109 protein-coding genes, 2 tRNA genes, 1 pseudogene and 1 riboswitch (2 of these 113 running past the window's edge) are annotated in these 113,601 nt (G+C 63.9%); of the genes and pseudogenes, 44 read left to right on the forward strand and 68 right to left on the reverse strand.

The window, feature by feature from the left end; translation table 11 throughout:
* The 4 genes in view from GDR53_RS04400 to GDR53_RS04415 are tightly spaced (at most 18 nt apart) and all read right to left on the reverse strand, a layout consistent with a single transcriptional unit that may run on beyond the window.
* On the reverse strand, positions 1–907 hold the 5' portion of the coding sequence (locus tag GDR53_RS04400) for an OpgC family protein (protein ID WP_210321389.1). The gene continues 341 nt to the left of window position 1, outside the view; the window shows 907 of its 1,248 coding nt (coding positions 1–907); its start codon is at positions 905–907; its stop codon lies beyond the left edge, outside the window.
* Complete coding sequence (gene mdoH, locus GDR53_RS04405) at positions 894–2,660, reverse strand: glucans biosynthesis glucosyltransferase MdoH (RefSeq protein WP_193336877.1); 1,767 nt, start codon at positions 2,658–2,660, stop codon at positions 894–896. Before mdoH ends, GDR53_RS04400 begins: the two co-directional genes overlap by 14 nt.
* Before the next feature lie 18 nt (positions 2,661–2,678).
* Positions 2,679–2,816 carry a hypothetical protein gene (locus tag GDR53_RS04410; protein ID WP_193336878.1) on the reverse strand — a complete coding sequence of 46 codons (138 nt, stop codon included), beginning with the start codon at positions 2,814–2,816 and terminating at the stop codon, positions 2,679–2,681.
* Positions 2,813–4,408 carry a glucan biosynthesis protein gene (locus tag GDR53_RS04415; protein WP_232846727.1) on the reverse strand — a complete coding sequence of 532 codons (1,596 nt, stop codon included), beginning with the start codon at positions 4,406–4,408 and terminating at the stop codon, positions 2,813–2,815. The genes GDR53_RS04410 and GDR53_RS04415 overlap by 4 nt, the downstream gene beginning before the upstream one ends.
* A 186-nt stretch (positions 4,409–4,594) precedes the next feature.
* Between GDR53_RS04415 and GDR53_RS04420 the strand changes: the two genes are divergently transcribed.
* Positions 4,595–5,755 (forward strand): hypothetical protein, encoded by a 1,161-nt coding sequence (locus GDR53_RS04420; RefSeq protein ID WP_193337965.1) that lies wholly within the window; start codon positions 4,595–4,597, stop codon positions 5,753–5,755.
* Entirely contained in the window at positions 5,748–6,380 is a 633-nt protein-coding gene (locus tag GDR53_RS04425; protein WP_193336879.1) for a hypothetical protein, read from the forward strand. Before GDR53_RS04420 ends, GDR53_RS04425 begins: the two co-directional genes overlap by 8 nt.
* A 15-nt stretch (positions 6,381–6,395) precedes the next feature.
* Here the strand turns inward: GDR53_RS04425 and GDR53_RS04430 are convergent, their stop codons facing one another.
* From GDR53_RS04430 to GDR53_RS04455, 6 genes are all read right to left on the reverse strand, one after another.
* Complete coding sequence (locus tag GDR53_RS04430; RefSeq protein WP_210321390.1) at positions 6,396–8,249, reverse strand: alpha-amylase family glycosyl hydrolase; 1,854 nt, start codon at positions 8,247–8,249, stop codon at positions 6,396–6,398.
* A gap of 108 nt (positions 8,250–8,357) precedes the next feature.
* Entirely contained in the window at positions 8,358–9,341 is a 984-nt protein-coding gene (locus GDR53_RS04435; protein WP_193336881.1) for an ABC transporter permease, read from the reverse strand.
* Between the two features lie 2 nt (positions 9,342–9,343).
* Entirely contained in the window at positions 9,344–10,849 is a 1,506-nt protein-coding gene (locus GDR53_RS04440; protein ID WP_193336882.1) for a sugar ABC transporter ATP-binding protein, read from the reverse strand.
* Between the two features lie 112 nt (positions 10,850–10,961).
* The gene (locus GDR53_RS04445) at positions 10,962–11,909 is read right to left on the reverse strand and encodes a sugar-binding protein (RefSeq protein ID WP_193336883.1); all 948 of its coding nucleotides are present in this window, start codon (positions 11,907–11,909) and stop codon (positions 10,962–10,964) included.
* A gap of 166 nt (positions 11,910–12,075) precedes the next feature.
* Entirely contained in the window at positions 12,076–13,050 is a 975-nt protein-coding gene (locus GDR53_RS04450; protein ID WP_193336884.1) for an NAD-dependent epimerase/dehydratase family protein, read from the reverse strand.
* A gap of 89 nt (positions 13,051–13,139) precedes the next feature.
* Positions 13,140–14,129 (reverse strand): substrate-binding domain-containing protein, encoded by a 990-nt coding sequence (locus GDR53_RS04455; protein WP_193336885.1) that lies wholly within the window; start codon positions 14,127–14,129, stop codon positions 13,140–13,142.
* A gap of 305 nt (positions 14,130–14,434) precedes the next feature.
* On the opposite strand from GDR53_RS04455, the gene GDR53_RS04460 reads away from it, so the two are divergent.
* Complete coding sequence (locus GDR53_RS04460) at positions 14,435–15,175, forward strand: ATP-binding cassette domain-containing protein (RefSeq protein ID WP_193336886.1); 741 nt, start codon at positions 14,435–14,437, stop codon at positions 15,173–15,175.
* A gap of 17 nt (positions 15,176–15,192) precedes the next feature.
* Entirely contained in the window at positions 15,193–16,194 is a 1,002-nt protein-coding gene (locus tag GDR53_RS04465) for an ABC transporter permease (RefSeq protein ID WP_193336887.1), read from the forward strand.
* 22 nt (positions 16,195–16,216) lie between these two features.
* Here the strand turns inward: GDR53_RS04465 and GDR53_RS04470 are convergent, their stop codons facing one another.
* The 14 genes from GDR53_RS04470 to GDR53_RS19845 all read right to left on the reverse strand — a co-directional run bounded on the left by GDR53_RS04470 (position 16,217) and on the right by GDR53_RS19845 (position 28,553).
* Entirely contained in the window at positions 16,217–17,290 is a 1,074-nt protein-coding gene (locus tag GDR53_RS04470; protein ID WP_232846728.1) for a LacI family DNA-binding transcriptional regulator, read from the reverse strand.
* A 167-nt stretch (positions 17,291–17,457) separates the two neighbouring features.
* Entirely contained in the window at positions 17,458–18,441 is a 984-nt protein-coding gene (locus tag GDR53_RS04475) for an ABC transporter permease (protein ID WP_193337967.1), read from the reverse strand.
* Positions 18,442–18,449: 8 nt separating this feature from the next.
* On the reverse strand, positions 18,450–19,436 hold the full coding sequence (locus GDR53_RS04480; RefSeq protein WP_193336888.1) for an ABC transporter permease: 987 nt from the start codon (positions 19,434–19,436) through the stop codon (positions 18,450–18,452).
* Positions 19,433–20,962 (reverse strand): sugar ABC transporter ATP-binding protein, encoded by a 1,530-nt coding sequence (locus GDR53_RS04485; protein WP_193336889.1) that lies wholly within the window; start codon positions 20,960–20,962, stop codon positions 19,433–19,435. Before GDR53_RS04485 ends, GDR53_RS04480 begins: the two co-directional genes overlap by 4 nt.
* Positions 20,963–21,025: 63 nt before the next feature.
* On the reverse strand, positions 21,026–22,165 hold the full coding sequence (locus GDR53_RS04490) for a sugar ABC transporter substrate-binding protein (RefSeq protein ID WP_193336890.1): 1,140 nt from the start codon (positions 22,163–22,165) through the stop codon (positions 21,026–21,028).
* A 341-nt stretch (positions 22,166–22,506) separates the two neighbouring features.
* Positions 22,507–22,582, reverse strand: a tRNA-Phe gene (locus tag GDR53_RS04495).
* Positions 22,583–22,845: 263 nt separating this feature from the next.
* The gene (yacG, locus tag GDR53_RS04500) at positions 22,846–23,055 is read right to left on the reverse strand and encodes a DNA gyrase inhibitor YacG (RefSeq protein WP_193336891.1); all 210 of its coding nucleotides are present in this window, start codon (positions 23,053–23,055) and stop codon (positions 22,846–22,848) included.
* Positions 23,055–23,693: a Maf-like protein gene (locus GDR53_RS04505; protein ID WP_193336893.1), complete on the reverse strand. Its 639-nt coding sequence runs from the start codon at positions 23,691–23,693 to the stop codon at positions 23,055–23,057. Before GDR53_RS04505 ends, yacG begins: the two co-directional genes overlap by 1 nt.
* Positions 23,694–23,806: 113 nt before the next feature.
* Positions 23,807–24,025, reverse strand: coding sequence for a translation initiation factor IF-1 (gene infA, locus GDR53_RS04510; protein WP_046138947.1), 219 nt, complete (start codon positions 24,023–24,025; stop codon positions 23,807–23,809).
* A gap of 76 nt (positions 24,026–24,101) precedes the next feature.
* Positions 24,102–25,103, reverse strand: a complete 1,002-nt coding sequence (locus GDR53_RS19900) for a UPF0262 family protein (RefSeq protein ID WP_193336894.1) — start codon at positions 25,101–25,103, stop codon at positions 24,102–24,104.
* Positions 25,100–26,392, reverse strand: a complete 1,293-nt coding sequence (hisD, locus tag GDR53_RS04520; RefSeq protein ID WP_193336895.1) for a histidinol dehydrogenase — start codon at positions 26,390–26,392, stop codon at positions 25,100–25,102. The genes GDR53_RS19900 and hisD overlap by 4 nt, the downstream gene beginning before the upstream one ends.
* Positions 26,393–26,401: 9 nt before the next feature.
* A complete protein-coding gene (locus tag GDR53_RS04525; RefSeq protein ID WP_193336897.1) occupies positions 26,402–26,836 on the reverse strand; it encodes a DUF2948 family protein in 435 nt (144 codons plus the stop codon).
* A 150-nt stretch (positions 26,837–26,986) separates the two neighbouring features.
* Complete coding sequence (gene murA, locus GDR53_RS04530; protein ID WP_193336899.1) at positions 26,987–28,279, reverse strand: UDP-N-acetylglucosamine 1-carboxyvinyltransferase; 1,293 nt, start codon at positions 28,277–28,279, stop codon at positions 26,987–26,989.
* A gap of 148 nt (positions 28,280–28,427) precedes the next feature.
* Positions 28,428–28,553, reverse strand: a complete 126-nt coding sequence (locus GDR53_RS19845; protein WP_269802201.1) for a hypothetical protein — start codon at positions 28,551–28,553, stop codon at positions 28,428–28,430.
* 178 nt (positions 28,554–28,731) lie between these two features.
* Between GDR53_RS19845 and GDR53_RS04535 the strand changes: the two genes are divergently transcribed.
* A tRNA-Thr gene (locus GDR53_RS04535) sits at positions 28,732–28,806 on the forward strand.
* Between the two features lie 140 nt (positions 28,807–28,946).
* Here GDR53_RS04535 and GDR53_RS04540 read toward each other — a convergent pair.
* The 4 genes from GDR53_RS04540 to GDR53_RS04555 form a co-directional block, all read right to left on the reverse strand.
* Positions 28,947–29,477 carry a hypothetical protein gene (locus GDR53_RS04540; protein ID WP_193336901.1) on the reverse strand — a complete coding sequence of 177 codons (531 nt, stop codon included), beginning with the start codon at positions 29,475–29,477 and terminating at the stop codon, positions 28,947–28,949.
* 3 nt (positions 29,478–29,480) lie between these two features.
* Entirely contained in the window at positions 29,481–31,892 is a 2,412-nt protein-coding gene (locus GDR53_RS04545; protein ID WP_193336903.1) for a VWA domain-containing protein, read from the reverse strand.
* Positions 31,889–32,884 (reverse strand): hypothetical protein, encoded by a 996-nt coding sequence (locus GDR53_RS04550; protein ID WP_193336905.1) that lies wholly within the window; start codon positions 32,882–32,884, stop codon positions 31,889–31,891. The genes GDR53_RS04545 and GDR53_RS04550 overlap by 4 nt, the downstream gene beginning before the upstream one ends.
* Positions 32,885–33,009: 125 nt before the next feature.
* Complete coding sequence (locus tag GDR53_RS04555; RefSeq protein ID WP_193336906.1) at positions 33,010–33,954, reverse strand: helix-turn-helix transcriptional regulator; 945 nt, start codon at positions 33,952–33,954, stop codon at positions 33,010–33,012.
* Positions 33,955–34,480: 526 nt separating this feature from the next.
* Between GDR53_RS04555 and GDR53_RS04560 the strand changes: the two genes are divergently transcribed.
* The 6 genes from GDR53_RS04560 to GDR53_RS04585 all read left to right on the forward strand — a co-directional run bounded on the left by GDR53_RS04560 (position 34,481) and on the right by GDR53_RS04585 (position 40,980).
* Entirely contained in the window at positions 34,481–35,557 is a 1,077-nt protein-coding gene (locus GDR53_RS04560) for a LacI family DNA-binding transcriptional regulator (protein WP_193336908.1), read from the forward strand.
* A complete protein-coding gene (locus GDR53_RS04565) occupies positions 35,554–36,822 on the forward strand; it encodes a sugar ABC transporter substrate-binding protein (protein WP_232846729.1) in 1,269 nt (422 codons plus the stop codon). Before GDR53_RS04560 ends, GDR53_RS04565 begins: the two co-directional genes overlap by 4 nt.
* A gap of 74 nt (positions 36,823–36,896) precedes the next feature.
* The gene (locus GDR53_RS04570; RefSeq protein WP_210321391.1) at positions 36,897–37,979 is read left to right on the forward strand and encodes a carbohydrate ABC transporter permease; all 1,083 of its coding nucleotides are present in this window, start codon (positions 36,897–36,899) and stop codon (positions 37,977–37,979) included.
* Positions 37,980–37,982: 3 nt separating this feature from the next.
* Positions 37,983–38,861: a carbohydrate ABC transporter permease gene (locus tag GDR53_RS04575; protein ID WP_193336910.1), complete on the forward strand. Its 879-nt coding sequence runs from the start codon at positions 37,983–37,985 to the stop codon at positions 38,859–38,861.
* Positions 38,862–38,886: 25 nt separating this feature from the next.
* On the forward strand, positions 38,887–39,879 hold the full coding sequence (locus tag GDR53_RS04580; protein WP_193336912.1) for a glycoside hydrolase family protein: 993 nt from the start codon (positions 38,887–38,889) through the stop codon (positions 39,877–39,879).
* A 21-nt stretch (positions 39,880–39,900) separates the two neighbouring features.
* Positions 39,901–40,980 carry an ABC transporter ATP-binding protein gene (locus GDR53_RS04585; protein WP_193336914.1) on the forward strand — a complete coding sequence of 360 codons (1,080 nt, stop codon included), beginning with the start codon at positions 39,901–39,903 and terminating at the stop codon, positions 40,978–40,980.
* Positions 40,981–41,129: 149 nt separating this feature from the next.
* On the opposite strand, the gene GDR53_RS04590 is transcribed toward GDR53_RS04585, so the two are convergent.
* From GDR53_RS04590 to GDR53_RS04600, 3 genes are all read right to left on the reverse strand, one after another.
* Positions 41,130–41,921, reverse strand: coding sequence for a phytanoyl-CoA dioxygenase family protein (locus GDR53_RS04590; protein ID WP_193336916.1), 792 nt, complete (start codon positions 41,919–41,921; stop codon positions 41,130–41,132).
* A 369-nt stretch (positions 41,922–42,290) separates the two neighbouring features.
* Entirely contained in the window at positions 42,291–42,755 is a 465-nt protein-coding gene (locus GDR53_RS04595) for an Rrf2 family transcriptional regulator (RefSeq protein ID WP_193336917.1), read from the reverse strand.
* Between the two features lie 49 nt (positions 42,756–42,804).
* Positions 42,805–43,983, reverse strand: a complete 1,179-nt coding sequence (locus GDR53_RS04600; protein WP_232846730.1) for a hypothetical protein — start codon at positions 43,981–43,983, stop codon at positions 42,805–42,807.
* 134 nt (positions 43,984–44,117) lie between these two features.
* Here GDR53_RS04600 and GDR53_RS04605 point away from each other — a divergent pair, with 134 nt between their 5' ends.
* Positions 44,118–44,573: a DUF305 domain-containing protein gene (locus tag GDR53_RS04605; protein WP_193336918.1), complete on the forward strand. Its 456-nt coding sequence runs from the start codon at positions 44,118–44,120 to the stop codon at positions 44,571–44,573.
* A 290-nt stretch (positions 44,574–44,863) separates the two neighbouring features.
* On the opposite strand, the pseudogene GDR53_RS19915 reads toward GDR53_RS04605, so the two are convergent.
* The 4 genes and pseudogenes from GDR53_RS19915 to GDR53_RS04625 form a co-directional block, all read right to left on the reverse strand.
* Positions 44,864–45,073: pseudogene (locus tag GDR53_RS19915) on the reverse strand (hypothetical protein); the annotation flags it as partial.
* Positions 45,074–45,398: 325 nt separating this feature from the next.
* Entirely contained in the window at positions 45,399–45,725 is a 327-nt protein-coding gene (locus GDR53_RS04615; RefSeq protein WP_193336920.1) for a nuclear transport factor 2 family protein, read from the reverse strand.
* A 20-nt stretch (positions 45,726–45,745) separates the two neighbouring features.
* Complete coding sequence (locus GDR53_RS04620; protein ID WP_193336921.1) at positions 45,746–46,489, reverse strand: SDR family NAD(P)-dependent oxidoreductase; 744 nt, start codon at positions 46,487–46,489, stop codon at positions 45,746–45,748.
* Between the two features lie 138 nt (positions 46,490–46,627).
* The gene (locus tag GDR53_RS04625) at positions 46,628–47,377 is read right to left on the reverse strand and encodes an SDR family NAD(P)-dependent oxidoreductase (protein WP_193336922.1); all 750 of its coding nucleotides are present in this window, start codon (positions 47,375–47,377) and stop codon (positions 46,628–46,630) included.
* A 161-nt stretch (positions 47,378–47,538) separates the two neighbouring features.
* Between GDR53_RS04625 and GDR53_RS04630 the strand changes: the two genes are divergently transcribed.
* Complete coding sequence (locus GDR53_RS04630; RefSeq protein WP_193336923.1) at positions 47,539–48,447, forward strand: AraC family transcriptional regulator; 909 nt, start codon at positions 47,539–47,541, stop codon at positions 48,445–48,447.
* A 14-nt stretch (positions 48,448–48,461) separates the two neighbouring features.
* Here the strand turns inward: GDR53_RS04630 and GDR53_RS04635 are convergent, their stop codons facing one another.
* Positions 48,462–49,349 carry an AraC family transcriptional regulator gene (locus GDR53_RS04635; RefSeq protein ID WP_193336924.1) on the reverse strand — a complete coding sequence of 296 codons (888 nt, stop codon included), beginning with the start codon at positions 49,347–49,349 and terminating at the stop codon, positions 48,462–48,464.
* A gap of 154 nt (positions 49,350–49,503) precedes the next feature.
* On the opposite strand from GDR53_RS04635, the gene GDR53_RS04640 reads away from it, so the two are divergent.
* Positions 49,504–50,487: a saccharopine dehydrogenase family protein gene (locus tag GDR53_RS04640; RefSeq protein WP_193336925.1), complete on the forward strand. Its 984-nt coding sequence runs from the start codon at positions 49,504–49,506 to the stop codon at positions 50,485–50,487.
* Positions 50,488–50,558: 71 nt separating this feature from the next.
* Here the strand turns inward: GDR53_RS04640 and GDR53_RS04645 are convergent, their stop codons facing one another.
* On the reverse strand, positions 50,559–51,311 hold the full coding sequence (locus GDR53_RS04645; RefSeq protein WP_193336926.1) for an SDR family NAD(P)-dependent oxidoreductase: 753 nt from the start codon (positions 51,309–51,311) through the stop codon (positions 50,559–50,561).
* A gap of 81 nt (positions 51,312–51,392) precedes the next feature.
* Here GDR53_RS04645 and GDR53_RS04650 point away from each other — a divergent pair, with 81 nt between their 5' ends.
* The gene (locus GDR53_RS04650; RefSeq protein ID WP_193336927.1) at positions 51,393–51,710 is read left to right on the forward strand and encodes a hypothetical protein; all 318 of its coding nucleotides are present in this window, start codon (positions 51,393–51,395) and stop codon (positions 51,708–51,710) included.
* A 41-nt stretch (positions 51,711–51,751) separates the two neighbouring features.
* Here the strand turns inward: GDR53_RS04650 and GDR53_RS04655 are convergent, their stop codons facing one another.
* Positions 51,752–52,198 (reverse strand): pseudoazurin, encoded by a 447-nt coding sequence (locus tag GDR53_RS04655; RefSeq protein ID WP_193336928.1) that lies wholly within the window; start codon positions 52,196–52,198, stop codon positions 51,752–51,754.
* Positions 52,199–52,416: 218 nt separating this feature from the next.
* On the opposite strand from GDR53_RS04655, the gene nirK reads away from it, so the two are divergent.
* The 4 genes from nirK to GDR53_RS04675 all read left to right on the forward strand — a co-directional run bounded on the left by nirK (position 52,417) and on the right by GDR53_RS04675 (position 56,590).
* Positions 52,417–53,547, forward strand: coding sequence for a copper-containing nitrite reductase (nirK, locus tag GDR53_RS04660; RefSeq protein ID WP_193336929.1), 1,131 nt, complete (start codon positions 52,417–52,419; stop codon positions 53,545–53,547).
* A gap of 67 nt (positions 53,548–53,614) precedes the next feature.
* Entirely contained in the window at positions 53,615–54,508 is an 894-nt protein-coding gene (locus tag GDR53_RS04665) for an SUMF1/EgtB/PvdO family nonheme iron enzyme (protein WP_193336930.1), read from the forward strand.
* Positions 54,509–54,586: 78 nt separating this feature from the next.
* Entirely contained in the window at positions 54,587–55,285 is a 699-nt protein-coding gene (locus GDR53_RS04670) for a Crp/Fnr family transcriptional regulator (RefSeq protein ID WP_193336931.1), read from the forward strand.
* Positions 55,286–55,372: 87 nt separating this feature from the next.
* Positions 55,373–56,590: an NnrS family protein gene (locus tag GDR53_RS04675; protein ID WP_193336932.1), complete on the forward strand. Its 1,218-nt coding sequence runs from the start codon at positions 55,373–55,375 to the stop codon at positions 56,588–56,590.
* Between the two features lie 10 nt (positions 56,591–56,600).
* On the opposite strand, the gene GDR53_RS04680 is transcribed toward GDR53_RS04675, so the two are convergent.
* Both GDR53_RS04680 and GDR53_RS04685 read right to left on the reverse strand, forming a co-directional pair.
* Positions 56,601–57,095, reverse strand: coding sequence for a DUF2249 domain-containing protein (locus GDR53_RS04680; protein ID WP_193336933.1), 495 nt, complete (start codon positions 57,093–57,095; stop codon positions 56,601–56,603).
* 223 nt (positions 57,096–57,318) lie between these two features.
* A complete protein-coding gene (locus GDR53_RS04685) occupies positions 57,319–57,774 on the reverse strand; it encodes a hypothetical protein (RefSeq protein WP_193336934.1) in 456 nt (151 codons plus the stop codon).
* Positions 57,775–57,918: 144 nt separating this feature from the next.
* Between GDR53_RS04685 and GDR53_RS04690 the strand changes: the two genes are divergently transcribed.
* Positions 57,919–58,605 (forward strand): NnrU family protein, encoded by a 687-nt coding sequence (locus GDR53_RS04690; RefSeq protein ID WP_193336935.1) that lies wholly within the window; start codon positions 57,919–57,921, stop codon positions 58,603–58,605.
* A gap of 32 nt (positions 58,606–58,637) precedes the next feature.
* Here GDR53_RS04690 and murB read toward each other — a convergent pair whose 3' ends face one another.
* From murB to GDR53_RS04720, 6 genes are all read right to left on the reverse strand, one after another.
* A complete protein-coding gene (gene murB / locus GDR53_RS04695) occupies positions 58,638–59,345 on the reverse strand; it encodes a UDP-N-acetylmuramate dehydrogenase (protein WP_193337971.1) in 708 nt (235 codons plus the stop codon).
* Positions 59,327–59,650 (reverse strand): UDP-N-acetylmuramate dehydrogenase, encoded by a 324-nt coding sequence (locus tag GDR53_RS04700; RefSeq protein WP_193336936.1) that lies wholly within the window; start codon positions 59,648–59,650, stop codon positions 59,327–59,329. The genes murB and GDR53_RS04700 overlap by 19 nt, the downstream gene beginning before the upstream one ends.
* A 405-nt stretch (positions 59,651–60,055) precedes the next feature.
* Positions 60,056–60,364, reverse strand: a complete 309-nt coding sequence (locus tag GDR53_RS04705; protein WP_193336937.1) for a hypothetical protein — start codon at positions 60,362–60,364, stop codon at positions 60,056–60,058.
* 1 nt (position 60,365) lies between these two features.
* Entirely contained in the window at positions 60,366–61,319 is a 954-nt protein-coding gene (locus GDR53_RS04710) for an FAD:protein FMN transferase (protein ID WP_193336938.1), read from the reverse strand.
* A 28-nt stretch (positions 61,320–61,347) separates the two neighbouring features.
* Complete coding sequence (locus GDR53_RS04715; RefSeq protein WP_193336939.1) at positions 61,348–63,540, reverse strand: PepSY domain-containing protein; 2,193 nt, start codon at positions 63,538–63,540, stop codon at positions 61,348–61,350.
* Positions 63,541–63,551: 11 nt separating this feature from the next.
* Positions 63,552–64,019 (reverse strand): DUF2271 domain-containing protein, encoded by a 468-nt coding sequence (locus GDR53_RS04720; protein WP_193336940.1) that lies wholly within the window; start codon positions 64,017–64,019, stop codon positions 63,552–63,554.
* Positions 64,020–64,153: 134 nt separating this feature from the next.
* Here GDR53_RS04720 and GDR53_RS04725 point away from each other — a divergent pair, with 134 nt between their 5' ends.
* From GDR53_RS04725 to GDR53_RS04765, 9 genes are all read left to right on the forward strand, one after another.
* On the forward strand, positions 64,154–64,810 hold the full coding sequence (locus tag GDR53_RS04725) for a response regulator transcription factor (protein ID WP_193336941.1): 657 nt from the start codon (positions 64,154–64,156) through the stop codon (positions 64,808–64,810).
* Positions 64,807–66,231 (forward strand): sensor histidine kinase, encoded by a 1,425-nt coding sequence (locus GDR53_RS04730; protein ID WP_193336942.1) that lies wholly within the window; start codon positions 64,807–64,809, stop codon positions 66,229–66,231. The genes GDR53_RS04725 and GDR53_RS04730 overlap by 4 nt, the downstream gene beginning before the upstream one ends.
* Positions 66,228–66,935, forward strand: coding sequence for a VIT1/CCC1 transporter family protein (locus GDR53_RS04735; RefSeq protein WP_193336943.1), 708 nt, complete (start codon positions 66,228–66,230; stop codon positions 66,933–66,935). The genes GDR53_RS04730 and GDR53_RS04735 overlap by 4 nt, the downstream gene beginning before the upstream one ends.
* A gap of 453 nt (positions 66,936–67,388) precedes the next feature.
* Complete coding sequence (locus GDR53_RS04740) at positions 67,389–68,906, forward strand: DUF4153 domain-containing protein (RefSeq protein ID WP_232846731.1); 1,518 nt, start codon at positions 67,389–67,391, stop codon at positions 68,904–68,906.
* 5 nt (positions 68,907–68,911) lie between these two features.
* Positions 68,912–69,607 (forward strand): response regulator transcription factor, encoded by a 696-nt coding sequence (locus GDR53_RS04745; protein ID WP_193336944.1) that lies wholly within the window; start codon positions 68,912–68,914, stop codon positions 69,605–69,607.
* Between the two features lie 38 nt (positions 69,608–69,645).
* Entirely contained in the window at positions 69,646–70,611 is a 966-nt protein-coding gene (locus GDR53_RS04750; protein WP_332872409.1) for a sensor histidine kinase, read from the forward strand.
* 633 nt (positions 70,612–71,244) lie between these two features.
* A complete protein-coding gene (locus GDR53_RS04755; protein ID WP_193336946.1) occupies positions 71,245–72,270 on the forward strand; it encodes a TRAP transporter substrate-binding protein in 1,026 nt (341 codons plus the stop codon).
* Between the two features lie 82 nt (positions 72,271–72,352).
* Complete coding sequence (locus GDR53_RS04760) at positions 72,353–72,931, forward strand: TRAP transporter small permease subunit (protein WP_193336947.1); 579 nt, start codon at positions 72,353–72,355, stop codon at positions 72,929–72,931.
* Between the two features lies 1 nt (position 72,932).
* Entirely contained in the window at positions 72,933–74,246 is a 1,314-nt protein-coding gene (locus GDR53_RS04765) for a TRAP transporter large permease (RefSeq protein WP_193336948.1), read from the forward strand.
* A 324-nt stretch (positions 74,247–74,570) separates the two neighbouring features.
* Here the strand turns inward: GDR53_RS04765 and GDR53_RS04770 are convergent, their stop codons facing one another.
* The 6 genes from GDR53_RS04770 to GDR53_RS04795 all read right to left on the reverse strand — a co-directional run bounded on the left by GDR53_RS04770 (position 74,571) and on the right by GDR53_RS04795 (position 80,605).
* Positions 74,571–75,713 (reverse strand): amidohydrolase family protein, encoded by a 1,143-nt coding sequence (locus GDR53_RS04770; protein WP_193336949.1) that lies wholly within the window; start codon positions 75,711–75,713, stop codon positions 74,571–74,573.
* Between the two features lie 94 nt (positions 75,714–75,807).
* Positions 75,808–76,086 (reverse strand): zinc-binding dehydrogenase, encoded by a 279-nt coding sequence (locus GDR53_RS19905; RefSeq protein ID WP_193337973.1) that lies wholly within the window; start codon positions 76,084–76,086, stop codon positions 75,808–75,810.
* A 98-nt stretch (positions 76,087–76,184) separates the two neighbouring features.
* On the reverse strand, positions 76,185–77,912 hold the full coding sequence (locus GDR53_RS04780) for a CocE/NonD family hydrolase (protein ID WP_193336950.1): 1,728 nt from the start codon (positions 77,910–77,912) through the stop codon (positions 76,185–76,187).
* A 258-nt stretch (positions 77,913–78,170) separates the two neighbouring features.
* A complete protein-coding gene (locus GDR53_RS04785) occupies positions 78,171–79,505 on the reverse strand; it encodes a sensor histidine kinase (RefSeq protein WP_193336951.1) in 1,335 nt (444 codons plus the stop codon).
* Positions 79,502–80,170, reverse strand: a complete 669-nt coding sequence (locus GDR53_RS04790) for a response regulator transcription factor (RefSeq protein WP_193336952.1) — start codon at positions 80,168–80,170, stop codon at positions 79,502–79,504. The genes GDR53_RS04785 and GDR53_RS04790 overlap by 4 nt, the downstream gene beginning before the upstream one ends.
* Positions 80,171–80,338: 168 nt before the next feature.
* Entirely contained in the window at positions 80,339–80,605 is a 267-nt protein-coding gene (locus GDR53_RS04795; protein ID WP_193336953.1) for a hypothetical protein, read from the reverse strand.
* Between the two features lie 247 nt (positions 80,606–80,852).
* On the opposite strand from GDR53_RS04795, the gene GDR53_RS04800 reads away from it, so the two are divergent.
* From GDR53_RS04800 to GDR53_RS04810, 3 genes are read left to right on the forward strand one after another with little or no spacing between them, the layout of a single operon-like run.
* A complete protein-coding gene (locus tag GDR53_RS04800) occupies positions 80,853–81,320 on the forward strand; it encodes a GbsR/MarR family transcriptional regulator (protein WP_193336954.1) in 468 nt (155 codons plus the stop codon).
* Positions 81,317–82,510, forward strand: coding sequence for an efflux RND transporter periplasmic adaptor subunit (locus GDR53_RS04805; protein WP_193336955.1), 1,194 nt, complete (start codon positions 81,317–81,319; stop codon positions 82,508–82,510). Before GDR53_RS04800 ends, GDR53_RS04805 begins: the two co-directional genes overlap by 4 nt.
* A 3-nt stretch (positions 82,511–82,513) precedes the next feature.
* A complete protein-coding gene (locus tag GDR53_RS04810) occupies positions 82,514–85,642 on the forward strand; it encodes an efflux RND transporter permease subunit (RefSeq protein WP_193336956.1) in 3,129 nt (1,042 codons plus the stop codon).
* Positions 85,643–85,775: 133 nt separating this feature from the next.
* On the opposite strand, the gene GDR53_RS04815 is transcribed toward GDR53_RS04810, so the two are convergent.
* Positions 85,776–86,162 carry a PRC-barrel domain-containing protein gene (locus GDR53_RS04815; RefSeq protein WP_193336957.1) on the reverse strand — a complete coding sequence of 129 codons (387 nt, stop codon included), beginning with the start codon at positions 86,160–86,162 and terminating at the stop codon, positions 85,776–85,778.
* A 240-nt stretch (positions 86,163–86,402) separates the two neighbouring features.
* On the opposite strand from GDR53_RS04815, the gene GDR53_RS04820 reads away from it, so the two are divergent.
* The gene (locus GDR53_RS04820; RefSeq protein ID WP_193336958.1) at positions 86,403–86,735 is read left to right on the forward strand and encodes a hypothetical protein; all 333 of its coding nucleotides are present in this window, start codon (positions 86,403–86,405) and stop codon (positions 86,733–86,735) included.
* A 73-nt stretch (positions 86,736–86,808) separates the two neighbouring features.
* On the opposite strand, the gene GDR53_RS04825 is transcribed toward GDR53_RS04820, so the two are convergent.
* Together GDR53_RS04825 and GDR53_RS04830 are read right to left on the reverse strand one after the other, a co-directional pair.
* Positions 86,809–87,474 carry an OmpA family protein gene (locus GDR53_RS04825; RefSeq protein WP_193336959.1) on the reverse strand — a complete coding sequence of 222 codons (666 nt, stop codon included), beginning with the start codon at positions 87,472–87,474 and terminating at the stop codon, positions 86,809–86,811.
* 99 nt (positions 87,475–87,573) lie between these two features.
* Positions 87,574–88,344, reverse strand: a complete 771-nt coding sequence (locus GDR53_RS04830; protein WP_193336960.1) for an SDR family NAD(P)-dependent oxidoreductase — start codon at positions 88,342–88,344, stop codon at positions 87,574–87,576.
* Positions 88,345–88,506: 162 nt separating this feature from the next.
* Between GDR53_RS04830 and GDR53_RS04835 the strand changes: the two genes are divergently transcribed.
* The 3 genes from GDR53_RS04835 (at position 88,507) to GDR53_RS04845 (ending at position 91,500) form a co-directional block, all read left to right on the forward strand.
* On the forward strand, positions 88,507–89,514 hold the full coding sequence (locus GDR53_RS04835; protein WP_232846732.1) for an endonuclease/exonuclease/phosphatase family protein: 1,008 nt from the start codon (positions 88,507–88,509) through the stop codon (positions 89,512–89,514).
* A gap of 211 nt (positions 89,515–89,725) precedes the next feature.
* A complete protein-coding gene (gene hemA / locus GDR53_RS04840; RefSeq protein ID WP_193336961.1) occupies positions 89,726–91,006 on the forward strand; it encodes a 5-aminolevulinate synthase in 1,281 nt (426 codons plus the stop codon).
* A gap of 191 nt (positions 91,007–91,197) precedes the next feature.
* The gene (locus GDR53_RS04845; RefSeq protein ID WP_193336962.1) at positions 91,198–91,500 is read left to right on the forward strand and encodes a DUF4342 domain-containing protein; all 303 of its coding nucleotides are present in this window, start codon (positions 91,198–91,200) and stop codon (positions 91,498–91,500) included.
* Positions 91,501–91,536: 36 nt separating this feature from the next.
* Here GDR53_RS04845 and GDR53_RS04850 read toward each other — a convergent pair whose 3' ends face one another.
* Together GDR53_RS04850 and mscL are read right to left on the reverse strand one after the other, a co-directional pair.
* Positions 91,537–92,172 (reverse strand): response regulator transcription factor, encoded by a 636-nt coding sequence (locus tag GDR53_RS04850; RefSeq protein ID WP_193336963.1) that lies wholly within the window; start codon positions 92,170–92,172, stop codon positions 91,537–91,539.
* Between the two features lie 215 nt (positions 92,173–92,387).
* On the reverse strand, positions 92,388–92,816 hold the full coding sequence (gene mscL, locus GDR53_RS04855) for a large conductance mechanosensitive channel protein MscL (RefSeq protein WP_193336964.1): 429 nt from the start codon (positions 92,814–92,816) through the stop codon (positions 92,388–92,390).
* A 173-nt stretch (positions 92,817–92,989) separates the two neighbouring features.
* Here mscL and GDR53_RS04860 point away from each other — a divergent pair, with 173 nt between their 5' ends.
* Entirely contained in the window at positions 92,990–94,612 is a 1,623-nt protein-coding gene (locus tag GDR53_RS04860; protein WP_193336965.1) for an ATP-binding response regulator, read from the forward strand.
* Here GDR53_RS04860 and GDR53_RS04865 read toward each other — a convergent pair.
* From GDR53_RS04865 to GDR53_RS04875, 3 genes are read right to left on the reverse strand one after another with little or no spacing between them, the layout of a single operon-like run.
* Entirely contained in the window at positions 94,609–95,964 is a 1,356-nt protein-coding gene (locus GDR53_RS04865) for an MATE family efflux transporter (RefSeq protein ID WP_193336966.1), read from the reverse strand. The genes GDR53_RS04860 and GDR53_RS04865 overlap by 4 nt on opposite strands.
* 16 nt (positions 95,965–95,980) lie before the next feature.
* A complete protein-coding gene (locus GDR53_RS04870) occupies positions 95,981–96,649 on the reverse strand; it encodes a nucleoside/nucleotide kinase family protein (protein ID WP_193336967.1) in 669 nt (222 codons plus the stop codon).
* A complete protein-coding gene (locus GDR53_RS04875) occupies positions 96,649–96,942 on the reverse strand; it encodes a DUF6460 domain-containing protein (RefSeq protein WP_193336968.1) in 294 nt (97 codons plus the stop codon). The genes GDR53_RS04870 and GDR53_RS04875 overlap by 1 nt, the downstream gene beginning before the upstream one ends.
* Before the next feature lie 94 nt (positions 96,943–97,036).
* On the opposite strand from GDR53_RS04875, the gene GDR53_RS04880 reads away from it, so the two are divergent.
* Both GDR53_RS04880 and pdeM read left to right on the forward strand, forming a co-directional pair.
* Positions 97,037–99,520 carry a ligase-associated DNA damage response DEXH box helicase gene (locus tag GDR53_RS04880; protein WP_232846733.1) on the forward strand — a complete coding sequence of 828 codons (2,484 nt, stop codon included), beginning with the start codon at positions 97,037–97,039 and terminating at the stop codon, positions 99,518–99,520.
* Positions 99,521–99,561: 41 nt separating this feature from the next.
* Positions 99,562–100,224 (forward strand): ligase-associated DNA damage response endonuclease PdeM, encoded by a 663-nt coding sequence (gene pdeM / locus GDR53_RS04885; RefSeq protein ID WP_193336970.1) that lies wholly within the window; start codon positions 99,562–99,564, stop codon positions 100,222–100,224.
* Here pdeM and GDR53_RS04890 read toward each other — a convergent pair whose 3' ends face one another.
* The 3 genes from GDR53_RS04890 to GDR53_RS04900 all read right to left on the reverse strand — a co-directional run bounded on the left by GDR53_RS04890 (position 100,225) and on the right by GDR53_RS04900 (position 105,696).
* Entirely contained in the window at positions 100,225–100,986 is a 762-nt protein-coding gene (locus GDR53_RS04890) for a TIGR02186 family protein (protein WP_193336971.1), read from the reverse strand.
* Positions 100,983–101,909: a sulfite exporter TauE/SafE family protein gene (locus GDR53_RS04895; protein ID WP_193336972.1), complete on the reverse strand. Its 927-nt coding sequence runs from the start codon at positions 101,907–101,909 to the stop codon at positions 100,983–100,985. The genes GDR53_RS04890 and GDR53_RS04895 overlap by 4 nt, the downstream gene beginning before the upstream one ends.
* 154 nt (positions 101,910–102,063) lie before the next feature.
* Positions 102,064–105,696, reverse strand: coding sequence for a peptidoglycan-binding protein (locus GDR53_RS04900; RefSeq protein WP_193336973.1), 3,633 nt, complete (start codon positions 105,694–105,696; stop codon positions 102,064–102,066).
* A gap of 207 nt (positions 105,697–105,903) precedes the next feature.
* Between GDR53_RS04900 and GDR53_RS04905 the strand changes: the two genes are divergently transcribed.
* On the forward strand, positions 105,904–106,575 hold the full coding sequence (locus GDR53_RS04905) for a response regulator (RefSeq protein ID WP_193336974.1): 672 nt from the start codon (positions 105,904–105,906) through the stop codon (positions 106,573–106,575).
* Here the strand turns inward: GDR53_RS04905 and GDR53_RS04910 are convergent.
* Both GDR53_RS04910 and GDR53_RS04915 read right to left on the reverse strand, forming a co-directional pair.
* Entirely contained in the window at positions 106,572–107,681 is a 1,110-nt protein-coding gene (locus tag GDR53_RS04910; RefSeq protein ID WP_193336975.1) for a quinone-dependent dihydroorotate dehydrogenase, read from the reverse strand. The genes GDR53_RS04905 and GDR53_RS04910 overlap by 4 nt on opposite strands.
* Positions 107,678–108,034 (reverse strand): DUF952 domain-containing protein, encoded by a 357-nt coding sequence (locus tag GDR53_RS04915; protein ID WP_193336976.1) that lies wholly within the window; start codon positions 108,032–108,034, stop codon positions 107,678–107,680. The genes GDR53_RS04910 and GDR53_RS04915 overlap by 4 nt, the downstream gene beginning before the upstream one ends.
* 132 nt (positions 108,035–108,166) lie before the next feature.
* On the opposite strand from GDR53_RS04915, the gene GDR53_RS04920 reads away from it, so the two are divergent.
* Positions 108,167–108,808, forward strand: a complete 642-nt coding sequence (locus GDR53_RS04920; RefSeq protein WP_193336977.1) for a S24 family peptidase — start codon at positions 108,167–108,169, stop codon at positions 108,806–108,808.
* Entirely contained in the window at positions 108,805–109,146 is a 342-nt protein-coding gene (locus tag GDR53_RS04925; RefSeq protein ID WP_193336978.1) for a DUF2087 domain-containing protein, read from the forward strand. Before GDR53_RS04920 ends, GDR53_RS04925 begins: the two co-directional genes overlap by 4 nt.
* On the opposite strand, the gene GDR53_RS04930 is transcribed toward GDR53_RS04925, so the two are convergent.
* Entirely contained in the window at positions 109,143–110,789 is a 1,647-nt protein-coding gene (locus GDR53_RS04930) for a lysine--tRNA ligase (protein WP_232846734.1), read from the reverse strand. The two genes, GDR53_RS04925 and GDR53_RS04930, sit on opposite strands and share 4 nt — an antisense overlap.
* A gap of 145 nt (positions 110,790–110,934) precedes the next feature.
* Between GDR53_RS04930 and GDR53_RS04935 the strand changes: the two genes are divergently transcribed.
* A complete protein-coding gene (locus GDR53_RS04935; protein ID WP_193336980.1) occupies positions 110,935–111,351 on the forward strand; it encodes a tellurite resistance TerB family protein in 417 nt (138 codons plus the stop codon).
* Here the strand turns inward: GDR53_RS04935 and GDR53_RS04940 are convergent.
* A complete protein-coding gene (locus GDR53_RS04940) occupies positions 111,345–112,163 on the reverse strand; it encodes a transporter substrate-binding domain-containing protein (RefSeq protein ID WP_193336981.1) in 819 nt (272 codons plus the stop codon). The two genes, GDR53_RS04935 and GDR53_RS04940, sit on opposite strands and share 7 nt — an antisense overlap.
* A gap of 14 nt (positions 112,164–112,177) precedes the next feature.
* Positions 112,178–113,386: an O-succinylhomoserine sulfhydrylase gene (gene metZ / locus GDR53_RS04945; protein ID WP_193336982.1), complete on the reverse strand. Its 1,209-nt coding sequence runs from the start codon at positions 113,384–113,386 to the stop codon at positions 112,178–112,180.
* A gap of 40 nt (positions 113,387–113,426) precedes the next feature.
* Positions 113,427–113,502, reverse strand: a riboswitch (SAM riboswitch).
* A gap of 73 nt (positions 113,503–113,575) precedes the next feature.
* Here metZ and GDR53_RS04950 point away from each other — a divergent pair.
* Positions 113,576–113,601: the start of a 2'-deoxycytidine 5'-triphosphate deaminase gene (locus tag GDR53_RS04950; protein ID WP_193336983.1), read on the forward strand. 1,087 nt of this gene lie beyond the right edge of the window; 26 of the gene's 1,113 nt are visible here — the first part of the coding sequence; it begins with the start codon at positions 113,576–113,578; the stop codon falls past the right edge of the window.

The following is a 113,601-nucleotide window of genomic DNA, read 5'->3' on the forward strand; positions in this document are numbered from 1 at the left end:
AGGTGATGTAGAAAGGCGCGCCGATGCTGGAGAACCAGGTCAGGCCGGCGCGACCGAGACCGCCCAGCGGCGGCACCTTGACCCAGAGCAGCACCAGAACGAGGAAGGCGGCAGCCAGGCCGAACAGCACGCGGTGATAGGGGATGAAGCGCTTGCCGACCTTCATGGCGGCGCCCGAGAGCAGGCCGATCACGAAGAGCAACTGCCAGGAGAAGGGGTTGAAGAACCAGCCGCCCGAATTGGGGAAGCTGGGAATATTGAAGCGGAACTGGCCGGCCACGACCCAGAGGGTAATCGACAGACCCAGCAGCAGAAAGGGCCGGCGCAGGCCGATCATGAGCAGCAGCGGCGTCGCCAGCAGCAGCACGGTGTAGAGCGGCAGGATATTGAGATAGCCCAGCTGATGCCCGAGCAGGGGAATGCCGATCAGAGTGGCCAGGGGCTGGCCATAGATGGCGCGGACATTGTTCTTCTGCATCACCTCGGGCAGGTTGAACCACAGGGCCGCGGCGGCAAAGATGGCCAGGCACAGCATGGTGATGGTGATGTGCACGAAATAGAGCTGGCGCGCCCGGGCCCAGACCTTGGCCACGGCCAGCCAGAGGGGGCCGGTGCGGAAGCCATTGGAATAGGCCAGGCCCGCGGCCATGCCGGACATGAAGACGAAGGCTTCGGCGGCGTCGGAAAAGCCGAAATTGCGGCTGGTAAACGTCTCATAGACGGTGCCGGGGACGTGGTTGATGAAGATCATCACCAAAGCAATGCCGCGGAACATGTCGAGCCGGAGGTCACGGCCGGCCGGAACGGCAATGCGGTCATTGGCGACGGGGCGCGGCCGCACGTCGCGCATGGCGCCCGTGCCCAGCAGGCTGGCCGACCGGTCGGTGCGCGGACTAGGCAGGGACATGGCCGGACACGCTCGTGGCGGCGAGAACGGCCTGATGTTCCAGGGTCATGTCGCCGGAGGCCCAATGGGCAAGAGTGGCGCGATGCGCGACCAGAACGGGCGACGGCGCCAGTTCGATCTCGGTGCGGAACAGGATCGGCAGGGCACGGCGCGTGGGATGGGAGGTGGCCGAAATCAGCAGGGGCGCCACCAGAGCGGGCAGCGTGGCCGGCGCGAGCCAGATAACGGCGGCGGGTGCGAGCGCCATGGTGCCGCCCAAGGCCAGGGCGGCCAGCACGACAATCCACCAGCTGGCCCGCAGCGCATCGACCAGGGAGACATAGTTCTGCCCGCGACGCGTTGCCGGCCAGCCGCCATCGAGCCCCAGCAGGACCTGGGCAACGGCGCGGCTCTGCAGCAGCAGCATGGTGGGGGCGAGAAGGGTCGAGAGCACGATTTCGCCCAGCACCGATACCAGCGCGACCAAGGTGCCGCCAAAACGGCGATTGTGGCCATCGAACATGCCGCGCAGCAGGATCAGCACCTTGGGCAGGACGAGCGTGACGGCGACGGCAACGCCGAGCATCCAGACCGGGACCGGGGCCGGGCCGAAGCCGGCAAAGAGCCTGGGCCAGTCGGGAACGACGGCGGCCACGATGCTGGTGGCCAGCAGGACCAGCCAGAGCGGAGAGGCCAGATAGGCCATCATGCCACGAATGAAGGTGAAGCGGCTCCACCATTTGAGGCCCGGCGCCGCCAGCAGGCGGCCATGCTGCAGGTTGCCCTGGCACCAACGGCGATCGCGCTTGGCATATTCGATGATGTTCTCGGGGCCCTCTTCATAGGAGCCCGGCATGCCGGGATCGACCTGCACCTTCCAGCCGGCGCGCGACAGCAGGGCTGCCTCGACATAGTCATGGCTGAGGATGTGGCCGCCAAAGGGCGGGGTGCCGGAGAGTTCGGGCAGGCCGCAACTGGCGGCGAAGGCGCGGACGCGCACCATGGCATTGTGCCCCCAATAGGGGCCTTCGTCGCCCTGCATGAGCGCGGCGCCGCGAGCAAAGGTGGGCGAGAGGTAAGCGGCGGCAAACTGGATGGAGCGGCCAAACAGGGTGCGGGCATTGATGATATGGGGCACGGTCTGCAACAGGCCCAACTGGGGATCGCGTTCCATGCGGCGCGCCATGGCTACGATGGTCGAGCCTTCCATCAGGCTGTCGGCATCCAGGATCAGCGCATATTCATAGGCCGCGCCGGAGTGGGTGATGAAATCCTCGACATTGCCGGCCTTGCGCCCGACATTGCGCTCGCGCCGACGGTAAAAGATGCGGCCGGCGCTCTGGGGTTCCTGCAGCAGCCGCTCAAACCACACGGCCTCCTGCGCCACGCTTTCCATGGCCTGGGAGTCCGAGAGGATGGCAAAATGGAAGCGGTCGGCGACGCCTTCGGCGATCAGGCTGCGGTTCATGGCCGCGATGCGCGCGAAGGTGACCATGGCATCTTCGTTATAGATGGGCACCAGGATGACCGTGGCGCCCGTCGCGGCAGGGCCGGTTTCGGGCTCACGCCGGCGGGTGGCGAACACGCCCATTACGGCAGCCGCACTGCCCCATACGAGCCAGAAGCCGCTGAAAGCGACGAGCAGGGTGCGGATGATGTCGAGCAGGCTGATGCTGCCCTCGCCGGAAAAGCGCAGGAACAGGTAGCTGCCACCAAGGCTAAGCGCCAAGGTGATCAGCAAAGCCGACCATCGGAACAAGACTGACCTACGCATCACTGGATCTGGTCTCAATCACCGGCCGGTGAAAGCCATGAAGGTGTCACGCAGGGTGCGGATCAGCGAGCGCCGGTACTGCAACTGCTGCTTGGGCATGTCGAGAGGCGCGTCCGGAAGGGCGTTGGCGAACGTGAATTCTGCGGAATACTTCATGCGGCAGGCCTCCACTGGTAAAGCCAGGTTTCCGTGAGCGTCTTACCCAAACCGACCAGATAGGCCTTCAGTTCCAGTGCCGCGCCGTCATTGACCTCGACATCCATCACCAGACGCCAGGCGCCATTGGCCTCAACCCGGAACAGGACCGTGTCGCGCACCACGCCGCCGCTGACGGTGGTGAGCACATCGATCGGGGTATCTTCGTCAAAGCCGGCAATCTCGCCGCCCTTGAAATCAATAACGAATTTGCGCAGATCGTGTTCGTTCAACACGCCGGACACGCCGCCGGCACCGGCGCGTGTCTCCATGACGTAGGCCGTTTCCGCATTCTCGTCCGGATTGAGATCACCCCAGATCAGGCGATAGGCGAATTCGCGGCTCTGGCCGGCCAGAACGGGCTCGGCCGGGACCCAGAAGGCGCCGATATTGTCGTCGGCCTCGATCTTGGCGGGCATCTCGATGAGCCGGACCATGCCCTGCCCCCAGTTGCCCAGCGGCTCGACGCGCAGGGAGGGCCGGCGTTCGTAATGGGCGCCGGCATCCTGATAGGTCTCGAAGTCGCGGCCGCGCTGATAGAGGCCGAAGGCGCGCGGGTTGTTTTCCCAGAGATAGGAATTGCCCAGGGTCTCGCCATTGTTGAGGGCGCGCCACATGACTTCGCCGCTTTCGCGCTCGATCAGCAGGCCGTTGCTGTCATGCACCTGGGGGCGATAGTCATCAAAGCCGCCGCGATTGGCTTCGGCGTAAAGGAACATCGAGGTCAGCGGGGCGACGCCGAGCTCCTGCACATCGCTACGGAAATAGAGCCGCGCGGTGACGTCCATCGTGGTTTCCTGCGCGGCATCGCTGGCCGGGGTGATGACGAAGCGATAGGCGCCCGTCACGCTCTGGCTGTCGAGCGCGGCATAGATGGTGAGCGGCCCGGCGGCGGTGGGCTTTTCGACATAGAATTCGGTGAAGATCGGGAATTCCTCGGGCAGGCTGACCCAGGAATTGATCACCAGGCCGCGGGCGCTGAGGCCATAAATGTTGTCGCGGCCGAGCGAGCGGAAATAGCTGGCACCCAGAAAGGTTACCAATTCGTCAAAGGCCTCGGGGCGATTGAGCGGATAATTGATGCGCAGGCCCGCCACGCCGGGGAAAGGATTGGCAAGGGCGCCCGCTTCCACCGCATTGTCATGATACTGAAAATCGCGTGGGTTAAAGTCGACCGGCCGGGCCGTGCCCGCCTCGATCTCGAACACCTTGACGGGATCGTTGAACAGCCAGCCGAGATGGAAGGCCTGCAGCCGATAGCCCAGATCGTCGGCGGCCCATTTGCTGGCCTCGGGGCGATACTGGATGCGGCGATAGGCGTCATAGTCGAGATCGTGCAGCGGATCGGGAATGACCACGCTCACCGGCGCATAGGCCGTGCCGGCCATGGCCTGCATCCGCGCGCTGAAGCTGTCGAAATCAAAGGTAAAGGTGGCCGCTTCCTGGGCCATAACCGGCTGTGTCATGGCCGTGGTCGACAAGAGCAGCAGCGATGCGCCGATGCCCTTGAGGACAGTGCGGCGGTTATGGGGGGAATTTAGGAGACGCTTCACCTGGTACCTGCAAGTCTATAGCCACCATAACGCGGCAGCGTTGCTTCGGTAGGGCTTCCAACGGCTCTGTAGTGAAAAAGTTGATGCATGCGTCCTATGCGTCCAGTGCATGGTTTGACCCGCAACGGCGGGACGGCGGGCGTGTTACTGCACCAGCCCGATGAGACGGCCCCGAGAAAGCTAATGATGACGTCGCTTGAACCCGCACAGCGGCAGCAAAAACCGGGCCATCATCTGGTACTCCTGCTGATCCCATTGGGCTTCGCCCTATTGGGATTGTTGATCCGGTACCTGGCCTATGTGCAGACTGTTGATGGCGCATCTATGGCCGGATTTGTCAGCGGCATGTGCCGGTGGGATTGCGGCTGGTATGTGCGGATCGCCGAACAGGGCTATGATCCATTTCCGGTGCCCAGCATGGTCAATGCCGGCAACTGGGCGTTCTTTCCGCTGTTTCCGATGCTGGTGGGTGCCCTGCGCATACTGACCGGCCTGCCCACCATGGTGGTGGCGACGGCTACCTCACTGGTGCTTACTATTGCCGCCGTGCGCGTCGCCTGGCCGCTGCTGGGCAAGGACATGCGGGCCTATATGCTGTTCAGCGCCTTCCTGCTGGCGGGACCGTTTTCGATCTATTTCACCACCTTCTACAGCGAAGCGGCGTTCATGCTGCTGACCGCCTGCGTGTTTGCGGCGCTGCTGCGGGGCAATTACCTGCTGGCCGGCATCTTCGCCGCCCTGGTGTCGGGCTCGCGCATCGTGGGCGTATTCGTCGTGCTGGCCATCGTGCTGCAGGCCTGGCTGGACCATCGCGAGCGCGGCGGCAAGCTGATCGACTTCGTACCGGCGGTGTTGCAGCGGCCAGACGTGCTGGTGGCCATCTTCATCGCGCCGCTGGGGCTGTTTGCCTATATGGCCTATCTGCACTGGCAGATCGGCGACGCGCTGGCCTTCAGCCATGTGCAGCGCGCGTGGGGCCGCGCCACCGGCAATCCGCTGGGCTATCTGTGGAACGGGCTGACCAGCTTCCGCGGGGACAGCTGGATGCCCAGCGTCGCCCAACAATTGAGCGTCGCCTGGCTGGTCGGCATGGCCATGGTGGTCGTGATGGCGGTGCGTCGCCAGTTTGCCGCCGCGCTGTTCTGCCTGATCTGCCTGGGCCTGCCGCTGTTTGCCGGACTCGCCTCGATGCTGCGCTTCGTGGTCGGGCTGGCGCCGGTGAGCGTGACGGCAATGAGCCTGCTCGCCCGCCGGCCATGGCTGGCCTATGTGGGCCTGGCCGTCATCGTGGTCGGCGGCTATTTCGGCGCGGTCGGCTGGCTTACCGGAGTGCTGACCCTTGTCTGAGACCACCCTGACCAACAAGCCGCTCCGCCTGGCCGCCTATGGTGTGGTCGCGCTGGCCATTGCCTTCGAGCTGATCGTCGTCTGGTGGATGCTGCATCCGCAGGTGCCGGCGGACTATCGCGCCTATTACATCGACAAGAGCACCACCTGCCTCAACCAGCCGGTATCGGGGGACTATGTGCTGGGCAGCACGGTGTCGTTCCTGAGCGAGGGCAATGAGCAGGCCAAGCCGCTGCGGGTGTGCGGCTGGACCGGGCCGGCCGGCGACGGCACGCATGCGGTGGGGCAGACCTCGCGGCTGCGCTTTGCCCTGGCGCCGGACACGACCGGGCCGCTGACGCTGGCACTGGACATGGTGGCGGTCGCGCGCGAGGGCTATCCGTCGCAGCGGGTGGCGATCAGCGTCAATGGGACCACGCTGGACACGGTGACGGTGCTGGCCGGGGTGCAGCTGGCCGTCGAGATCAACATCCCCGGCGATGTCGTTGCCGCGCATGAAGGAAGCCTCGAGCTGATGCTGGATTATCCCGACGCCATCGCCATGTCGCCCAGCGACAGCAATACGCGGATGCGCTCGATCAAGCTGCTGTCGGCGCGGCTGGCCAGTGCGACAACGCAGCCCTAGCCGACCGGTTGCGGCCTACGAGCGGGGCTGGCTGCTGAGCAGGAGCGTGGTGTCGGCGGGCAGGATCCAGAACTGGTCGGTGTCGAAGGGCCGGCGGCCTGCGCCATCATAGTCCGGATGCTCGCTGGACCAGGCCAGGCGCCATTTGCGGCCGGCGGGCGGGGCGAAGAGCGGCTCGGCAATGACGCCGAGCGGCAGGTCGCGGCCGAGATTGAGCAGCAGCAGGCGTTCATCGGCCGGATCATCGGCGAAAAAGCGCAGCAGCAGGGCGGCGTCGCCAATGACCGCGCCATCGATGCGGCCCCGGCCCGCGGACGAGAACACGGTTTCAGACTGCCGCAGCGCCAGCAGATCGCGATGCAGAGCCAGCAGGGGGGCGTGGCTTTTGGCCTGGCCCCAGTCGAGCTTGCTGGTGGCGAAGGTCGCTTCCGCGTGAGGCTGCGGCAGGCGTTCCTGCATCACCGGGTCAGCGACGCTGGGGAAATGGGTCAGGCCGTCGCGGCGCCCCTTGGCAACGGACGCGGCCTCGTCGCCATCCAGCCCGAGAAAATAGAGAAAGGGATTGTCGGCGCCAAATTCCTGGCCCTGGAACAGGCAGGGCGTTTGCGGCCCCAGCAGCAGCAGGGCCGTCACGGCGCGGATGCGCGCGGGGCTGGCCAGGGTGGCGAGGCGGAAGCCACGGGCGGAATTGGCAATCTGGTCGTGGTTTTCGAGGAAATGGACGATGCGCTCGGGGCCGGTATCGAGATTGAAGGTGCCATAGGGCTGGTCGCGCATGTCGGAGCGCTGGCCCTGGTAAAGGAAGCCGTATTTCAGTGCCGATACCAGTTCCTGCGGCGTGCCGGCATAGTCGCGATAGTAGAAGTCATTGTGGCCGGTCATGGCGACCCGGGCGGCATGCTGGAAATCGTCGCTGGCGAGGGCATCGAGGCCATAGCCGCCTTCGGCGATGGGCGTGATCAAGCGACGATCCTGCGGCTGGTTTTCGGCCAGTAGATAGACCGAGCGGCCGGCCGCTGCCCCCGCCGCCCGGGCGGCGCGGGCGATGGCGGCGATGATGTGCTCGTCGGTATCGTCATGCAGGGCCTGCGTGGCGTCGAGCCGCAGGCCGTCGAGATGGAACTGCTCGATCCAGTAGGCGGCGTTTCCGGTGATGAAGTCCCGCACGGCCCCGGCATGGGGGCCATCGAAATTGAAGCCCGGGCCCCATTCATTGGCGTAGCGGCTGGTGAAATAGTGCTCGCTAAAGGCGCGATAGTGATCGCCCAGGCCGACATGGTTATAGACCACATCGTGCAGCACGCCGATGCCGCGGCCATGGGCGGCATCGATGAAGGCACGCATGTCGTCGGGCGACCCATAGGGCGCAAAGGGGGCATAGGGCAGGATGGTGTCATAGCCCCAGCCAAAGCGTCCCTTGAAGCTGCCCACTGGCATAAGCTGGATGGCGGTGACGCCCAGGCTGCGCAGATGATCGAGCCGGTCGATCGCCGAACGCCAGGTGCCGGGGACGGTGAAAGTGCCGATATGGAGCTGGTAGATCACCTGGTCGAAACGGCTGAGCCCGCGCCAGGCCTGATCGGTCCAGGCAAAGGCATTGGCGGTGACCACGGACCAGTCCTCGCCATCAGCGGACTGGCGGCGGGACGCCAGATCGGGCAGGCGCGGTCCGCCCTCGATATGAAAGCCGTAGCGGGTGCCGTCGCCAAGATCCGCAAGCGAGGTCGTAAAATAGCCGTCGCCCAGCGGCTGCATCGGCAGGAGGCCCCTGCCCTCGATGTCCAGGTCGACGCGTTGCCTGCCCTGCGCCCAGACGGTGAAATGGGTCTGGCCGTTTTCGATCAAGGCGCCGAGGGATCTGGGAGGCATGGTCATCGCTATGGCTAGCAAGGGTGGAGGCGGAACGGCCCGTAGGCGGGTTCGTTCCGTCCCCCGCTGCAGCAGCGGTCGGATGGAGCCTTTGAAGACGCGCGGCGGTCAGGGCAAGGGCCGTGGCTCCATGGCGCGCAAGGCCCGGCGGGTCGCGCGATAGCGGTTGAACTGCTGATCGGCCAGCACGCCGGCCAGGATCACCGCGCCCATGACGGCAAAGTTCAGCGATGACGGAATGCCCAGCAGATTGACCAGATTCTGCAGCTCCTGCAGCAGGACGACGCCCAGGATCACGCCGATGATCGAGCCCTCCCCGCCGCGCAGGGAGAAGCCGCCCAGTACCGCGGCGGCAATGGCATAGAGCTCGTAGAAATTGCCATGCGATGAGGGCTGCACCGAGCGTGTGAACATGGCGAAGTAGATCGCGGCGATGGCGGTCAGTACCGCGCAGATGACATAGGCCAGGGTGATGACGAGACCGGTACGGATGCCCGAATAGCGGGCCGCCTCCTCGTTCTTGCCCACGGCATAAAGGTGGCGGCCGAATACGGAGCGATGCAGCAGCACCCAGCAGAGCGCGCCGATCAGCAGCATGGCAATGAAGGAATGCGGGATGCCGAAGGAGCGGCCAATGGTCAGCCATTCGAGCTCGGGAAAGCTGGCGCCGAAGGGAAAGCCGGCGGTGGCCTCGCCGGTATAGCCGCGGGCGACGCCGCGATAGATGAGCAGGCCGCACAGGGTCACGACAAATGGCTGCATCCGCAGCCGTGTGATCAGCAGGCCATGGGCCAACCCCATGAGCGTGCCGATGCCGATGGTGATCAACGCAGCCGCCGGCCAGGGCACGCCGAAGCGGCCCACCATGTCGACGAAGAGCACCCCGAGCAACGCGATCATCGAGCCGACAGACAGGTCGATACCGCCGGTCATGATGACAAAGCCCTGGCCGATGGCGAAGAGGCCGAACAGGCCAATCAGGTTGGCGGTATTGCCCAGGTTAATGGGCGACAGGAAGAGCGGGTTGCGCAGATAGACAATGGCCCCGACGATGACGATCAGGACGGCCAGTCCCATGTCCTTTTTTTGCATTGCTAGTCCTCGTTGGCGCCTACGGCGAGCCGCAGCACGCCCTGTTCTGAAAATTGCGGGCGTTCCAGGGTGCCGGCGACCCCGCCCTCATGCAGCACGACGATGCGGTCGGAGACGCCGATCACCTCCTCCATGTCGCTCGAAATCATGATCACCCCCACCCCAGCATCGGCCAGCGCGCGCAGCAGACGGTAGATTTCCGACTTGGCGCCCACATCGACGCCCCGTGTCGGCTCGTCGAAGATGATGAGGCGCGGCCGCATCGAGAGCCACTTGGCCAGCACCACCTTCTGCTGATTGCCGCCGGAGAGTTCGGCGGCGACCCGCGTGAGATCGGCGGCCTTGATGGCGAGGGCGCTGCGCTGGGTCTCGGCCCGATCACGAATGCCGCGCCAGTGGACGAGGCCATGACGGGCCAGGGAATAGAGGTCCGCCAGGGCGATGTTCTCGTCGATGGCGCCTTCGAGGACGAGGCCGGTGCGTTTGCGGTCTTCTGGCACCAGATAGAGCCCGGCCCCGATCGCCTGGCGCGGGGTCGCGGCATGGAACGCCTGTCCCCCGAGCCGAATGGCGCCGGCCAGCAGCGGCCTTATGCCGAAAATGGCCTCGGCCAGTTCGGTACGGCCGGCGCCGACGAGCCCGGCAATGCCGAGGATCTCCCCCGACCGCACGGCGATATCGGCCCGGGCCTGCGGCCAGGCTGCAGTGGCGACGCCGGCAAGCGAAAGGATGACGTCGCCGGGCGGCGCGGAAGGCGGGGTATAGAGCGCCTTGAGGTCGCGCCCGATCATCAGGCGGATCATGGCATCATGGCGGATATCCTGGCGCGCCAGTTCGCCCGCCACCCGGCCATCGCGCAGGGCGACCACGCGGTCGGCACAGGCCTCGATCTCGCCGAGGCGGTGGGAAATGTAGATGACGGCAATGCCCTGCGCCTTGAGGTCGGCGATGACCTGCAGCAGGGTCCGGGTTTCGGCCAGGGTCAGCGACGAGGTGGGCTCATCCATGATGACCACGCGCGCCTCGATGGACAAAGCCCTGGCGATTTCCAGCAGTTGGCGCTCCGCCAGCGACAGGTCGAGCACCGGGGTATCGGGGCCGAAATGCGCACCGACCCGGGCCAGCAGCGGCCGGGCCGCCGCGCGCATACCTTCAAGGTCGAGCAGGCCAAGCGGCGACCGCTTCTCGCGGCCGAGGAAGATGTTCGCGGCAACATCGAGATTGTCGAAGACATTGAGTTCCTGGTGCACGAAGGCAATGCCGGCGGCCTGCGACTGCGTCACGCTGAGGTGCTGATGGGCGGTATTGCCGATGACGATGCGGCCGGCGCTGGGCGCGATCACGCCGCCGAGGATCTTCATCAGCGTCGACTTGCCGGCGCCGTTTTCGCCGATGAGACCGAGCACCTCGCCGGCATGGACGGCCAGGGAGACGTCGGACAAAGCCACGACGCCGGGATAGGCCTTGGAGATGTTCTCGAGCGCCAGCAAGGGTGGTGGCGGGAGCATATGAAGTGTCATGTCGCGTGCCTAAAAGGACGGCGCCAGCGGCACTGTCGGAGCATAGGGGTAGCCGCACCGGGCCGGCCAGGGCTCGGTGCGGCGGGGTTGGCGGGGAGGACTAGCCGCCAATGCGCGCCTTGAGTTCGGCTTCGAAGGCATCGACATTGGCGGCATCGATCACCTTGGTGGGGACAATGATCAGGCCGTCTTCCGGCACGCCGGACATGTCGCCTTCGAGATATTTGGCCATCAGGAGCATGCCCTGATAGCCCCACTGATAGGGGTCCTGGACGACGGTGCCGGCAAAGCTGCCTTCGCGGACGGCGCCCAGGGTGATGGGATCCTCGTCAAAGGCGATGACGGTGATCTGGCCGAGCTTGCCGGCCGCCTGCAGGGCTTCGTAGATCTTGGGCGGATTGTAGGAATAGAACCCGACCATGCAGGTAATGTCGGGATTGGCGGCGAGCACGTCATCGACATTGGAGCGGGCGCGGGCAAAGTCGACATCGTCGCCGCGCACGTCGACCAGTTCGATGCCCGAGCCCTCAATGGCCGAGCGGAAGCCGGCAATGCGCTCGATCGCATTATCGGCCCCCAGGAAGCCGACAAAGCCCATGCACTTGCCGCCATCGGGCAGCGCCTTGACGGCAATCTCGCCGGCCTGCTCGCCGGCCAGGGTATTGGACGAGCCCAGATAGGCGATGCGATCGCTGTCGGGGGCATCGCTGTCGGTGGTGAACAGCGGCACCTGGCCGGCAATGCGGTTGAAGGCATCGATGGAGTTTTTGGGATCGGCCGAGGAGATCATGATGGCATCGGTGCCGGCCGCCACCAGGTCATCCATCAGGGAATTCTGCAAAGCGGCGGTGCCCTGGGCGGGATAGCGGAACTGCAGTTCATAATTGGGCAGCTCGGCCTGCGCCTTGTTGACGCCGGCTTCGGCCAGCTTCCAGAAGTCGGAGGCGGCGTTGACGACGAAGGCCAGCTGCTGCTTGTCCTGGGCAAAGGCGGGGCCGGCAAGCATGGTGGCCAGGGCCGCCATGGAGATGGTGTGTTTCCAGTTCATTTAGTCCTCCCTGTCGCCAGCGGGTTGAGCCTGCTGCGCGACGTCTGCGTGATGTCCTGCGGCGTCAGTGCCGAAGAACGGTTCATACCCATCGCGGTCCAAACGGAAGCGGGGGCGGTGGGTGGTCCGCCTTGCCGCCTGCGAGCGGTATCGGTGCGCGCCTGGCCTAACCGGGGTACCAGACGATGCGCGGATCATCGGGGGCGCGGACATAGCTCCAGGCGCGCTCGATGAGCTGTTCGAGATCGATGAGGGGCCGCCAGCCCAAGAGCTGGCCGGCCTTGGCATTGTCGAGCCAGTTGCTGAAATAGGGGGTCGGCACCGCGACCGAATCCAGGCCACGCGCGCGCTGCAAGATCGCGGCGACCTGGCCGTAATCGATCGGTTCTGTCATGGCGATATTGAACAGTTCGCCCGTGGCGGCAGGATTGTCCAGCGCGGCCAGGATGGCGCGAACAAGGTCGCTGACATGAATGAAATTGCGCTTGAGCGGCCGGCCCTGCGCATCGTGCAGCAGGGGGACCGTCCCGGTCCGGGCCAGGCGCTTGATCTCGGCGGCGCTAAAGAAGTCGCTCCAGAGCGGCCCGCCGAACTGGTCGGCAAAGCTCAGGACATGGCGGAAATCGTCCTTTTCCATGATCCAGGGCGCGCGCAGGCAGCAGGTGTTGATGCCGTATTGAAAGCGGTACTGCTCGAGCATGACCTCCTCGATCACCTTGATCAGCGCATAGCAGCCCGGATAGGCCCGGCGCGGCGCCTGTTCGGTGATGGGCGCGTCGTAGTGGTGGAAGATATGCCCGACAGAGCAGTCGCCGCCGATCAGGATGAACTGGCTGGCCGTGGGCGAGGCGCGGAAGGCCTCAAGCAGGTTGAACATGCCCTTGACGCCGACATCGATGGCCAGATCCGGGCTTTCCTTGACCGCCGCCATATGCAGCACATGGGTGACGTCCTGCAGGGCGGCGTGCACGGCGGCGGCATCAGCGAGCGAGCCGCGGACCACCTCGACCGCGGGGTGATCGATGATGCGGTTGTTGCACAGGGCGCGCAGGCTCCAGCCGGCAAAGCGCGGCTCGCCCAGGAATGCAGGCAGGAAATTGAGGCCGACCTTGCCGGTCATGCCGGTTACGAGAAGTTTCACTGATGTTTCCTCGGAACTGTCCGGCGTCCGGCCGCTTCCGGCCGGCATGGCGCCGGATGCGCCATGCCGCGACGTGGAGGACAGGAGAACTACTGCGCGCAGAAGCCGGGCTCTTCGTGGGTGCAGACGTCCAGCCCGGTATAGAGCGGGTCTTCCACGGCCTCGCCGTTGATCAGCTGGATCATGACGTCGGGCGCCCTTTGCCCCATTTCGAACGGCCGCTGGCCGATCTGGGCGTGGCTGCGCCCCTCGTTGAAGGCCTGCACCTGGGGCGGCAGCGTATCGCCGGCGACAATGATCAGATCATTGCTCTTGAGCCGGTCCATGACCTGGTCGGTGACCTGGGAATAGGCCTGGGGCGCGAACTGGGCCCAGCCGCCGATCAGGATGAAGGCATCAAGATCGGGGTTGGCGGTGAAGACGTCAGCCATCTGCTGGTTGGCGAGATCGGCCTGGTCATTGGTAAAGACCGGGCAGCCTTCCACCTCGCTCCAGCCGCCCTCGCCGGCCAGGCGCTCGATGCCCTTGGCGCCGGCGATGGTATCGCGGAAGCCGGCGGCACGGGCATTGATATTGTCGGCCGCCACATTGCCGAGCTGCAGGCAGACCGTGCCGCCCTCGGCCTTGAGGCGCTGGGCCTGCTCAGCCATTTTCACGCCCATGAGATAGTTGTCGGTGCCGAGATAGGTGGCGCGGAGATTGCGGTCGGCTTCGAGGAAGTCCGCGTCGACCGTCATCACCGGCACATCGGGCGCGATCTCGCGGATGCGGTTGGCCATGGCCGGGGCATTGGAGGGCGAGATGGCGATTGCGGCCACGCCCTTGGTCAGAAGGTCATCGACGATCTGCACCTCGCCGGCCTCGTCGGTGCTGGAGGCCGGGCCCGTATAAAGGCACTCATATTCGGAATCCGGATTGTTGGCTGCCCAGTCCTGGCAGCCCAGATTGATCTGCTCGAAGAAGGGATTGTCCAATCCCTTGACCACGATGGCCAGCGTCTTCTTGTCCTGGGCCTGGGCCCCAGCGGCTGAAAGCGCCACCATGGCGGCGGCCGCAGCCATATACCTTGCGTACCTCAATTCACGTCCTCCCATGTTGCGGATCCGCCGTCCGGCGTCTTTTTGACGTCCGATCGCCGTTCCTGCTGCTGCCGGCAGTTCCGGCAGCATCCCTCCAGTCCCGGACTTGCGTCCTGGTCGCTACAGCATCATTCCGATAGCGCCACTGATATTATGTGATAATATCATCATTGAACGGGCGTGGACGTCAAGCTTGAATCGTGCGGCCGAGGCGGGCAAATACAGAGCATGCCGCCCCGGCCTTTGGCGCAGAAGCGCCAGCAGGCGGCCATGACACCGGGGGAGCGCAATCGAGGGGGAGGCGCATGAGCGCATTGCGACTGGATAATATCAGCAAGAATTTCGGCGCGATTCGCGCGCTGACCGATGTGTCGCTGAGCATAGAGCCCGGCGAGGTGCTGGGCCTGATGGGCGACAATGGCGCGGGCAAGTCCACGCTGGTCAAGGTCATTGCCGGCAATTTCGCGCCGTCCGCGGGCGAGATGTCTATCGACGACAACAGGGTCCGGTTTCACCGGCCCATTGACGCCCAGCGCGCGGGCATCGAGGTGGTCTACCAGGACCTGGCGATCTGCAACAACCTGTCAGCGGCGTCCAATGTGTTCCTCGGGCGCGAGCTGATGCGGCAGGTCGGTCCGTTCCGCATTCTCGACTATGCCGGCATGCGCAACCGCGCCGCCGAGCTGTTTGCCCGCCTCAAATCGGAAACGCGACCGCGCGACCTGGTCAAGCGCATGTCCGGCGGGCAGCGCCAGGCCGTGGCCATTGCCCGGACCCTGCTGAGCGATGCCCGCATCGTGCTGATGGACGAGCCCACGGCGGCCATATCAGTGCGGCAGGTGGCCGAAGTGCTCAACCTCATCCGCCAGCTGCGCGATCACGGCATTGCCGTCATCCTGATCAGCCACCGCATGCCCGATGTGTTCGATGTGGCGGACCGCATCGCGGTGCTGCGGCGGGGGGTGCTGGTGGCCGACAAGAGGGCGGCCGAGTCATCCCCCGAAGAGGTCACCGGCCTCATCACCGGCGCCATTGAATTCGCGTGACACGACAGGACCGTACCATGCCCAGCCCTTCCCTCTCCGAGGTTATCGACCACTCCGAATATCGCGGCGTGCTCGGCCGGCTGACCAGCCACCAGACCTTTTGGGTCTTCATGGCGGCGCTGCTGGCCTGTTTGGCGCTGACGCTGCTCACCGACACCTTCGCCACCGAGCGGAACCTGTTCAACGTGTCACGCAATTTCGCCTTTGTCGGCATCATCGCCATCGGCATGACGGCGGTGATCGCCTCGGGCGGCATCGACCTGTCGGTCGGATCGACCGTCGTGCTGTCGGCCATGGTGGTGGCGGTGCTGATGTCGGGCGGCATGCCGATCTGGATCGGCATTCCCGCCGCGCTGCTGGCTGCCGTGCTTGTGGGGGCGGCCAATGGCGTGCTCATCGCCTATGCCGGCATGCCGCCCTTCGTGGTGACACTGGGGAGCCTCTCGGTAATCCGTTCGCTGGCCATGGTGCTGTCGGACAACAAGATGATCTATGAATTCGGCCCCGATAGTGCCGTGCTGCTCGGGCTGGGCGGCGGCTCGACGCTGGGCCTGCCCAATCCGCTGATCGTGCTGGCCGTGCTGGCCGGGGTGACGGGGTTTCTGTTCAAGTGGACGCGCTGGGGACAACACCTGTTTGCCCTGGGCGGCAATGAGCAGGCCGCCAAGCTGACCGGCATCGCGGTGCGGCCGCTCAAGGTCTCGGTCTATATGTTCTCGGCCTTCACGGCCGGCATTACCGGCGTGCTGGAAGTGGGCTGGCTGGGTGGCGTCACCACCAATCTGGGGCAGGCGATGGAGCTCTCGGTGATTGCTGCGGCCGTGATCGGCGGCGCCAATCTGGCGGGGGGCGTCGGCACCGCCTTTGGCGCCATTGTCGGCGCGCTGCTGATCGAGGTGATCCGCAACAGCCTGATCCTGCTGGGCATCAGCACCTTCTGGCAGGGTGCTTTTGTCGGCTCGTTCATCATCATCGCGGTGGCCTTTGACCGCTTCCGCAGCGCCCGCTCGTCCGACTAGAGCAACGACCGCGCCGCCTGGCTTATGGGGCCCGGCGGCGTGGCGCGGCGCTGAGCACGGCAGCCGGGCCGGTCGACTGGCGCTCGACCAGCACGCATTCCACCTTGATGCGGCTGGCCGCGGAATGGAGGCCCCCGACATCGTCGAGCAGCAGTTCCACTGCCGTCCGGCCCATTTCGTAGAGCGGCAGCACCAGGGTGCTGAGCGGGGGATGCATGTATTGGGCGATTTCGCGATCGTCAAAGCCGATCACCGCCACATCGTCGGGGACCCGCAGCCCAAGCTCGCGCAGGGCGTCGTAGCAGCCCAGCGCCATCATGTCGTTGGCGCAGAAGATGCCATCAGGCGGGTTGTCCAGCGCCATCAGTTCTTTGGTCATGTCATAGCCGGCAGAGGGCTCCCAGTTGCCGGGGCGAACCAGAGCCGGATCGAACGGCACGTCATTGCTGGCCAGAGCCTGCTTGTAGCCCTTGAGCCGGTCGCGCGCCGCGTCGACGCCCTGCTCGCCATTGATCAGGGCGACGCGCCGGCAGCCGCGGTTGAGCAGATGTTCGGTCGCGGCGCGGCCGCCCAGCACATCGCCGGGCAGCACGGAATGGGCGCTGTGGTCCTCGTCGTAACAGTTGAGCAGCACCAGCCGGTGCCGGGCCAGCGCCGGCGGGACCTGCACCACGCGCGTCAGGATGGTGCCATAGATCAGGCCCAGGACCGGGACATTGCCCAGGCCGGCCAGCAGGCTGGTTTCGACATCGGCATCGGCATGGCTGACGCCCATGAGCATGTTGATGCCCGCTTCCAGTGCCCGGTCGCGCGCGCCCTCGAAGGCCAGCGACATCCAGGGATCGGTAATGGTCTCGTCGGCAATGAAAATGATGGTGGATTGCAGGCCTGGTGCGGCCCGCTGTTCGCGGCGTACGAACTTGTAGCCCAGGGTCTGGGCGGCCTCGAGCACGCGCTTGCGGGTGGCGTCGGCGAGGCGACCGCTCTTGCCACCGCTCAGCACCAGCGACACGGTCGCCTGTGACACGCCAGCCGCGGCCGCGACATCCATCATCGTGGGTCGCCCGGTCGGCGAGCGTCGCTTTGAAGTCGTCACAGGCAGTCGTCCTCGTCCAGTTCACCCAATGCGGCCCGTGCGCGCCTGGTTCCGCGGCCCAGGCCGCCGGCCTGCAGCGTGGTCAAGCTGCCCAAGTTCCTAAGGGTGTGCAGGGCCGAGGTCAACGTCATGAGCGCGTTCCCGGGGGCGGTCGAACCGCCCATGCGTCAGCGGCCGGATTTCTCGCGGCCATAGAGCAGCAGCATGGTGATGATGACGCCGCCATAAATGATCTGGCGGCCGAATTCGGCGATCTGCATGACCGAGAGGATCGACTGCAGCAGGGTGATGAGAATCACCCCGGCCGTGGTGCCGAGATAGCTGCCGCGACCGCCCAGGATGGAGGTGCCGCCCAGCACCACCGCGGCGATGGCCGGCAGCAGATAGGCATCGCCCATGGACTGGGCCGCCTTGCCGGCATAGCCGGCCAGCAGGACGCCGCCAAAGGCGGCCAGCCCGCCACAGACGGCAAAGGCGACCATGACCACACGCTGGGTCGGCACGCCGGAGAGATAGGCCGCCGCCTCCTTGTTGCCGATGCCATAGACGGCCCGGCCAAAGGTGGTGCGGCCGAGCAGGAAGACGGCCACCGCGCCGGTCAGGGCCCAGACGATGACCGCGTTGGGAATGCCCAGGATCGTGCCGGCCGCCAGATAGCGCATGGCCGGGGAGGCGCTGTCGACCGGGGCGAAGCCGCCGGTATAGGCCACCATCAGCCCCTGGGCGACGGCATTGACGGCCAGCGTCATGATCATGGAGGGAATACGCAGATAGGCGGTGCCGAAGCCGTTGACCAGCCCGACCAGCACGCCACAGAGCACGCCGAAGGGAATGGCAAAGACCTCGCCCATGGGGCCATAGGCGGTGGCGGCCGAGGCCATCATGGCGCCCAGCGTCACCGTCCAGGGGACCGACAGATCGATCTGGCCGAGCAGGATGACCAGCATCATGCCGGTGGCGATGACGCCGAGAAAGGCGCCGACCTTGAGCTGCTGCAGCAGGTATTCGGGCGACAGGAAATTGGGCGAATAGAGGCTGCCGATCAGCAGCAGCAGCAGGATGCAGCCAAAGGCCGTCGCCACCGGCAGGTCGATGCGGCTGGTCCAGGAGTTGGGTAGCGCGGGGGGCGTGTCGAGCTTGTCGGTGGTCATCATGCGCCTCAGGTGAACAGATCAAGCCGGTTGCGCACCTGGAACAGGCGGGCGGCCCCCAGCGATACGGCCAGCAGCAGCACCACGCCCTGGAACAGGGGCTGCCACAGCGGATCGAAATCGAAGACGAAGAGCAGATCGCCGATGGCGCGGAAGGCCAGCGCGCCGAAAATGGCGCCGATGGCACTACCGCGGCCGCCGAACAGCGAGACCCCGCCTAGCACCACCGCGGCAATGGAGCTCAGCGTATAGGTATTGCCATTGGCCAGGGACGCCTCGCCGGAATAGGTGAAAAAGGTCATGAACAGCCCGCCCATGGCGGCGAAGAGGCCGCTGAGCACATAGGCGGTGAACTTCGCGCGCTGCACCGGCAGGCCGGACATATAGGCCGCCGGTTCGGACGAGCCCACCGCATAGACGGCACGGCCAATGACGGAGCGGCGGAACGGCACCCAGACCAGCAGCACCAGTACGATGAGGAAGAGCAGGCTGGCCGGAAAGACGCCAAAGACCTTGCCGGTCAGCGCATCGGCGAGATCGGCGGAAAAGTCCGGGGCACTGCCCGGATAGGGCCGGATCCACAAAGCGATGCCAAAGAAGACCGCGCCGGTAGCAATGGTGATGACGATGGGCTGCAGCCGCCCATAGATGACCAGCAGGCCATTGAGCGCGCCGCAGGCGAGACCGGTGAGCAGCACGCCGCCCACGCCAAAAGCCACGGTCAGCGGCGTGCCCACCAGCAGATAGGAGGCCAGGCAATTGGCGAGGATGAAGATCATGCCGACCGAGAGATCAATGCCGGCGGTGAGCACGACAAAGGTCTGCGCCATGGCGACCAAAGCCAGCAGCACGCCCTTGTTGGCGGCGGTCTGCACCACATTGGGGGTGAAGCCGGCGGGATGGTTGGCGGCATAGAGGGCGAACATGGCGATGAAGATGGCCAGAGCCAGCAGCATGCCGCGCTGCTCGGCGAGGCGGTAGGCCAGGGTGTTCATGCCACCTGCTCCCGCTGGTCGATATTGAGCGCCGAGGCGATCAGCGCATGCTCGGTGATCTCGCTGCCGACCAGTTCGCGCCTGACCGCCCCGTCATAGAGCACCAGGACGCGGTCGCAGCAGCCGATCAGCTCGTCATAGTCGGTGGAGTAAAGGATGATCGCGGCGCCCGCGGCGGCGAGCTGGCGCAGCAGCGCATAGATTTCCTGCTTGGTGCCGACATCGATGCCGCGGGTGGGGTCGTTGAGCAGGATGATGCGCGGGTCGGTCATCAGCCATTTGGCAATCACCACCTTCTGCTGATTGCCGCCTGACAGCGACCCGACCGGCAGAGCCGGGCTCGCGGTCTTGATGGCGAGCAGCCGGATCATGCGCTCGACGGCGGCGCTTTCGGCGCGCCGATCGACGATGCCGGAATGCGAGACCTGGCCCATGGCGGCAAAGGAAAGATTGTCGCGCACGCTCATGGGCAGCATCAGGCCCTCGGTCTTGCGATCCTCGGGGATCAGCGCCATGCCGATGGCATCGGCCTTGGCGGCGCGCGGGCTGTTGATGCGGCGCGGCTGGCCGTCGATCAGGATATCGCCGGTGACGCCGCGCAGCACGCCGAACAAAGCCAGCAGCAGTTCACGCTGGCCCTGGCCATCGAGCCCGCCCAGGCCCACGACCTCGCCGGCCCTGGCGGTCAGCGAGACGCCGTTGAGCCGCTGCATCCAGGTCAGGTTGCGCGCCTCGAGCACCGGCGTCGTGGCGCGGTCGACCTGGCCATGCTTGGGCGGGAAGACCGAGCTGTATTCGCGGCCGATCATCAGCTCGACCACCTCGTCATCGGTCTTGCTGCCTGCCGGATAGGTGGCGATCTTGCGGCCATTGCGGAACACCGTGCAGTCATCGGCCAGCTCGGCAATCTCGTGCATGCGGTGGGAAATGTAGAGCAGCGCGATGCCCTCGTCGCGCAGGCGCTTGAGCACGCCGAACACCGTTTCGACATCGGCGGCGGTCAGGGCGGAGGTGGCCTCATCAAGGATTAGCAGACGCGGCTTGCGGGCCAGGGCCTTGGCGATCTCGACCACCTGGCGGCGCGACAAAGGCAGGTTCTTGACCAGTTCCATGGGGTGGATGTCGCCGCCCCCGGCCCGCTCCAAGGCCGCCATGGCGATGGAATGCTGGGCCTTGCGGTCGATCATGCCCAGCCGAGTGGGCGGATTGGAAATGACGATATTGTCGGCCACCGAGAGGTCGGGGATCAGCGAGAGCTCCTGGAAGATGCAGACAATGCCGGCGGCATTGGCGGCGGCGGGATCGGCAAAGCGCACCTCCCTGCCCTCAAGCAGCATGCGCCCCGCATCGGGCGCCACCACCCCCGCCATGATCTTGATCAGGGTGGACTTGCCGGCGCCGTTCTCGCCCAGGATGGCATGCACCTTGCCGGCGCGGACCACGAGGTCGGCCTGGTCGAGGGCATGCACGCCCCCATAGCGCTTGGAAATGGCTTCCATGCGGAAAAGCGGCACTGCGTCATCCATATAGATACCCCTGCCCGATCGGCCGCGGGAGACGCTCCCGCGGCCTGTTGTCCAGCCCAGCGGCTATTGGTTGGCTTCCGACTGGCCCATGATTTCCTGGGCGGTGAAGTTGATGCCGCAGGTGGGGAAGTCATTGCCGACGAAGAAGTTGTCGGACTGATCGGCATAGAAATTGACGCCGTCCTTGAAGTCGGGATCTTCGACAATGGCCAAAGGCAGCTTGACCGATTGCGGCACGACCTTGCCCTGCAGGGCATCGATGGCCGTCTTGATGGCGACCGCCACCTGGGCCGGGCCTGTGCCGGCAGAGGAGCATTTGAGTCCCTCGCCGGCGTGGGCGGCGCAGAATTTGCGGAAGCCGTTTTCGGTTTCGCCGCCAAAGGGCACGAAGGCGTGGCCGGCATCGATCATGGCCTGCACCACGCCGGTATCGCCGCCCTGGGCGGTGATGCCGTCAAAGGCGCCCTGCACCGCGATGGCGTCGGCGGTGGCCTTCTGCGCCGTGCCGTCATCCCACTTGCCGACCACCTCGAAGACGTCGAAGGGCTTGCCGCTGGCGGTCAGCGTCTCGTGAATGCCGTTATGGCGGTCGGTATCGACCGAGGTGCCGGCGACGCCGCGCACTTCGAGGATCTTGCCGCCCTCGGGCAGGTGATTGACCAGCCAGGTGCCCCAGAGGGCGCCGAGGCCGAACTGGTCAACATTGACGTTGATGGCGTCGGTGGTGTCGAGGATGTTGTCAAAGGCCACCAGCACCACGCCTGCCTCCTTGGCGCGCTTGATCACCGGCGCGAAGGCCTGCGGGTTCTGCGCATTGACGACGATGGCGTCATAGCCGCTGTCGATGAAGTTGTTGATGGCCGAGATCTGCGCGGCCACGTCCTCGCCGGTCGAGACCACCTTGAACTCGGACAGCAGCGCGGCGATGTCGGGCTGAGCCGCATAGGCCTTGGCGGTCTGGATCATCTGAATGCGCCAGGTATTGGCGATATAGCCATTGGCCAGCGCGATGCGATAGGGCCCCTCCTTGGCCGGGAACTGGAAGAACTGGGTGTCCTCCGCCCAGGGCACATGGCAAGTGGGATCGGTAGCGGGGCCGGCGACCACGGCGGGCTCGGCCATGGCGACAGAGCCAAGGGCCGCAGACAGCACCAGCGCAGACGCGGTGCCGCAGGCAAGTTTGAGCAATACTGACAATTTCATCGGTTCCCTCCCAAGACATTCAGAGCAAGCCGTTCTCGCCGCAGCAGCGATTTGTCACGCTGTCTGCGTCGCTCCCTGAACGCCCCTCATCCATACGGCGAAGTGATGATATCATCAAGAAGGGAGTGTTAATATTATCAACAGCATTGTGGTGTGCGGCGGAGCATTGTCGGGCGGGGCCGCGTTCCGGATGGCGGAGGTTGGCCGGCTGAACCGGCCATGCGGGTCGAAAGAGCCGGTGATACTGAGGAAGGGGTAGCGCGTGCCAGCGCGCTGCTGTGGCGAGGCAAGGCAGCAGGCGATGCGCCTGCTTTGGAGAACCACGTAAATTCGAAAGGAAATGGTGCCCGGGACCGGAATCGAACCAGTGACACGCGGATTTTCAATCCGCTGCTCTACCAACTGAGCTACCCGGGCAATGGGGCGGAAGGTCCGCCCGGCTCAAAGCCATGGGCCTTATAGGGGAAGGGTTTTTGCCGTGCAAGCGGGAAAAGGGCTTGTGGAGAACCTGATTGCGCGTCGGCGGCGGAGCGGCGGGATGACAGGGGTTTGTTTGCCGCGAAGGCGGTCTCGATCAGGAGAGATCGGGTTCAAAAAATCGATGCAAGCAGCGGGGTGGCAGGGGGGCCTTACACCTCGCCGCTCCGGGTGCTCAAGCGCGTAGGGGCGCCAGAAAAGGCTCAGATATTGTTGTCTTCGTCGTCGCTGTAATCGGCGCCGCCGGTGTCGGGGAGCGGTTCGTCATCGCGGGCGGGGATGACATAGCTGCCGGTGAGCCAGCGGTTGAGGTCGACATCGGCGCAGCGCTTGGAGCAGAAGGGCCTGAAGGCCTCCACAGCGGGCTTGCTGCAAATGGGGCACTTGCGGCGGGGCGCGACAGGTTCGGCCATCAGACGCCCGACAGGGTGGACTGGTTGAGCCAGTTGAAATGCACCGGATAGCCCTCGCCAGCCAGCAGCTGGGCGGTTTCCATCAAAGGCAAGCCGACCACGGCGGAATAGGAGCCGGAAAGCTTGACGACGAAGGCGCCGGCAATGCCCTGAATGGCATAGCCGCCCGCCTTGCCGCGCCATTCGGCGCTGGCCAGATAGGCTTCCATTTCGCGGGTGGAGAGGCGCTTGAAGCGGATGCGGGTTTCGACCACGCGCTGCCGCCGGGCGCCCGAGGGGGTGAGGACGGTCAGGCCGGTATAGACGCGATGGGCCCGGCCCGAGAGCAAAGACAGGCACTCGCTGGCCTCGGCCATGGTTTCGGCCTTGGGCAGGATGCGACGGCCGACGGCGACGACGGTGTCGGCGCCGAGCACCAGGGCATCAGCGCCAAAGCCGGAAGAGCGGGCCTTGTGCTGGGCGGTGAGGGCCTTGAGGTCAGCGAGGCGCTGGGCCAGCTTGCGCGGCAGTTCCCCGCGTTCGGGGGTTTCGTCGACATCGGCGGGCACCAGGTGCTCGGGTTCGATGCCGATCTGATTGAGCAGCGCCAGCCGCCGCGGCGAAGCGGAAGCCAGGATCAGATCGGGGCGACTGGCCATGGTGGGATCGAGCTCCGTTGATCTGCTGCGGCCCGTGCCTGAGCGGCGGGCGTTGGTCGCTCAGGACGACCCAAAAGGATCGCCCTGCCGCCTGCCGGGCGGAACGCGCCAAACTACTTGAAGCGGTAGGTGATGCGGCCCTTGGTCAGGTCATAGGGCGTCATTTCGCACAACACCTTGTCACCGGCCAGGACACGGATGCGATTCTTGCGCATGCGGCCGGCCGTGTGGGCGATGATCTCATGTTCGTTTTCCAACTTGACCCGAAAGGTCGCGTTGGGAAGCAATTCCACAACCACGCCCGGAAATTCGAGCACTTCTTCCTTTGCCATACTGTCTCCAGATAAGACCCCGCGCAGCTCGGATTGGCGCGCCAGGGGTCGAAAAGTGCGCGGAACCTACTTCAATTCATTGGCTTTGTGAACCACCGGAAACCAGAGGCTCCAGACGCTGCCGAACGCGCTGTGAAAGCGTGTCCCGCAAGGCGCGATAGGCGGCCAGAACCACCTCGCGATTGCCCTCGACCAGAGAGGGGTCGGCGACCTCCCACCGTTCGACGGCGCCGGCCTCAAGGCCCTTGCGGGCAACGGCCTCGGCGGCATCGTCGGAGAGGCAGATGACGAGGTCGAAATGGTTGGCAACCAGCTCGTCCAGGATATGGGGGGTGTGCACGCTCATATCAATGCCCACCTCCTCCATCACCTGGTGGACGAACTGATCGACCTTGCCGCCGGTGACCCCGACCGAGCGGGCAATCAGCCGACCGGGAAAGGCCTTGCGGGCCAGGGCCGCGGCGATGGGCGAGCGCACGGCATTCATCGAGCAGACGAACAGCACGGTGGGCAGCTTTGAGGTGCTTTCGTCGATGCGGCTGGCATAGGGCTGGACGGCGCAGATCAGCGTGAACAGGCGCCTGGCGGTGTTGAGATCGATGATCAGCTTGTTGTCGAGGCGGGTGCGCAGCAGTTCGGCAGCGTCGTTATGCAGGCCGCGCCGGGCCATGTCGACGGTCTCGATCTGGAAGGGCTGGGCGGCGCGGATGGCCTCGTAATAGGCGTCGCGGATGCGGAAATAGTCGCGGATCAACCGGCGAAACGGGGTCAGCGAGAGGTAGTGCGCGGCGATGGGCTTGAAGGTATCGGGATTGCGCACGTCAAGCACGATGGAATTGCCGACGATGGACATGTGCAGGGCGAAGGGGCCGGTGGCGGTGACGCGGGCCGGGCGGAAACTGTTGTCCTCGAGCAGGTCATAAATGGCGATGCGCCATTCGTGGACCTCGTCGGGATTGATCGAGGTAATGGTATTGGGATCGAGCGTGACGGTGACCAGGCGATCGGTTTTGGCCGGATCGGCCTTGGCAGGACCGGTTTTGGCAGGACTGGGGCCGGGCTGCGTCCCTGTGCTCAACGGTTCAACCTTATGGAAATGGAGCGGCCGTGGCCATGTAGTGATTCGACCTCGGCAAGAATCACCGCCGCCTCCGACAGCGCGGACAGCGATGACGGATCGCAGCCCAGGATGGAGGTGCGCTTCATGAAATCGAGCACGCCGAGGCCCGAGGCGAAGCGGGCCGAGCGGGCGGTGGGCAGAACATGGTTGGAGCCGCCGACATAGTCGCCGATGGCTTCGGGCGTATGGTGACCCAAAAAGATGGCGCCGGCATGCCGGATGGAGGCCGAAAAACCCTGCGGGTCGTTGATGGCCAGCTCGACATGTTCCGACGCGATGCGGTTGGCCAGGGTGGCGGCCTCGTCGAGCGAGCTCACGGTGATGATGGCGCCGAACTCGTCCCAGCCCTGGCGGGCAATCTCTTCCTTGGGCAGCAAAGCCAGCTGGCGATCGACCTCGGCGGCGACGGCGTCGGCCAGGCCCTTTTCGGTGGTCACCAGGATGGACTGGGCCCCTGCCCCGTGTTCGGCCTGGGCGATGAGATCGGCTGCGACCCAGGCGGGGTTGGCCGACCCATCGGCAATGACAAGCACTTCGGAGGGGCCGGCGATCATGTCGATGCCGACCTGGCCGAAGACCTGGCGCTTGGCGGTGGCGACATAGGCATTGCCGGGGCCGACGACCTTGTCGACCTTGGCAATGGCCGCCGTGCCATAGGCCAGGGCGGCCACGGCCTGGGCGCCGCCAATGCGGTAGATCTCGGTGACGCCGGCAATCTGGGCGGCCAGGAGGATGGCCGGGTTGATCTGGCCATTGGGGGTGGGCACGACCATGGCGATGCGCCCGACGCCAGCGACCCTGGCGGGCACGGCATTCATCAGCACCGATGAGGGATAGGAGGCCAGGCCCCCCGGCACATAGATGCCGACGGCATCGACCGGGGTCCAGCGGGTGCCCAGGGTGACGCCCAAATGGTCGGTATAGATGTGATCTTCCGGCTTCTGCTTGGCGTGGTGCGACCAGATGCGGTCATGGGCGGTCTGCAGCGCGCCACGGATCCTGTCGGAGACCCCGGCGGCAGCGGCCGCAATCTCATCTGCCGAGACGACCAGGGTATCGAGCGCCACATTGGCCGAATCGAACCTGTTGGTCAGCTCGACCACGGCGACGTCGCCGCGCGCCCGCACATCGGCGATGATGGCGGCAACGGCATCATTGACGTCCCGGCTGGATTCGCGCTTGCCTTCAAGCAGCTGCACAAAGCGCTGCTCGAAATCACTGTCGGCGCTGTCGAGACGAATGGGCATCAAAAGTCCTTAGTCGAGAGAGTGGGCAGGCTTGGCTGCGGCGGCCCAGGCGGCGCCGAGATCGCTGAGGCGGGCTTCGAGGCACTCGACGCCCAGGCGCACGGTACCGCCGCCGGCAAAGCTGAGTTCGATGATGCCGGCCGGCCCGTCGATCGGCTTGAAGGTGATGGCCAGCAGTTCCAGGACGCCTTCAGGCGCGGCCGGATCATAGCCGCTGGTGACCACGGACTGCACCGCGTCAAAATGCAGCGCGGCGCGCTTGCGCACGCCCTTGTCGCGGCGGCCCTGGCCCGAGGTCCAGTCAAAACGGTTCATCAGCAGGGCAAAGCGGCGATCGCCGCGGGCATAGCCCATGTCGGCAACGCGCACGACGGCGTCCTGCACATTGGCGGAAAGGACTTCGAGATCTTCGGTGTCGAGCGCAAGCAGCTTCAGGTCGGTCATCAAGGGTCGGCCTTTGGTTGGATCGACCCTATCTGGTCACCCCGCCACCGATCTACAAGTTTGACGGCGCCGGGGCAATGCGGCAGGCGTAAAAGGCGCTGGGGAAACGGCGCGGGCGGGCCGGGCGCCGTGGCGCCCGGCCCTGCCGGATCAGCCGGCGACGCGCTCGATCTGTGCGCCGCAGCGGCTGAGCTTGTCTTCGAGCCCTTCAAAGCCGCGATCGAGATGATAGATGCGGTTGACCACGGTTTCGCCCTTGGCGGCGAGGCCGGCAATGACCAGCGACACCGAAGCGCGCAGATCGGTGGCCATGACCTGGGCCCCCTTGAGCTGGGTCTTGCCGCGAATGGTGGCCACCTGGCCGTCCACGGCGATATCGGCGCCGAAGCGGACCAGCTCGGCGACATGCATGTAGCGGTTTTCGAAAATGGTCTCGCGGATATGGCTGGTGCCCGCGCTCATGGTCATCAGCGCCATGAACTGGGCCTGCAGATCGGTGGGGAAGCCGGGAAAGGGATCGGTTTCGACATCGACGGGCAGGATGGGGCCATCATGGCGCTGTACGCGCAGGCCCTCGGGCTCGACGGTCAGCTGGGCGCCGGTGCGGGCCAGGATATCGAGGGCCGCCTGCAGGTGCTCGGGCCGGGCGCCGCGCAGCAGCACATTGCCGCCGGTCATGGCCGTGGCAATGGCGAAGGTGCCGGTTTCGATGCGGTCGGGAATGACATCCACCGTGGCGCCATGCAGGCGCCCGACGCCATCGATGGTGAGGGTGCGGGTGCCGATGCCGGTGATCCTGGCGCCCATGGCGACGAGGCACTCGGCGACATTGGTGATCTCCGGTTCCATGGCGGCATTTTCGATGACGGTGGTGCCACGGGCCAGGGTAGCGGCCATAAGGATGGTATGGGTGGCGCCGACCGAGACCTTGGGAAAGGTGATGGTGGTGCCGACAAGGCCGCCCTGGGGGGCCTTGGCCACGACATAGCCCTCGTCGATATCGATCTCGGCGCCGAGCGCCTTGAGGCCGAAAAGGAAGAGGTCGACCGGACGGGTGCCGATAGCGCAGCCGCCGGGCAGCGAGACGCGGGCCTCGTGGCAGCGGGCCAGCAGCGGCCCGATGACCCAGAAGCTGGCGCGCATCTTGGAGACCAGGTCATAGGGGGCGGTGGTATCGACGATGTCGGCGGCATGAAAGGTCATACGCTGGCCGACCATGTCGTCCTCGCCGCGGCGGCGGCCATGCACGGCAATGTCGACGCCGTGGTTTTCGAGAATGCGCTCGAGCTGCTTGACGTCGGCCAGACGGGGCACGTTCTGCAGGATCAGCGGCTCGTCGGTCAGAAGCGAGGCAATCATCAGCGGCAAGGCGGCGTTCTTGGCGCCGGAAATGGCGATCTCGCCATTGAGTTCATTGCCACCGATCAAACGGATGCGATCCATAGTCTTGTCGTCCTATATGGCGGGCTGGTGCCCTAGCTACCTGGGAATGGAGGTAGGCCAAGTCCTAGATGCCACGTAAGCCAGACTCGCCGAACTCGATATTTTGGCGTGCATAGCACGCCGGGCAGGATAGTCGTCCGAAAATGGTTTACGGTTTCTTCACCGGCACCGTTTCGTCTGCCGGCTGGGGATCGGGCGCCTGGCGTTCGGAATCGGAACGCGCCTTGACCTGACCCTTGCGGCGCTTGAGGTTCTCGCGGAGCTTTGCGGCCAATCTTTGCTCACGGGCGTCGGCTTCTTGCGTTTTGCTCATCGGCGAAGGGATTTCGAACTGGGGCGCGGGATTCGGGTTTGGTGGAAGGCGGTGATAGGCGTTTTTTTGCCTTGCGTCGAGCCGGACCCTATGGCAGTAGAGCCTCCGTCACGCCGAGCATACCAGCCGCGTCACAATTGCTGCCGTAGCTCAGTGGTAGAGCACCCCCTTGGTAAGGGGGAGGCCGACAGTTCAATCCTGTCCGGCAGCACCAGTCTTTCCCATTGAATACCCAGAACTATCTGGAATTGCTGACACTTTCGCTGCCGACATGGTACGCAGCGTAGGTAAACAGATGGTTTTAACAATGCCCCGCCCAACGAAGCATCCGATCACGGGGGTTTACCTGCTTCGTCAGCGGGTATTTGCCACTTCGCCTTTGAACGAGCGCGGCGTGACCATTGACCAGCGCACTGCCTGCTCGCTGGACTGGTCGCGCATTTTGTCCGGATTGAATGAACCACCCCAGGCGATCTGGCGCAGAATGCCGACGCCCTTCAGCAACGGCGCGAGCAACGCGTCCAGTCGGGGTGGGCAGCCCTGACTGGAGATCGGCGTGGCTGTCCCGACCCAGGCACCGTCGAGCGGAACCATCTCCTCTTCGGGAAACAGCCGCAGTGGGCATTCGTCATTGCCTCCGGCCACAATATTGATTTCCCGGAGCGGCAGGCGTGACCACATCATCTGGCCGTTGTACTCGACGAGCTTGACCTCACCGGTTCCCGTCGGCGGGTCAATGCCCAGAACGACTATGGCCTCATCGACCGTTACCGACGACAAGGCGCACACACATCCCTTTTCGCCACAAGTGGCGACAACAAGTTTTTCCGAAGCCAGGACAGGCATGGCGAGGCAACAAAAAATCAAGGCAAGCAGGGCGCGCATGGTCTAATCCGCCATGGTCTGTGGCACGAGCAGCGTCCTGATATCGGATGCCGCCAGCCCGCCGAGGTCGATCGCGGTCCCGTTGAAGCGTTTCAATGTTTCCGCCGATGCGAAGACAGGCTTTTGAGCGTCCGCACCCGCCGACTTGCCGACGCCCAGCAACGCACCCATCATGTCGAGTGCCTGCTGCTTGCCCGGATCTTCGCCCGCCATCTTCTTCATCATCTCGCCGACCATCTCCTCGGCGGAGCCTGCCCGCAGCGGGCTATCGGTGTTTGGCACGAGTTCCGCCTTGCCCTCGGGCTTGCTGAAGGCAAGCGTTGCCCGAATGATTTCGAACGCCGAGAGTGTTTCGGTGCTTTGGCTCTCGAAACGGCAGAGCTTTCCCATCGAGGCGTCGACACACGGGCCGTTCGAAGCGACCCACTGATGGGGATTGAGGACGATTGTGGGAATCTCGTCACCATTCGCCGGACCGAAGAACGTTACCGAGGGGAGCTCCGATTGTACCCCGCCCGCTGTCTCGTAGAACAGCGGGAAGTCGGTGTACCAGCCTGCCGGCAGCAGGAAGGACAGGCCCGTTTCGACATCCTGATGGGCGCAGGGAACGGCCTGTTCGCAGAAATAGCCGGTGTCCTCGCCCATGCCCTCGCTTTCAAAGGGTTCGTTTTGCTTGTCGTAACTGCCGTCCCCCTTGGGGCCAATGATGAAGCTGTTCTTGGCGCCGGGGTATACGGTCACCGTGGCGGCAAAGACCATGCCTTGCGCAATGCCCTCCACGTCATAGACCCCTTGCTCAAACCGCACCGACACACGGCCGGTGCTGCTCTCGTTCATGGCCCAGGCCTCCGGTGCTATGGGCTGACCCGGTTGCGGCACCGCCGACCACTCGACGGCCGTACCGGCAAACTCTGGCGGCACATCGAAGGTGACGTCGTACATGGGGATCCCTTCATCCAGGGAGACCTCATTGACGACAGTGATCGGCCGCACCACCAGCTCGCGCTCATCGGCAAAGCGATAGGCCAGCTCGTATGCACCCGGTTCGGACGGCGTCGGCAGGGTCACCGGGTTGTTGTCACGCACATAGGCATTGCTGATATAGCTGTCGTCGCCGGGGACGCGCAGCAAGATATAGTCGCCACCGGCACCGGGACCTGACCACCCCACCTGCACATCACTGTCAGCTTCGGTCTGGTCGGGCGCTGAAAGGCTGGCTGGAAGAGGCGCCACCGCAGTGCCTTTGGGCACGACGCTGATCGAACGTGTCCCGATAGTCTCGCTGTCATTGAGCATATAGGCCAGCTCATAGGTGCCCGGTTCATCGGGCATGGTGAGCGTGACCGGGTTATTGCCCGAGACATAGTCATAGGAAATATAGCTGTCAGAGCCGGGAAGGCGGATGCGCACATTGTCATATGTGGCATCAGGCCCGACCCATTTCACCGGCACCAATTGGCCGACGATGGCCTGCTCGGGCGCAGACAGCGAGACCGGGGCCTCGGTGACCGAAATGGGCCTACGGGCGACAATGGTTTGGTCCTGGCTGACATAGCGCAACTCATAGGCGCCGGGCGTTCCGGGCATCTGGATCGTCGCCGGATTTCCCGATTTGGCATAGACATAGGCTGTGTGGTCACTATCGCCGGCGGCACCGACTTCGATCGTATCGAGGTCCGCCGTTTCTGAAACTGACCAGCCGACTTCAACCTCAGTGCCGATCGGCGCTTCGTCGGGTGCCGACAGTCCAGCGGTTGGCAAGGCGGTTGTCTCTGGTTCGAGCTGCGTCGACGCGTTCACCGTGGCATTGAGTGCGTCGGTGAGGTCGTTGGCGCTGGACGCCCGGATATAGCGCCCGCCTGTGTTCTCGGCCAGGCAGGCTACGGCGGCGCCTTCTTCCTTGGTCAGGCCAAAGCCAACGACATGGGTCGTGAATTTCAGGCCAAGCTGCTCCAGTTCGTTACCGAGCGCACAGGGGTCAGCCTCACAGGTTTCCAGCCCATCGGTTACCAGAACCACGGTCGCCTCTTCTTCGGTATAGCGCAGCGCTTCTGCGGCCTGCCGAACGGCCTGAGTCAGCGGCGTCTTGCCGAGAAACCGCATTGATTGCACGGCCTTGAGAACGGCAGCCGAACTGTTCTTTTCGGGCGGGACGATCAGCTCGATGTCATCGCAATTGCCCTTCTGGCGGTGTCCATAGGCCAATAGGCCCAGTTCACGATCCTCCGACAGGCCACTCAGCACATCAGCGACAGTGTCGCGAGCAATCTCGAGCTTGGCGCGGCCATCGATCTGGCCCCACATGGAACCCGAACCGTCCATGACGATAATCATGCGTCCTTCGGCCAGAGCGGCGCCGGACAAGGACAATAGTGCGAACAGACCCAGAGCCAGTGTTCTCAATAAGCGGTTCATGCCTGGGCTCCCGTACCGGTCATGCCTGATGCAGGCGCCGTCTTGATCCCCGCCCACCTGGCCGCGCGGCTCCCCAATTCCTGGAATTTCTTTGAAGCGCCACTGATGCGGTGTTCCCATTCCGGGCTCGGTTGCTGGCCATCAGTGACCTTAAAAAAGGCCTGCAGCAGGCAGGCAATGGCGAAAGGCTCGATCAATGCCGCCTTGATCGCCCAGGCAAACAGCAGCGCAAACACCACGCCACCTGCCGACCACGCGCCGGGGATCAAATAGACCAATGCAATGGCTGGCGCGAGCATGAGCAAAAACACCAGCAGCGACAGCCCATAGACGAACAGGGTGAGCCAGGCTGCATTGATCAGCATGGGCTTGGCATTCTGACCATAGAGCACCAGCGCCTCCTGGGCGCTGGCAAACGGATTATCCGAGCGGGTTCGGATGGCGTGGGCGAGGATAACTTCATCGATCAGCCCGACCGCCAACTTGAGATAGGCGCGCAATATGGCCATCAGGCGATCAAGGCCAGGAATGGGCAGGATGGTGAACAGCCCCTCCAGCAGACCGGTGACCGCATTGATCACGCCCTTGACCAATTGGTCGATGCCGAACAGCACCGAGGTCTGGCCAAAGCGTTGGGTGACCACCGATTTTGCATAGGCGATCTGTCCCATGCCCTCGGGCAGCGACCGCCCATCGAGCAATTCCACCATCACTGCGATATGCCCGGCCTTGACGGTGTACAAAATGTATTCGCGCAGGAAATACAGCACGCCCGCCGTCAGGGCGAAGCCAAGCCCGCCGCCCCAGATCACCGAGCCTGCCTGAAAGTCAGCATCGCCAAGGCCACCCACCCCATAGCCGATGCCCGCGCCGGTCCCGGTGGCGATCACATAGGCCGCAGCGATGGCAAAATAGACGGCTGCCCGAAACAGGACGAACGGCGCCGTCCTGATCATCAGGCCCATGCCCCGCGTCACGCTGAAATCCCACATATTCTAACCCCATCAATCTACAAGCCCGGCACCCCGTCCATGCTGGACGCGTGTGCCGGACAAACTATGGGTGTTTGCCGATCACTTCTTGGGCTGGACGGCACTGAGGTCAGGGGTGGGCGGCACTATTGCCCGTCGGCACCGAGACTGCCCGCCCGCGTTGCCGATGGCGTCATGCCATATTGCTGGCGGTAGCAGGCATTGAACCAGGACAGATCGCCAAACCCTGTCGCCATGGCAATGTCGCTGATCGATCGGTGGTGCTGGCGCGGGTCAGACAGCATATCGTGCGCCAGGCTCAGGCGACGCCGTTTAACATAGTCGCGGAACGTCGTCTGCTCGCCGGCAAACAGGGCGCGGGCATAGCGCGCGCTGATCCCCTGGCGCGCAGATATCCGGTCCAGTGACAGATCGGGCGCGGTCAATTGCGCTTCGATATCGCTCTTGAGCCGATGCAGCCAAGCGGCACGCACCCCCCGCTCGGGCCCGGTTTCCTCGATTAATTGCCCATCGGCCAAAGCCATCCGGGCCAGATCATGCAAATGGCCGGTACACGTGCGGGCCGCTTCCGCACTGAGTTCGGCCTGACACCCATGCAGCGTCTTTGCGTACCCCAGAAGCAGCTGCCAATACGGCGAATTTCTTTGCGTCGTCCGCAGCGCCGCGTCCAAACCGGCGCCCACGCCGATCAAGGCGCTGCGCGGGATCGAGACATAGAACACATGGGTGCTCGGATCATTGAAATGGGCAATCCCCGGCACCTCATTGGGGTCGATATAGACCGAGCCCATGCCGCATTCCTGATCCGTGCCGCCACGCTGACTGATCTGAAACCCCGCCACCATCGGGGCGTGGATCAGAATATTGTCTGGTTCTTCCGCCGCGAGCGCCCGGCTGCGCTCCGTGGTGCATTGTGCATGCACAGTCGAGGCAATGACGGCATTGGGCAGCACGGCTATCGCGGTGGTGGAGGTAAAATTCTGTGGGTCGTCGGGCAAAATCAGCAGTCGGCAAATCGACGCAGCAGCATCTTGGAACGCCGGCACCCGGTGCTGCGGTTCAAAATCCATAGCGGACACAGAATATAGCGGCACCGCGCCTCCTAGCACTTAGGTATTCCACAGTTTTACGCGACGGCGCGAATTTCGCAAGGCGAGCGCATTCTAAGGCGCCTGAAGCGCAGCGGTCGCGATGGATTGGTGTTTGAATGGGCGCAAGATTTGTTGCCTATTGACCGTAGGTCTCGTTGTTTGGCGGCGGCTGCTTGGGCAAAAGGAGCGCTGCAATACACCCGCGATATAAGTCGGCGCAACGCCGATGCCGCGGTGAACCGGCGAACGGCAGCTTTCAGCAAAACCCTCCAAAGGTCTGAACGTCGGAAATGGGGTCGGAACCAGCCAACTGTGCCGGAACCGCGCCAATATTCACAAACGGTCACCCAGCCACAACCGGATTGACTAAGAAACCCGCTAATGCATAAATGACACCGATGTCATGACATCGGTGTCATTAGCGCCGGGGAGACATCGTGGCGGATCTGAACACACAAACGCGGGAGGCGCGGCGTGTGGAAAGGTCCGGCCCAGGGAGGATTTCGTGGCTACAATTTACGACGTCGCAAGAGCTGCCGGGGTGTCGCCCAAGACGGTCAGCCGCGTCATGAACGGGGATGCCCCCGTCAATGAAAAAACGCGCATCGCCGTCGAAGCGGCCATGGTGTCGCTCAACTATGCGCCGTCAAGCGCCGCTCGCACCATGCGGTCGCAGCGCTCCGGCCTGATTGGCATGATCACCGGCGCCATCAGTTCCACCCTGGAGTTCGAAGATGCCGGCCTGCCGGAAATTTACCTCGTGCAAGGCGCCCAGCGCGTTTTCGCGCAGAGCAATCGCACGCTGCTGATTGCCGATAGCGGCGGCCGCGCCGATCGCATTCCCGCGCTCTTTCAGACTTTCCGCGAGCACCGCGTCGAGGGCGTGCTCTATGTGGCCGAATACCATCAGGAAGTCAGCCTGCCTGAAACCCTGCGCGATGGCCGTATCGTCCTAGCCAATTGTTTCGATACCGAGGGCACGCCCTGCGTCCTGCCTGATGACGAAGGCGCCCAGTTCGCGCTGGTCGATGGTTTGATCCGCCGTGGCCACACGCGCATCGCCTACCTCACGCTGCCCCCAACCTATGCTGCCTGCCCCCTGCGCGTTGCCGGCTATCGCCGCGCCCATGCCGCAAACGGCATCGATAGCGATGACCGGCTGATCCAGGTTGGGGCCCTAGCCAGCGCCACCCACGAATTCGACCTGCTGTGGGATGCGCTCGATCGCGTTCTGCGCGCTGAACCCACGGTTATCTGCTGCGCCAACGACAAGATGGCGATGCGCGTCTATGGCCTGCTGCGCGAACGGGGCATGGCCATTCCGCGCGAAATATCCGTCGCCGGCTACGACGACTACCGCATGATTGCCGAACACCTGCATCCCGGCCTCACCAGCGCTCAATTGCCCTATGCGGCCATGGGCGCGCGGGCAGCCGACAAACTTCTGCGCCTCATCACCGGCACGCAACGCCCGGACGAACCGGCGCATGAACTGGTTTCCGGACCCGTCGCCTGGCGCGACAGCGTCCAGCCGCGGGAAACCAACATTACACACCTATCTACCAGGAGGAACGAGACGTGAAATCCCTAAGCATTCTGGCCGCAACGCTGGCCTTCAGCACCGCCTTTGGCGGCGCCGCCTTTGCCCAGACCGACCTGACCATGTGGTACCATGGCGCCGGCAGCACAGTTGAGCGCGATCTGATCAACGGCATCATCACCGACTTCAACGGCTCGCAGACCGAGTGGAAAGTCTCACTGCAGGAATTCCCGCAGGCCGCCTACAACGACTCTGTCGTTGCCGCAGCCGTTGCCGGCAATCTGCCCGATATCATCGACGTCGATGGTCCCGTGATGCCCAACTGGGCCTGGGCTGGCTACATGCAGCCGCTCCAGCTGTCCGAAGGCGCGCTCGATGGCTTCCTGCCCGGCGCGATCGGCACCTATAATGACCAGGTCTATTCGGTGGGGCTCTGGGACGCTGCGGTTGCCATGTATGCCCGCAAGTCGACCCTCGAAAAGTTCGACATCCGCATGCCGACGCTTGAAGAGCCATGGACGCGCGAAGAGTTCGACGGCATCCTTGAAACCCTCAAAGCCTCGGGCGAATTCGAATATCCGCTCAACCTTGGCATGGCCGACCAGGGCGAATGGTACCCCTATGCCTTCGCGCCCTTCCTGTGGAGCTTTGGCGGCGATCTCGTCGATCGCACCACGTATGAAACCGCTGAAGGCGCCCTCAATGGCGATGCGGCCGTCGAATTCGGCGAATGGTGGCAGAGCCTTTTCACCAACAATTATGTGCCCGGTACCAGCCAGGACATGGCTGATCACGAAACCGGCTTCATTGATGGCGACTATGCCCTGCAGTGGAACGGCAACTGGGTTGCCGTGAACACGCTCGCAGCCCTTGACGACGATGTCGTCTTCCTGCCGGCGCCTGATTTCGGCAATGGCCCCAAGATCGGCGGCGCATCCTGGCAGTTCGGCGTTGCGGCAACCTCCGCACACCCCGATGGCGCCAGCGCCTTCATCGAATTCGCCCTGCAGCCAAAATATCTCGCTGCATTCTCCGACGGCATCGGCCTGATCCCGGCAACCGCAGAAGCGGCGGCCCTGACGAAGAACTATGCTGCCGGCGGCGCGCTCGAGGCCTTCTACGCCCTCTCCGAACAGCAAGCCATGCTGCGTCCGGTGACCCCGGGCTATGTGTTCGAGGCGCTCGAATTCCGCAAGGCGCTGTCTGACATCGCCAATGGCGCCGACGTCGTCGATGCTCTCGACGCGGCGACCGACGCAATCAACGCCGATATCGCGCGCAACAACAACTACGCCGTCGCGCCGTAACCCGTCCCTCCCGAGCATGGTCGGCCCGGATTGTTCTGGGCCGGCCTCCTGGCACGTCTTCAAGGCAGTCGCACATGCGCCCCAACCGATCCAAATCGCTGCAGTCCAATACGCTCGCCGGATGGCTGATGAGTGGCCCAGCCCTGCTGCTGATTACCCTTTTCCTGATCGTGCCGTTTCTCCTGGCCTTCTGGTTTTCCTTTACCAATCAGCGGCTGATTTCGCCCAATCCGACCCAGTTCGTCGGCACATCCAATTTCGAGCAATTGCTGGGCGTCGGCGCCCTGGTGCTCGAACCCGAAACGGCCGCAGACGGTAGTCTTGTCGTCGCCGATGACGGCGAGCTGAGCTACCCGCGGGTGCGCGAATTCACCCGCAACAATCCCGATTTCCAGCACCTCAACGGCATGCGCGAATGGTTCGGCTGGGACTGGGGCAATTCCAAGGTTCTGGTGCTCGCCCGCGACCTCGTGTTTATGAAGGCGCTGACCAATACGCTCTTCTTCGTTGCCGTCGTCGCGCCGCTGCAGTCGCTGATCGCGCTCCTCCTAGCATTGATGATCAACCAGAAACTGCTCGGCATCAACGTTTTCCGCACCGTCTATTTCATGCCGGTCGTCGTCTCCATCGTCGTTGTGTCCCTGCTCTGGCGCTTTATCTATGACGGGCGCAGCGGGCTCCTCAACAACCTCCTGCAGTTCCTCTCCTTCGGCCAATTCCAGCCGGTCGATTGGCTCGGCAATCCCGATACGGCCATGTGGGCCATCATCGTCATGTCGATCTGGCAGGCGGTCGGTTTCCATATGGTCATCTGGCTGGCAGGTCTGCAGAACATTCCGCTCACCCTCTATGAAGCCGCCGATATCGAAGGCGCCTCGAGTTGGCAGAAGTTCCGCTTCGTTACATGGCCGGGCCTGCGCAACACCGCTGTGCTGATCCTTGTGGTCATCACCATGCAGGCTTTTGCGCTCTTTTCGCAGATCGACGTCATGACCAATGGCGGGCCGCTCGATTCAACCCAGACACTGGTCTTCCAGGCGGTGCAGCGCGGTTATGAGCAACAAAATATCGCCGGTGGCTCCGCCATCTCGGTCCTGCTGTTCCTCATGGTGCTCACCATCTCGCTGGTCCAGCGCTACGTCACCAGGGAACGCTAACACATGGCTGCTGTCACCTCGCCCAATCAACGCCTCAAGATCAGCCTCAAATATCTGCTGCTGATCCTTGTCGCCCTGATTTTCGTCTTCCCCATCGTCTTCATGGTGGTGAGTTCGTTCAAGCCCGACCTGCAATTGCTGCGCGACACGTCCTCCATCCGCGCCTTCCTTCCGATCGGCGACATTTCACTGGATAATTACTTCGCCGCGTTCCGCCGTGCGCCGGTGGGGCTGTTCGTCTTCAACTCGATCTTTGTCACGACGCTGACTGTGATCGGCTCGCTGTTTCTCTGCTCTATGGCCGCCTTTGCCTTCGTCTTCCTCGAGTTCCGCGGCAAGGAAATCGTGCTCTCGATCATCATCGCGACGTTGATCGTGCCCTTCGAAACCATTGCCGTGCCGATGCTTATGGTGGTCAATTCCCTGCCCTGGATCGGCGGCAGCGGCGTTACCTGGGGCTGGCTCAACACCTATCACGTCCAGATCGTGCCCTTCCTTGCCGATGCGCTGACCGTCTTCCTCTTCGTGCAGTTCTTTCGCGACTTGCCCAAGGAGCTTATCGAGGCGGCACGGCTGGATGGCGCAAGCTGGTTCCAGGTCTATTCCATGGTCATCGTGCCGATCGCCGGCCCGGTATTCGCAACCGCCGCGATCCTCAAGTTCCTGGCCATGTACAACCAGTACCTCTGGCCGCTGATGGTCACCCAATCCGAGCAGTTCCGGCCGGTCATGGTCGGTCTTCAATACTTCTTCCAGCTCAACACCGCCTGGGGCGAAGTCATGGCTTACCTCTCCATGATCACCCTGCCGGTCCTCGCCTTCTACCTTTTCCTCCAGCGTGCCTTCATCACCTCGATCGCCTCGACCGGCATCAAGGGCTGACGTCGTTATTTAGAAAGACAAGACTTTGGTTCTCGCACTTAAAGACAAATGGATTTGGGACTTCTGGACCTATCGCGATGGCGATGACTACCACATCTATTTTCTCCAGGCCGACAACACCCTCGCCCATCCCGATATGCGCCACCGCAATGTCACCCAGGGCCACGCGGTCTCCAAAGACCTGATCAACTGGACCCATCTCGGCACTACCTTTGCGCCGGCCGCACCCACCGCCTGGGACGACTGGACCACCTGGACCGGCTCGACCCTGCGCGATGATACGGGCCTGTGGCACCTGTTTTACACCGGCACCGAGCACGCCGAAGAGGGCATGAAGCAGCGCATCGGCCACGCCACCTCCACTGATGGCCACAACTGGACCCGCGTCGGCAATGGTCTGGCGCTCGACATTTCTGGTCCCGATTATGAGGAATACACCCCCGGTCACTGGCACGACCGCGCCTTCCGCGATCCGTGGGTGATGAAGAACCCCAACGGCGATGGCTGGCTCATGTACATGGTCGCCCGCCAGCCCGGCACCGTCGAACCCAACGCTGGCGGCACGGTCGGCTTTGCCACTTCGCCCGATCTCAACACCTGGACGCTGCAGCCCCCCGTTTATAAGGGCGGCATGTTTGGCCAGATGGAAGTGCCGCAGGTCTTCGAAGTCAACGGCAAGTGGTACATGCTGTTCTGCACCGATGGCTCGCACTGGTCCGAAGCCTACAAGAAGTTCAACCCCGAAACGCCCGTTCGCGGCTCGCATTATCTCATGGCCGATGATCCGCAGGGACCATGGGACGTCGCACCCGGCCCGTTCTTTGATGGCGCTCAGGGCAGCCGCTATGCCGGGAAGATCGTCGAAACCGACAAGGGCCTCGTTTATATGGGCTTTCTCCACGACGCCGCCGATGGCTCGTTCATCGGCCAGGTTTCGGACCCGATCCCGGTACGCGTCGATGCCGATGGCCTGCTGCACACCGAACTCGACAAGCTCCCGCCTGGCGCCAAGGTCTAAGCGGAAAACGGAGACAACATCATGGCTGGACTGAGCCTGCAAAACCTCCAGAAGACCTATGGCAAAGTCGAGGTCATCAAGGGCGTAAATCTCGAAATCGAACACGGCGAATTCGTCGTCTTCGTCGGCCCGTCCGGCTGTGGCAAATCCACATTGCTCCGCATGATTGCGGGGCTCGAGGACATCACCGGCGGCGAGTTGAGCATCGGCGGCCAGGTGGTCAACACCGTGCAGCCGCGCGATCGCGGCGTCGCCATGGTGTTCCAGTCCTATGCGCTTTATCCGCATATGACGGTCTATGATAATGTCGGCTTTGGCCTTCGCATCAAGAAAACCCCCAAGGCCGAGCGCGACGCCAAGATCCGCGAAGCCGCGCGGATCCTGCAGATGGAACACCTGCTTGATCGCAAGCCGGCCCAACTTTCGGGTGGCCAGCGCCAGCGCGTTGCCATCGGACGTGCCATCGTGCGCGAGCCCGAAGTGTTCTTGTTCGACGAACCGCTGTCCAATCTGGATGCGTCACTGCGCATGGACATGCGCATGGAGATCTCAAAGCTGCATCAGGATCTCGGCGCCACGATGATCTATGTGACGCACGATCAGGTCGAGGCCATGACGCTGGCCGACAAGATCGTCGTTCTCAATGCCGGTGTCGTGCAGCAGGTCGGCTCGCCGCTTGATCTCTATCACCACCCGGCAAATCTCTTCGTCGCGGGGTTCATCGGATCGCCCAAGATGAACTTTGTCGAGGTGAAGGTCACCGAGATTGCTTCTGGTACCGTAGCCGTATCGGGCCCGGACTTGAGCGCAATCTCAGTGCCCGTCGCCACCGCGGGCCTCGACATCGGCAGTCCCCTGACGCTCGGCACCCGCGCCCACCATCTGCTCCCCGCAGACCAGGGCGCCATCACCGGAACCGTGACCTTGGTCGAGCATCTGGGCAATGAGACAATCGTCAACATGCGCCTGGCGTCCGGCAAAGCCGTCGTTGTCGGGCTGGGTGGGGACTTCAGGGTCGCCGTGGGCGACACCCTGCATCTCAACCCGGATGTTGAGAAGGTGGTGCTATTCGATTCCGCGGGTGAAGCACTGCCCCGATGACGAAGCAGGGACGCAGCCAAGCTGCTATCGATAAGTGGATAGCTGAATGGGGTGGAAAGCTGGCGGGTTGCTTTGGGCTGGCGATCCCGCGTTAGCGGACTTCACTCAGGGAGGGAGCCCGGAACGGTTATGCCCCGGGCCTCCGACGTCTAATGCTCCATGCCAATGGCTCTGCGGATGGCTATTTGCACAGCAGAGGGTGGTAGCGACGGGTCAAACTCACTCTTCGGCAGGAGCGGCGGTTGGGCCATGAAACGCGGCTCTGTCCCGCCATGCGGCTGCGCAGAATGCACAAGGAAGGGATGGCAGAGATAGACGGTTCCGACAGGGCCGGTGGCCGACACTTCTTCACAGTCCGCGGTCGAGGCGAAGCCATCGGCGGCGAGTTCACCAAGCGTGAGGCCACCCTCTCCGGCGGGCAGCAACTGCCTGGCGATAGCGCGGTGCGACCCCTTCCTGATTCTGGTCGGTGCATCCTGGTCCCCGACATCGGAGAAGAGGAACAGCATGAGCAGGGCGCGGCCACTGCTTTTCACGTTGACCCGCCACTGCATGAAGTCGGGGTTGTCGGTACCGAAGCTGGCATCGACGTGCCATCCGGCATCAGCCGGATCGTTTGGCGACGGAAAGCGCACCGGAAAAGTGCCCAAGCCATTGGGCTGCAACCAACGGCCCTGGCCGACCAACGCATCGTAAGCTGCGTGCAAATGCGGGGTGTTGGCGGCGTCGACGAAAGGCTTGCCTGTCATGAAACCCAAGCGGACAACAGGCTGTTTCCATGTCTCTGGCGCATCTGGGGAAAGCCCCATGGCACCCCAAAGCTGGTCCCGCCCTTGTGCGGCAAGGTCGCCACCGAAGGCACCGTCTAGTTTGATATATCCATGTTCAATGAAGTGCGCGATCTGAGCCTGGCTCAGACCGGAATGAGAAACTTCCGACATTCAATAATTCTCCGCACGGCCTCCACGCGGGACAGGCCGTTATGATCTCAAAAGGCACCTGGGGGTGCCACGACGACACTGGGTCGTCAGATCAGCGGGAAGAATGTGGACCTAAACATCATCATGGCGCCTGTTTAGCAGCTGGATTTTTTCAGGCAAGAACTTCGGCAATCGGACCTTAAGCCAGAGACCGATGTCCGCTTTTCCGAAATGGTTGGAAGCCATCTTTCGACCGGAACGGGATCGGTAACCGCCCGGCGAAGACGGGGTGGAACGCGGACGGGTAGTTGCAAGAATTCAAGAACAGCGCTGCCAGCTACAACATCATCTGGTTTTGCGTTCTTGTTGCCCAATGCGGCCAGCACTTGATTACGCGTCGCTGGAAAAAGTCGACTTAAGGCGCAACGGAACCTCCGCCATCTCGGGCAGCATGTCGGCCTGAGGCACGACCAGATCAGCCAAAACATACCGATCCGATGCGTCCAGAAAGGCTTGGGTCGCGGCGGCGAGCACTTTGGGCAGGCGGCAGCGTTCGACGATGGTGCACTGCTCCCCTCGCATGCAGCCGACCACGGCAAAGTCAGGCTCGGTCGCGCGCAGCACGTCCCCAATGCTGATATCCTTTGCTGACCTTGCCAGCACGAGCCCACCGTTGCGGCCTCGGCTTGGCCGGATGAAGCCGGCTTTGGCAAGATGGAGGGCCACCTTCATCAGATGATGACGCGATATCCCATAAGCCCCCGATGCCTCGGCGATGGTGACGCGCCGCTCTGGCTGCTCGGCCAGCAGCAGCAGTAGCCGCAAGGAATAGTCGGTAAACTGGGTGAGACGCATTTGGCTGCTCCATCTGGATGGGCTCCCCTTGGCGGGGAGCCCACATGGGCTAGGGCTGAACCACGGCGGCGGGACTGCCATGCGGATGTTCGGCATTGGGCAGATGCGTCAGCAGTTCCCCATCCGCAGCGGGTACTGAGAGAGCGGCGTCATAGTCGTAGAACACGGCATGCAGGCCCCAGTAGCTGCCGGCAATGATCACCATGGCAGCGACAATGCCGGCGGGTACGCTCCCAACCGCGGGCACCAGTCCACGAAGTCTGAAACCAGATGGCGAGGGGTCGGCGGCGATCAGAAACAGGGTGCCCATGATCAGAGCGTGCCCCACGAGGTCAATGCGCCCAAAGGGATAGACGGCGGTGGTGAAAATGATCAGCAGGGCAATGGCGGACAGGCGACGGATAAGGGGCGTCCACAGCAGGCCAAAGCCCATGGTGAACTCAGCGACCCCGGCCATGGGAATAAAGGCGTCGCGGGACATGCCAAAAGTCAGGAAGGGGCGCTCGTCGACCAGAGGATAAAACCACTCTGCATAGGCAAATTTCTCAAGGCTCGACCACATCAGGGCAATGGCCACACCCCAGCGCAAGACGGTAAAGCGATGCTTGTACCATCTGCTGGTCGGATCGGATGCAAGGACGAGGAAACCGGCGACGCCGACACCCAGCGCCAGATAGTCGAGCAGATGGAAAAAGTCATAGTCGCGCAGGGCGATGGCCCAAAGCCCGATGATCCCTGCTGCTGCCAAGGGCATGGTGCGGCGGGAAAATACCAAAAGGGCAATCAGCAATTGCAGCCAGGACACCCATTCGTTGGGGGTCTGCAGATCGGGGGTCAGATAAACGCCGCCGACAGCGAAAATGGCGACGAAAAAACCGCCGATGATGGCGCGCATGAAATCGTCGGACCGCGCCCAGAGCGGGCCGCTGAAGCGGTCAAGCGCCCCGGTGACACTGACGCCGACGCGCCCCTGCTCGGCCAGGACGGTCGCGGCGAAAAAGGCCACCACCAGGATCAGACCAAGCCAGAACCAGCCATTGGTAAGAGTGTCTGTGAGCGGTGCGGGGGCGGCGCCGACCACATAGGGGGCAAACCATTTCACATGGGCCTGGGCGGGCATCGTCACCATCAGGCTGGCCAGCGACAGGGTCGAAAACCCTAGGACCAGCCTTGGCCAGATCGCCGGCCCTCTATTGCGTTCATAGAGGCATTTCGGAAGAATCGTCACGTTGAGCTCCATCGCTGCTGCGTGGATTGCAGTTGATGGAGTTATAAAGATGCATTTCAGATGCATCTTTGATTTGGATCAAGTCCCTGATCGCCGCGTAGCTTCATGGTCCTCTCAGAAAAGGGGATCACTTCATGGATTTACTCAAATGGGGCACCGCCGTCGTGTTGGCGGGCGCGTTTGCCGGCGCCCTTGTGGTGCGCGACCAACCCGCAAGCGCGATATCAACGCTAGCCTTGCCCATCGTCTGCAGCAGTGCAGACGCTGATCATGGAGCCGTTTCGATGCAGGGGCATATCGACATGATGGCAGCAATGGCGGACGCGGGTCATGCGGCATTGCTCCAGACCATGGAGCCCATGCACTCCGACATGATGAAAGGGATGACAGCGGTCGAATTCCAGACCGCCTTTATCTGCAGCATGATCCCCCATCACCAGGGTGCGGTGGAAATGGCGCAGGTGGCTCAAGAATTCGCCACCGATCCATGGATAAAGATGTTTGCCCAAGAGATCATCACCGACCAACAGGTCGAAATCTCCCAGATGCACGCCTGGTTGGCCCGCTTGCCCTTGCAGACTCCGGACTGACACGAGCCGCCAGTATACCTGGTCGTCGGACCAGTTTTTGTCCACGTTCTCGGTTGACTGACGGGAACGGCAATTTTCGGGTGGTCGCTCTGGCGGTCTGAACGGCCGGGATGGGGTCGACTGCTGCCGGACAGGAACGCGCCCCGTACGGTCGTGGGTCGGTGGCTCACAGCGGCCAGACGATCAGCAGCAGCGGGATACTGACCCCCACCACCAGTATTTCAAGCGGCAGACCCAGCTTCCAGTAGTCGCCAAAGCCAAATCCGCCTGGCCCGAGAATCAGGGTGTTGTTCTTCGGCGGTCACACGGTGGCAGTAGTCGGGATTGGTGCTGGTCTTGACCTGATTGATCAGGTCGCGAACCAGCGCGTGCTCCTGGGTGGCGCAGAACACCAGCGTCTTCTGGCGCTGGTCGATCTGGTTCATGAATTCGCGGACGCGGGCCAGCTCGCGGTCGGCGATGATGATGCGATTGTTGAAATCGCCCTCTTCGAAGCTGTCACAGCAATTCGTGGGAGACAGACTTCGAGCCGTATGTAACCTGCAGGACCCACGATGCAGGCTCAAGGAGCATAACACTGAGTGATTTTCGTCGAACGCAATCGCAGCTTCAGAGCCTCCGAAACGTATTGCGGGGATTTACGCGATGCCGCCAAATCTCGACGATGACAATCAGACTGCTCAGCGCCTCAAATCATCCGCTCAGTTCGCCACTTTGACTTCCTAAAAGCAGTCGGTCCGCTCAAGTTCAGGCAATGGCGATAACGGGGAGTTGCAGACAGGCAGCTTTCGGTGAAAAAGCTAGGAAGCTGCCAATCTGAACCGCTCAATCCAAGTCGGCATCTACTTTCGTGATCAGGCCTTTGTCGTCGGTCGACAAATTGAGCACGCCGGTCTCATGACCGAAATCGCCGGTAAAATCGACATGCACCAGGGCACGGTGATCACCGGTCCTTTCGACGGAGAGGACTTTGGTGGACGTGTGGTAGCCGACGAAGAATTGCTCGAGATAGCGGCGGACGCCGGCCGTGCCTGCGAACGTGTCGCCAACGGACACGTCATCGATGACGGCGTCGGTGGCAAACAGGGTCAGGGCCGTCTCGACGTCGAAAGCATTGGTCGCCGCGATGAGGCGGGTGATGAGGTCTTGCATGCTGGTCTCCTGTTTCCGGGTCAAATGAGGTAGCCGCCTGAGACTTCGATCGACTGGGCATTGATCCAGCCATTGGCGTCAGACAGCAGGCTGGCCACGACCCTGCCCACATCGTCAGCTTCCCCGACGCGGCCCAGCGCCGTCTGGCCCGCCAGCATGGCCTCGAATTCGTCATTGAGGCCGCCACCCAGCTCGGTGCGGATGGCGCCCGGGGCAATCGAATTGGCCCGAATGCGACGGGTACCGAATTCCTTGGCCATGTAGCGGGTGAGGACCTCGAGCCCACCCTTGAACGCGGCATAGGGCGCCACGCCGGCCGTGGCGACGCGACTGGTGGCGCTGGCCATGTTGAGAATATGGCCGCCATCGGCCATCAGCGGCAGCAGCGCCTGGGTGAGGAAGAACGGCCCCTTCAGATGCACGTTGAACAGACCATCGAATTGTTCCTCTGTAACCACGGGAATTGGCGCGTAGAGCCCGTAGCCGGCATTGTTGACGAGAGCATCAAAGTCGGCGCGCTGCCACTTGCTCAGTAAGGTGCTGGCGACGGCATCGCGGAAGGGCGCAAAGGAGGCGCTTACCCCCACGTCGAGCTGCAGCGCAACTGCCTGACCGCCAGTCTCCTCGATGCTCAGGACGACACGTCGTGCTGCTTCCGGGTTCTGGTTATAGGTCAGGATCACACCCATACCCGCCTGCGCGCAGGCCTTGGCGGCGCTGGCGCCGATACCGCGACTGCCCCCTGTAATGATAACGATGTCCATCTGCTTCTCCTGTGGTTGTCCGTGGGGACAGCAATAGGGAAGTGAGCAGAAGACCGCTCATCCGATACTGGCTGGAAATTGCCTATTCCTGCTTTGCTTACATTTGGCCCGCCGGCGTGATGCCGGCAGGCCCGGCGATCAGTAGCCGTTGCCGCGGATGCCGCCGCTGGCGCGGATCGACTCGCCGGTGATCCAGCCGGCATCGTCGGATGCCAGGAAGACGGCCAGCGGCGCGATGTCCTCTGGATGACCCATGCGGCGGAGTGGCGTGCCGGCAATGGTGTTCTCCAGCAATGCGCCAACAAACTGCGGCGCGGTGGCCGGTGTGAGCGTCGCGCCGGGCAGGATGGAGTTGACCCGGATCTTGCGTGGCCCCAGCTCGCGGGCCAGTGCAAAGGTCACGGTGTCAACGGCGCCCTTGGTGGCCGAGTAGACACTGGTGCCGACCTCGGGATCGGTGCTCAGGATCGAGCTGATATTGATGATGCTGCCACCTTCATCCATCAGCTTGATGGCCTCGCGGATGGCGAGGAAATAGCCGAGCAGATTGACATTGAATTGCCGGTGAAAGGCCTCTTCGGTGAGGTCGGCGACCATTTCGAAGGCGGCAATGCCGGCATTGTTGACCAGAATGTCGACCTTGCCGAACTCGGCCTTCACCGTGTCGAACAGCCGGATCACGTCCACCGCCTGGCTCATGTCGGCCTGCACGGCGATCGCGGTGCCGCCCGCCGCCGTAATCGCGTCCACGACGGCCTTGGCGCCCGATGGGCTCGTGGCATAGTTGACGACCACCGTCGCCCCGGCCGCGCCGAGACCCTTGGCAATACCGGCGCCAATGCCGCTCGATGCGCCGGTGACGACGGCGATCTTTCCGCTCAATTTCATAAAACAATCCTTGCTGGCGACAGGCAGTGCCCGGCGGGCCCTGCTGCATCGCCGCCCGGATGTGGACATGGCGGGTCCGGGCGCGTGCCCATTTCTCGCGATTGCTTGCCTATTCTTCTCATCGCCTTGTGCTGGACCGGCCGGGGTGTCATATCGAGGGCATGGAACAGGCACTCGACGAACTGCGCGGCATCGTCATGCGCGCCGGCAATAAATGGACTGAGACGGGTATTCCGCGGGTCGAGATGGTGCGGGGCGAGGCCTGCTCGGATCAGGTTTATCAGCCGATGCTGCACCTGGTGCTGCAGGGCAAGAAGATCCTCTCGGTGGGTGACCAGATCCTGCAGTTCGAGCCGGCCACCTATTTCGTCGTGCCGGTGGACGTGCCGGCCATCGGCCAGCTGTGCTTTGACCGGCCCGACAGCCTCTATCTGGCGCTTAGCCTGACGCTGGACCCCACCATCGTCGCCGCCATGCTGCTCGAGCATGACAATGGCCCCAGCGCGGCCGTGTCGTCATTTTCCGTCTCGGCCGCCAGCGACGAGCTGATCGACGCCTGCCTGCGCATGCTGCGCCTGGTCGACCGGCCCGATGAAATCGCCATGCTGGCGCCGATGATCGAGCGCGAAATCCTGTTTCGCGTGCTGCAGGGGCCGCAGGGCGACGTGCTGCGCCAGATCGGCCGGGCCGACAGCCGGCTCTCCCAGGTGCGCAAAGCGATCGACTGGATTCGGGTGCATTACACCGAACCCTTCCGCGTCGAGCCGCTCGCCGCCATGTCGGGCATGAGTGTCGCGGCCTTCTATCGCCACTTCCGGGCGGTCACCGCGATGACGCCGATCCAGTATCAGAAAAAGCTGCGTCTGCTCAAAGCCCGGCGCATCCTGCTGTTCGAGCCGCGCGATGCGGTCGCGGTGGCCTTTTCGGTCGGTTACGAGAGCGCATCGCAGTTCAGCCGGGAATATGCCCGCATGTATGGCCTGCCGCCGGTGCGCGACGTGGCCCGTTTCCGCACGCCCAACGCCAGGGGCGGCAGTTCCGTGGACCTGTCCGGGCAGGCCACCGCATAAGATTGACCCTGGGATCAGGCGGCCCGGAAAGCCTGCGTGGTTTTTGCCAGGTCCTTTGAGGGCGGCAGGCCGAAGAGGCGCGCATATTCGCGGCTGAACTGGTTGGGGCTTTCATAACCGACGAGGAAAGCCACGGACGTGGCATTGCCCTGGCCGCCGAGCAGCAGCGAACGGGCATGCAGCAGGCGGACGCGCTTCTGGTATTGCAGCGGGCTGAGGGCCGTCACCGCCTTGAAGTGGCGGTGAAAGGCCGAAACGCTCAAGGCGACCATATCGGCCAGCTCTTCCATCCGGATCGGCGTGGCGAAGTTGCGCCGGATCCAGGCGATGGCGACGCTGATCCGGGACAGGGCCGTGTCCGGCGTCGCAATATCGCGCAGCATCCAGCCCTGCGGCCCCTGCAGCACGCGGAACAGGATTTCCCGCTCATAGGCCGGCGCGAGCGCGGCGATTTCGTCGGGGCGGTCCAGCAGCCGCATCATCCGCAGCCAGGCGTCGAGCAGTTCCGGCGTCACCGGTGCCACCGAAAACCCTGAATCGAACAATTGCCCGCCCAGGGGCTTGGGGAGTTCAGCCAGAAGGTTGGCAATGATAGTCGGCTCGAGCGCGAGCTTGACCGCCAGATAGGGTTGCCCATCGCTCGACGGGTGGATGGCGCCGGCGGCCGGCAGGTCGACAGACATGACGAAATAGGTCGCCGGATCATAGTCGAAGGTCTTCTCACCCACGGTCATGGTTTTGCTGCCGGTCAGGATCAGGTTGATCATCGGCTCGTAGACGGCGGACAGCTGATGCTCGGGCACCTCGCCCTGCACCATGGCGACGCGCGGAATGCCGGTTTCGGTGATGCGGTTCTCCGCCCGGGCGGCCAGTTTTCGCAATTCTTGTAGTTGCTGTTCCATGGCCGGACTGTGTCAGAGCCGGCGCGGCACCGCAAGCGCGGAGCAGGATCAGGCAAGCAATGCGGAGAAACGGGTGAGTGCGCGACGTGGCGGGGGCCTAGGTTCAGCCCCCAGCACGACCATCTCGATGGTCCTTCTAAGGAAACCACCTGCCATGACAAAACTGATGCTCTACGGGGCGACCGGCTATACCGGTCGCCTGATCGCCGCGGCGGCCAAGGCGGCCGGAACGCCGCTTATTCTGGCCGGGCGCAGCCAGGCGCCGCTGGCCCAGCTCGCCACCGAACTCGGTCTCGCCTATCGCGTGTTCGGCCTCGATGACCCGACGGCTATTGACGCGGCCCTGGTCGATGTCGACGTGATCATCAACGCCGCGGGGCCATTTATGCGCACCGCATCGGCCCTGATGCAGTCAGCCATCCGCAGTCACGTCCATTATATCGACGTCGCCGCCGAACTCGACAGCTACCTGCTGGCCGAAACCTTGGACGAGCAGGCCAAGGCCGCCGGTGTCATGCTGATGCCGGGCGGTGGCGGCAGTGTCGCCATGCTGGGGAGCCTCGCTGCCCATGCTGTGGCGCGGGTGACCGGGGCCAGCCGCATTCGCACCGTCCTGCATGTCAGGGGCGGCATGTCGCGCGGCTCGGCGATCAGCGCCACCGAGAATGTCACCACCGGCACCTTGGTCGTCGAGAATGGCCAGCTGGTCGGCCTTTCAACCGGTGCGATCCAGCAATTCGACTTCAGCCACGGCCCGGTCGACAGCTTTGCCGTGACCTTGCCCGATCTCATCACCATTGGACGGTCAACGGGCGTCGCCAATATCGAGACCTTCGTGCATGTGACGGGGGGCGGTTTCCCACAGGGCGACCTGGCCGCGCTCCCCGATGGGCCGACCGAGGATGAACGCCTGGCCAACCGCTATCAGGCGGCGATCGAGGTCACCGCTGCCGATGGACAAATCGTGCGGTCGCGGCTCGACACCGTGAACGGCTACAGCTTTGCCGCCATGGCGGCCGCCGAAGCCGGGCGACGGGCGCTGGGCGGCGCGGTCCGTCCGGGGTTCCAGACCCCGGTAGAGGTCTTCGGCAGCGACTTTGCCCTCAGCATTGGCGATACGACGATCGTCGATCTCTGATCTGGCTGACAGCATTGGACTGCGCCCGGGTATTGCTCCGGGCGCAGTCCTTCGACAGAAGTGGTTGCCGTTCAGTAGCCGGCGCCGCGCACGCCGCCGCTGGCACGGATCGCCTCGCCGGTGACCCAATGGGCGTCGTCGGATGCCAGGAATACGGCCACCGGCGCGATATCCTCGGGCTCGCCGAAACGGCCCAGCGGGGAGCCGGCCAGCAGCTTCTCGCCGAACGCGCCGGCAAAATTGCCATCGGTGAGCGGCGTATTGGTCAGGCCCGGCAGGATCGAATTGACCCGGATATTGCGCGGCCCAAGTTCGCGCGCCAGCGCGAAGGTCATCGTGTCGATCGCGCCCTTGGTGGCCGAATAGACGCTTGAGGAGGGGCTGGGATCAGTGCTCAGGATCGAGCTCAGGTTGATGATGCTGCCGCCGCTCTCGCCGAACAGCTTGAGCGCTTCGCGAATGCCGAGAAAGACGCCCAGGACATTGACGTTGAACTGGTGATGAAAGGCGGCCTCGGTCAGGTCCGCCACCATCTCGTATTGCGACACGCCGGCATTGTTCACCAGCACGTCCAGCCGGCCATACTGGGCTTTGACCTGCTCGAACAGGTGCACTACATCGGCCGACTGGCTCATGTCTGCCTGCACGGCAATGGCCACACCGCCCGCTGCAGCGATGTCGGCGACCACGGCGTCGGCCCGTGGCTTGCTGGTGGCATAGTTCACCACGAAACTGGCGCCTTCGGCAGCCAGCGCCCGGGCAATGCCGGCGCCAATGCCGCTCGATGCGCCGGTTACGACGGCTACTTTTCCACTTAGTTTCATAGGATCACACTCGCGCTTGGATGGTCGCGAGCATCAGTGCCCATCGACATGTGACAGGTAGAGTGGCCAAGACGGAAATGCGTGCCGGTTTCTATCGACCTCTTGCCCATTCTTCTCACGCTTGACCAACAGGAGCGGATCCGCAATGTCACCGCGGCCGTGCACCTGACCCTGTTGGCTTTCGCGCCCAACGGCAGCTTTAAGGATGCTGCAAGCTCATTTCGAAGGTCCGTATTGGGGCGCTTGCTGCCAGTCGGCAAAGCGGAACCTGTCGGGTTGCTAGCGCCGGACTTCTCGCCATACGCCGAAGACGACCACCGCCACGTCATCACGGACAGCCCTCGGCTCGTCTGCGACGAGCGTGGCGAGGTCATCACTCAGCAGTGCGTGCGTCCGTAGATGCACGCACTGCGCCGTGGAATCCTCTTCAGTCACGACGGTCAGAGAGCGAGTTGGGTGTAGACTGCTTCAAAGCGCTCGCCGACCTTCTTGGGCACCTTGACGGCCTTGACGGCGTCGAGATTGGCAAGATCATCGCCAACGAAGATCAGGCCGACCATGCCCATGGCAAAATGGGGCGTGCACTTGACGCCGTAGACGCCGGCCACGTCGAAAGTGACCGTGTAGGTTTCGTTGACCTTGCTTTTGAAGGGCTCGACGCCTTCAGGCAGCATGTCCTTGATGGTTTCGACATTGTGGCCCTTGTCGGTGGGGATGAAGGTCACCGTGTCGCCCGGCTGCACCTGAACGAAGGCGGGCTCGAACACCATGCTGCCCGCCACACCCTTGTTGAGCATGTGCACCTCGAAATCAGCGGCAAAGGTGGGTGCGACCGCAAGCCCCGCAAGGGCAAAAACCGCGATCACAGTCTTGAGAGTGTTGCGCATCAGTGAATTCCTTCAATTCAAGGTCCATCCGTGAACCCATTGACCGTTCTCTATGCGCGTAACTGCTACCTATCTTTGATGCAGAACAAATACCCGCTGAATTTTTATTCAGAAGTATCAATCGTTTATTTGCGCTCGATCAAACAGGAAGGACCAGATCGCCAGTAATAGAGACGTTATGGGCCCACGACAGTCGAGCCCAAAGATAGGACAGACAGATGGCCGATTTCCCGAGAATTTCCCGCCGCGCCTTGCTTGCCGGTGCAACTGCAGTTGGCGCCGCAGCACAGTTCGCGTCCATGTTGCCCGCGGCCGCGCAGGAAGCCGCTGCCAGCGCTGCCGCCATCGATTTGAGCACGCTGGAGCGGGTGAAGGTCGAGCTCGTGGCGCCGCCTTTTGTCCATGCGCATGATCAGATCGCTACCGGTGGTCCGCGGATCGTTGAGTTCACCCTGACCATCGAGGAGAAGGTTCACGAAGTGGACAATGACGGCACCACTGTGTGGGCCATGACGTTCAATGGCTCGGTCCCCGGCCCGCTCATGGTCGTGCACCAGGATGACTATGTCGAACTGACGCTGATCAATCCCGATACCAATCTCATGCAGCACAATATTGACTTCCATTCGGCAACGGGCGCCTTGGGCGGCGCGGGCCTGACCATCGTCAATCCGGGCGAAAAGGCCGTGCTGCGCTTCAAGGCCACCCGGGCCGGCGTCTTCGTCTATCATTGCGCCCCCGAGGGCATGGTGCCCTGGCACGTCACGTCGGGCATGAACGGCGCCATCATGGTGCTGCCGCGCGATGGCCTGACCGACGGCAAGGGCAATGCCCTGGCCTATGACCGGGTCTACTATGTCGGCGAGCAGGACTTTTATGTCCCCAAGGACGCTGACGGAAATTACCTCACCTATGAAAGCGTCGGCGACGGCTATGCCGATACGCTCGAGGTCATGCGCAAGCTGGTTCCCAGCCATGTGGTGTTCAATGGCAAGGTCGGTGCCCTTACCGGCGAGAATGCGATGACCGCCGCGGTCGGCGAACGGGTGCTGGTGATCCACTCCCAAGCCAACCGCGATACGCGCCCCCACCTGATCGGCGGGCATGGCGACTTTGTCTGGCAGAGCGGCAAGTTCCACAACGCGCCCGAAGTCGACCTTGAAACCTGGTTCATCCCCGGCGGGGCGGCCGGCGCGGCGCTCTACACCTTCTTGCAGCCGGGCGTCTACGCCTATGTGAACCACAATCTGATCGAGGCCTTTGAACTGGGCGCTGCCGGCCACTTCAAGGTAAGCGGCGACTGGAACGACGACTTGATGACCAGCGTGCTGGCCCCCAGCCCGATCTGATCAATCACTTCGCATCCCTCTTCGCGGCGCCACGGGCGCCGCGTATCCCCTCCTCAGGATCAGCCCAATGATCGCCCTCGCCCGCCCGTTCAATGCGCTCCTCAATTCGGTGGCACTGCCGGCTAGCCTGCTGATTGTTGGCGTCATGCTGGTCGGATCGCAGCTTGATGTGCCGCAGTTCGCCTTCGGCAATTCCCGCCTGGCAGGGCCCGAGCAGGTCACGCTGGCGCCTGCAGATTTCACCTACCGTGCCGCGGGCCATTTCCTGCGCGATGGCATCCCTGTGGATGCGCCGATGCTGCAGACACGGCTTGATGCGCCCCTGACCATCATGAAGTATCAGGTGCGCGCCGCCGACTATGCCGCCTGCGTCGCCGATGGTGCCTGCGCACCGGCCGAGCCGCGCCATATCGGCAAGGGCAATATTCCCGTGACCGGCGTCAACTATGACGACGCCACCGACTATGCTGCCTGGCTGTCCGGCCGAACCGGCGAAAACTGGGAACTGCCCACCGACGAGCAATGGGCCTTTGCCGCCGGCGCGGGGTTTGCCGATGATGCCTTGGGACTCGCAGCGGACAATGCCAATCCGGCCGCCCGCTGGCTCGCAAGCTACGAAAAGGAGGCCGCCCGCAACAGCGAGGCCGGTCGTACACCCCTGCCCCTTGGCAGTTTTGGCAGCAACGAAAACGGCGTGGCCGATATGGGTGGCAATGTCTGGGAGTGGACGCAGACCTGCCACCGCCGGGTGCATGTCGATGCCGCCGGTGCCATCCTGAGCGAGACCCCGGCCTGCACGATCAAGATCCTCGACGGACAGCATCGCACGCCGATGAGTTTTTTCATCCGCGACGCCAAGAGCGGGGGCTGCTCGGTCGGCATTCCGCCTGCCAATCTGGGCTTCCGCCTGGTGCGGCAGCCCGCCTGGCACGAAACGCTGAGGACTATGCTCCATCTCTGAGTATGCCAGCCGATTGCCGAGTATCAGCCGGTCGCTTTATCGTGTAAGTCACGCCCGACAACACGATAGGACAGCAGTTTGGCCGGAATTGACCGCAGCCTCGTCCGCGCTTTGCCACTCTTTGCAAAGCTGAGCGACGCCGACCTCGATCGCCTGCTGGCCCGCGCCACGCTCCGCCGCGTCGCCATGAACGAAGCCGTGTTCGAGCAGGGGCAGATGGCCGACCGGTTCTTCCTGCTCCTGCATGGGCGGCTCAAGGTGACCCAGGTCACCGCCGATGGGCAGCAGATCATCGTCCGCATGGTGCATCCCGGCGATATCTTCGGCATTGCCAAGGCTCTGCAGCGCGATGATTACCCCGGCACGCCCACTGCGTCCGCCGAAAGCCTGGTGCTCTGCTGGCCGACCGAAGTGTGGGGCCAGTTCATCGAGCAGAACCCGCATCTGGCGGTCAACGCCATGCAGACCATCGGTCAGCGCCTGCAGGAGGCTCACACCCGCATGCGCGAAATGGCCACCGAGGATGTGGAGCGCCGCGTCGCTCATGCCGTGCTGCGGCTGATCGAACAGGCCGGCAAAGCCGAGGGCGACGGCATCCGCATCGACTTCCAGATCTCGCGCCAGGACATTGCCGAAATGACCGGCACGACACTGCACACCGTCTCGCGCATTCTGAGCGCCTGGGAAGGAAAGGGCTTGGTCGAGGGCGGGCGGCAGAAACTGCTGGTGCGCGATGCGGCGGGCCTGCGGCTGCTGGCCGAGGGCGGAGCCAGCTAGACGCCCGGCTCGTTGCGCCAGCACAAAGACCCTGACGCCATCGGCAGCTAGACCGCCCGCAGAGCACGCCGCTCGACCGGAGCAGCCATGACCCAGATCCCCGCTGACACCACCAAGCGCCAGCCCGTTCCCCGCGGCATTGCCCGCAGCGGGCCAGTGCTCTTCTCCTATGGCTTCCGGCCTTTCTTCCTCGCCGCGGGCATCTGGGCCATGGCAGCAATGGTGCTGTGGATCGGCGCCCTTGCAGCGGGATGGGATATCGGGGGAAGCTATGGCGGGGCCTATTGGCATGCCCATGAAATGCTGTTTGGCTACAGTTCGGCCGCGCTGGCCGGCTTCCTGCTGACCGCCGTACCGAACTGGACGGGGCGCCTGCCGGTATCGGGTACGCCCTTGATCGTGCTGTTTGCGGTCTGGTGCGCGGGACGATTGGCGCTGCTGGCCCCCGATATGCTCGGCCCGCCGCTATCCATCGCCGTGGACGCGGCCTTTCTGCCGCTGCTGCTGGCCATCTGCGCCCGCGAGATCATTGCCGGGCGGAAATGGAAGGACCTCAAGATCCTGGCGGGGATTTTGGCCCTTGCCCTGGCCAATCTGAGCTTTCATCTGCTGATGGCCTCAGGCGGCGATACGGGCATGGCCAATCGGCTGGGCGTTGCCGCCTTCATCATGCTGATCACCGTCATGGGGGGACGAGTCGTGCCCAGCTTCACCCGCAACTGGCTGGCCAGGCGCCATGCCACCCAACTGCCTTCGCCCTATGATCGCTTCGACACTGTCACCCTGCTGACCGGGCTTGTTGCCTTGACGCTCTGGGCCATGCTGCCAGAGACGCTCTGGTCGGCCGTGGCCTTCCTGCTGGCAGCGGGTCTGCATCTGGCGCGGCTCTGGCGCTGGCGCGGCTGGCAGTGCTGGGACGAGAAACTGGTGCTGGTGCTACACCTTGGCTACGCCTTCGTGCCGGCCGGGTTCCTGGCCGTAGCGCTGGCGCAGCTGGGCTGGGCCGAACCCGTGGCGGCACTGCATTTTTTCACCGTGGGCGCCATCGGCCTGATGACCCTGGCCATCATGAGCCGGGCAACACGCGGCCATACTGGCCTGCCCCTGACCGCCTCGGTCATGACCACCGCGAGCTATGCCGCCTTGATCGCGGCGGCGCTGCTGCGGCCGCTTGCCAGCATCTGGCCCGACAGTGCTACCGAACTGCTCTCGGCCACCGGCCTGTGCTGGATCACCGCCTTTGCGCTCTATGTCATCGAGTATGGCCCGGTCCTACTGCAACGACGGCGCGAACGGGGCGAGTGACCGGCCCGGCTCAGGCCCGACCTCCTGCCCGGATCAGCATCCGGTAGGCCACGCCAGTTTCATCGACATCGCCAATCCAGGCATGATCCAGCGCCTTGAGCGCGGCAAGCAGCGCCATCGGCTCACGTTCGAGCAGCGCAAACAGCACCTGGCCCTCGCTCATGCTGCCGAGCCGCGCCAGGATGCGCTCCATTGACCCGGTCGAGTCGGTAGTGGTGCCATCAAGATAAAAGATCGGGTCGGGCCAGGTTTCGGGCACCTCTGGATGCGACTCGCTCGCATCGATCGGCGTGAACAGCACTTCCCAATCGCCATTCGCCAGTGGACTGGCAACACCGGCAAGGCCCTGGCGGGCGAGAACCGCAAACAGCGGCTCGGGCCGGAAGGTGGTGTAAAGCCTGAGGCGCTGGCCGTTGGCCAGTCGCCCCACCGCCGCCATGATGGCGCCGAAGGGTTCGCCGCCATCGCGCAGGAGCGGGCGAACATCGAGTTCGAGATCGATCATGGCAGTATCCTCGCACATCGTCGGGAGAGCGGCAGGTGGGCGCCAGAATGTCACGGAGCCCGATGGCGACGCACTGCCGAAACGCCCCGGCTGCCGCTGAAAGGCAGATTGACAGGTCTGGTCGAGCCTAGGGCCTGCAAGCACTCCCCACTTTGTTGCCGGACAAACAAGCAGTGCTGCTGCGAGATGGGCAATATGACCATCTCGACGCGCCGCGACCCGACTAAAGCCGGCTCATCAGCGCCCCTGCCGCCAGGCGTGCGCGTGCCGCGAGAAGCAGTCGCTGGCGGGTGACGCCGTCCTGCGCCACCACCGCTTTGAGCAGGTCCACCAGTTCATCGCCGATGGCGCCAATCAGCCCGGCGCTGTGCAGCGGCAGCGCGACGAACGCGCAATCGAGCAGGATCGCGCCCAGCCGCTCGATGGCTTCGGTGTCCAGCAGGCGCAATGCGCGGGCGAGCCAGTCGCCGTCGACTGCCGGACGATGGTCGAAGAACAGGGTGGCGCGCAGGAAGGCCCCGGCCGCGAGCTCTGCCTGCCCCCAGCGGTTGCCAATGAGGCCATCCATTGCGGGTCGCAGAGAGTGGTCACGGCGAATGCGCTCGCTTAGCGCCGTCACAAGCTCGTCAATGTCGGCCTCGTCGATATACAGGGCCGGTGCCAGCAGCGTGTGAGGCATGTAGCGCGTCTTTCCAGCGGGATCAGCGACACATTAGGCGATCAGACGGGATTGAAGTTGATCCCGGACAAACCCGTCGCAGATCGTGCTGCTAAGTCTCGGCATGACCGGGCCTACCACCCGAGGCAACAGGAGAATGATTCGGTGAACCAGTTCATTGCCGCGCTGCTGACCTTCCTGGCGCTGCACACCATTCCGGCCATTCCCGGCCTGCGGGCGCGCCTGGTCGCCGCAATCGGCCGCCGGACCTATCTGATCGTCTATTCGCTGGTCTCCATCCTGGCCCTGGCCTGGCTGTTCCAAGCGGCGCTGCGCCTGGATTTCATTGCCCTTTGGCAGCCGGCCGACTGGCAGGCCTGGGCCACAATCGTCCTGACGCCGATCGGGTTCTTCTTTCTCCTGGCCGGCCTGCTCAGTCCCAATCTCGCGTCGATCAGCCTGCGCAAGCCGGAGCTGCCCCCCGGGGCGATCACCACAATCACCCGCCATCCCGTACTCTGGGGCTTTGTCCTGTGGGCCGGCAGCCATCTGGTCCCCAATGGCGACCTGCGCAGCCTGCTGCTGTTTGGCCCGCTGTCCGCCTTTGCTGTACTGGGCATGGTCAGCACCGACCGACGCGCCCGCCGTCGGCTGGGGGACCAATGGACGGCAATTGCCGACAGCACCTCTGTGCTGCCGTTCGCAGCGGTCCTGACGGGGCGCACCCGGCTTCGTCTTGATTTCCCATTGGTTGTATCTGTCCTGATCAGCGCCTTGCTCACGACATGGATGCTCATGGGCGGCCATGCGGCCTTGTTCGGCGCAGATCCTCTGACCATGGCGCTCATGTGATGTGCCGCTCAGCAGCCATCCAGTTGGATAGTCTAGAGCAATTCCGGCTCTCGTTGCAGGCTGATGCCGAAGCGGTGGCGTACCGTAGTGGCGACATGATCTGCCAGATCAAGAATGTCGCTGCAGGTTGCGCCGCCATGGTTGACCAATACCAGGGCATGTTGCTCCGACACGCCTGCACGGCCCCGTCGATAGCCCTTCAATCCGGCCTGTTCGATCAGCCAGCCTGCGGACAGTTTCCAGCCGTCGGCCTGGCTGAAGGCAGGGGCGCCCGGGTTGGCAAGCATAAAGGCACGCCCCTCCGGGTCTGACACCACGGGATTGTGGAAGAAGGACCCGGCATTGCCGCACCGACGCCAGTCGGGGAGCTTTCTGGCCCGCAGCCGAAGGACTTCCGCCATGATCTGTCCCGGATCATCGGGATCGCCTATAGCAGACAGGTTGCCATAGGAAAGGTTCGGCGCGCCGGCCCTGCTGACCTTGAGCCGGACCCGGGTCACGACATAGCGCCCTTTCTCTTGCTTGAAGAGGCTCTGCCGATAGGCAAAACGGCAGGCGGGAGCCGCCAGTTCGACAAAAGCGCGGGTCGACCGGTCGAAAGCACGCAGCGACACGAACTGATCGCTGAGCTCGACCCCGTAAGCGCCGATATTCTGGACCACGGCGGCGCCGACAGTGCCGGGAATGCCGGCCAGATTTTCCAGGCCCCAGAGACCCTGCCCTACCGTATGGGCGACCAGACGGTGCCAGCTTTCACCGGCGTGCCCTCGATAAGGGTGGCGCCAGTATCATCCTCGCTTTGCGCCAAACCGCGAGTCGCCATCATAGCCGTGATGCCCGCATAGTTCTCGCTCAGAATGACATTGCTGCCACCGCCCAGCAGCCGGACAGACAGCCCTGCCCGCTCCGCAATGGTGAACAGTGACGGGAGTTCGGCCTCATCGCGTACAGTGAGCGCATAGGCCGATCGAGCGTTCAGCCCAAAGGTATTGTGTCGCGTCAGGTCAAAATCCCGCGACAGGTACTGGTGCATGGCGTCCAACATTGAGCGATCCCATCGGCCGGACGGTCCGGCTCGAAGCGGAAAATGCGGCGCAGTAGATGTTAGCGGGCTTCCGCCAAAATGCGTAGCGCAGTCTTACGAAATACAACGTCGGCAGCATGGATCTGGTCCGATATTGCATCCCGTCGGCGGTCAAGACTCCGACGATATAGGGTCGTTGTCAGTTGCTCCCCGTGTTTAATGTCTCCCATTAATGCTCGGACGAGAAAAGCGTCCGGTCTGCCACCGGCCCCCATTATTGCCGTTGCCCGCGCCCTGATGAATGGCAGAAAGGGGGCCGAAAGCGGGATGTCCGCTTTCGGTGCTTGAGCATTGGATGCAGACTGTTTCTTTCAGCGCTGCAACAAACATTTGTGAGCCGCCTTGCCGCCGATACCACTGGCTTGATCAGTCGCGATCATCGTCGCCGCCGCGGTGACCATGGTTGTCATCGTCATCGTCTTCGTCCTCGCCATATTGTGTCGGCGCCATCATGTTGGCGGCGGCAAGATCGGCCTCGGTGCACAGCACCGTGCCCGTCACGCGACCGCCCGGTAGCATGAACGTGCCCTCGGTCTGGCTGCCGATACCGGCCGTCTGGCAGTGGCTGTAGATGAGATCAGGCGTGAGCTGCGCCCGGATATCGCCTGCCATGGCAGGCAGGGCTGTGCACAGGCTGCACAGGGCGACGGCAATTCGGATGCTTGATGTGTTCATTTCAGTTCTCCTTGGTGGTGTTGGATGGTGTGATCGGGTCTGAAGCCGCAATGGGGACCCGGTCGATGAACAGGGCCTCCATGCCGTGCCGGCTGGCGAGTTCGGCGCCGGTTCTCGGGCCAAGCACCAGCAGGGCGGTTGCCCAAGCGTCCGCTGCCATGCAGGTCTCGGCCATGACGGTGACAGCCGCCGGGCCATCCGCCAGCGGCGCGCAACGGCGCGGGTCCATGGTATGGCCGTAGCGGATGCCGTCGCGCTCGACGAAGTGCCGGTAGTTGCCGGACGTGGCCACGGCGCCCTCGCTCAGCTCGAGCACGCCTTCCACCGCGCGATGCCCGGTTTCAGGTTTTTCGACGGCCACGCGCCAGGGCGAGCCGTCAGGCTTGCCACCCGCAGCACGCAATTCGCCATCGATCGAGACGAGAAAGTGAGCAATGCCGTGCGCTCGCAACGCGCGGGCCAGTTCGTCGACGCCAAAGCCCTTGGCAATGCCGGAAAGGTCGAGCGTCACCGCGGCGAACTTGCGGACCCGCTGTTGAGCGTGGTCGAGTTCGAGGCAGAGATGGGCCGGGAACCGTGCAGCTATATCCGCAGCGGCCAGAGGCGTCTGGTCGCTGCCGGCGGCCTGGCTGCCAAAGCCCCAGGCGGCCACCAGGTCGCCCACGCCGATATCGAAGGCGCCATCGGACTGAAGGCCGATCTCCAGCGCTGCCGCCAGCACCGTAAAGAGCTCCCTGGGCACCTTGCACCAGATTCCGGTCGGGGCGCGGTTGAGCTGCATCAGCGCCGAATCCGGTTTCCAGGTCGACATCTGGGCATCGACCGCATCGACTGCCGCCTGCAGATCGCGGCTCAGTCCGGATCGGTCATCGACCCCGCACGCGTAGAATACGGCCGAGTAGCGCGTCCCCATGGTGGCGCCGCTGACCACCTGCCGCGTAAGCGCCAAGGTCATCAAGCCGGGCTGCGACCGTTCGCTGCGTTCAATAGGCATCTTCAAGGTACAGTCCCTTCTGCTTGAGGCCATCCACGCTGAGGCCCAGCGGCGCCAGGCAGGTCTCGATCGCCGCGCGCACGCCATTGGCCATGTCACGCCCGCCGCAGACCATGATCTGCGCGCCCTGGCTGACCAGGCGGCGCACGGAATCGGCCTCGTCCATCACCAGATCCTGCACATAGCCGCCGCCCATGACGCGGGAGAAGCGGGTGTTGAGCGAGGTCAGGCGACCCTCGTCCAGCGCGGTCTGCAGGTCGTCGCGATAGAGAAAATCCGATGCCGGATCGCGGCCGCCAAAGAACAGATGCACGGGACGGCGATGGCGGTTGTGGCGGACAAAGCCGGCCAGCGGCGCCACCCCGGCGCCCGCGCCGATCAGGATCAGCGGCCGGCGCCCGGCCCTTGGCCGGAAGTCCGGATTGGGGCGGATGAAGCTGTCGATCGTCTCGCCCGGCACGAGCGAATGCAGGAATGCCGAGCACAGCCCGCCCGACTGCTTGCGCACGCAGATTTCCAGCATGCCGTCCCGTGAGGCCGAAGCCAGCGAATAGTAGCGCGGGGCGTCGGCGCCGGGCGGGACGATACCGACCAGGTCACCAGCCTCGAAACGCGGCAGCCGGGGGCCGAACCAGCCGCCATGCGACGGCGTCGCCGCAAATTTGAGCACGGCGACCGGCGCCTGCACCTCCATGCCGTAAAGCACGCGCTCCACCAGCACGAGTTTGCTGGTGGCTGGACGCGCCGCGACGTGGTTCAGCACCAGGGGCAGGCCCAGCTGCGCGCCGAGGCTCTTGCCCCAGGCCGCGAAGTGCCCGGCCGACTGCCGGTCGACACTGCCCAGGGGCAGCATGCGAGGCAGGCCCTTGGCCGCTAGCGCCGCGTCGACCCGGGCCGCAAAGCCGCAGAACTGGGCAAAGCTCTGGTCGCCAAAGCCGAGCACGGCAAAGCCGGGCGCCGAAGCGAAGCGCTCGAGCTTGGCGAGGAACTGGCGGGCCGAGGCCGGCGCCGTGCCGTCACCATAGCTGGCGGCCAGCACCAGCAGCCGGGATGCATGGGGATAGCTGCGCCTCAGCTCGTTCATGGCAGCGACATGCACGCGCTGGCCCTCTAGCCGCAGGGCGTCCCGCAGCGTGGCGGCAAAGCCCCAGCTGCTGCCGCCTTCGCTGCCCACCAGGATGACGGTATCGGCGTCGCGCCAGGAGACATTGCCGGCAATGCGCGGCGTGTTGCGGCGACGCGTCCACCAGATGATGGTGCCGGTCACCGCCAGCAGCGGGACACTGAGCGCGCCCAGCCCCACCAGCAGCGCAATCATGGGCGCGCCTTGCCCGGTATGCAGCAGGTAGATGAATTCATAGGCCCGCTGCCAGGCATCATTGGGGGTGAAGGACAGCATGGCGCCTGTGCCCTGGTCCACAAAGCCCTGGCCGGCCTTTGTGGTGACGGTGAAGACGTCCGTGGCATCGCCCATTGCCGGGAAGGTCAGTTCGCGCAGATCGGTCAGGGGAATGGCGGCAAGCGCCTCAAGCGAGGCAATGGGCGCCACGCTGTCGCCGGCGCTGGCCGGCGAAAATGCGAACATCGCGCCGGCGTTTTCCGGCACCAGCGCGAAATTGACCGCCGACATATAGACCCCGGTCAGCGACGTCAGCAGCAGCACGGCAACGCCGATACGGGCCAGATCGGTATGCAGCCGCTGCGAGCCGGTGCCGCGCGATGGGGTCAGCAGCTTGCGCCAGCCGCCCATCTTGCCGACCAGCAGCAGCATGCCGCTGATGGCCAGCGCCAGGATGACCAGCGCCGCGACCCCGGCCGCGCCGTGCCCGACATTGCCCAGCATGAAGGAGCGATGCAGGTCGGTGATGAAGCTGAAAAGGGCCGAGGGCGCATAGGCGCCGGCTGCCGCGCCGGTCTGGGGATCAACAAGCACAGCGCCGCGCACCCCGTTCTCGGCCGTATAGGCAACAAGCTGCCCCGACGCCGATCGCACCAGCCGCTCCACACCCGGCAGATCCGCGGCCACGCGGTCAGCCAGCGCCGCCACGGTAACGCTGCTGTCCGCCGCCATCGTCGTCGCGGCATCAGCGAGCGGCTGCAGCGACAGCACGAAGCCGGTTGTCGCCATGAAGATGATCAGCAGGCCGCCAAACAGGCCGGCCAGGGAGTGAAAGCTGCGCATGGACCTGCTCGCTAGAGACCGAGGGAGATAGTGTTGACATAGCCCGTGCCGCTCACCGTGACGGGCGTGGACGTGAGGTCGATCACGGCGTCGTCGGCATATTGGCCGCCATTCTCGACGGCGCTGTCGACGCGGATCTGATAGCCGGCATCGAGCAGGGTATCGGCCAGATTGGCATGCACGGTCAGCGTCTCGCCGCTGCCGACGCTGGCGCCGGTAATACCATCGAGATTGAGCGATCCGCCGCTCGATACCGCCCGGGCCCAGCCGCGCAGGTCGCCGTAATATTTGCTCTTCTGACCAGAAACCCAGAGTGTGGAATTATAGCTGCCGTCCGGATTGGTGAGATAGACCGCCAGATAGGCCGCGTGACCGGCATATTGCACGAGGCTCGTCTGGATGCTGACATCCCGGGCCATGGCCACGCTGGGGGCGCTGAGCGCTGTAGCCAGCATCAATAAGGCGGCGAGTTTCTTCATGGTCGAGGCTCCTGATCGCGATGTCGTTGCGCAGCTTTGACCATGGCAAGCTGACAGCAGACTGAAGCAGCAAAGGTTTCTTGTTCAGCCTGGTGTAAGCTTGGCGCGGTAGTCGGTCCTCGGGGAGCCCAGACATGCGTGTGCTGTTGATCGAAGACGACCATGTGCTGGGCGCCGCCATCCGCGACCATGTGCTCGCCGCCGGCCACGCGGTTGACTGGATGCAACGCCTCGACGATGCCCGCCTGGCTTTGGCCAGCGTGCCCTATGAGCTGGTGCTGCTCGATCTCAACCTGCCCGACGGCCGCGGACTCGATCTGCTCAAGCAGTTGCGTGCCGCCGGCAATGCCGTTCCCGTCATCATCACCACGGCGCAGGACCAGGTCGCCATCCGCATCGAGGGCCTCAATTCCGGCGCCGACGACTATCTCGTCAAGCCGTTCGACCTCGCCGAAATGGGCGCCCGTATCGCCGCCGTGGCCCGTCGCTATGGCGGCAATCCGACCCCCGAAATCACCACGGCAGGCGTGACCGTGGATCTAGGCCGGCGCATTGCCAGCGTTGATGGCGCCCATGCCAGCCTCACCGCCCGCGAATGGGCCGTGCTCGAACGCCTGCTGGCGCGCCGCGGCGGCATCGTTACCAAGTCCGAGATCGAGGATTCGCTCTATGCCTTCGGCGCCGAGGTGGAGAGTAATGCGGTCGAAGTCTATGTCAGCCGGCTGCGCAAGAAGCTCGGGCGGGAATTCGTCCAGACCATTCGTGGCCTCGGTTACCAGGTGAAGGCATGAAGCGGCGCCCCTCCATTGCCCTGCGCCTGGCGCTTGGCCTGACCACCGGCATGGCCCTGCTGTGGATCGGCGCCGCGGCCATTTCGGTCAGCGTCATGCAGCATGAGCTCAACGAAGCCTATGACGACAGTCTGGAGCAGAGCGCCCAGCGCCTGCTGCCGCTGGCTGTGCACGACCTGCGCGAGCGGGGCGATGGCGGGCGGCTGATCGTCGGCGCCGATGCTGAGGGGGGCGATGACGACGACGGGCCCGCCCGGCCGGTGCCGCACGATTCAAGCTTCACCTACGTCGTGTTCGACAGCCTGGGCGATATCGTTCTGCGCGATCAGCACGCGGCCGACGTGGCCCTGCCGTCAGACTTGCCTGACGGCTTCGCCGACATGGATGGGCAGCGGATTTTTGGCCTGACCGATCGCACCGGCTTTTCCATCCTCATCGTGGAAACCAGCGACCGGCGCCTGAACGGGCTGATGGACGCCATCTCGGCTCTCGGCTTCCCGCTGCTCGCTTTGCTGCCGCTGATGGCCGGTGGTGTCTGGCTGGCCATGCGCCTGGCGCTCCGGCCGCTGGAGGCTCTGCGCCGCGATATTGCCAAGCGCGACAGCAAGAATCTGGAGCCCCTGCTGTCGGATGGTCATCCCGCCGAGCTGGCGCCGATCGCCGAGGCCGTCGGTGCCCTGATGTCGCGGCTCAAGTCGGCTCTCGATGCCGAGCGCTCCTTTGCAGCGCGCAGCGCCCATGAATTGCGCACGCCGATTGCCGGCGCGCTGGCGCAGACCCAGCAACTGGCTGCCGAACTCGGCAACGGCCCGGGCGCGGCGCGGCTGGCCGATATCGAGGCCGCGCTGAAAAAGCTCGCCAAGCTGTCGGAAAAACTGCTGCAGCTCGCCCGCGTCGAGGCGGGCTTTGCCCGGTCCGACCGGGAGGCGGACCTGTTGCCGGTGCTCAACATGGTGGTGCATGATTTCAACGCCAGCACGCTCTGGCACGACCGCGTGCATGTCGACGCCGCCGCCGGCAGCCTGGTTGCGGCCATCGATCCCGATGCCTTTGCCATCGCCTTGCGCAATCTGGTCGAAAACGCCCTCAAGCATGGCGCGGCGGGCCAGCCAGTCCAAGTCATTGTTGCCGACCCCGGCGCGGTGCGGGTCATCAATCAGGGTAGCCTGGTCGGAGCGGCCGATCTGGCACGCCTGGGTCAGCCTTTCGCCCGTGGCGACACGGCGGCCGATGGCAGCGGCCTTGGCCTTTCAATTGCCCGCACCATTCTTGAACAGGCCGGCGGCAGCCTCGCCCTGCATTCCCCGCCCTCCGGCACCGTGGATGGCTTTGAGGCCGTAATGGTGCTGCCCAAAGGCGATAGTCAACAGATCAACCATGGCGCCTTCCAACCAGGCGCCGCTCCCAAGGTAAAAGCATGACCCTGTCCTACAAGTCTGCCCATGAAGAAGTCCATTTCATCAACCGCGCCGGCTGGTTGCGGGCCGCCGTGCTGGGGGCCAATGATGGCATCGTCTCGGTGTCCTCGCTGATCGTCGGCGTCGCAGCGGCCGATCCCAGCCCCGGTGCAGTGTTGATCGCCGGCGTGGCCGGGCTGGCCGCCGGGGCGATGTCCATGGCGGCGGGCGAATATGTCTCGGTCAGTTCGCAATCCGATATCGAGAGCGCCGACATTTCCCGCGAAAAACAGGCGCTGATCGACACGCCGGCCGAGGAAGAGGCTGAACTCGCCTCGATCTATGCGTCGCGCGGCCTGTCGCCGGCCACCGCGGCGCTGGTCGCCCGGGAAATGACCGAAAGCGACGCCCTGGGCGCCCATGTCCGGGACGAACTGGGCCTGTCGGAAGTCCACAGCGCCAACCCGCTGCAGGCGGCATTGGCCTCGGGGCTGACCTTTACCATCGCTGCGGCGCTGCCAGTAATCGCGGCCGTACTGGCGCCGACGGGCACGACCATTCCTGTTGTGGTCGTCACCACCCTGATCTGCCTAGCGGGCCTGGGCGCGCTGGGTGCCCAGGCCGGTGGTGCCCCACTGTTGCGCCCCACCGCACGCGTTCTGTTCTGGGGGGCGGCCGCCATGGCGGTTACCGCACTGATCGGCCGTCTGTTCGGCGTCAGCGTCTAGCTGGGGCTTGGCGCGAAAGAGGCAACCCAAGCCGATGCGCATGCGCAGCAATTTCGTCACTGGATTTCTTCCAAGTCCGCTTCTCTAGGCAAAAAGCATTCGCCACCGTCCGCTATTGGACGTCCCACGAAGCAAGCTGAGCGACCGATTTGGGGCGCGGTTCTGATCGGCCGCTGTCGGCCCATGAGCTCAAAGCTGTGTCGCGTGGTCGTGGCGGTCTCGAGGTCTAGCGACCTCGATATCTCCCGAGCATCTGCACAAATTCTGCAAGCGGGGCGGTCAGTTTCGGCGGCATGCGCAGATCTGATCGTCCATCGTTGAAATCCGCCTCGCAGCTTCCCAGCAGCATTGTCAACAATGGCTGGTGGTTGGTGGCCGACCTCCCGATCCCATGCAAGCCGGAGCGACGGCGATCAGGCTGCGCCTTTCTCGTCATCGATGGAGGCAAGCCCAGTGCAAAGCACGACAATACAAGTCCAGAAGAAGTCCGGCATTATGCTCTGGGCCACCACAGCGACCATCCTGCTGGTGATCCTGACTGACCTCCTGGTGTTTGACGCGGCTTCCGGCATCAATCTCTTCCTGACAGCCATCGCGATTGCCTTGGCCATAACGTCCGTCGCATGGCGCCGCCGTCGTTATCTTCAGGGCACCACCGGTTTCATCACGGCACTCACCCTATCCTTGCCGCTCATCGAGTCTGCCACGCTGCTCAGCCTCCTGCTGGCAGCTCTCGGTCTCGGTCTTTCTGCACTTATGGCTGTGCGACTGATGCCAGCTCGCCTTGAGCATATTCCCCGCAGTTTGCTGCGATTATTACTGCCGGCGCCAACCCGACTGGTGCGCGACGCGGTTGGAATGCGCCCGCCGATGCAGCAACAGGCTGCGCGGAAAGCCTTGCTCTGGCTGGTCGCCTGGATCGTGCCGCTTGGACTGGGTGCGGTTTTTGCCTATCTCTTCGCAGCCGCCAATCCGCTGATCGAGGCGGTGCTGTCGACGGTACGGATGCAAGCCGTGCTCGACCTTTTCGACCCCATCCGCTTTCTGTTCTGGCTAATTGTGGCCACAGGCATATGGGCTTTGCTACGCCCCAGGTTGCTGCGCCAACGCCGTCGCAAAGTGGCAGTACAGGACGCGGCGCTAAAGGACTCCGCCTGGCTCGGCAGCGCGGCCATTTTTCGCTCTCTGGTCGTATTCAATGCCTTGTTTGCGATTCAGACCTTTCTGGATCTTGCCTATCTCTGGGGCGGCGTGGCTTTGCCCGACGGTATGAGTCATGCCGAATATGCCCATCGCGGCGCCTATCCCCTCATCGTTACGGCTTTATTGGCCGCCGCTTTCGTGCTGGCTGCCATGCGCGAGCGCAGCCCTGTGCGCGACAAGAGGATCATCAGGGCGCTGGTCTATCTGTTCATCGCCCAGAATGTGCTGCTCTGTCTCTCAGCCATGCTGCGGCTCGAACTCTATGTCGAAGTCTATTCACTGACCGAATTGCGGCTGGCAGCGGGTATCTGGATGGGACTTGTCGCCATCGGACTGGTGCTGATCCTGTTGCGCATCTGGTTGCGTCGCTCCAATGCTTGGCTGGTCGCCTCCAATCTTGTTGCGCTGACGATCGTGCTCTATGCCTCAGCTATGTTGGATCTGGGCTTCTATATCGCCCGTTTCAATGTCGAGCATAGCCGGGAGCTGATCGGCCAGGATCTGTCGATCGATCTCGACTATCTCCGCCTGCTCGGGCCCAGCGCTGTTCCAGCGCTCGACCGGCTGATCCCGCGGCTGAATCAGGGCAGCCCGTCATGGGCCGATGCCGTGGCAATCCGGTCTGAACTGGTCGGGGAGTTGCTGGACCGCCCCGGCGATTGGCGTGGCTGGTCCTGGCGGGCACAGCGTCTCAAGGACTACCTCGTCATGCATGCTGTTGCTTCAGCGCTGCCAAAGCGACAAAACGGCATGGTAGTTGTTAGGTGAGTATCATGAGCAGCCGCATTCTCGTCGTTGACGACGAACCCCATATCCGCGACGTCATCACCTTTGCCCTCGAACGGGCCGGCATGGTCGTGACCTCGGCGCGCGATGGCGCCGAGGCCCTGATCGCTTGGCGCCGCCATGCGCCAGATCTCATCGTGCTCGACATCGGCATGCCAGAACGCGATGGGCTCGATGTCTGCCGCACCATCCGCAAGACATCGGAAGTGCCGATCCTGTTTCTTTCCGCCCGCGACGAGGAAGTTGATCGCATTATCGGTCTCGAAATCGGTGGCGACGATTACGTCAGCAAGCCCTTCAGCCCGCGCGAACTGGTGGCGCGCGTCAAGGCCATCCTGAAGCGAGCGGGCACCTTTGTGCCTGCGCCGTCAGACCTGCTGGCCAGGGGGCCGCTGCGGCTCGACCGCCATGCCCACAGCGTGACATGGGACGCGTCACCTGTCTCGCTGACGGCGCTGGAGTTTGCGGTGCTGTCCACTTTGCTGGCACGGCCCGATATGGTCTTTTCGCGTGAACAGCTGATTGTCTCGGCCTATGGCGGGGGCATACATGTGTCAGACCGCACGATCGACAGCCATGTCCGCAATATCCGTGCCAAATTCCTCGCCGCTGGCTGCTCCAATGTCATCGCCACTCTTCATGGCGTCGGTTTCCGGCTTGGCGCAATCGAGGCGATCGCGTGATGCCGGCACCACAGGTGCCTGTCAAATGGCGCCCGTCCATGGCGCTGGTTGTTTATGGCGTCCTGCTGGCCGTGCTCGGCCTGCCATCGGGCCTTATCGTTCTCGTGCGGCTATTAGGCGGACGTGGCCTTTCTACACTTGAGATCGGCGTCCTCATCGCCTCACTCATCGCCACGCTCGTGACTGCCTATGTCCTCACCCGGGCAGTCACGAGGCCAATCGAGGCTCTGGTGACCCGCACGCATCAGATTGCCCAAGGCGGGCGCAATGCCATTCGCCCGCCTGATGCCTATGGCACTGCCGAGTTGGCCTCCCTTTCGCAGGCCTTTCTGGACCTTGCATCGCGCCTGATGCACCGAACCGAATACATGCGCTCCTTCGCAGCCCATGTATCGCACGAGCTCAAGTCACCGCTGACGGCGATCCGTGGCTCGTCCGAGCTGATACGCGACGAAGGCGACAGCATGACGCCGGCTGAGCGCCAGAAATTCCTCGACACAATCATCACCGAGACCGATCGCCTGACGCGCCTTGTGGCTCGGCTGCGCGAACTGGCTCAGGCCGAAATGCCAATTGGCACTGGCACGACCACGCTCGCGACCGTCTTGCCGGAGTTGCGCGCGCAATCCGCTAATCTCAACCTCATCGTGCTCGGCGGCGACATCATCATACGACTGCCGACGGAGACACTCGGCATTGTCCTTGCCCATCTGGCCGATAATTCGGCACAGCATGGCGCGACGCGGATCACTTTTGCCGCGACCAGAAGCGGCGAAAGCGCCACCGTTACGGTCAGCGACAATGGCGAGGGCATTTCCGAAGGCAATCGCGATCGTATCTTTCAGCCTTTTTTCACGACGCGGCGCGATAGCGGCGGCACCGGTATGGGGCTCGACATCGTGCGCGCCCTGCTGCGGGCGCACAACGCCGATATAGCACTGAATCCATCCACTATGGGAGCCGAGTTCCAAATCGTGCCTGCCACTCCGAACGGCGGCTTTTAGGAACTCACCGAAGCTGCCTGACCGTCTGAAATGGGGCGCTTCGCCGACGACGCCTCCGTGACCGCCGGCGAAGACGCATCAATCGGATTTCTGTCCCCCTGCGACAACGAGAGGGCATCGTCGACGTCAACGCCCAGTTACGTGATCGTGCTTTCGATGTTGCTATGGCCAGGCAGAAGTTGGATCGCAATCGAAGATTGCCGGTTGCTTTGTGGACAAGGGAAGCCTTCGTGCGACGAAGTGAGTGGTTGCCGTATTCTTCTGGCGGCAGTCCAACGACCGCCACCCATTTATCGAACAGCCGTGCATAATGGCGGGAGCCCAGATGCGCGGCAGGATTGGCGCGGCTGGGAAAGCCAAGTCGTCGAGAGTGCCGCCTCGCCGTTCCAGCCATGCGAGCAGACTGCGTTTTGCGTCGGCAGTAATCTTGAACTGAACCGGTCGCCCATGCGCCATTGGACAGGGCCACGCTCCAAGGGGTGGCTGCCGGCCAGACGATTCACTCTGCCAAAAACTGCGGCATCAAGCGTTGCCTGTGGCGGCAAATCATGCGCAACTTCCCCCAAGTGCAGGGAGATTGATGCCTCCCCAGCCCATAAAAACAACTCAAGCATCAAACCTGGGAGTGACACCATGATCGTATCCAATGCATTTTCCAAACTTGTGCTGCTGACAGCGTCCGTCCTGGCGCTGTCCTGCGCCGCGCAGGCAGCCGACTATAACTGGACGTTCCAAACCTCCGAGACAGCCGGCGAACCCGGCTTCGTCAACAAGACCAAATGGGCCGAAAATGTCGGCGTGCTGTCCGGTGGCCGCATTGAAATCGAAATCCTGCCGATCGGCTCGGTCGTGCCCCATACCGACACGCTTGAGGCGGTCGGCAGCGGCATTTTGCAGGGCCATTTGACCGATCCGAGCTATTTTTCGGGCCGCGACCCGGCCTTTGCCATGATGGGCAACCTGGTTGGCGCCTGGAGCGATCCGTTCGAGCTGCTTGGCTTCATGCAGTCGGGCGGGGGCCATGAACTCTATGCCGAACTGGTCGAGCCCTATGGCGTGCACTTCATCGGCGCCGCAGCGACCGAGCCAGAAGCCTTCGTGGCCGGCGTGCCGATCCGCACCGTGGAAGATCTGAAGGGCGTCAAGCTGCGCGCCCCCGAAGGCATGGTCTTCGAGATTTTCTCCAAGGCTGGTGCGGCGCCTGTCGCGCTGCCGGGCTCGGAAATCTTCTCGGCCCTCGACAAGGGCGTGGTCGATGCCGCCGACAACACCGTCTTTGCCACCAACCAGGCGCTGGGCATGAACGATGTCGCGCCCTATCCGCTCTATCCCGGCTTCCACTCGCTGCCGCTGATCGACATTTCGATGAACAAGGAAATCTGGGACGGCCTGCCGGCCGATCTGCAAGCCATCCTGACCGCATCGGTCGATCAGTTCATCTTCGATCACGTCTATTCGGTGCGAATGCTCGACGCTGCCGCCGTGGCCGAAGCCCGTGCCAACCCGGAAATCGAGATCATCAACTGGTCGGGTGACGAGCGTGCCAAGTTCCGGCGCATCGCGCAGGAAGAATGGCTGAACTGGGCCGGCCGCAGCGCCATGACCCAGCGCTATTATGATGCCGTCACCGCCTATCTCGAAGGTCGCAACCTGCTCTAGGGCAGTCGCGAACCCCGTTCAAACGTGACCCGCGTCCGGCACTCAGGTGCCGGGCGTTCTATCGCGCACCAGGAGACGCCGGATGGCCGAAGATCCCGAAATAGTTGTCCAGCACGATGACGACGACGCCGAAATCCGCTCAGGTCTCGACAGGGTCGTCGCGGGGTCAACCAGGATCCTCGCCTGGGCCATTTTCGTGGCTTTCGCGGTTACTGTCTTCGAGGTCATTTCCCGCTATGTTTTCGACAGCCCCACCTTCTGGGCGCATGAGACGACAACCTTTCTGATCGCCGCCATCTTCCTCGTCGGCGGCCCCATCGCCCTGGCGCGCGACAAGCATATCCGTGTGCGCATGTTCTATGACAGCGTCTCGCCCAAGGGGCGGCGCTGGCTCGATATCGTCAACTCGGTCCTGGCCCTGATTTTTTTCGCGGGCCTGTCCTATGCCGCGTGGATCATGTCGTCAAAGGCGACCTTTACTCCGGCGGGCGAATTCCGCCTTGAAGGGACTGGCACCGCCTGGAACCCGCCGACGCCGGCCATGCTGAAGGTGCTGGTGCTGATCTGCGTTGGTGTCATGTTCGTCCAGACCCTGCTCCATCTCATCGCCGCCATCCGGCGCAAGCCGGCTACCAACTTCGATGCGACGGGAGAGCATTGACATGGGCCTGAGCACTCTGGGTATCGAACTCGGCTCCTATGTCTTGGTCGGCAGCATATTCCTGCTGCTGCTCACCGGCCTGCCGCTGGCCTGGGTCACCGGCCTGGTCGCGCTGGTCTTCACCTTCGGCTGGTTCGGCGGCGCCGCCCTGCCACTGGTGACCTCGCGCATTTTCGGCTTCATCACCGAATATTCGCTGGTGGCCATCCCCATGTTCATCCTCATGGCCGCCCTGCTGGATCGCTCCGGCATTGCGCGCGATCTTTTCCGCGGCATGCGCATTCTGGCCGGTCGCCTGCCCGGTGGCGTGGCGGTGCAGACGCTGATCGTGGCCATCCTGATGGCCGCCATGTCGGGCGTGATTGGCGGCGAGATCGTGCTGCTGGGCATTCTGGCGCTGCCGCAGATGCTGCGCCTGGGCTATGACCGTAACCTGTCCATCGGCGTCGTCGTCGCCGGCGGCTCGCTGGGCACCATGATGCCGCCCTCGATCGTGCTGATCATCTATGGTCTGGTCGCCAGCGTCTCCATTGCCGACCTCTTCGTCGCCGCCATCACCCCCGCCTTGCTGCTATTGGCCTTTTACGTGGCCTATGTGCTGTTCATCTGCCTGCGCAATCCGGCCATGGGGCCACCCATGTCGCGCGAGGAACTGTCCCAGGAATCCTTTGGCAGCGCTCTGCGGTCGGTCGCCGCGCCGCTCTTCATCGTCGTCGTGGTGCTCGGCTCGATCTATGGCGGCATCGCCTCGATCACCGAGGCGGCTGCCTTGGGCGTTTCGGCCGTCCTGCTGATTTCCCTGCTGCGGCGCGAACTCAACTTCAAGATGCTGCAGGCCAGCCTGGTCCACACGCTCGAAACCTGCGGCATGATCATCTGGATCGGTATCGCGGCGGCGGTGCTGGTCGGCGTCTACAACCTGATGGGTGGCAACCGCTTCGTCTCGAGCGCCATCCTGAGCATTGATGCGCCCCCCGTGGTCATCATCATGGTGATGATGCTGATCCTGCTGGTGCTCGGCATGTTCCTGGACTGGATTGGCATCGCTTTGCTGACCTTGCCGATTTTCGTGCCCATCGTCATCCAACTCGGCTACGATCCGATCTGGTTCGGCATCCTCTTCGCCGTCAATATGCAGGTCTCCTACCTCACGCCGCCCTTCGGCCCTGCCGCCTTCTACCTCAAGAGCGTGGCGCCCAAGGAGATCACCCTCAAGCACATCTACACGGCACTGCTGCCCTTCATCGCCCTGCAGCTGGTGGTGCTGGCCATCATCCTGTTCTTCCCGCCCATTGCGACATGGGCGGTGAACTAGATCTCCGCTTCAAGCAGGTTGTCTAGGCCCACAAGACGCAGTGCGACGCCGTACGCAGCGATGCCTGTCGTGGAAACGCGGGTGCTGCTGGGGATCGGTCTAGGATCATACGCGTTTGAATGGGCAGAACCAGGACGCCGCGTTGATCGAGGGCAGTCGGGCGAACTCGCATTCGCCGATAGCGGCCGACCCCGGATGGCAAAGAGGCATCGGGGACCGATCCGGCATGCTTTGGCTGTACCGCCACGATACAGCCAAAGTAATCTCCGCTTCGGCGCCGTTCCCGCAAAACCGACCGGCACCCCTCGACCCGGCGCGGATGTGTCAGACCGTTATCCCGAACAGCTTTTCGGCATTTCGGAACGCGATCTTTTCCTTGTCTTCCCGGGGCAGATTGACGGCGCGGAACCAGTCGGTTCCCTGCTTCATGTCTGCAAACGGGTAGTCGGTTGCAAACATCAGCCGATCCACGCTGATGTGCTGGAGCAGGAGGTGGAGAAGGTCATCCTGGAAAAATGCGCTGGTCGTAAACCAGAAATTGTCCTGGAAGTACTGCCCCAAGGGCTTCTTGAGTGAGTTTTCGGTCGCCCCGCCCAGGTCGTTCACGATGCGCTCGTAATAGAACGGAAGGCCCTCCCCCATATGGCCGACAATGATCTGCAGTTTGGGAAATCTATCGAAAACCCCATAGATGATCATTCGGACGCACTGAGTCAGCACTTCCTGGTGCCAGCCATATCCTGAACCACTGAAAATGTAGTCCTGGTACTCTTCCGTGTATTCAGGGCGTGTAGTTTTGTAATAAACGTCGAAGACCTCGGCGGTAGGATAGCCGGGATGGAGGTAGATCGGCACGTTGAGGGCCTCGGCACGCGCCAGGACGGGCTCAAAATCGGGATGATCGAGGAATTTCTTCCCGATATGCCCATTGGTCAGCAGGCCGACGAAACCGTCTTCCCGAACCGTACGTTCCAGTTCGTCCGCTGCGGCCTCCGGACTCTGTAGCGGCAAGGTCGCAAAGGCCTGGAACCGCTTTGGGTAAGCGGCCATGGGCCCGTCAACCAACGCCTTGTTGAGACGGTACGCAAAATCGATGCCCGCCTGACCTGGTACATTCTGCACCGCCGGCGTATGGGCGGAAAGGATCGCAAGGTTGAGCCCCGCCTGATCCATCAGATCGATGCGACCCTGGCCGAGATCGGCAAGGCCAATTTCCGTGAGGAAATCGATGTGATCCTGATTGATGGAGTTCAGCGCCATCAGATCAGGGGTGGAAAAGGTCTCTTCCACGCCAATGAAGGACAGGTCCTGGTCGCGCAGGGCGATGTCCGATATCTCCTGCGCGGCGGCGCGTGTGACGATGGCGGGCGCTGACAGTCCGGCGCCAACACCAAGTGCTGCTGCGCCGCTCAGAAAACTGCGGCGTCCCATCACCAGGCTCTTGAGGGGTTTTTCGATCGGTTTCATGGCCGTTCTGCTCCGATGCTGTGTTGCGTCGGGCGTGCCGGAGCATCGCCCTGCCGCTGTTGAAGCCGCCTCGAACCTCGACGGCGGTACCTCGCTATGCCGGATCAGGATTGCGCGAAGGTTGTGGGCCTTTGCTCGTCTGCAAAAGCCTGCTCGTCTGCAATAGACCCACCGCTGCAGGCGTCGGGCTCGAGCCTTTGCTCGGCTCGCGCCGCAACGCGTCCGATCCGGCGGGAGCAAGAAACGAAACGCATATTCGTGGGGCAATCAGGGAATGGGGCAGGACCTTGCCGACCCGCTGCTGGCTATCGAGATACCGATGCGCTTCAGCTGCTTCGGAGAGTGGAAAGACACGATCGATAACTGGTACGATCTTGCCCTCGCTGAGCTTTGCAAGCTGGGCGCCAGCGGTTGCACATCGATAAGGACCACAACAAGTGGCGACACCTCATTGAGGATTTATTCTATAAATCAATTACTTAAATCGCTCGCCACGCGAAGCGACAAGACAGACCAAAGCTTCAAAGCCACGATCTGTCTCGCCGCGGCAATCACAAGTGCGCGTTGGTAGCCAACACACTGGTCCGGCCTACATCTTGCAGGGAAGGATGAGGCAGGAGGGATGTTTTGAGTGATGCCGTAGGTATCGGTGCCGACCTTCTGCCCGTACCAGTGAATCATGGGCTGGTCCAACGCCGTGGAATCGGCGTTCGTCAGTTCGAGCCGCAACCGGTCACCGGGCTTGACCCGCACCGACATCGGCAGCAATTCCACGCGCAGTTTTACCACATCATGTGGCGTCACCCGCTCTTCCCGGTCATGGGTATGAAAAGGCCGCATTGGCCGAGTTAAGGACGGGTCTTCGTGCCTGTGCGAAGCGCGCAACCAGCCCTGGGTCACCTTCTGGGCATTGTTCGTGCCGTTTGGCATCAGGGAGAGCTTGCAGAAGACTTCGAAATCCGTCTGGTCGGACGACGCGAAGATTTCGAGGACGCCGTTCCCAGTGAATTCATTCTCCTCCGAGAATGGTGCGGTCGTATAGGTGTTGATGCGGGCGGTGTGATCGGGACGACCGTTTACGATGGTCGTGGTGCCGGCCATCCAGAGCGGATCTGGATAGGTCCAGCTGGTCGAGTTGGCTTCATCACCCGGCTCGGATTGCTGCAGCGTCCCATCATTGAGCGATAGGGAAAGGTCGCTCTTTGCTCCCGACAGGAAGAATGTCTTCGGCGAAACCCCGGCAGGCGGCCAAGTCTCGGCCGCGTCGTAGCGTCCGGCATTTTTCACAAAATACCGGACGTTGGGCTTGTCCATTACGCCATTGTCGATGCCTTTGAGGTGATAATCATACCAGGGCAGCAGTTCTTCCCGATGGAAATCGGTTTGATCGAACAGGCGCTGTGCGCCGGCAAAACTATCGGGTTCGGCCACCAGCAGTTTCTTCGGCCCCGTGACCTTTTCATATCCGTTGAAATTGCCGCGCAGATGCAGCGGTCCCTTGCCCCACACCCCTATGGAGAAGGTCGGGATGTCGACCTTTTCCAGACCCCAATAGGGGCTGCGCTCATGCCACCAATCATCATCGAAAGGATGGTTTATCAAAGAGGGGATAACCTTGTGGCGGCCGCCGCCAAAAGCGTCATGCCCTTGCGCGAAATGCTGGTACATCACTGACGCCAGCATCCACTGTCCCAGAAAGCCCTGGATAGGTATGCCGCCGTGATACATCCAGTCACGGTAGTTGTCATTGGCGCCGTCATAGGGGACGATCGTGGTCAGATGGGGTGGACGCGTCCGCGCGGCATTCCATTGGCTCATGGCGAAATAGGATTGGCCGATCATGCCGATTTTGCCGGTCGACCAATCCTGGGCTGCGATAAACTCGATGGCGTCGTGCGTTGAGTTCCCTTCGGCGATCGACCAGGGGTCCCACTCGCCCTCTGACACGCCTGATCCTGGCAGGTCCAGAATGACATAGGCGTAGCCCTCGTCCAGATAAAGCTGAATGGGTCCATATTCCGACGATGCGAACATCCAATGGGCCGGGAGGTGGCGCAAGGATTTCTGGTATGGGGAGGCTGCCAACAGCACCGGTACGGGACCCGATTTACCCTTGGGCAGGTAGACGTCTGCTTTCAGCTTTTGACCAAATCGATCTACAAATTCTATCTCGAAGGGCTCGATATCAACGTGTGGCATACGCCTCATCCTCCGTTGGATTTAAGGTGCGTTTAGTCCGGCGGCCCGTCGGGGCGGGACCGCGGCATCTGTCTATGAGAGACCAGGATTGCGTGAAGGTTGCGGGCCGTTGCGCGTCTGCAAAGGTGAGCCGCTGCAGGCGTCGACATTGGGCGCTGGGCTCAAGCTGCACCACTGCGGAATGTGCTCATGACGCATCAGCACAGCGCGCAAATCGTCCACGGCCTAGCTCGGAGGCGATGCCAGGGAGTGGCCAACCTAGCCCGCGAGGGGAAGCCTGATCTCGAACAAGGCGCCGCCGCCGGGCGCGTCGCCCACCGTGATATGACCGTTGTGGTGTTCGACGATTTCCCTGACCAAAGACAGGCCCAACCCGGCGCCTTGATCGAGCGGCACGATGCGGTTGAAAGGCTCGAAAATGGACTGGCGATGCTCCTCGGCGACGCCGGGGCCGCTATCGGCCACGCGGACCGAGCCATCTCGCCCAACGCCGACGCGGATCGTGATGTTCCGGCCGCCATGGATGACGGCGTTCTGGATCAGGTTGACGATGGCGCGCGACAGCGAGGCCGGGTCTGCGGCAACGGTGACGCTGTCCACCTCGGCATCGAAGGCGATGTCGTCGCCCGCCGCTATGGCCAGCGGCGCCATCTCGGCGGTGACCTGCGCGACCAGATCGACCAGGTTTACCGGCCCGAACACCGTCAGGTCCGCGTCCAGCCGTTGCAGATCAAGCAATTGATTGGCCAGATTGGCGAGACGCGCAACATCAAGCATCAGCCGGCTGCGTTCCGCGCCGTCTGGCAGCAGTTCGATGCGCGTCTGGAGGATGGCAACGGGCGTGCGCAGTTCATGGGCCGCATCGGCCAGAAAGCGCTGCCGGCGCTCGATGCCGTCATCGAGGCGCTGCAGCGCCGCATTGACCGCCCGGACCAGGGAATGCAGTTCGTCGGGGACATGTGTCGATGACAGGCGGGAGCCGCGCCTGTCGACATCGATCCTGTCCGCCTCCGCTGCCACGTCATCGACCCCGCGCAACTGGCGCGTGACAATCGGGGGAATGGCGACGAAGGAAACCACCGTCAGCAGGATCAGCAGACCAACAAAGAATGGATTGCCGAAGACCGCGTCGAAGCCGATTTCAGGCCCCCCGCCAGTGATGATCCAGAGCCGCCCCAGATCGGTATCGAGGCGCCTGACGATCGCCACCGTCTCCTCGCCGCTTTCGCCGGCAAGATTGGCTGATGTCATCCGCGCCAAGGCGTCCGGCAGGGGCATGATGGCGTCAGGGACATCGCCCATCTGCACGGAACCGCCTTGGGCATTGACAGCGTAGAACCACAATCCAGGATAGGCGGCGGCTTCCTCCAGCAGATTGTCGTTGGCAAGAAGTTCCAAACTTCCGGTCTCGGTGCGATAGACCGAGGCGGCAATGTCATCGGCAATATCGTCGTCGAAGCGCTGATCCTCGCTGAGGAACTGGTAGATGGGCACCGCGGCCACGCCGGTGAATGCCATCAGCACCAGTGCCTGCATCACCACCATGCGCCAGGCCAGCCTGGCGCGCAGCGAGCCGGAACGCCACGGCCTCATGTGGCAGCCCTGAGCAGATAGCCCAAGCCTCGGATGGCATGAATTTCGACGCCTGCGCCGTTCAGTTTGCTGCGCAGGCGGGAGATATGTGAATCCAGCGTATTGGAGACGATTTCCTCGTCATAGCCATAGACCGCTTCCTCGAGCGCGCTGCGCGCCACGGTGCGGCCTGCGCGCCGCACCAGGATTTCCAGCGCCAATAGTTCCCGTCGGGTCAGATCCAGGGGGACACCGCCAACATCGGCATGCCGTTCGGTCAGGTTGAACTGCAAGCGGCCGACATTGACCGTGCTCTGCCCGATCTGGGCGGGGCGGCGCATGACAGCGCGCAGCCGCGCCATCAACTCATCGGTGGAGAACGGCTTGGCCAGATAGTCGTCGGCACCATGATCGAGCCCGGCGATGCGCTGGTCGGATGAGCCCAGCGCCGACAGTACGATGACGGGCAGTCCCGGCCGTTCGCGGCGTAGCAGCGGGATCAGCGACAGGCCATCGCCGTCAGGCAGCTTGCGATCGAGCAGGACGGCATCATGCACGCCGCTGCGGCAGGCCTCTTCGGCGATCTCCAGACTGGGCGCATGATCCACGACAACGTCATGGCGACTCAGCGCCGTCGTCAGGGCCACCGCCATGTCCTTCTCGTCTTCAACCAGCAGAATGCGCATCTATATTCCTGTCAAATGCCAGCCCATTCTAGCAACAAACATTGCGGCTGGATTGCGCGGTGTGCAGAACATGCTTGACCGAGCAGGTGAGGTATCAAAGGGCCCTGCTGAACAGGCATGCAGGCCGCCTTGGCCGCAAGGGGCATCTGGCGGCCTGCCGTTCGGGGATCAGCTGCGCCCCGGTGTTACCGGTTCCAGCGTGTCGGGGTCGAGAAACACCATGCTGGTGCCGCCCTTGCCATCGGGTACCCAGGCGCGGATCAGCGCACCCCATTCCTCGAAGCCGGCGGTGACGATGCCACGGTCCCGCAAACTGCGTTCGAGGGCGATCGTGGGCTTGTCGTGGACGGTGCCCAGTTCGTTTTCAGCAGCGAAAGCCGGAACGGCAGTGAGACCGACAAGGGCAAGAACGGTTACTATGGAGAGAGTTTTCATCGGGATGTTCCTTTCTGTTGAACACCCTCAGATTGTCCCCTGTCCATTGTCCCAACATTGCAAAACGCCATGTCGGACAGATAATTAGAAACATCTCGGAGGTCTGGGAATGGAGCCCGCGCAGGGCGCCTCATAGCCAGAATTTGGGCGCCGGCAGGCTGTGAGCCTCCCCACACCGTCAGAGCGCTGTACAACGATCACTTCATTCAATACATACTGAACGAAGTGAACGAAACGGGAGCCTGCGGTGTCATCCGTCGAGCGGTTTGTCGAAGAAATGGGCCTGATGTCGCAAGAGCGCGGCGACACCAGGATTGCCGGACGCATCTTCGGGCTGCTGGTGATCGAGGGGCATGAACTCAGCCTGCAGCAGATCAGTGAGCAGCTGGGCGTCAGCCGGGCCAGTGTCAGCACCAATGCGCGGTTGCTGGCCAAGCGCGGCTTCATTCGCCTGACTACCCGTACCGGCGATCGGCAGGATTATTACCAGCTGGTGGGGTTTCCCTATGACGACCTGCTCGCCGAAGTGGCGCAGCAGTTTACCCAGCACGCCCATGCCATTTCGGCTTTCGTCGACCCGATCCGCGCCGAAAGGCCGGGTGCTGCCGATCGCATTACCGAGCTGTGCAAATTTTACGAGAAGTCTGCTGCATTTCTTCAGCGCTGGGCGCTGGCCGTGCGCGACGAGCAGACGAGCCAAAAGGACAAGACATGACCGAGGCACATGACAAACCCGAATGGGCGCAGAGCCGGCGGGAAAAGAAGAACGCCCAGCGTGTGGCCGAGGGCCTCAAGCCCAAGCGCCGCATCGTGCCGTGGATCGTGCTAGGGCTCGTGATCGTGGGCATCGCCGCCTTTGTGCTGACGCGGCCGCCGGCGCCCGCGCCGTTGGAAGTGGCCGAGACCGCGATTGTGCATCAGCTGCTGGGCTCGGAAGTCAGCGAAATGACGCCAGCGAAGCTGACGCAGACCGCCAAGGTCACCGGCACATTGGTGCCGGCGCAGCAGGCCGCCGTCGCCTCGCAGGCCTCGGGCCGCGTGTTGAGCGTGGCGGTGCGGCCCGGCGACAGCGTTGCGGTGGGCGATGTGCTGGCCGAGATCGACCGGGCCAATCTGGAGCTGCAGCTCAGCCAGCAGCAGGCCACGGCCAATGCCACGCGGGCCCAGCTCGAATCGTCGCGCCAGCAGCTCGAACGGACCGAGGAACTGACCCGGCAGGGCCTGGCCACGCCCTCGGCGCTGGAACAGGCCCGCTCGGCTGCTGCGGCGCTGGAGGCCAATTATGCGGCGCTGCAGAGCGCCGTGCAGACGGCCGAACTGGCGCTGAGCAATGCCACGGTGCTGTCGCCGCTTGATGGGGTGGTGTCCGAGCGCTCGGTGGAGCCCGGCCAGACCATCCAGGCAGGGACGGCGCTGTTCACCATCGTCAACCTGAGCGAGATGGAATTTCAGGCTGCGGCCTCGGTGACCTCGGGCGCCCTGGTCAATCCGGGCCAGGCGGTATCCATCGCCGTCACCGGACTGGATGGCCAAAGCTTTGACGGCACGGTGACCCGGGTCAATCCGGTGGCGTCGACCGGCACGCGCACCATCCCGATCTATATCGGGCTCGAAAACGCCGATGGGCGGCTGCGCGGCGGCATGTTCGCGACCGGCCAGATCACCGTAGCCCAGGCCGAAGACGCCCTGGCGGCGCCAGCCACTGCTTTGCGCGAGGACGCCGAGGGCACGTTCGTGCTCAAGCTCGACAATGGCACGCTGGTGCGCCGGGCCGTCGAGCCTGGCGCTGCCTGGGATCGCGGCCGGATAATCGAGATTGACGGCCTCCAGAGCGGGGACGTGATCGTCACTGCGCCGCTGAGCGAGCTGGCCGATGGCGACGCCTATGAACGCGTGGAGGATTGAGCCATGTTCCTGACCCGTATCAGCGTCAATCATCCCGTCTTTGCCACCATGATCATGGTGGCCATCATGGTTTTCGGTGTCTATTCGTATCAGCGGCTGCCGATCGAATCGATGCCGGACGTCGATTTCCCCGTGGTCGCGGTGGTGGTGAGCTATCCGGGCGCCTCGCCCGAGGCGGTCGAGGCCGATGTGGTCCAGCCCATCGAGGACGCGGTCAATACCATTGCCGGGCTCGACACGATCCAGTCGACAGCCCAGGCCGGCCAGGCTCTGGTGCTGATGATCTTTGATCTCGAGCAGGACTCCCAGCAGATGGCGCAGGAAGTGCGCGACAAGATCGACCCGGTTGGTGCGCTGCTGCCCGACGGGGCCGGCGATCCGCGGGTGCTGCGCTTTGATCCCAGCGCCCTGCCTATCCTGTCGCTGGCGGTCAGCTCGAGCACGCTGTCGGACCGCGACCTGACAGCGCTGACCGAAGACCTCATCGTCACGCGCCTTTCCAATATCAGCGGCGTGGGCAGCGCCACGGTGGTGGGCGGGGTGCCGCGCCAGCTCAATATCCAGATCGATCCCGATCGCCTGACTGCCTTCAATATCAGCCCGAGCGCCGTCACCCAGGCGCTGCGTGCCGCCAACCAGGACCTGGCGGCCGGCGCGATCACCCAGGAAAGCACCGTGCAATCGATCCAGGTGCTGGGCCGGCTGGAGGACCAGGACGACTTCTACGACATCATCGTGGGCAATCAGGGCGGCCAGCCGGTGACGCTGCGCGATGTCGCCACCATCGAGGACGGCACCGGGGAGGCGGCGAGCCTGGCCATTCTGAATGGCGAGCGGGCGCTGGCGGTCGATATTCTGAAGACCCAGGGTGCCAATACGGTGGGCGTTGCGGAAGCCATTCGCGACACCATCGACGATCTGCTGGCCAATGAGTTGCCCGACGGCGCGGTCTCCATCCAGGTCGTGGTCGACAATGCCCAGCCGGTAGAGGACAGCTTCCACGCCGTGCAGAACATGATGATCGAGGGCGCGCTGCTGGCCGTCGTCATCGTCTTTCTGTTCCTCAATTCCTGGCGCTCGACGGTGATCACCGGGCTGACGCTGCCCATCTCGATCATCGGCACCATGGTGGCGCTGAGCTTTCTGGGCTTTACCCTCAACATGATGACGCTGCTGGCGCTGTCACTGGCGGTGGGCATCCTGATCGACGACGCCATCGTGGTGCGGGAGAACATCACGCGCCACCTCAATATGGGCAAGAGCCACCGCCAGGCGGCGTTCGACGGCACCAATGAAATCGGCCTTGCGGTGATGGCGACGACGCTGTCCATCGTCGCGGTGTTCCTGCCCGTCGCCTTCATGGACGGGATCATGGGGCGGTTCTTCCTGCAGTTCGGGGTGACCGTTTCGGTGGCGGTGCTGATCTCGCTGTTCGTGGCCTTCACGCTCGACCCGATGCTGTCGAGTGTGTGGTATGATCCGGCCTCGCAGCCCAATGCCAAACGCGGCCCGGTCGGCCGGGCCGTGGCGCAGTTCGACCGGCTGTTCGAGTGGATCACCGGCGGCTACCGCCACCTGATCCGCTGGGGCCTCAAGTTCCGCAAGACCGTGCTGCTGATCGCGCTGGCCTCGCTGGTGGGCGCCTTGGCGCTGTTCCCCCAGGTTGGCGTCGAGTTCATTCCGGCAACCGACAATGGCAATTTCACCGTTTCGGTGGAGACCCCGGCCGGGTCGAGCCAGGACTATACCGCAGCCAAGCTGCGGCAGGCGGAACGGCTGATCCGGGCGATGCCGGTGGTCGAGACCACCTATTCCACGGTGGCGGGGGGCCTGGCCGCTTCCGGCGCCAATTCGGGCTCGATGACGGTAACGCTGGTGGACAAGGCCGAGCGCGACATCACGCCGGTCGAGCTGATGCCGGAGATCCGGCGCCTGCTCGACGCGGTGCCCGGCGCCAATTTCCAAGTCTCGGCGGCATCTGGCCTGGGCCAGACCAGCGCCCCGGTTTCGATCACCATCTATGGCGACAGCTTTGATACGCTCGAAAGGCTGGCTGACCAGCTCACCGCCGAAATGGCGGGGATCGAAGGGTTGATCAATATCACCTCGAGCCTTGACGAGGCGCAGCCGGTGGTGGGCGTCAATGCCAACCGCGACCTGGCCAATGCGCTGGGCATTTCGCTGGCCCAGGTCGCCGACACGCTGTCGCCGCTGGTCAGCGGGGAGGACGTCGCCGACTGGACCGCGCCCAATGGGCAGATCTATTCGGTGGTGGTGCGGCTGCCGGAAAACCTGCGCAACGATGTCGATGCCATCGGCAATCTGCCGATTGCCCAGTCCGGCGCCAGCGGCTCAACCGGCATTGTGACCCTGTCGCAGGTGGCCGACATTGTCGAAAGCACCGGGCCGGCCACGATCAACCGGCAGGATCTGCAGCGCGGGGTGACGGTGGAAGCCTATCTCGAGGGCGTCGAACTGGGCACGGTGACGCCGCAGCTGCAGGCCGCGGTCGAAAGCATCACCTTTCCGGTGGGCTATCGCAGTTCGTTTGGCGGCGAGGTCGAGCAGATTGCCGAGACGATGGGCGCCATCGGTTCGGCGCTGCTGCTGGCGGTGATCTTCATCTACCTGGTGCTGGCCAGCCAGTTCGGCAGCTTCCTGCAGCCCATCGCCATCATGGGCTCGCTGCCCCTGGCGCTGATCGGGGTGATGGTGGGGCTGCTGATCGGTGGCTCGACGCTCAACATGTTCTCGGCGATCGGCTTCATCATGCTGATGGGTCTGGTGGTCAAGAACGCCATCCTGCTGGTGGACAATGCCAACCAGCATGTACGCGGCGGCATGAACCTCTACGAGGCGCTGGTGGAAGCGGGAACGACGCGGTTCCGGCCCATCATCATGACAACGCTGGCGATGATCTTCGGCATGCTGCCGCTGGCCCTGAGCCTGCATGAAGGCAGCGGGCAGAACGCGCCCATGGCGCATGCGGTGATCGGCGGGCTGATCAGCTCGACGGCGCTGACGCTGCTGGTGGTGCCGGTGCTGCTGACCTATATCGACAGCTTCAGCGCCTTTACCCGGCGGTTCCTGCCCAAAGCGCCACACGATGAGGCGCACGTGCCGGCGGAGTGAACTGGGGTTCGCCGGGCGCGACCCAGCCAAGCAAATCCGATAGATGCACGAAAGACAAAGCCGGCGCCCGATGGGCGCCGGCTTTATGGGTGGATCGAGCCCCTGTAGGGGCCCGATCGCCAAGTCTGAAGCGCTAGATCCAGTACGGGGCAACACCGTAATAGTCGTAGACGCGACGGCCGTTTTCCGGGGTCCAGTAATCGTCGTCATTGTCGTATTTGGGCGCGCCTTCGACCTGTTCCTTGCTCACGTCAACCTGGTAGCCGCCCAGGCTTTCGTCATAGCTGAGCTTGGACCAGGGGAGCGGATAATGCTCGTCGCCAATGCCGAGAAAGCCGCCGAAGCTGAGCACGGCATAGGAGACCTTGCCGCTGCGCTTTTCAATCAGCAGGCGCTCGATCGAGCCAATATGCTCACCGCGCGGGTCATAGACCTTGGTGCCTTCGACCTTGTCGGAGGCGATCAGGTCATGGGTTTCCTTGACGCTGGCGTCCTGGGTGCGGTTGTCATCGTAAGCCATTGGCAAACTCCTTTGGTTGGATGTGAAGGGCTAACGTGACCCGGACGGACACAGTTCCATCCAAAGAAATGTGATCGAAAAGGGCCAATCCGGCGGGAACCCAAGGGGCAATGCGGTGGTCTGGCAGGGGCAATTCGGAACTGCGCCGTCCGCGGAGCGTTCTCCTGTTGCAGCTGTCGCCATCCTGCGACGATGCGCAGGACCGTGTCGCTGACGACACATAGTCAAGGGAGATATCTGATGGCAACAGCACCCCAGGAGCCGGGCCCCAAGGTCGCCAATGTCGATTTTCTGGTCGACGAAAATGGCGCGCGGCTCGACGTGCCCGTCGATTCCACACTCAAGGTGGCGGGGGAGCATGACGATACGGTCGGCGCCACCGGCCCGACCAATTGGTGGCTCTATGGCATTGGCGCGCTGGCCGTGGTCATCGCCATCATCCTGCTGATGCAGGTATTTTCCGGCGCGCCGGGCACCGATGTGCAGCCCGGCACGCCCACGTCGGAAAGCGTCGTCGCCCCGGCGACCGACCCAGCCGTGCCGGTCCAGGAGCCGGTGGTTCCGGCGCAATAGTCCAAACGCCCTTTGCAGAAAAAAAAGGCGCGCCCCGCGGGACGCGCCTTTTGTGTTTCCAGCGGCGGCGCGATCAGCCGTTGATGGGCGCGATCTGTATCTCGACGCGACGGTTCTGGGCGCGGCCCTGCTCGGTCGCGTTGGAGGCAATCGGGCTCGTCTCGCCCTTGCCTTCGATATAGAAGCGGCGCTGGTCAATGCCCTGATTGGCGAGGGCCGTGGCAACCGAAACGGCGCGGCGCTGGCTGAGGCCGAGATTGTAGGCATCGTCGCCCTGGCTATCGGTGTGGCCATAGACATCGATGATCGACTTGTCGAACTTCTTGAGCACCAAAGCGACCGAGACCAGGGTCGAATTGAACTGGGGCTGCACCATGGATTCATCGGTGGCGAAGGTGATGTTGGACGGCATGTTGAGGATGATGTTCTGGCCGATACGGGTCACCGATACGCCGGTACCCTGCAGCTGTGCGCGCAGCTCGGCTTCCTGCTGGTCCATATAGGAGCCGATGCCGGCGCCCGTCAGGCCGCCAACGCCGGCGCCGATCAGCGCGCCAACGCGCGGGTCGCCACCCGTGGCAACGCCGACGAGTGCGCCGGCCAGGGCACCGCCGCCGGCACCGATCAGCGCGCCGCCGCTGGTGTTGGAAAGCTGGGACTCGCCGGTATACGGATTGGTGGTGGTGCAGGCGCTCAGCGCCAGTGTCGCGAGCAGCGCGACCAAGATCTTCGACTTCATAGACTATCCCCCTGAAGGATTCGGTTGGTGGCCTGTAGGTGCCTCCTCAATACGGCAGGATGGTGATGAACGAAAGAGGCTGAACAGTAGATGAACGGATCAGGCGCTGGCCCAGCCGCCATCAACCAGGAACTGCTGGCCCGAAATCATGGCGCTATCATCGGCCGCCAGAAACAGGGCCATGCGCGCCACGTCATCGGGATAGACATGGCCGGCCAGCGCCTGGCTGGCTTCGATGCTCTTGAGGGCAGCGTCATCGAGCCAAAGCTTGAGCTGGCGCTCGGTGATGACGGCGCCGGGCACCAGCGAATTGACGCGAATGCCGGAGCGCCCCAGCTCGCGGGCCATGGCGCGGCTGAGCCCGTGGGTGGCGGCCTTGGCCGTTTCGTAGATGGGCAGCGATGGCGACATGATCATCCAGCTGATCGAGCCGGTATTGATGATGGCGCCCTTGCCGGCGCGGATCATGCCGGGAGCGACGGCCTGAATGGCGAAAAAGGCGTGCTTGAGGTTGACCGCCATGCGGCTGTCCCAGTCGGCGGGGGTCACCTCCGCCCAGTCATGGCGTTGATCGTGGGCAGCATTGTTGACCAGCACGAGAGCATCGCCATGGGCCGCGGCCAGGTCGGCGATGGCGGCCTGATAGGCGGTGGTATCGGTGATGTCGCAGGCGATGAAACGTGCCGTCTGGCCAAGCCCGTTCAGCTCTGCCGCCAGGGCATTGCCCTCCGCGGCGGCGATATCGACAAAGCCGACCCTGGCGCCCTGGGCGGCGAAGTTGCGCACCAAAGCCGCACCGATGCCCGTGGCACCGCCCGAAATCACCACCGGCATGCCGGCAAGGCTGGGATAGGTGGCAAAGACGGGCATGGGCGATCTCCTCTGGCTGGACAGGGCTTAGCGCGGTGGCGGCCTCGCGGGCAAGCGGGGCCCGGCAAAGGCCGCCACCTGTCATGACCTTGTCACCGTGCTGTCATGGTAGCGACAGGGCTGAAGGCTAGGCGCTGCGCAGCCTATGTTCTGGAGATTGTCATGTCGCTCGATGCGGTCAAACCTGCCCAACCCATGCCGCTGCGCGGCCCAAGCCAGGATGAACGCGCCGCGCTGCTGGCGCTGGAGCGGAATGAGGCCAATCATGCCGCGGCCCTTGCCGGCCTCGACTGCCTGCAGCGGGTTGAAGCGCCAGCAAGCGCCTTGCTTGAGCCCTTGAGCTTCCCGCTCACCATCGCCACCTGGAACCTGGAACGGTGCTACGCGGTTGAGGCTTCCGCCGCGCTGCTGGCCCGCGAAGGCGCCGACATCGCCCTGCTGTCGGAAGTCGATAATGGCATGGCGCGTACGGGACAGCGCCACACCGCTGCCGAGATTGCCGGACTGCTGGACATGGGGCATGCATTTGGCGTGGAGTTCCTCGAACTGGAACTCGGCGACGCCATGGAGCTGCAGTTCTGCACCGATGACGTCAACCTGCATGGTTTCCACGGCAATGCGCTGCTGGCCCGCACCGGATTGCAGGCGCCTGTGATGATCCGGCTTGAGGCGCATGGTCACTGGTTCAGGCCCGACAGCCCGGCACATCGGATTGGCACGCGCTGTGCCATTGCTGCTGTGGCAATGACGACCGCCGGTCCGCTCTACCTGGTTTCCGTGCATCTGGAGAGTGCGGCCAAGGCCGACTATCGAGAACAGCAGATGGCAGGCCTGATCGCAGCTGTCGAGAAGATGGCGGGCACCATGCCAGTGGTTATCGGCGGCGATCTCAATACCGGCGTCGGCCATGCTGGCGATTTCGAGCAGGAGACGCTGTTCGCGCTCGCGGCGCGCCACGGCTTTGAACGCCACAGCGGGGCGCTCGACCAAATGACGACGCGAACCAGCCGCCTCAGCCGCGCCCCCAAGACCGGCTATAAGCTCGACTGGTTCCTCACCCGAGGGGTGGTGGTCAGCGAAAGCCGCATTGTGCCGGCTGTGGCGCCGGATGGCGAGGTGCTGTCGGACCATGACATGGTGGTGGCGACCATTGGCGGGTTCGAGCGCTAGCCCGGGGCGGGCGCGTTTGACGCATTGTCGGAACAGGTCTGCCAGATTAGAATGAATCTCATGTTGCGCTGCGTTGATTTGGCGCTTCGGGGTCGGGCCAAGTGGTCGCGCGGCATCTTGACTTATGTCAATGCGCCGGCGGCGACCTTAAGCCAAGACTGGCGTCGCATTCGGGCCCCGATCGGTCTGCAGCAGACAAAAGGACGTTTCGATGGACTATCGCAGCATATTCGAAGATGCGGTTGATACGCTGCGGACGGAGAAGCGCTATCGGGTATTCGCCGATCTCGAACGGGTAGCAGGGCAGTTCCCTCGCGCCATCTATCGTGACGATGCCGACAATGAGCGCGACATCACCATCTGGTGCTCCAATGACTATCTGGGCATGGGCCAGCACCCCAAGGTGATCAAGGCCATGCAGGACACAGCGGGCAAGCTGGGCGTCGGCTCGGGCGGTACGCGCAATATTTCCGGCACCAACCGGCCGCTGGTCGAGCTTGAGCGTTCGCTCGCCGACCTGCACCGCAAAGAAGCCGCCCTGGTCTTCACCTCCGGCTTTGTCTCCAACGAGGCCGGCATTTCCACCATTGCGCGGCTGCTGCCGGATTGCATCATCTATTCGGACCAGCTCAACCACGCCTCGATGATCCAGGGCGTGCGCCAGTCGGGCATGCAGAAGGTCATCTTTCGGCACAATGACGTGGCTCATCTGCGCGAGCTGCTCAGCCAGGTGGACCGCAAGCGGCCCAAGCTGATCTGCTTTGAGTCCATCTATTCGATGGATGGTGACATTGCGCCGATCAAGGCGATCTGCGACCTGGCTGCAGAGTTCGGCGCGCTGACCTATATCGACGAAGTCCATGCCGTGGGCATGTATGGCCCGCGCGGCGGCGGCATTGCCGAGCGCGACGGCCTGATGGACCGGATCGACGTGATCGAGGGCACGCTGGCCAAGGGCTTTGGCACGATGGGCGGCTATATTGCCGCCAACAAGGCGATCATCGACGCGGTGCGCTCCTATGCGCCCGAATTCATCTTCACCACCGCCCTGCCCCCAGCGCTCTGCGCCTCGGCGCGCGCCTCGATCGAGCATCTCAAGACGAGCGGCCATGAGCGCATGATGCAGCAGCGCCAGGCACGCCTCACCAAGGCGATCCTGGCCGATGCCGGCCTGCCGGTGATGGACACCGAAACCCATATCGTGCCGCTGATGGTGGGCGATGCGCGCCAGTGCAAGGCGGCCAGCGACATGCTGCTGGAAAAGCACAATATCTATATCCAGCCGATCAACTACCCGACCGTGCCCAAGGGCACCGAGCGGCTGCGCATTACCCCGACGCCGCTGCATACCGACGAGATGGTGTTTGAACTGCGCCATGCGCTGGTCAGCGTCTGGACGAGCCTGGAACTGCCGCGCGAACGCGCCGACGCCAAGATCACCGCCAGCAAGCTGACCTCGGGTGACCTGACCCTGCCGACAGTGGGCGGCTAAGTTCTTTTGAACCTGCCCGCCTGCCCCGGGGAAGGCTGACCGCTGCAAGGCGTCAGCCGCCCCTGGCTGCGGCGCGCGTACACCTGGCACCCGCCACCGACCAACCCGGCAACGCCATGGCTTGCGCCAGATCAATGCATCCGCGTCCGGACCGGGCGTAGCCTGTGGTGATCCACAGCAGGAGCATGGTCATGACCGAAGAGCCCAGAAACCGCCGCTTCACCGAAGACCTCGACATTGCCGGTCATCAGCTGATCGAGACGGTGCGCCGCCTGATTGCCGAGGGCAATGTCAGCCGGTTGCGCATCCGCGCCGAAGACGGTTCGGTATTTCTCGAAATTCCCCTGACCGCCGGCGCCGTGGCGGGCGGGGTCATTGTACTGACTGCCCCCTGGCTGGCCGCCATCGGCGCCATTGCGGGCCTGGCCACCAAGGTCAGGGTCGAGATCGTGCGGGACAGTGACCAATCCGATGGTGGCGAACTGCCTGCATGAACCGAACTCGTCTGGCCGCGCCGGTGGGCCCGACCACTAGCCGGTCAGCACGATCCGCATCAGATCGGCCGTGTTGCGGGCGCCGAGTTTTTCCATCACCCGGGCCCGATGCACCTCGATGGTGCGGGGCGAAATGCCCAGCAGGCGGCCGGCTTCCTTGTTGGACTGACCATTGCTGATCAGCTGCAGCACCTCGCGCTCGCGCGGGGTGAGCTGGGCAAAGCCGCGCACCTCGATGGATCGCCGCCCGCCCTGCATGGCGTTGAGATGCACGTCCCGGCGCAGGGCATCGCGAATATCGGCAAGGAAGTGCTCGGTATCGATCGGCTTGCTGACCACGTCGGCGGCGCCGATCTTCATGGCGGTGACGGCGGCCTCAAGCTGGGGGTAATCGGCCAGCATGAAGACCGGCGTGCCGGTACCCATGGCCTTGATGCGGCGCAGCAGGCTCAGCCCGCTTTCCTCGCCCAGCCGCAGATTGAGCACCACGATGTCGGGGATGCGGCGCTCCAGCCCCACCAGGAACTGAGCGGCATCAATGGAGAAGGTGGTCTGAAAGCCCTCAAGGCGAAACAGGACGCTGAGCGCCTCGCAGGTGGCCGGATCGGAATCGACAATATGGATCAGTCGGTCACGGTTCAAAGCCGAACGGTAATAAATGTCTTCGCTCATCTTGCCCTGCCCTGGCTTAATTCGCTTTAAATATAGTCACCAACTCAACGTCATATTTGACGGTAGTTTGCACTAAGGGTTCCCGCTCGCCCATACGGAGAATACGTAGGTGACATTACCAATTATGGGTATATATACCTACTACTGTCCTGTTAACTGACTGCTGTCCTAGCCAATGGTGCAGAAAAGGCCAGCCGAAAGGCTGGCCTCGTGTTTCAGCGTGCGCGCAGGGCGTCGCGGATTTCGGTCAGCAGCACTTCCTCGCGGCTGGGCGCGGGCGTCTCGGTCACGGGTTCCTTGGCCGCCTCGCGCTTGAGCGAATTGATGCCCTTGACCACCATGAACAGCACGAAGGCAATGATGGCGAACTTGACCACGGCGTTGATGAACAGACCGACATTGAGCGTGGCAATGCCGGCTTCCTGAGCTGCCAGCAGGGAGGGTATCGGCAGGTTGTCGGGGTTGGACAGCACGACAAACAGGTTCGAGAAATCGATTCCACCGATCAGCAGGCCGATCAGGGGCATGAAGATATCGTCGACCACCGACGAGACGATGGCGCCGAAAGCGGCGCCGATGATCACGCCGATCGCCAGATCGATCATGTTGCCCTTGATGGCGAAGTCGCGGAATTCCTTGAACATGGATAGCCCTCTCATTAACTGCCCGCCTCTTCCCAAGGCGTCACCGCACTGCCGCGGAAGTTAAACATTGATGATCATCTGCCGAAAAAGCAATGGGCAGAGAGTTGACCTTGCGCGGCCTGTCGGCGCGGCCGATAGTCGGGCTTCCCCAGCAACCCGGTTCCCACACGCCCATGGCGCCACCCAAGAGCGACGCAGAAGCCAGCCTGCGGCAGGCCATTGATCATATTCCGCAGGGCATTGCCGTGTTCGATGCGCGGTTGCGGTTGGTGACCTCGAACGCCCGCTACAACAGCCTGCTGGAGCTGCCCGCAGCGCTGCAAAAGTTGGGGACGCCGCTGTTCGACATCGCCCTGTTCCTGGCGGACCGGGGTGACCTGGGGCAAGGCGATGCGGCTCGGCTGGCGATCGAGCGGATCAATCTGCTGACCTCCCAGCCGGTAACGGTGACGCAGCGCAGCGGCAATGACAGCCAGACGCTGGAATTCTATTCGAGCCGCCTGCCCGATGGCGGGCTGGTCATCGCCTTTGCCGATGTCACCGCGCGGGTGCAGGCGGAACGGGCGCTGGAGCAGGTCAACCTGTCGCTGGAGGGCCGCGTGGCCGAGCGCACGGCGGCGCTGACACGGGTCAATGCGGAGCTCGAAAGCGCCCGCGCCAAGGCCGATGCCGCCAACCACGACAAGACGCGTTTCCTGGCTGCGGCCAGCCACGACCTGCTGCAGCCGCTCAATGCGGCGCGGCTTTATACGTCAACATTGATCGAGCGCGCCAAATCCACCGGGCTGGCCGACCTGGCCAATTCCATCGAAGCCTCGCTGACGGCGGTGGAAGACATCATGTCGGCGCTGCTCGACATTTCCCGCATCGACAGCGGCGCGCTGAAACCAGCGCCGGCGCCGGTGGCGGCACGAGACCTGCTCAAGCGCATCGAGGTCGAATTCGGGCCGATGGCGCGCGAGCGCGACATCACCCTGCGCATCGTGGGCAGCACGTCATCGGTACTGGTGGACCGATCGCTGGTCGGGCGTATCGTGCAGAACCTGGTGTCGAACGCGATCAAATATACCCATCGCGGCGGCAAGGTCCTGGTTGGGTTACGACGGCGCGGCAACCGGATGCGGCTCGACGTGATCGATACCGGCATCGGCTTCAATAAGGACCAGCACCGGCTGCTGTTCGCCGAGTTTTCGCGGCTGGAGCGCGGCGCCCGCATGGCGCAGGGGCTCGGGCTGGGTCTCTCCATCGTGCAGCGCCTAGTGGCGGCGCTGGGGCTGACGCTGGAGCTCGACAGCGTCGAGGGGCGCGGCTCGCGCTTCTCGCTGTTCCTGCCGCTGACGCGGACCATCCGGCCCAGCGCGGAGCCGGCGCCCTCACCGGCCGAGCTGCATTTTGGTACGCGGGGACTCAAGATCCTCTGCGTGGACAATGAGCGGGCCATCATCGAGGCCATGGAGGGGTTGCTAACCCATTGGGGCTGTGACGTGCGCAGCGCGCTGTCGCTCAAGCAGATCGACAAGGAACAGCTGCTCGAGGGCTGGTATCCCGACCTGGTGCTGATGGACTACCACCTCGACCAGACGTCGGGCCTGGATGCCATTGAATGGCTGCGTCACAATCTGGGCGGGCACCTGCCTGCCGCGCTGGTCACCGCCGATCGCAGTCCGGCCGTGCGGGCCCTGGCCGAGGAACGCGGCATTGCGGTAGTGACCAAGCCGGTCAAGCCGGCGGCCCTGCGCGCCGCCATCAGCGGGTTGGCCAACCAGGCGCGCAGCCCGAGCCCGCGGATCGGCTAGGCTGGATCGCTGAACAGGCCCGCCCGGCGGCGCTCCAGCGCCCACCAATAGATGGCGCCGCGGGCCAGAAACCAGACATGCAGGGCCAGCCAGAGCCCGAGATTGCCCAGCAGCCGCTGCAGCAGCAGGGCAGCCGCCAGGAAGACCACGAGGGATATCACCATGCCATTGCGCATGGTGGTGTTGAGGGTGGCGCCGATCAGGATGCCGTCATAGACGAAGGCCGGCATGAAGGTGAGAGCGCAGAGCGCGGCAATGGGCAGGTAGCTGACGGCCTGCGCCCGGACCTCTGCATTGGTGGTCATCAACCCGATCAGGGCGGACCCGCCCAAATACCAGGCCAGTCCCAGACCGCCAGCGATCACCAGGCCCCAGAGAAAGCTCAGGCCATAGGCGCGATCAAAGGCGGGGCGCCAGTTGGCGCCGACGGCCTTGCCGGTGAGCTGTTCGGCGGCCTGGGCGATGCCATCGAGGAAGAAGCCCACCACCATGAGCAGATTGAGCAGGATGGCATTGGCCGAGAGCGCCACCTCGCCCATGCGCGAGCCCTGGGCCGCAAACCAGGCATAGGCGCCCATCAGGGCCAGGGAGCGGATCATCAGGTCGCGACTGAGGCCGAACATGCGTTTGAGCGCGATGGCATCGAGCAGCTCGCCCGGCGCAATGTGGGCCAGCACGGCACGGGGACCACCATAGTGACGCAGCAGCAGAGCCAGGCCGACAAGGGCCGCCACCACCTGACCGAGCACGGTGCCCGCCGCAGCGCCGGCGACGCCCCAACCCAGCAGATAGACGAAGGCAATGCTGGCAAGGATATTGATGCCGTGCAGCAGGAACTGCAGTGCCATGCCGGTCGTGGCGGCGGCCCGGCCATAGAACCAGCCCAGCAGGGCATAATTGACCAGCGAAAATGGCGCCGACCAGATGCGGACGGCAAAATAGTCGGCCAGGGCGGCGCCAGTGCCCGAACCCGGCGCCAGCAGGCTCGTGGCCAGCCAGAGTATGGGTCCGCCCAGGGCGATCATGCTGAGCCCGATGCCAATGGCGAGCAGGATGGCCCGGCTGACGTGGAGCAGGCCATCGCGGGGATCGCGCGCGCCAACGGCCTGGGCAGTGAGGCCGGCCGTGCCGATGCGCAGGAAATAGGCCAGCGAGAAGATGACGTCGAACACCAGGGCGCCCAGCACGAGGCCGCCGAGCAGGCCGGCATCGCCGAGCCGGCCGATCACGGTGATATCGACAATGCCCACCAGCGGCTCGGTGATGAATGCCACCGAGGCCGGTAGCGCGATCTTCCAGACGTCGGCGTGGCGCACGTCGAAGGGATATTGGGGACGCGCGCCGGTGGTCATGAGAGTGCTCGCAGAATCAGTGCTCGGTGAGCAGCGAGATCACCACATCGGCCCGGTCCTGCGACAGGGCTACCAGATCATAATTGGGCAGATCATTGCGCGCGATATGGGCGCGGTTGCGCTCCTCGCCGAACAGGCCGGCCTCGGCATGGCGCTTGAGCAGGCGGGCCTCGACCAGATCGCGCGGCACATCGATGAAGACGGCATAATCGAGCTGCGGCCTGACGCCGGCAAAGGGGCCTTCGGTCAGCAGCAGATAATTGCCCTCGACAACCAGCACGCGGACATCGGGGCCGACGGTAAAGGCATCGTCCACGACGTCCTCGATCTGGCGCGAATAGCCCGGGCCGCTGACGGCGGCGCTGGCGGATTTGAGATGGTGCAGGAAACTGACAAAGGCCGCCCCCTCAAAGGTATGCGGGGCGCCCTTGAAGTCGGTCTGACCCATGGATTCGAGCTTGGCGTGGCGCATGTGAAAGCCATCCATGGGCACCAGCTGGGCGCTGCCCGACTTGGTGGCGTTGAGCATGGTGACGATCTCGGCCGCCAGGGTGGACTTGCCGGTGCCCGGCCCGCCGGCGAGGCCGATGGCGATGCGGGCATGGGCCTGGCTCTCCAGCTCGAGGATATGCGGCACGAGGCGCTGCAAGGCCTGCTGCGGCGTGAGGCTGAGGCGGGTCGGCATCACGATCTCCGGGTCAGGCGGATCAGCAGCCAGATGGGCACGACCAGCACCGCGCCGGTGATGACATAGGCGCCCAGATCGCGGAACACGCCGAAACCATCGCGCACGGCATCGTGAAACAGCTCGATGGCGCCGTCGATGACGTCCTGTGGCCGGACGCCGAACACCGACATCAGGAAGCCCACCAGCAGGGATACCAGTATCAGCCGGAGAATAACGCCGGCAGGGCTGCCGCCGAAGAACCGTTCGACGGCACTGCGGCGCCTTGGCTCGGTGGGATAGGGATCGCTCATCGGTGTTCCTCCGCCCGCTGTCGGGATGCTGGGTGATCATATAGGGTGTTTTCTGATTTGCAGAAGACTTGAACGCTTCTGCCGGAGCTTAGATTTGGCTGAACTGCCTCCCGTCATTACCGCGTGGTTCGCCGCCAAGGGCTGGGCGCCGCGACAGCACCAGCTCGATGTGCTCGACAGCTGGAATGCCGGCGCCTCGGCGCTGCTGATTGCGCCCACCGGGGCCGGCAAGACACTGGCCGGGTTCCTGCCGACGCTGGCCGACCTGGTTGCCGGCGACCATCAAGGCCTGCACACGCTCTACATTTCCCCGCTCAAGGCGCTGGCGGTGGATGTGCAGCGAAACCTCACCGGCCCGATCCTCGAGATGGGTCTCAAGATCACGGCGGAAACGCGGACCGGGGATACGCCGGCCAGCAAGCGGGCGCGGCAGCGCGCCAAGCCACCGCATATCCTGCTCACCACGCCCGAGCAATTGGCGCTGCTGATCAGCCACCCGCAGGCCGAGCTGTTCTTCGGTTCGCTCAGGCGCATCGTGCTCGACGAGCTGCATGCTTTGGTCACCTCCAAGCGCGGGGAGCTGCTGTCGCTGGCCCTGGCGCGCATTGCGAGCCTCGCGCCAGATCTGCAGATCACCGCGCTCAGCGCCACGGTGGCGCGGCCGGACCTGTTGCGCGACTGGATCGCCCAGCCCGTGCCCGGTCGGGTGACAAAGCTGCTGGAAACCACCGGCGGGGCGGCGCCGGTGCTGGAAATCCTCGCGACCCAAGAGCGGCTGCCCTGGGCCGGGCATTCGGCCAATTATGCCCATCGCGACCTCTACGAGACCATCAAGCAGCACCGAACGACCCTGCTCTTCGTCAATACGCGCAGCCAGGCCGAACTGCTGTTCCAGGGCCTGTGGGCGATCAATGACGACATGCTGCCCATTGCCCTGCATCACGGTTCGCTCTCGGTGGAGCAGCGGCGCAAGGTGGAGGGCGCCATGGTGGCCGGCGCGCTGCGGGCGGTAGTCTGCACCTCGACGCTGGACCTCGGCATTGACTGGGGCGATGTGGATCTGGTGGTGCAGGTGGGGGCGCCCAAGGGCAGCTCGCGCATGCTGCAGCGCATCGGCCGGGCCAATCACCGGCTCGACGAGGCTTCCAAGGCGCTGCTGGTGCCCTCCAACCGCTTCGAGGTGCTCGAATGCGAGGCGGCGCTGGAAGCGGTGGCCGAGCGGCACCAGGACAGCGAAGACCCGGTCAATGGCGGCTATGACGTGCTGGCCCAGCATATCATGGGCATGGCCTGCGCCGCGCCCTTTGCCGCCGACGCGCTTTATGACGAGGTGCGGCTCGCCTGGCCCTATCGCGACCTGCCGCGCGGTCAGTTCGACCGGGTGCTCGATTTCGTCGCCACGGGCGGCTATGCGCTGCGGGCCTATGAACGCTATGCGCGGCTCAAGCTGACGCCGGAGGGCACCTGGCGCGTGGCCAATCCGCAGGTGGCCCAGCAATACCGGCTCAATATCGGCACCATCATCGAAGAACCCATGGTCAAGGTGCGGCTAGTGCGGGCGCGCGGGCTCAAGAAGGGACAGTCGCAAAGCCCGATCGGCGCCGGCGGCCGCGTGCTGGGCGAGATGGAGGAATATTTCTTCGGCACGCTGCTGGTGGGCGACACCTTCATGTTCGGCGGCGAGATCGTCGCCTTCGAGGGCATGCGCGACAACGAGGCCTTCGTGTCGCGGGCGCAGGCCACCAATCCGAAGATTCCGAGCTATATGGGCGGCAAGTTTCCGCTCTCGACCTATCTGGCCGAGCGCGTGCGGCGGATCATGGACACGCCGGATGACTGGCACAAGCTGCCAGACCAGGTCAGTGACTGGCTGCGGCTGCAGCGCGACGTATCGGTCATGCCGCGGCGCGACAGCCTCTTGGTCGAAACCTTTCCGCGCGGGGCGCAAAACTACCTGGTCTGCTACCCCTTTGAGGGACGGCTGGCGCACCAGACGCTGGGCATGCTGCTGACGCGGCGGCTGGAGCGGGCACGCGCGCGCCCGCTGGGCTTTGTTGCCAGCGAATATGCCCTGGCCATCTGGGGCTTGGGCGATCTGTCCGGCCTGATCCGCACCAATCGGCTGTCGCTCGATGATCTCTTCTCCCAAGACATGCTGGGCGATGACCTCGAAGCCTGGCTCGATGAATCGGCGCTGATGAAGCGTACTTTCCGCAATTGCGCTGTTATTGCCGGGCTGATCGAGCGGCGCCATCCGGGCCGCGAAAAAAGCGGCCGGCAGATCACCATGAGCTCGGACCTGATCTATGACGTGCTCTACCAGCACGAGCCGGACCATATCCTGATCCAGGCGACCCGCCGCGACGCGGCCCGCGGCCTGCTCGATATCGAGCGGCTGGGCGACATGCTGGCGCGCATCAGCGGCCATATCGTGCACAAGCCACTGAACCGGATCTCGCCGCTGGCCGTACCGGTCATGCTCGATATCGGCAAGGAGCCGATTTTCGGGGAAGGCCGCGAATCGGCTATGGCTGATGCGGCAGATGAACTGATGCGCGAGGCGCTTGGACAGAATTGAGTCAGGTCCAATTGCAGGCCGAGATCACGGAGACACCGATCTTGCGCTTTGCCGGCCATAATTTTGAGCCCCTGCCCTCCGGCGCGCTCTACTGGCACGCCCGGCAGACGCTGCTGGTGGCCGACCTGCACCTCGACAAGATGGGCAGCTTTGCCCGGCGCGGCCAGATGCTGCCGCCGTATGATACGGGGGTGACGCTAAGCCGGCTCGAGGCGGACCTGCGCCGCACCGGCGCCGTGCGACTGGTAGCCCTGGGCGACAGTTTCCACCGCGCCGATGCCGGCGCGCATCTGAGCGCGGCCGACCGGGCCCGGCTCGAAACCATTGCCGCGAGCATCGAGTGCGTCTGGCTGTCCGGCAATCACGACCCGCTGCCCAATGGACTGGTTGGGACTGCCCTGCCCGAGATCGACCTGTTCGGCCTGACGCTGACGCATGAGCCGCGGCGGGGGACTGTAGGACTGATCGCGGGCCACCTGCATCCGGCGGCGCAGATCCGCATCGAGGGCCGATCGACCCGCCGCCCGTGCTTTGTGCATGACAACCGGCTGCTGATCCTGCCGGCTTATGGCGCCTCGACGGGATCGATCAATATCCTCTCGCCTGCCTTTGCCGGCCTGCTGCACTTTCCGGCGCTGGAAGTGACCATGCTGGGCAAGGACCGGACCTATCCGGTGAGCATCCAGCGGCTGGTGCGCTCCTGATCAGCGCTTGAACAGCGCGCCGCCGAGCCAGCCGGTAAACAGCGCCAGCAGCACGCAGATCAGGCCATAGAGCAGCGGCTGCTGCACGGCGGACAGGGCCAGGAAGCGTTCAAAGCCGATCTTGCGCACCGAGAAGCCTTCCGACTTGCGCGCAATGACCTCGCCATTCTTGAACACAAAGGTCAGCGCCACATAGGGACCGGGCGGGGCATTGCTGGGCAGGGTCAGGCGGGCGGAGTAGAAATTGTCGGAGAGGAAATTGACGCCGTTTTCCTGGATGCCGAACAGGCCTTCCTCGCCCATCAGCCGCACCAGTTCGCGGCTGAAGATCTCGGTCTTCCACCAGTCGGCCGTGCTGGCGGCCAGGGTATAGGCTTCAGGCAGGATGCCGTTGGCGGTCAGCGTGGTGACATCGGTGATATCGGTGAGGCGGCCGCTCGAGAGCACCTGCAGGTAGCTCGGAAAATTGTCGAACTCGACGCGGTCGGTATTGAGCCAGATGCCGAAATTGTGGGTCTTTTCGCGCGCCACCCGATCCTGGGTGGGGCCGAGGACGACAACCACCACATGGAAAGGTCCGGTGACAAATTTCTGCTCGGAACCGGCATCGGGGGCGATCGAGCCGAAGAAGGTCATCCGCTCGCCGTCAAAGCTCGAGGTGATCTCGATGCTTTCATTGGACAGCTGGGAGACCAGGCGCTCGGCACTGGCCGGCAGGGCCAGCAGCAGCGAGAGCAGGAGGGCGACAAGCAGGCGGGTCAATTGGCACCGCCCAGCACTTCCGTGCTGAAAACATCGGCCGGGGTCAGGATCAGCGAGAAACCAAAGCGGATCGCCACTGCCAGCACCAGCAAAGCCAGCAGGCCGCGCAGCTGTTCGCCGCGCAGCTGCTTGCCGGCCGCGGCGCCGAACTGGGCGCCCACGGTACCGCCCACCATCAGGCAGAAGGCCAGCAGGATATCGACGCTCTGGCTCTGGACGGCGTGCAGCATGGTGGTGGCGGCCATCATGGCCACAACCTGGGCCAGCGAGGTGCCGATGACGACGCTGCCCGGCACGCGCAGCAGATAGACCAAAGCCGGCACCATGATGAAGCCACCGCCAATGCCGAGCAGCGAACCGACAAAGCCGATGAACACGCCGATGACCAGCACCGGCAGGACGCTGATATAGAGGCGCGATTTCTTGAAGCGCACGCGCCAAGGCAGGCCGTGGATCCAGTTGTGCTGGTTGGGCAGTCGCTCGCGCACGACGACGCCCTTGCGCGACTTCAGCAGGGAGCGTGTGGATTCGACCAGCATGAGCGTGCCGACAGAGCCGAGCAGGACCAGAAAACCCAGCGAAATGACAAAATCGAGCTGGCCGGCAGACCGCAGCAGGTCGAACGCGGCCACGCCGAACACGGCGCCGACAATGCCCGAGGCCACCAGATAAAGCGCCAGGTGCAGATCGATGCCGCCGCGCCGGTAATGGCTGAGGGCGCCCGAGGTCGAAGCGGCCACGACCTGGCCGGTTACCGAGGCCACCGCCACCGAGGCCGGCACGCCGGAAAAAATCAAGAGCGGCGTCAGCAGAAAGCCACCGCCGACGCCGAACAGGCCAGACAGGAATCCGACCGCCCCTCCGATCCCCACGAGAAAGAAGAGGTTCATCGAAAGCTCGGCGATCGGCAGATAGATCTGCAAGACCCTGGTTCCGTTCGAAATGACTACAGCGGCATCACCCTACAGGGTTGTCCGTCAACAATAAGTCAAAAGTTCCCACCTTTTGCCGGCGGGCACATCAAATCAATCATGCGCCAAGGCACGGCAGGCGCCGCCTCAATAACAGGCTTTTATGTCAGACGGGCTGGCTGCCCAGCACGGCCAGCAGGCGCGGGTTGATGATGCCGGTTTCGCTCATGCCGGTGCCGCGCTCGAAGGTACGGATGGCCTCGGCCGTCTTGGGCCCGACCACGCCATCGGGTGTGCCGATATCAAAGCCGAGCTTGCCGAGGGCCAGCTGCACCTTGGCAATGACCTCGCGCGACGTGATCGCTTCGCCGGTGACGAACTTGTCCGACCAGGTGCCGATGGGGGCAAAATTGGCGGCCAGGTCGATGGGAGTCATTTTCCAGACAGCGACTTCGGCATTGATGCGGCTGACGGCGTCAGCGCTCAGCGACTTGGCAATGTCCTCGCTGGCCTTGGCGGCATCGGCGTCACCGCCCATGGCGGCCAGGGCAAACCACTTGTAGGACTGCTCGAAATCCTGCGGCACGCCCAGGCCACGCGCATAGAGCATGCCCAGATTGAACTGGCTGTCGGTCATGCCGCGCGAGGCTGCCTGCTCGAACCATTCCGCTGCCGTTTCAAAGGCCTGCTCGCCCAGTTGTCCGCCGGCATAGAGCGCAGCCAGATTGTGCATGGCCATGCGGTTGGACGCCTCGGCCGCGCGCTGGTACCAGAGCTTGGCAATGGCCAGGTCCTTGTCGACGCCGGTGCCGGTCTCGTAGAGATTGCCCAGGCGATACTGGGCGGGCACGAAGCCCTGTGCGGCCGAGCGCTCGTACCAGATGGCCGCTTCGGCATAGTCCTGCTCGACGGCGCGGCCCTCGCCAAAAATGGCGGCGACTTCAAACTGTGCCTTGGCATCGCCATTGGCCGCGGCCCGGCGCAGTTCGAGCGGCCCGATGTCTTCCACGGGCAAGGCAAAGGTCGCCGTGCTTTCGGGCTGGCTGGCTATGCTGCCGGTCACCAGTTGCTCGGTCGCTGGTGTAGCGGCAGGCGTCGCGGCCCTTCCAGTGGTGCCGGAATTGGCCAGCAGCGTTGGCGGCATGGGCGTGGTGGGCAAGGCCGAGCGGGTAAAGCTGGACACATTGGGGTTGATCGAGCCGGTGGCCGTGTCGTCGATCATGTCGATGACGCGCGGCTCGGGCCGGACCAGGGAAACCTCATCGGCGGCGGCCGGCTCCTGGGCTGGCGGCGCCACGGGAGTGGGTGCCGCGACGGCGGCCTGCTGCGGCTGCTCGGCCATGCGCTGCATGACCAGATTGAGCGCCAGCATGGACACAGCGACCAGGGTGGCGGCCAGCAACAGGGGCCGGCGATGCCGGGTCAGAAAGCTTGGCTCTTGCTCGGCCTCGTCGTCGGGACCCGCGAAGGACGGCGCAGCCACGGCCTCGACCTTGGGCGCCTCGGCTGGCTTGGTCTTGGCCGGCTTGGTCTTGGCCGGCTTGTCGACGGGCGGCAGCGGATCGGCGCCAGCGGCCGGCGTCTTGTCGGGCATGAAGCGCGACAGGGCACGACCGATGATGGAATTGCCGGTGGCGTCAGGAACAGCCGCTTCGGTGCGGGCACGTTGGGCACGGCGCGCGGCGGCCACAAAGGTGCTGGTACTGTTCTGGCTAAGCTGGGCTTCGGCATGGGAGACCGGTGGCGGCGTCACGCTGAAGGGTTCGGCGGGCGCCTGTGCCAGGCTCGACTGTGGGCGCGGCGGCCGCTCGACGCTGGCCGGATCAAAGGCGGGACGGCCGGCCGGGGCCGGCGCAGCGGCCTTGTCGGCAACGGGCTTGCCGGCTGCTGCCGGCTTGCTGGCTGCAGGCGGCGCGGCGGTCACACTGGGTGGCGTGGTGCTGAACTTGGCGGCGAGGGCGGATCGCACCGGCGTGGTGTCGCGGAAACCAGGATCAATCAACGGGGCATCGTCGCCCGGATTGGTCGGCATGGCATCGCTCTCGGCCAGCGGGCTGCCCAGGGCCGCCAGCATGGCCTCGAGCCGCTCGCCATTATTGCCTTCCGGCGTATCGTCGTCGGGAGTGGACCGCTCAGTCATAGGGGCCGGGCGCGATGCCGGTGGCTCTGCTCGAGCCGAGCTGGTGGCGGGCCGGGCATCAGCGCGCTGGTTCAGCGCTGCTTCGAGCCGGAGCAGCCGTTCGGCGGTATCCTGGCCTGCGGTATTGAACAGCGCGGCGATGCGCTTTTCCAGCGCCTGCATGCCGTCCTGGCCCATGCCGGGAGCGGCGGGAACGGCTGACTTGGCCACAGCCTGGGAGGTCTTTTCGGCGACCAGGTCGGCCAGCGCCTCATAATCAGGGGTCTTGCCAGCGCTCTTGATGAGCGTGGCCAGACGGTCCTCGATGCTCTTGAGGCTGTCGGGGCCGAACATGGCGACGGGGGCCGGCGCCTTGCGGGTCACCGCTTCGCTGGTGCGCTCGGCGACCAGGATGGCGACGGCCTCGATGCTGGCGGCGTCCTGCGGCGCGGCATAGAGCTTGGTCAGGCCGTTGAGCTGGGCGCCGGTTTCATCCATGCGCTTGATCAGCAGCTTGAGCTGGCTCTCGACCTGGGCGGTATCGGCGGCCGGCCCCATGCGGTCCGACAGCGCTTCGAGCTGGCTTTCGATCCGGTCAAAGCGGGGTGCCATGCCAGCCATGACGGCCTGGCGCAGGGCCATTACGTCCTGCTTGAGGCCGGCGACATCGCCATTGGCAGCGTGGAAATCGCCGATGCGCGAGGCCAGGGCATCCACTTTGCTGACCAAGGCGCCCGGCGCCGTCTCGCGGTCCTTCATGGCCTTGGTGAAGGCGGCCATTTCAGCGGTCAGCCGCTCGAAATCGCCCGAGGACAGCGTCACATTCTTTTCGATGGAGTCGATGCGATCGTAGACGTTGCGCACGCCGGCTTCGATGGCCGCCATGGCCGGTGCAAGCTTGCCAGCGTCCGCGGAAGCAGGCGCAGCGGTGAGGCGATCCTCGCGGCCGATCTCGCGCTCCATCTGCTGGGCCTGCAGTTCGGCCAGCTTGCCTACGGTGGTGGAGAGATCATCGAGGCGCTTGTTGATAGCGTTGAGCCCGACCTTGGGGCCTTTTTCGATCAGCGCGGCCAGGGCGGCAATCTGGGATTCGAGGCGCTTGACCTGACCGGTCTCGCCGACGGCGCCGGCCAGCAGTTCGACCACATGGGTCAGCTGCTCGACCTGGCTGGCCACTTCATGCACGCTGCCATTGCTGGTGCGCTGGGATTTGAGTTCGCCTTCGAGGGTCTCAAGACGCCCCGACAGGCCGCCGACCAGCCCGCTCAGTTCGCGAAATTCGGGCATGTCGATGACGCGGTGACCGAGAGCGGCCGCCGTACCCGAGATCTGCCGGCCGCGGATTTCGGCGATGGCACTGGCCAGGGAATCCTGCTCGGCCTCGATCTGCTCGGCCTCATCGCGAAAGCTGAAGCGATCAACTGCGCGCTTGACGGTGCGCAGCGCCTCACGACGACGATCGACAGGCTCAGGGCCCAGGACCTGATCGCGCAGATTGCGGACGCGCTGGGACAGACCGTCCAGCGCCGGCTCGTCGCGTTCGACACGCTCCACGTGGGCATAGCGCCCCTCGACCTGATCGAGGAGGGCAACCAGTTCACCGCGCAACGCCTGCCACTCGCCCGGCTGAGGGTCTGCGACCCGGTCGGGACTTTCCTGGAATGAGTGCGCGCGGGCCATAAACGGTACCTGTCATGAGAAGACGGCGCCCTCGCGATTCAACACGAAGGTATGAGCCTTACTCTTGGTAAAACATGGTAAAGAACGGGTTAAGCATCAGCCCATTAAGCCAACACGATTGCCCAAGTGGGCTGATTTCATCGGGGGTTATGGCTATAGGGTGACGATGCACCTGAATTGTCTGCGCGCTGGGAGGCTGACGCCAACATGACACGCCGCCGCATCATCATCGTCGATGACCATCCGCTGTTCCGGGCCGCGCTGCGGCAAACCCTGTCTGGGGGCGACGCCACCGTGACGGTGGAGGAGGCCGGAGATCTCGCCGGGCTCAGCGCCGCACTCGACGCCGATCGCGACTGCGATCTTGTCTTGCTGGACCTCAACATGCCAGGCGTACGCGGCTTTTCGGGCCTCCTGCTGCTGCGCGCGCAATATCCCGACATTCCGGTGATGATCATCTCGGCAGTGGAGGACAGCACGGTGGTGCGTCGTGCCTTCGAGCTGGGCGCGGCCGGCTATCTGCACAAATCGGTGGGGCCCACCGAAATCCGCCGCGCCATCGAAACGGTGCTGTCGGGCGAGGTCTTTGTGCCCGAGGGCACCATGTTGAGCGGCGATGATGGTCACACCGCGCTGATGCGGCGGCTGTCGACGCTGACGCCGCAGCAGGTGCGGGTGCTGATGATGCTCAGCGACGGGCTGATGAACAAGCAGATCGCCTATGAGCTGACGATCTCGGAAGCCACGGTGAAGGCCCATGTCTCGGCCATCCTGCAGAAGCTCGATGTCGACAGCCGGACCCAGGCGGTGATTGCCGCCGCCCGTATCGAAGACGGTCAGTTCGAGGCGCTGTTCTCCACCGGGCCGGACAAGAGCTAGAGGCTCGCCTTGCCGTCGGCCCAATCGGCGGTCCTGCTGCCGACCAGTTGGGCGATATTGGTCTTGCCCTGAGCCCGCACGGCCGAGACCAGGCCCCGCTTGATGGTATCGAGCAGGTCAAGCCCGCCATAGACCAGCGCCGAATAGAGCTGGACGGCATTGGCGCCGGCCTCGAATTTGGCCAAAGCCGATTGCGGCGAATGAATGCCGCCCACGCCGATGATGGGCAGATCGCCAACGCGCTGGCGCATCTGGGCGAGCTTGCGGGTCGACAGATCAAACAGCGGCTTGCCCGAGAGCCCGCCGGTTTCCTCGGCATTGTCCTGCCCGGCCACGCTGTCACGCGTGATGGTGGTGTTGGAGACGATCAGGCCGTCCAGATCGGTGGACAGCACCACCTTGGCGATGACGTCCAGCGCGGCTTCGTCAAGGTCAGGCGCGATCTTGAGAAAGACCGGGACGCGGGTCTTCGCCTTGGCGCGAGCGGCCAGCAGTTCGCCGAGCAGGCGGCGCAGGGCTTCGTCGGCCTGCAGATTGCGCAAGCCCGGCGTATTGGGCGAGGAGACATTGGCGGTCAGGTAATCGGCCAGGTCGGCAAATTTGAGGACCCCCGCCACATAGTCGGCGACGAAATCCTCGCTGTCCTTGTTGGCGCCGATATTGACCCCGAGCGCCGCGGGCACGCGCAGGCCCTTGAGCCGGGCGAAGGCGGCATCGTGGCCCTCATTGTTGAAGCCCATGCGGTTGATGACGCCCTGCGCCGCCGGCAGCCGGAACAGGCGCGGCTTGGGATTGCCGGTCTGGGGGCGCGGCGTCACCGTACCGATTTCGACCATGCCAAAACCCATGCGCGCCAGCGGGCGCGGCACCTCGGCGTTCTTGTCAAAGCCGGCCGCCATCCCGACCGGATTGGTCAGTTCGAGACCACACAGCGTGGTGCGCAGTTCGGCGCCATCGGCTTGGGCCTGCTCCGGCGCCATGCCCAGGCGCAGGGCCGCAATGGTGGCGCCGTGGGCGGTTTCGGCATCCATCTTGAGCAAAGCCTGCTGGGACAGAGCGGACAAAGCCGGCAGGCGCAGCAGGGGCGAGAGGGCAGAAAAGATCATCGGACGGCCTCGGGCAGTTGGCAGCTGCCATCGGCCGCCACGGTCAGTGGCGCCTCCCAGGCGATGGAAGCGGTGGGCAGCGCACCGCCATGGAGATGGGGGAACAGCGCCCCGTTGCGCGAGGCCTCCCAGACCAGGCCCAGGCCAAGGTCGGCGCTGCGCACGGCCAGCAGCACCAGCCCGGTCTGGCCGGCAAAGTGCAGGCGCAGGGTTTCGGCCAGCTGGCCGGCGCTGGAAAAATGGATATAGCCATCCTGGGCGTCGATCGGCATGCCGGCAAAGGCGGGCGTGCTGCGCGCGGGTGCGAAGGCGGCTTCGGTGGCGATCTTGTAGACGAATTCGGTGCTGCTCATGGGCGCGAACCTAAAGGCGCGCGCGGGCAGCCGCAAGCACCGCAAGGCGGCTCTTTACAGGGGAAAGAGAGCGGCATATATCTAGGATTAAATTCCACGACTGAGACACATTTCCTGTTCCGGACAGACCCCATGTTGTCACACCGAGCCATTTGGGACGGCATTGATGCGCTGGCGCGGCGCCATGGCCATTCCGTTTCGGCGCTGGCCAAGCTTGCCGGCCTCGACGCCACCGCCTTCAACGTCTCCAAGCGCGTCAGCAAGGACGGCCGCGAACGCTGGCCATCGACCGAGAGCATTTCCAAGGTTCTGGAGGCGACCGGCGAGGGCTTTGACTCGTTCCTGGCGGGCAGCGGCGCCTTCATCCAGCTTGGCGGCAATGGCCCGGCCCGCACTGTCCCGCTGCTGGGCCTGGCGCAGGCCGGGCGCGGCGGTTTTTTCGACAGCGCCGGCTTTCCCGCCGGACAGGGCTGGGACGAAGTCGCCCTGCCTGCCGCCGAGCAAAGCGGGATCTATGCGCTTGAAGTGCATGGCGATTCCATGGAGCCGCTCTATCGCGAGGGGGACCGGATCGTGGTGTCGCCCACCGAACAAGTGCGGCGGGGCGACCGGGTCGTGGTCAGGACGCGCGATGGCGAGGTCATGGCCAAGATCCTGGCCCGGCAGACCGGACGGCAGATCGAGCTGCACTCGCTCAACCCGGCCTATGAGCCGCGCATTTTCGAGCTCACCGAAATCGAGTGGATTGCCCGCATCATCTGGGCCAGCCAATGAACGAGGCCGTCGACCCCAGGCGGATCGACAAGGTGGCGCGCTGCTTTGACGGTGCCGGGCGCCTGGTGCGCTGGCCGTCCAAACGGGCCGACCAGTTGCTGGTGCTCTGGGTGGTGTGGTCCTACCTGCCGGCCGATGCACAGATGAGCGAACCCGAGGTCAGCTCGATGCTGCGCGACTGGCATGTCTATGAAGACTATGCGCTGCTGCGCCGCGAACTATGCGATCTCGACATGCTGCGGCGCACGCCCAATGGGCGGATCTACCGGCGTGTCGAGCATGACATGCCGGCAGAGGCCGAAGCGCTGCTGGCGCGCTTCAGCCCAAACGCCGCCTAGGCCGCCAGCATCTTGCCGGCCAGCGCGTCGGCGATCAGCTGGCGGGTATTGTCGATGCCGTAGAGCGCCACGAAGGAGCCGAAGCGGGGGCCGCGTTCCTGCCCGATCAGCACCTGGTAGAGCATCCGGAAGAAGTCGCCGGACACGCCGGGACCGCCCGCCGGGCTCTTCTTGCTGTGATCCTGGTAGCGCTCGACCTGGCGCGCGACGTCGAGCGCCGCATTCTGGATCGCCTCGTTGTCGGCATGGGCCGGCAGCGTGGCAAAGGCGGCCGACAGGGCCTCGAGCGCGGTGCGCTCGACATCGTCGGGGGCACGATAGGTCTTGGCGACGAAATTGCGGAAATAGCGCATGGCATAGCCGACCAGCGCATCGAGATGGGGATGGGTCTGCGGCGACACGCCCGGGGCATAGGCCGAGATATAGCCCCACATGACTTCGGGCGTTTCCGGGTTCGAGGCCGTGGCCAAATTGAGCAGCAGCGCAAAGGTGACCGGCATGTCGATCTCGGGCACATTGCCGTAATGGACATGGAAGGCAGGGTTTTCCAGACGCGCGGCGACATCCTGCTTGGCATAGGCCGCGACATGGGCGGCATATTCGTCCACCGCGCGCGGGATGACGTCGAAATGCAGGCGCTTGGCGACACGCGGCTTCTGGAACATGTAGAGCCCCAGGCTCTCGGCCGGGGCATAGGTCAGCCATTCGTCAATGGTCAGGCCATTGCCCTTGGACTTGGAGATCTTCTGGCCCTCGGAATCGAGGAAGAGCTCATAGACATAGTGCTCGGGCGGATTGCCGCCGAGAATGGCGCAGATCTTGTCGTAGATCGGCGCATTGGTCTGGTGGTCCTTGCCGAACATTTCGAAATCGACGCCCAGGGCAGCCCAGCGCATGCCGAAGTCGGGCTTCCACTGCATCTTCACATGGCCGCCGGTGACCGGCACGGTGGTGTCGCGCCCGTCCTCGTCGGCGAAGGTGATGGTGCCGTCCTTGGCATTGACTTCCTTCATCGGCACATAGAGCACGCGGCCCGAGAGCGGCGAGATGGGCAGGAAGGGACTATAGGTGGCCTGACGCTCGACGCCCAGGCTGGGCAGCATCACCTTCATGATGGCGTCATAGCGCTCGGCAGCCAGGCGCAGCACGGTGTCGAACTTGCCGGACTTGTAATAGTCGGTGGCGCTGGCGAACTCGTAGTCGAAGCCGAAGGTGTCGAGGAAACGGCGCAGCATGGCGTTGTTGTGATCGCCGAAGCTGGCATATTCATTGGTCCAGGGATCGGGCACGGCGCTCAGCGGCTTCTGCAGATGCGGCTCCATGGCCTCGCGCGACGGCACGTTTTCCGGAATCTTGCGCATCCCGTCCATGTCGTCGGAAAAGCAGATCAGCCGCGTCGGCACTTCATCGCGGGTGAGCAGGCGGAAGGCCGTGCGCACCATGGTGGTGCGGGCCACTTCGCCGAAGGTGCCGATATGAGGCAGGCCGGAGGGCCCATAGCCGGTCTCGAACACGGCTTCGCCCTTGCCGGTTTTTTCCAGGCGCTTCACGAGCTTGCGGGCTTCCTCAAACGGCCAGGCGCGGGCAGTCTGGGCAGCGTCAAAGAACGCAGGGTCGAGAACGGGCAGTGGAACGGGCGACAAAGGGCGAGCCTTTCGAGATGAGGAAGTGCCGGGTTGTGTTGCATCCCGGCGCTGTGGCGTCAACGATTTCAAGGGCTGGCCTGCTTGCCAAGCCTGCCCGAGGCGCCTAGCTATCGCAGGCTGATGCCCCACCCTGGATTGATCCATGCCCAATAGTGCCCATGACGCCCTGATCCACCTGATGATCGTTGCCGCCTCCTCGGACAGCCAGATGACCGAAAAGGAGCTGGTGCGCATCCAGGGACTGATCAGCCGGCTGCCGGTCTTCGAGGCGTTCGATCCGAGCCGGCTGCGTGCCGTGGCCAATGCCTGTGCGGACACGCTCAACGGCCCGGGCGGACTCGACCAGGTGCTCGACGATGCCATCGCCGCCCTGCCCGCCAAGCTGCAGGACACCGCCTATGCACTGGCGGTGGATGTGACCTCGGTGGACCTGCATCTCGAGCAGGAAGAACTGCGCTTTCTCGAAATGCTGCGCGACCGGCTCGACCTCGACCGCCTGACCACAGCCGCCATTGAAGTGGCGGCCCGGGCCCGGCATCGCCGGATGCCCGATCAGTAAAACCCGACCGGGAACCAGCGCAGGTAGAGCTCGTCGAGCACGCCATTGTCCTTCAGGCGCACCAAGGCCCAGTCGATGGCGTGGCGGACGGCATCATTGCCGGCGAGCACGGCAATCGACAGGCCCTCGCCGAACAAAGCCGGCCGGAAATAGGCGCCGCCGGCAAAGCCGCAGCAATCGAGATTGTCATTGATCCAGAAGGCGGCGCGCATGCCGTCGCCGAAAAACACATCGACATCCCCGGCCTGCAAGGCGGCCAGACCCTCGAGCTCGGTGTCGGCGGGCTCCAGCTGCGTCGCCGGCAAATAGCGCTTCATGAAGGCTTCATGGGCGCTGCCGCGTCGCACGGCGACGGTCTTGCCCGCCAGGGCATCCGGACTGAAGGCGGCAACATCTGCATGACGGGTGACGAAGCGTCCGGGCAGAGCCATGTAGGTGGCGGAAAAATCAAACAGTTCGCCATTGGCCGCGGACATTTCGAGGCCCGCAATCAACGCATCGCCCTGATTGTCGGACAGGGCATCGGTCGCCTGGGCCCAGGGCCAGGCCTGGAGGGTGCAGGCGACATTGACCTCCTGGCAGATGGCCTTGGCCAGATCGACATTGAAGCCGATCAGCTCGCCGCCACTGTCACGAAAATTGAAGGGCGGGAAATCGGCCGTGGTCAGGAAACGGATGGCCGGCAGGGCGGTAGCACCGGGCAGGATTTCACGCGCCGACGGATCGGCGTGATAGGGCAAGGCCTGCGCAAAAGCCGACCCTGCCATCGCTGCCAGCAGCAGTATTGCACCTGTCAGACCCGCTAGCCGCACCGCGCCGCCCTCCCCTAGAGCTGGTCCAAACCATAGAGCAGGTCAGCGAGCAGGTCGTCGCTGGCTTCAAGCCCGACCGACAGCCGCAGCAGGCCTGGGGTGACCCCCACTTCGAGCCGCGCCTCTTCGGTCAACCGGGCATGGGTGGTGGTGCGCGGATGGGTGATCAGCGACTTGGCATCGCCCAGATTGTTGGAAATCAGGATCACCGCCAGCGCGTCGGACAGGGCAAAGGCAGCCTCCTGGCCGCCCTTGACCTCGAGCGCCATAAGCGAGGAGCCGCGCGTCATCTGCGCCTTGGCCAAATCGTATTGCGGATGGCTGGAGTGATGGGGATAGATCACCCGGTCCAGCTTGGGATGGCTGGCTAGCGCCTCGGCAATCTGTTCGGCGCTGTCGGTCATCTGCCGCACGCGCAGCGACATGGTCTCGAGCCCCTTGAGCAGGACCCAGGCATTGAACGGGCTGAGGGAGGCGCCGGTCTGGCGCAGGAAGGTATGCAGGTCGCCCTCGATCAGCTTCTTGGAGCCCAGGACGATGCCGCCCAGTACCCTGCCCTGGCCATCGATATGCTTGGTGGCCGAATAGGTAACGAGATCGGCGCCCAGTTGCAGCGGTTTCTGGTAGAGCGCGGTGGCAAAGACATTGTCGACGATCAGCACGGCGCCATGGGCATGGGCGATATCGGCCACGGCCTTGATATCGACCAGTTCCAGCGACGGATTTGTCGGGGTCTCGATGAACACCACCTTGGTATTGGACTGCATGGCGGCGGCGAAATTGGCCGGGTCGCGTCCATCGACCAGGGTCGAGCTGACGCCGTAGCGCGGCATGAAATCCTCGACCACGAAGCGGCAGCCGCCAAACAAAGCGCGCGAGGCCACGATGTGGTCGCCGGCCCGGACCTGGCTCATGACGGCATCGGTGACGGCGGCCATGCCGGTGGCAAAGCCGCGCGCGGCTTCGGCGCCTTCGAGCAGCGCCATGCGCGTCTGCAGCACGTCGACAGTGGGGTTGGCGAAACGGGAATAGTTGTGGGCGCCGGGGATCTCGCCCTTGAACAGGCGCTCGGCATGGTCGGAGCTGGGATAGCTGTAGCCGGAGTTCAGAAACAGCGCTTCGCTGGTTTCGTTGAACGCGGTGCGATGCGTGCCGCCATGGACCAGCTGGGTTTCAGCCGACAGGCGGCTCGGGTCATTGAGGGGATTGTTCGCTTTTGACATGGTCACGCTTTCAAAACAAAAACCGGCACGCTGACAGGCGGCCGGTTCCCAAACGGTCTTTAGCAATTTGTTTAAAGTGGCTGCAAGCGACCGGCCAAATCACCACTGGATATGATCTAAGGCCAATTGGCGGTTGGCGTCAATTGCAGGGGTTGCTAGAGACGGCCAAGGCAGCGGGAAACCAAAAGCATGGACAAGCAACAGAACTGGCCGCA

Origin of the sequence: Devosia beringensis, assembly GCF_014926585.1 — a bacterium.
GTDB classification, from domain to species: domain Bacteria; phylum Pseudomonadota; class Alphaproteobacteria; order Rhizobiales; family Devosiaceae; genus Devosia; species Devosia beringensis.

Coding starts and splice junctions, on each gene's coding strand:
- mdoH (WP_193336877.1), bottom strand. CDS start 2,660: ATGCGTAGGTCAGTCTTGTTCCGATGGTCGGCTTTGCTGATCACCTTG.
- GDR53_RS04410 (WP_193336878.1), bottom strand. CDS start 2,816: ATGAAGTATTCCGCAGAATTCACGTTCGCCAACGCCCTTCCGGACGCG.
- GDR53_RS04420 (WP_193337965.1), top strand. CDS start 4,595: ATGACGTCGCTTGAACCCGCACAGCGGCAGCAAAAACCGGGCCATCAT.
- GDR53_RS04430 (WP_210321390.1), bottom strand. CDS start 8,249: ATGCCTCCCAGATCCCTCGGCGCCTTGATCGAAAACGGCCAGACCCAT.
- GDR53_RS04435 (WP_193336881.1), bottom strand. CDS start 9,341: ATGCAAAAAAAGGACATGGGACTGGCCGTCCTGATCGTCATCGTCGGG.
- GDR53_RS04440 (WP_193336882.1), bottom strand. CDS start 10,849: ATGCTCCCGCCACCACCCTTGCTGGCGCTCGAGAACATCTCCAAGGCC.
- GDR53_RS04445 (WP_193336883.1), bottom strand. CDS start 11,909: ATGAACTGGAAACACACCATCTCCATGGCGGCCCTGGCCACCATGCTT.
- GDR53_RS04460 (WP_193336886.1), top strand. CDS start 14,435: ATGAGCGCATTGCGACTGGATAATATCAGCAAGAATTTCGGCGCGATT.
- GDR53_RS04465 (WP_193336887.1), top strand. CDS start 15,193: ATGCCCAGCCCTTCCCTCTCCGAGGTTATCGACCACTCCGAATATCGC.
- GDR53_RS04475 (WP_193337967.1), bottom strand. CDS start 18,441: ATGACCACCGACAAGCTCGACACGCCCCCCGCGCTACCCAACTCCTGG.
- GDR53_RS04480 (WP_193336888.1), bottom strand. CDS start 19,436: ATGAACACCCTGGCCTACCGCCTCGCCGAGCAGCGCGGCATGCTGCTG.
- GDR53_RS04485 (WP_193336889.1), bottom strand. CDS start 20,962: ATGGATGACGCAGTGCCGCTTTTCCGCATGGAAGCCATTTCCAAGCGC.
- GDR53_RS04490 (WP_193336890.1), bottom strand. CDS start 22,165: ATGAAATTGTCAGTATTGCTCAAACTTGCCTGCGGCACCGCGTCTGCG.
- yacG (WP_193336891.1), bottom strand. CDS start 23,055: ATGGCCGAACCTGTCGCGCCCCGCCGCAAGTGCCCCATTTGCAGCAAG.
- GDR53_RS04505 (WP_193336893.1), bottom strand. CDS start 23,693: ATGGCCAGTCGCCCCGATCTGATCCTGGCTTCCGCTTCGCCGCGGCGG.
- infA (WP_046138947.1), bottom strand. CDS start 24,025: ATGGCAAAGGAAGAAGTGCTCGAATTTCCGGGCGTGGTTGTGGAATTG.
- hisD (WP_193336895.1), bottom strand. CDS start 26,392: ATGCCCATTCGTCTCGACAGCGCCGACAGTGATTTCGAGCAGCGCTTT.
- GDR53_RS04525 (WP_193336897.1), bottom strand. CDS start 26,836: ATGACCGACCTGAAGCTGCTTGCGCTCGACACCGAAGATCTCGAAGTC.
- murA (WP_193336899.1), bottom strand. CDS start 28,279: ATGGATCGCATCCGTTTGATCGGTGGCAATGAACTCAATGGCGAGATC.
- GDR53_RS04540 (WP_193336901.1), bottom strand. CDS start 29,477: ATGCGCGCCCTGCTTGCCTTGATTTTTTGTTGCCTCGCCATGCCTGTC.
- GDR53_RS04545 (WP_193336903.1), bottom strand. CDS start 31,892: ATGAACCGCTTATTGAGAACACTGGCTCTGGGTCTGTTCGCACTATTG.
- GDR53_RS04550 (WP_193336905.1), bottom strand. CDS start 32,884: ATGTGGGATTTCAGCGTGACGCGGGGCATGGGCCTGATGATCAGGACG.
- GDR53_RS04555 (WP_193336906.1), bottom strand. CDS start 33,954: ATGGATTTTGAACCGCAGCACCGGGTGCCGGCGTTCCAAGATGCTGCT.
- GDR53_RS04570 (WP_210321391.1), top strand. CDS start 36,897: ATGCGCCCCAACCGATCCAAATCGCTGCAGTCCAATACGCTCGCCGGA.
- GDR53_RS04575 (WP_193336910.1), top strand. CDS start 37,983: ATGGCTGCTGTCACCTCGCCCAATCAACGCCTCAAGATCAGCCTCAAA.
- GDR53_RS04585 (WP_193336914.1), top strand. CDS start 39,901: ATGGCTGGACTGAGCCTGCAAAACCTCCAGAAGACCTATGGCAAAGTC.
- GDR53_RS04590 (WP_193336916.1), bottom strand. CDS start 41,921: ATGTCGGAAGTTTCTCATTCCGGTCTGAGCCAGGCTCAGATCGCGCAC.
- GDR53_RS04595 (WP_193336917.1), bottom strand. CDS start 42,755: ATGCGTCTCACCCAGTTTACCGACTATTCCTTGCGGCTACTGCTGCTG.
- GDR53_RS04605 (WP_193336918.1), top strand. CDS start 44,118: ATGGATTTACTCAAATGGGGCACCGCCGTCGTGTTGGCGGGCGCGTTT.
- GDR53_RS04615 (WP_193336920.1), bottom strand. CDS start 45,725: ATGCAAGACCTCATCACCCGCCTCATCGCGGCGACCAATGCTTTCGAC.
- GDR53_RS04620 (WP_193336921.1), bottom strand. CDS start 46,489: ATGGACATCGTTATCATTACAGGGGGCAGTCGCGGTATCGGCGCCAGC.
- GDR53_RS04625 (WP_193336922.1), bottom strand. CDS start 47,377: ATGAAATTGAGCGGAAAGATCGCCGTCGTCACCGGCGCATCGAGCGGC.
- GDR53_RS04630 (WP_193336923.1), top strand. CDS start 47,539: ATGGAACAGGCACTCGACGAACTGCGCGGCATCGTCATGCGCGCCGGC.
- GDR53_RS04635 (WP_193336924.1), bottom strand. CDS start 49,349: ATGGAACAGCAACTACAAGAATTGCGAAAACTGGCCGCCCGGGCGGAG.
- GDR53_RS04640 (WP_193336925.1), top strand. CDS start 49,504: ATGACAAAACTGATGCTCTACGGGGCGACCGGCTATACCGGTCGCCTG.
- GDR53_RS04645 (WP_193336926.1), bottom strand. CDS start 51,311: ATGAAACTAAGTGGAAAAGTAGCCGTCGTAACCGGCGCATCGAGCGGC.
- GDR53_RS04655 (WP_193336928.1), bottom strand. CDS start 52,198: ATGCGCAACACTCTCAAGACTGTGATCGCGGTTTTTGCCCTTGCGGGG.
- nirK (WP_193336929.1), top strand. CDS start 52,417: ATGGCCGATTTCCCGAGAATTTCCCGCCGCGCCTTGCTTGCCGGTGCA.
- GDR53_RS04665 (WP_193336930.1), top strand. CDS start 53,615: ATGATCGCCCTCGCCCGCCCGTTCAATGCGCTCCTCAATTCGGTGGCA.
- GDR53_RS04675 (WP_193336932.1), top strand. CDS start 55,373: ATGACCCAGATCCCCGCTGACACCACCAAGCGCCAGCCCGTTCCCCGC.
- GDR53_RS04680 (WP_193336933.1), bottom strand. CDS start 57,095: ATGATCGATCTCGAACTCGATGTTCGCCCGCTCCTGCGCGATGGCGGC.
- GDR53_RS04685 (WP_193336934.1), bottom strand. CDS start 57,774: ATGCCTCACACGCTGCTGGCACCGGCCCTGTATATCGACGAGGCCGAC.
- GDR53_RS04700 (WP_193336936.1), bottom strand. CDS start 59,650: ATGTTGGACGCCATGCACCAGTACCTGTCGCGGGATTTTGACCTGACG.
- GDR53_RS04705 (WP_193336937.1), bottom strand. CDS start 60,364: ATGAACACATCAAGCATCCGAATTGCCGTCGCCCTGTGCAGCCTGTGC.
- GDR53_RS04710 (WP_193336938.1), bottom strand. CDS start 61,319: ATGACCTTGGCGCTTACGCGGCAGGTGGTCAGCGGCGCCACCATGGGG.
- GDR53_RS04715 (WP_193336939.1), bottom strand. CDS start 63,540: ATGCGCAGCTTTCACTCCCTGGCCGGCCTGTTTGGCGGCCTGCTGATC.
- GDR53_RS04720 (WP_193336940.1), bottom strand. CDS start 64,019: ATGAAGAAACTCGCCGCCTTATTGATGCTGGCTACAGCGCTCAGCGCC.
- GDR53_RS04725 (WP_193336941.1), top strand. CDS start 64,154: ATGCGTGTGCTGTTGATCGAAGACGACCATGTGCTGGGCGCCGCCATC.
- GDR53_RS04730 (WP_193336942.1), top strand. CDS start 64,807: ATGAAGCGGCGCCCCTCCATTGCCCTGCGCCTGGCGCTTGGCCTGACC.
- GDR53_RS04735 (WP_193336943.1), top strand. CDS start 66,228: ATGACCCTGTCCTACAAGTCTGCCCATGAAGAAGTCCATTTCATCAAC.
- GDR53_RS04745 (WP_193336944.1), top strand. CDS start 68,912: ATGAGCAGCCGCATTCTCGTCGTTGACGACGAACCCCATATCCGCGAC.
- GDR53_RS04750 (WP_332872409.1), top strand. CDS start 69,646: ATGGCGCTGGTTGTTTATGGCGTCCTGCTGGCCGTGCTCGGCCTGCCA.
- GDR53_RS04755 (WP_193336946.1), top strand. CDS start 71,245: ATGATCGTATCCAATGCATTTTCCAAACTTGTGCTGCTGACAGCGTCC.
- GDR53_RS04760 (WP_193336947.1), top strand. CDS start 72,353: ATGGCCGAAGATCCCGAAATAGTTGTCCAGCACGATGACGACGACGCC.
- GDR53_RS04765 (WP_193336948.1), top strand. CDS start 72,933: ATGGGCCTGAGCACTCTGGGTATCGAACTCGGCTCCTATGTCTTGGTC.
- GDR53_RS04770 (WP_193336949.1), bottom strand. CDS start 75,713: ATGAAACCGATCGAAAAACCCCTCAAGAGCCTGGTGATGGGACGCCGC.
- GDR53_RS04780 (WP_193336950.1), bottom strand. CDS start 77,912: ATGCCACACGTTGATATCGAGCCCTTCGAGATAGAATTTGTAGATCGA.
- GDR53_RS04785 (WP_193336951.1), bottom strand. CDS start 79,505: ATGAGGCCGTGGCGTTCCGGCTCGCTGCGCGCCAGGCTGGCCTGGCGC.
- GDR53_RS04790 (WP_193336952.1), bottom strand. CDS start 80,170: ATGCGCATTCTGCTGGTTGAAGACGAGAAGGACATGGCGGTGGCCCTG.
- GDR53_RS04795 (WP_193336953.1), bottom strand. CDS start 80,605: ATGAAAACTCTCTCCATAGTAACCGTTCTTGCCCTTGTCGGTCTCACT.
- GDR53_RS04805 (WP_193336955.1), top strand. CDS start 81,317: ATGACCGAGGCACATGACAAACCCGAATGGGCGCAGAGCCGGCGGGAA.
- GDR53_RS04810 (WP_193336956.1), top strand. CDS start 82,514: ATGTTCCTGACCCGTATCAGCGTCAATCATCCCGTCTTTGCCACCATG.
- GDR53_RS04815 (WP_193336957.1), bottom strand. CDS start 86,162: ATGGCTTACGATGACAACCGCACCCAGGACGCCAGCGTCAAGGAAACC.
- GDR53_RS04820 (WP_193336958.1), top strand. CDS start 86,403: ATGGCAACAGCACCCCAGGAGCCGGGCCCCAAGGTCGCCAATGTCGAT.
- GDR53_RS04825 (WP_193336959.1), bottom strand. CDS start 87,474: ATGAAGTCGAAGATCTTGGTCGCGCTGCTCGCGACACTGGCGCTGAGC.
- GDR53_RS04830 (WP_193336960.1), bottom strand. CDS start 88,344: ATGCCCGTCTTTGCCACCTATCCCAGCCTTGCCGGCATGCCGGTGGTG.
- GDR53_RS04835 (WP_232846732.1), top strand. CDS start 88,507: ATGTCGCTCGATGCGGTCAAACCTGCCCAACCCATGCCGCTGCGCGGC.
- hemA (WP_193336961.1), top strand. CDS start 89,726: ATGGACTATCGCAGCATATTCGAAGATGCGGTTGATACGCTGCGGACG.
- GDR53_RS04845 (WP_193336962.1), top strand. CDS start 91,198: ATGACCGAAGAGCCCAGAAACCGCCGCTTCACCGAAGACCTCGACATT.
- GDR53_RS04850 (WP_193336963.1), bottom strand. CDS start 92,172: ATGAGCGAAGACATTTATTACCGTTCGGCTTTGAACCGTGACCGACTG.
- mscL (WP_193336964.1), bottom strand. CDS start 92,816: ATGTTCAAGGAATTCCGCGACTTCGCCATCAAGGGCAACATGATCGAT.
- GDR53_RS04860 (WP_193336965.1), top strand. CDS start 92,990: ATGGCGCCACCCAAGAGCGACGCAGAAGCCAGCCTGCGGCAGGCCATT.
- GDR53_RS04865 (WP_193336966.1), bottom strand. CDS start 95,964: ATGACCACCGGCGCGCGTCCCCAATATCCCTTCGACGTGCGCCACGCC.
- GDR53_RS04870 (WP_193336967.1), bottom strand. CDS start 96,649: ATGCCGACCCGCCTCAGCCTCACGCCGCAGCAGGCCTTGCAGCGCCTC.
- GDR53_RS04875 (WP_193336968.1), bottom strand. CDS start 96,942: ATGAGCGATCCCTATCCCACCGAGCCAAGGCGCCGCAGTGCCGTCGAA.
- GDR53_RS04900 (WP_193336973.1), bottom strand. CDS start 105,696: ATGGCCCGCGCGCACTCATTCCAGGAAAGTCCCGACCGGGTCGCAGAC.
- GDR53_RS04905 (WP_193336974.1), top strand. CDS start 105,904: ATGACACGCCGCCGCATCATCATCGTCGATGACCATCCGCTGTTCCGG.
- GDR53_RS04910 (WP_193336975.1), bottom strand. CDS start 107,681: ATGATCTTTTCTGCCCTCTCGCCCCTGCTGCGCCTGCCGGCTTTGTCC.
- GDR53_RS04915 (WP_193336976.1), bottom strand. CDS start 108,034: ATGAGCAGCACCGAATTCGTCTACAAGATCGCCACCGAAGCCGCCTTC.
- GDR53_RS04920 (WP_193336977.1), top strand. CDS start 108,167: ATGTTGTCACACCGAGCCATTTGGGACGGCATTGATGCGCTGGCGCGG.
- GDR53_RS04925 (WP_193336978.1), top strand. CDS start 108,805: ATGAACGAGGCCGTCGACCCCAGGCGGATCGACAAGGTGGCGCGCTGC.
- GDR53_RS04935 (WP_193336980.1), top strand. CDS start 110,935: ATGCCCAATAGTGCCCATGACGCCCTGATCCACCTGATGATCGTTGCC.
- metZ (WP_193336982.1), bottom strand. CDS start 113,386: ATGTCAAAAGCGAACAATCCCCTCAATGACCCGAGCCGCCTGTCGGCT.